We start from the raw sequence: 109,857 nt of genomic DNA, 5'->3' as shown, positions 1-109,857 counted from the left end.
AAGGGGCGCGAGGCGTCAAGCATCGCCTCGCCTTCGAGCCAGCCGCCGATCGTCAGCGCCGTGAAATAGAGCGCGAAGCCCACGACCACGCACCAGAAGTGCGCCGCGATCAGCCCCGGCCACGGCCATGGTCGCCCGGTGATCCGCGGCATCATGTAGTAGACACCGCCGAACATGATGAAGCTGGCAAAGCCATAGGCGCCGAGATGGGCATGGCCGATCGTGAACTGGGTGAAGTGCGTGACGGTGTTGATCGAGCGCAGCGCCTCCAGCGATCCCTCGAACGAGGCAAGCGTGTACATGATCGCGCCGAGCGACACGAAGCGCAGCGGCAACGAGGCGCGGAACGCCCACAGGTTCCGCGCGACGACGACGTGCTGGTTGATGGCGACCGCGAGCACGGGCACGAACATCATCACGCTCTGCACCACCGAGAGCGTCACGACCCAGGTCGGCACCGGGCCGCCGATCAGGTGGTGAATGCCGACCTGGCTGTAGAACAGTGCCAGCGCCCAGAAGCCGAGCAGCGAGAGCGCATAGGAATAGACCGGCTTGCCGATGATCTTGGGGATGAAATAATAGGCCGCGCCGAGCCCGAGCGGGGTCAGCCACAGCCCCAGCACGTTATGCGCAAACCACCAGTTTACCGTGGCCTGCTCGGCGCCGACAAAGACATAGGGGATGTTGGCGATGATGAAGAGTGCGGGGAACCACATCATGCCCGCGAGATAATACCATCCCGAGACGTAGATGTGCTCGACCTCACGCGAGAAGGCTGTGCGCAGCAGTGGGTAGACGGTGAGCGCGCCGCCGACCGCGAGCAGCCCGTCGATCTGCCACGGGATCTCCAGCCATTCCTCGCCGTCGTTCCATCCGCTCGCGATCGCAATCAGCCCGGCGACGAGGCCGATGTTCCACAGCATCGCGCCCCAGGTGATGAACCCCGCCGATCGCAGTGGCGTCCGGAACAGGCGCGGCGTGATCCAGGTCGCAGTGGCGATGCCCGCCAGCGACAGCCAGCCATAGATGACGAGGGTGAGGTGCAGCGTGCGCACCCGCCCGAAGGTCAGCGCCGCGCTGCCGTCGAGCCAGTCGGGCATGTGCAGCTTCAGCGATGCAATCAGGCCGAACACCGAGCCCAACACCAGCCACAGCACCGCGGCGACGAGCAGCAGGGTGACCGGTCGCGCCGTCGACGCATCGATCGCCGTCCGCTCTCGGTCGATCGCCTCGCCCGATACGGTTGGATCGTCGAGTTCGCCTTCCTCGCCCTCGTGGAAGATCACGCGCGCCTGGCGCTGGCCGAAGGCGAACTGGCCGCTCGAGATCGCCCAGATCAACGCCGCCAGCCCCGCCACCGAGACGAGAAAGCTGATCGTGAGAAAGAGGCCGATGGTCAGCACGTGGGTCGGGCGATCCTTTCGAGGGTGACTGAACGCTAGCCGCGCAACCAGCGCGGCGTCCAATCATGATTGCCGATCGGAACGGTCGCCAGAAGCTGTTGGTATTCGACCGAAGCGAAGCATAGCTTCGCGAACAAGAGAGCACAGGAGGCTTAGATGCGGACGATGATGAAGGCGATGATGGCGGGGGCGCTGCTGGCGTCCGCGGGTTCGGCGATGGCAGCGGATATGCCACAGGGGTTCTGGACGACGCCGACGATCCAGGGCTACGGCAAGATCCATTATCTGGCGAACGCGGCCTACAAGCCCGACCCCAAGCAGACCTACCGCATCGTCTTCGCGGTGACGCAGGGCGCGAAGGCACCCGGCGATGTCAACGCCTCGCTCGATCACGTTGCCCGGACGGTGAACCTATATGTGGCGGCCGGTGTGCCGCTCGATCACCTGAAGTTCGTCGCGATCACCTATGGTCCGGCGACGCCGTTGGCGCTCGACGACGCGCAGTATCGCGCCAAGTTCGGCGTTGCCAATCCCAACCTGCCGCTGATCGCGGAGCTGCGCAAGGCGGGGGTCGATGTCGCCGTCTGCGCGCAGGCGGTAGCCGAACACGACTTCCAGTACGATTGGGTCGATAAGCGGGTGACGCTCGCGCTGTCGGGTCTCACCACCGTCACCACGCTGGAGCATCAGGGCTACGACCTGATGCAACTGTGACCTTCGGCAGGGAGACAATCAATGGCAAGCACATGGCGCGCGGCGATCGCCGCGCTGGCACTGACGGTCGCGACCGGCGTTCCGGCGATGGCGCAGGACAAGAGGGTGGAGAGCGTGACCGATCTCGGCGTCTACCCGCCGTGGCAGGAAGGGCGCAACGACGACGCAGTCGATCGTGGCTTTGGCTTCACGATCGCGGATGCCGACAATCTCGCCGACTTTCACGGCAATCCGCAGAACCCGCTGCTGTCGCTCTATGTCGGCGGCAACTACTTCTTCGCGATGGCGCCGCTGGTTGCGGCGTTCGAGGCGAAATATCCCGAGTATCGCGGGCGGCTGTATTGGGAGACGATCCCGCCGGGGCTGCTGGTCCGCCAGATGCAGGCGGGCGGCACCGTCACCGTCGGCAACATGACGTGGACGGTGAAGCCCGACGTCTATCTGGCCGGCGAGAAGGCGGTCGAAAAGCAGATCGAGGCGGGGCTGCTCCAGGGGCCGGTCGTTCCTTACGCCACCAACACGCTGGCCATCATGGTCCCCAAGGGTAACCCGGCTGGCATCAAGGGCCTTGCCGATCTTGGTCGGACGGACGTCAAGCTCGCCATGCCCAACCCCGAATTCGAGGGGATCGCCCGGCAGATCGAAGCTTCGCTGACCAACGCGGGAGGCGCGTCGCTCGCCGACGCCGTCTATAAGACCAAGGTCAAGGACGGCTCGACCCAGCTCACCCACATCCACCACCGGCAGACGCCGCTCTGGCTGATGCAGGGCAAGGCGCAGGCCGGGGTGACCTGGCAGTCGGAGGTCGAGTTTCAGAAGCAGGCGGGACACCCCATTGAGGGCGTCGACATTCCTGCGGCCGACAACACCACCGCGATCTACGCCGGCGCCGTGGCGAAGAATGCACCGCATCCCGAGGCGGCGCGGCGCTGGCTCGCCTTCGTGCGCTCGCCCGAAGGGCTGGCGATCTTCGAACGCTACGGGTTCAAGCCTTATACCGGAGCAATGAAATGAAGGCGGCGCTGCTCGCTTCGCTGGTGATGCTCGGCATAGGCACGCCGGCGTTGGCCGAGACGATCCACGTCTACGGCCCCGGTGGTCCCGCCCCGGCGATGAAGGAGGCGGCGGCCGCATTCGGCAAGGCCAACGGCGTCGAGGTGATCGTCACCGCCGGCCCGACCCCGCAATGGTCCGACGCGATGAAGGCGGATGGGGACGTCGTCTACAGCGGCTCCGAAGTCATGATGAGCGACTTCGTGTCGACCTTCGACGGTCTCGTGCTGCCCAATACTGTCACGCCGCTCTATTTGCGTCCGGCCGGTATCCTGGTCCGTCCGGGCAACCCCAAGCGCATTCGTAGCTTCGCCGATCTGTTGAAGCCTGGCATCAGGATCGCGGTCGTCGACGGGGCCGGGCAGCAGGGCATGTGGGAGGATATCGCGGGCCGCAACGGCGACATCGCGACGGTCAAGGCGTTCCGACGCAACATCGTGCTTTATGGCAAGAACACCGCGTTGGCGCTGAAAGGCTGGAAGGCCGACCCGACCATCGACGCGTGGGTGACCTTCCCGATCTGGGCAAGGGCAAATCCCGGTGTCGCCGACGTGGTGCCGCTGGACGCGAACCGGCTCGTCTACCGGGATGCAGGCGTCGCGCTGACGACGCGCGGGCAGGGCAAGGCCGGTGCGCAGGCATTCGTCCGTTTCGTCGCCGGGCCGCAGGGAGCCGCGATCTTCCGCAAATGGGGCTGGCAGTAAGGCCGTGTCGTCTCGATGGACGCGCGCGATCAGCCGATCCGCGCGAACATCGCGGCTCCGCTGAGGCCCGCAACTTTGCTACTCCCACGGTCGATCCGATCACGGACATGACGGATCGGGTGCACCGCGCTGAACGCGGCGAACAAGGTACGGACCCGCTCCTCGGCGGCATCGTCGGCAATGCGGTAGTGGATTTGGCGCGCCTCGCGACGCGTCACGACCAGCGCGGCCCGGCGCAGCTCGGCAAGCTGCTGGCTGAGCGCGGGCTGGCCGATGCCGGTTGCCTCTTCAATCTCGCCCACCGCCCGCTCACCGTCGAGTAGGACAGAGAGGATCATCAGGCGCTGGGGCTGGGCGAGCGTGCGTAGCCGCTCCACCATCGCATCGGCCTGCGAACGATCGAGGCTCATGTGTCGGGCCTCAGCCGGTGAAACCAGTCCGCCTTGCCGTCGACCGGAAGGGCGGGTGGCGACAATACCTCGTCGCCGGGATGCCAGCCCGCAGGGGTCAGCGCGTCGCCTTTCGACACCCGCTGGAGCGCCTGCACCGTGCGCAGCATCTCGTCGACCGACCGGCCGACGTTCATCGGATACCAGTTGGTCGCGCGGACCACGCCCTCCGGATCGATAAAGTAGGTCGCGCGCACCGCAGCGGAGTCGGTCGCCGCGGCGTCGAGCATCCCGTAGGCACGCCCGACCGCCATCGACAGGTCTTCCACGACGGGGAACGGCACCTCGACACCCGACAGCTCGCGGATCGCGCGCATCCAGGCGACGTGGCTGTAGAGGCTGTCGACCGACAGACCGAGCAACGCACAGTCGATCGCCTCGAACGCCGGCGCTGCCTTGGCGTGTGGATCGGCGTGGAAAAGGGACCCCGGTAGCGGGGTGATCGGCGTCGAAAAGGGACCCCTCATCCCGGTGGTCTAGGCTGCTCGCTTGGCGGTGTGTCAGGCGGCGAGATCGGGATGCTGGTATTGGAGACGGTGTTGAGGATCCGGCGCGAGCACGCGTCGGGGAAGGCCATCAAGGCGATAGCGCGGGACCTGCACCTGTCGCGCAAGGTGGTGCGCAAGGCGATCCGGGCGCCGGAAGCGGACATGGGTTACCGGCGGGAGGTGCAGCCGCTGCCGAAGCTGGGGCCGTTTCAGGCGCGACTGGATGCGTTGCTGGAGGAAGATGAGGCACGGCCGCGGCGCGAGAAGCTGCGCCTCACGCGCATCCACGACCTGCTGCTACGCGAGGGGTTCGACGGCTCGTACGACGCGGTTCGCCGTTATGCGGCGCGCTGGCGGCAGGCGCGGCGTCGCGACGTGATGAATGCGCCGGCGTTCATCCCGCTGCTGTTCCGGCCGGGCGAGGCTTACCAGTTCGACTGGAGCCACGAGGACGTCGAGATCTCGGGCAAGCCGATTGCCAAGTGAAGGTCGCGCATGTCCGGCTGTGCGCGTCGCGGGCAATGTATGTGCGAGCCTATCCCCGCGAGACACAGGAGATGCTGTTCGACGCGCATGCGCGGGCGTTTGCCTTCTTCGGAGGCGTGCCGACGCGCGGCATCTACGACAACATGAAGACGGCGGTGACGAGCGTGTTCACCGGCAAGGAGCGGGTCTTCAACCGTCGCTTCCTGGTCATGGCCAACCATTACATGGTCGAGCCAACCGCCTGCTCGCCGGCGTCGGGCTGGGAGAAAGGTCAGGTCGAGAACCAGGTGCAGACCGCACGCGGTCGCTTCTTCCAGCCGCGCCTGCGATTTACCGGCCTCGATGAGTTGAACGGCTGGCTGGAGGCCGAGTGTCGGCGCTGGGCCGAGTTGCACCAGCATCCCGAGCAGAAGGAACTGACGGTCGCTCAGGCATGGGCAGTCGAACGGGCGGTGCTCCAGCCTGTTGTCGCACCCTTCGACGGCTTCCACGAGAGCGAGCATGCGGTAAGCGGCACATGCCTCATCAGCTTCGACCGCAACCGCTACTCCGTTTCTGCCAGGGTGGTGCGACGTGCCGTTCAGGTCCGCGCCTATGCCGACCGCATCGTCGTGCGCTGCGACGGGGAAGTCGTCGCCGACCATCCCCGGTTCTTCGGCCGGGACCGGACCATCTACGACCCGTGGCACTATCTGCCGGTGTTGGCGACCAAGCCGGGCGCCCTGCGGAACGGCGCGCCGTTCCAGGGCTGGGAGCTGCCGCCTGCGCTGGCACGACTGCGGCGCAAGCTTGGCGTCGGTGACGATGCCGACCGGCGGTTCGTGCGGGTGCTGGCCGCGGTGCTCGACGACGGACTGGAGGCGGTGGAAGCGGCCGTGCGCGAAGCATTGCTGGCCGGCGTCGCCAGCGACGACGTCATCGTCAACATCCTGGCCCGCCGGCGCGAACCGTCGCGACCGCTGACTATTGTCACGCCAGAAGATCTGGCGCTGCGCCATCCGCCCCGCGCCGACTGCAACCGCTATGACAGCCTGCGAGGCCTCCATGCAGCGGCATGAGATGATGACGGCCATGACCGAGTTGGGGCTGAAGGGCATGGCTGGCGCTTTCGACGAGGCGGTCACTACCGGTCTCCAGCGCAAGCGCACGACCATGGAGGTCCTGACCGACCTGCTGCGTGCCGAGGCGACGCACCGCCATGCAGCCTCGGTCCGTTACCGGATGTCGGCCGCCAGGTTACCCGCGGTGAAGGACCTCGACGCCTTCGTCTTCGGCGACACTCCCATCAACGAGGGACTGGTGCGCTCGCTGTACAGCGGCTCGTTCCTTCCGGGCCGACGCAACGTCGTGCTGGTCGGTGGAACGGGTACCGGCAAGACGCATCTTGCCACCGCCATCACTGCCAATGTGGTACGCGCCGGCGCCCGCGGACGCTACTTCAACACAGTGGACCTGGTGAACCGGCTCGAGGAGGAAACGCGCCTTGGCAAGGCCGGCACGCTGGCGGCCCAGCTCTCGCGCCTCGACCTCGTGGTGCTCGACGAGCTTGGCTACCTGCCGTTTGCACGCTCGGGCGGTCAACTGCTCTTCCACCTCGTCAGCAAGCTCTACGAGCAGACCTCCGTCATCGTCACCACGAACCTCGCCTTTGGCGAGTGGCCGACCGTCTTTGGCGACCCCAAGATGACCACCGCACTGCTCGACCGTATTACCCACCACTGCGACATCGTCGAAACCGGCAACGACAGCTGGCGCTTCAAACATCGAAGCTGACGCCTGGGGCACCGGCAAAGAACGCTTCGCGCTGGTTGCGCCTCCGGTCGGGCTACGCCCGCCCTACGCCGCAACCAGCGCGAACAGTGCGCCCATCATACCCGTCACGCTGCTCGACAAAGGGGGTCCCTTTTGCACGCCGATAGGGGGTCCTTTTTGGACGCCGATTGACACCCCGGCCCATTCGGGTCGCCACTCCAGTCCAGCGGTACGGGCCTGCAATTGCCGCTCGCCGGGACCGAAGCGGACACCGCCAATCCCCTTGTCGCCAAGCAGTCGATTGATGATGGCGGGACCGCCGATGCGCCACAAGAGTACGTCGCTGGCGGTGTTGTCGCTGCGCGCCATGGCACCATGCAGCAAGTCGGCGATGGTGGTCTTGTAGCCGGTCTTGCCGACCAGCGTCCGGATCGGTTGGTGGAAGACGGTCAGATCGGCGCGGGTGACTGTCACCGGATCGGTCAGCGACAATCGCTGTCGATCAACTGCATCCATGACCCCGATCGCGACCCATAATTTGCTGACGCTCTGTTGGGGGCGCGGGATGTCGCCTTCCCATGCGGCAACCCAACCTTCGTCGATGTCGCGGACGCTGATGCCCACTTGGCCGTTGAAGCCTGCTCCCAGCGCCTGGATGGTATTGAGCAGGCCGGCAGATGGCTGTGGCCGGGGTTGCACCAATTTCGGCGGTATCCGGACGGGTGTGGTCGTCTGGACGGTGATCGGTACGGATGCGGGTGGCAGGGGTTGTCGTCCGGCCGGAACGCATCCGGTAACCACGGTCAGACCAGCAACGATAGAGAGACGACGGTACAGCGAATCAAACGACAATGAGGCTTCCCTTTCCGAGCCTTCTAATGGCCTCCTCAGGGAGCGGAACGGAAGCAAGGAGCCTTGGCCGCGCATCGCGCTCGGCTTGCCGCACAAACTGTTCCGGATGCGCTGCCGAAGGACAATTCGACCAAGAAGGATAGTCCGGACAAGAGCTTGGGGCTAACGGGGACCATGCGTCTTCCCGGCTCTCCTCTCCTCGCGCCGCTACTCATTATCACCCTGCTGATCAGCTTGACCGCTGCCGCCTGGACAGAGACATGGGCGGGTTCGGTTGTGCTTTGGACGCTCAGCGGTGCCATCGCCCTGATTGTGTTCGCGGTGCTCCTTCGTGATGACGACTAAAGGCGCACGGCGCGACATGCGTGATGACGATGGCATGAGGCTGGACGTCACAGCACTGCGAATGGCGGCGTCATGGTTGCGCCGAAGAGTGCGTGCCAGCGAGGCGTTCCTTATCCTTCTGGCCGTTGTAATCGGCGGTGCTGCCGGTCTGCTGAGTGTGGTGCAAGGCGCGATCGCCCGGACCATACAGCACCTGCTATTCGCGCTGCCAAGCGGACAGCGCCTGAGCTCGACGCCGGCGATCCCCGCCTTGGCGCTCCTCGCGCTGCCCCTCGGCGGTGCCATCCTGGCGCTGTTCTCGTGGGTCGTGAAGGCGCGAGCCCGGAAGATGGTCGACGCGGTGGAGGCCAATGCTCTGCACGGCGGTCGCATGTCGTGGAGCGACAGTCTTGTTATCTCCGGCCAGACGATCATCTCGAACGGCTTCGGCGCCTCGGTCGGCCTCGAAGCCGCCTATGCGCAGCTTGGGGGGCTTGTCTCATCGATCGCGGGCGGATGGTTCAGGCTGAGACGCGCCGACCTTCGCGTCCTCGTAGGGGCCGGTGCCGGTGCAGCCATTGCAGGGGCATTCGGTGCACCGCTGGCAGGTGCCTTCTACGCGTTCGAGATCGTCATCGGTGCCTACACACCCGCTGCGATCGCACCCGTTGCGGCAGCGTCGCTATCCGGCGTGCTCGTGGCACAGGGCTTCGGTGCGCAGCCTTACATCGTCGACGCGACGGTCGGCGAGCAGGTTCAGACCCACCATTACCTGATCTACGCCGGCCTCGGCGCCATCGCCGCGGCGATCGGCATCCTGCTGATGCGCGCCGTGGCCGATGTCGAGGCGCTGAGCCGACGCCTGCCGATCCGCGCCTCGTTGCGACCCATCATCGGAGGGGTGCTGCTTGTTCCGCTGGCCTGGCTAACACCCCAAGTCCTGTCGGCGGGTCACGGCGCCCTTCACATCGATCTGGAGTATGGCGTGCCGCTGATGATCCTGGCAGCCATTCTCGTTCTGAAAAGCGCGGCATCGATCGTATCGCTGGCCTTCTGTTTCCGAGGCGGACTCTTTTTCGCATCGCTCTTCCTCGGCAGTCTTCTGGGCCAGCTCTACGCGGGTGGACTGGGTTGGCTTGCAGGGCATCCGCTGGTCGATCCTACTAATGCAGCGCTGGTGGGGATGGCGGCGCTGGCCGTTGCGGTCGTCGGGGGCCCGATGACGATGGCGATGCTGGTGTTGGAGGCGACGCACGACTTCTCCCTCGCCGGCGCGACCATCGCCGCTGGGCTGGTATCGTCGACGATCGTACGCGAGACGTTCGGCTATTCCTTCTCGACGTGGCGTCTCCATCTTCGTGGAGAAACCATCAAGAGTGCCCGCGACGTCGGTTGGGTTCGCACGCTGACCGCCGGACGGATGATGCGGAAGGTAGAGCGGGCGACGCCCGCCCGGATCACTGTCGCCGAGTTTCGACGGCTTTTCCCGTTAGGATCGACGAGCCGGGTCGTGGTGATCGACGATCAGGATCGTTACGCTGGGATCGTACAGACGGCCAGCGCCTTTGCTGAGGGTGTGTCGACAACAGACGCGGTCGGAACGCTCGCGATCCACAGGGAGCAGGTTCTGGAGCCTGACGAAGGCATCAAGGAGGTCATGACAGCGTTCGATACCGCAGGAGCCGACGAAATGGCCATTGTCGCCGGTGACGGCAAAGTCCTCGGCATTCTATCGGAATCCTATGCCCGACGACGCTATGCCGAGGAACTGGACAAGTCTCAGCGCGAGATGTTTCGCGAGGATTGATATTTGACCACGACGAGCTGATTTGCTCGTCGCAGTTAGAAGGAGAGAATGTCAGGAGCGTCCGGTCCGCTATCAGACGCATCGCGGCAGACCGGACTATTCCGCAGCTGGGCCGAAGCGGTTCAAAGGCACCTTGAGGAAAGCCGTCCCGCACGCCTCCGCATCGGGGAGCCGGCCGCCACGAATGTTGACCTGAAGCGCAGCGAGCATCAGGTCGGGTAATGGCAGCGAAGCGTCGCGCTTCTCGCGGGTCGCCACGAACTCCGCCTCGTCTATGCCGTCGCGCACATGGATGTTGTCTCGGCGCTGGTCCGCCACGGTCGAGCGGCCGACTACCTCGCGACCGTCCTTGCCGTAGTCATGCCCGACATAGGTGGCGGTTTCAGGCGAGAGGTCGAGGATAGCGCGGATCGAGCGCCAAAGCGCGTGCGCGTCCCCGCCAGGGAAATCCGCCCGGCTCGTGCCGCTGTCAGGCACCATAAGGGTGTCGTGAACGAACGACGCGTCACCCACGACATAGGTGATCGAGGCGAGCGTGTGGCCGGGCGACAGCATGACGTGCGCGTCGAGCGAGCCGATCCTGAACTGCTCGCCATCGGCGAACAGGCGATCCCACTGGCTGCCATCGACGGGCAGGTCGGGCAGGCAGTAGATGTCCTGCCAAAGCTTCTGCACCTCTATGACCTTGGCGCCGATCGCGGTTTTGCCACCTGTCTTTTCAGCAAGGTACGGAGCAGCGGAGAAGTGATCGGCGTGGGAATGGGTATCGAGTACCCATTCTACTGTAAGACGCTTCGCGCGCACATATTCGAGGATCATATCGGCATTGTCGGTTGCGGTCGCACCGGCGCGCGGATCGAAATCGAGGACCGGGTCGATAATCGCGGCGACCTTCGTGGCCTCGTCAACTACGACATACTGGAAGCTGCCGGTGCGCTCGTCATGGAGTGACGCGATCGTCATGCCCTTGTGATTATACTCGATCATGTTTCGTATCCTCTCGCATCGTCAGCTTTCTTCCCGCGCACGCGCGAACAGCCGTTTGAAATCGCCGGTGTCGATCGCGCCCATCACCAACAGGCGACCGGCAAGATAACCCGGGGTGCCGGCTAGCCCGATCGAATAGGCTTCCTGACCGTTCGCCCGCAGGCGGGCTGCGACAGCGTCAGCATGGGCCGCAAGCCAAGTCGTCGCGCGCAGCCAGTCGCCGCCAGCGCGCATCACGACGTCCCGCAGCATTGCGTCGTCGATCGTGCGGCTGTCCGTCATCAACGCACGGTGGACGACTGGGTAAATCCCTTGCTCGGCGCACGCGAGCGCCACGCTTGCGGCACGTTCGGATGGTGGACCGAAGATCGGCCAGTCCTTGTAGATGACCCGCACCTTGCCGTCGCGCTGCACAGCCTCTTCCAGCGCGGGAAACCCGTGACGGCAAGCCGGACAACGATAGTCGCTGAACACGGCAAGCCGGAGCGTAGCGTCGGCAGGCCCGTCCTCAGGCGAGCCATTGCCGGCCAGGATCAGGTCAGCGGTCGGCCCGACGTCGCGCCCGATCGGGGCGGTACGCCACAGAACCTGCCCGACTGCCCAACCACCCACGACCACCGCGCCTAAGCCGGCAAGCTGTCTCCGATTGAGCGGCCCGGGCATGGTCAGCGCGCCGCAGGTTTTTTGCGCGCTTCCGCGACGAGACGATGCAACGTCGGGAGATCGACAGCACCGGCGACGACCTGCGAGCCGACGATCAACGCCGGCGTTCCGTTGAAACCGATCGCTTGGGCGATGCTATCGGTGCGCGTGAGCAGTGCGTCGATTTCGGCGCCACGCGTCTTCAAATCGCGTTGCAGACGGGGCCAGTCGACCCTGGCTTTGGCAGCCGCTGCCTTGACGCCCGCGCTGTCGAGCCGCGCCGGCGAGGTCATGAGGGCCTCGTGAAAGGCGGCATGCCTGCCCTGCCATTGGCTCGCGACGGCCGCGCGTGACGCCTCACGCGAGGCAGGTCCGAAGATCGGCCAGTCCCGGTACACGACCCGTACTTTCGGGTCGGAGTGAAGCAGGGCGTTCAGCACCGGCTCCATGCGACGACAATAGGGGCAGTTGTAGTCAAAGAACTCGACCACCGTGACATCATAGGTCTTGCCCGCGCGCGTGGGAGCCGCGGGATCATCGACGACGGACTTGCGCGACAGATCGGGCTGCTGGGCCATGAGAGGCGTGATCGGTGCGGCGAAGGCAAGCGCAGCCAGGAGGCCCCGCGACAACAGGTTGCGACGGTTCATCGGTGTTTCCTTGCTAATTCGATTCCATCGGCGAGGGCAGCGCGTGACAATTCGCCGAGCTGGAGCTGCACGATCGTGCCGTCGCCTGCGACGAAAGCCGTTGCGGGATATCCCACCACCTTCAGGGCTTGGGAAAGCCCGCGATCGGGGTCGAGCGCGACATGCCGCGCACCGACACCTTCACGGTCGAGAAAGCCGCTGACGATCGCTTGTGCCTCGCCCTGATCGGCAAGAAGGATCGGGACCTCGCCAGGGCGCGATGCAACCGCATCGAGCATCGGCAGCTCACGCCGGCACGGGCCGCACCATGTCGCCCACAGGTTGACCACGAACGGCCTGCCACGGAGGCGATCAAGCGGAAGCGGAGCGCCGGACGGGGTCGTCAGGTTGAAATGATAGGGGAACGGGCCGTAGGTCACGGGAGGCATCAGGGCCTGAAGCGAGAACCAGAGGCCACCCGCAACAGCCAACGCTCCCCAGCCTGCCGCCAGCGCGCTTGAGCGGCCAAGCCGGGTGGCCAGCGTCGCCGCAGCGCCGAGAAGCCCTGCGACGGGGGAAAAGCCGCCCTTCCACACGGCAAGGATGGACAGCGGAGCGTCGGCGTAGCTCGACCAATGCGCTGCGACGTAACCGGTCCGCGCCGCGACCATTCCAGCGACGATGGCGCTGGTTGCGGCTGCCGATACGCGAGGGAAGCGGAACCGACCGGCCAGCGTCGTGAGGCCAAGGAACACGACGATGCATAGCACAGCAAGCCCGCGATCGACGACCAGCATCAGCGGCCCGATGGCAATCGCACCCCCCATCAGAGAAACGCGGCCGTGCTCTTCCAAATCATATAGGCCGCCACCACGAAGATCAGGACGGCGAAGACCGTGGTGAGCGTGCCGCCGGTGCCGAGGCGCTTCGCGATCCGCGTGCCGATCAGGCCACCGACAACCCCACCGGCGATGAACACGAAAGCGAGCGGCCAGTCCACCAGACCGGAAAACGCGTAATTGGCGGCCGTCGTCAGCCCGAACGCGGTGACGGCGACCAATGACGTGCCGACAGCGTTCAAAATCGGCATGCCCGTCGACCCGATCAGGCCGGGGACGATCAGAAAGCCCCCGCCGACGCCGAAGAAGCCCGAGAACAGACCGGTGCCGAGGCCATAGCCCAGCACCTTCGGTGCCTTTTCCCGGTTGCACTCCGCTCCCGGGCTACCCGTGTCACCCCGCCCGCGCAGCATCAGGACGCCGACGACGACCATGACCAGCGCGAACAGGAATAGGAGCTTGCCGCCGTCGACGGCCTTGCCCGCAGTGGAGCCGAACAGGGCACCGATGACGCCGGCGGTCGCATACATGCCGCCACAGCGCCATTTAACGGTGTGCGCCCTTGCATGACCGATCAGCCCGGTTGCAGCGTTAGCGGCGACCGCGAACGCGCTCGTGCCGATGGCGAGGTGGGCGTTGGGCACGCGCACCAGATAGACCATGAGCGGGACAGCGAGGATCGAGCCTCCCCCGCCGACCAGACCGAGGGTGAAGCCCACCAGGCTGCCCGACAGCGCGCCCAGCAGATACTGGATCGGTTCGAGGGTCATGCCGCCTTGCCGATCTCATGCGGAGCCGCCATCCACTCATGGCCTTTCAGCATGCCCTGCCAATAGATCGGGGGCAGCATCCGCTCCTTCAGGAACCAGGCCGCGCGCGTCGGGCGCGTGCCGTTCAGCAGCCACGACGGAAAGCTGGGGAGGAGTTTTCCACCATAGCCGAACTCGGCAAGGACGATCTTGCCGCGCTCGACGGTAAGCGGGCACGATCCATAACCGTCATAGTCGGCGACTGGGGCTTTACCATCGAGTGCGGCGAGCGCGTTGACCGCCACCACGGGTGCCTGCTTGCGGGCTGCCGCGGCCGTCTTCGCATTGCTCGTCCCGGCAGCATCGCCCAAGGCAAAGACGTCGTCGTACCGCTTGTGGCGCAGCGTGGCCTCATCGACCTCGACGAAGCCGTTTGCCGCCGCGAGCGGACTTTTGGCGACGACGTCATGCGAAACCTGAGGCGGCACGACGTGGAGCATGTCGAACTCGCGCTCGACCCGCTCGCTGACGCCGTCCCGCTTGTGCTCGAACGTGGCAATACGCCGATCGGCGTCGACCGCGACTAGGTTGGATTCGAGCCTGAGGTCGATCCCGTACTTCCCGACATATTCCATCAGCGCAGGGACGTAGGTCGCAACGCCGAACAGCGCCGGGCCGGCGTTGTGAAACTCGACGTCGATCGCTGGAAGAACACCGTGATCGCGCCAGATGTCGCAGGACAGGTACATCGCCTTTTGAGGAGCGCCGGCGCATTTGATCGGCATCGGCGGTTGCGAGAACAGCGCGCGTCCCCGCTGCAATTCCTGGACAAGCTGGCAGGTGTAAGGTGCCAGATCGTAGCGGTAATTGGACGTGACACCGTTGCGGCCGAGTGCTTCGGGAAGCCCGGCGATCTTTTCCCATGCGAGGCGCAGGCCGGGGGCGACGATCAGGACACGGTAAGCGATCGTATCCCCGTCGCCCAGGGTGATCGCCCGACGCTCGGGGTCGATGGCAATCGCAGGCAGCCGGATCCATTCGACGCCCTTGGGCATCACGTCGGCTTCCGCCTTGCGGGTCTGTTCGGGGGTGAAAACGCCCGCCCCGACCAACGTCCAACCGGGCTGATAATAGTGATCTTGGGCCGGATCGACGACCGCGATCGACACTTGGGCGTTGCGCTTCAGAATGCTGGCGGCCGTTGCGATACCCGCGGCTCCGCCTCCAATGATGACGATGTCGTAGGTCATTTGCCGGCCTTTCCGGAACGGCGGGCGAGCGCCGACTTCAGATCGGCCAGATCGTATCCGGCTGCCTTGGCCTGACCGATGATCGTCGCCGGATCGGCGTGATCCGCCTCCGCCAGCGCCCATAGGGTGGCCGCCCGCGTGCCGCTTCGGCAGAAGCCGAGCGTCGGCCCCGGCAGCGAGGCCAGCGCTTCCTTCATCCGGTCCGCATCGGCATCGGTCGCCTTGCCCGGCACGATCGGGACATGGGCGAACCCAAGGCCATGTTCTTCGGCGATCCGGGCCATTTCGTGCGCGCTCGGCTGCCCTGGCTCCTCGCCATCGGGCCGGCTCGAAATGATCGAGTGGTATCCTGCCTGTGCGGCAGCAGCGACGTCATTTCGGGTAAGTTGGGGAGCAGCCGAGAAGGACGATGTGATCTTCTTGAAGGCCATGTGACGTCTCCTATCCGGTCACGCCGAACGGCGTGGGGTGAGTGCGAAGCAGTGGATGGCTGCGCCGAGCGCCATTGCAGCGATGAAGAGCAGCGCGGGGGCAGGCTGGATCGCGAGTGCGGCGATGGCAGGGCCCGGGCACAGGCCGACAAGGCCCCAGCCTATGCCGAACAGGGCGGCACCGCCGATGAGGCGCGCGTCGATCGGCGACGTGGCGGGCGTATGGAATTGCTCGGCGACGATCGGCGTGGAGCGCCGACGCACGATGAGCCAGGCCAGCGCCATCGGCAGGATCGCTCCGGCCATGACGAAGGCGAGGGTCGGGTCCCAGGCACCGGCGACGTCGAGGAACGCCCGCACCCGCGCAGGATCGATCATGCCGGACACGGCGAGGCCGGCGCCGAACAGCGTGCCGCTCATGAGCGAAAGGAGGCTCTGGCGCATCACGATACCACTCCCGCCAGACGCATGAGGGTCACGGTGGCGATACCGGTCGCCATGAACGTACCCGTCGCAACGATGGACCGCGGCGACAGGCGCGACAGGCCGCAGACGCCGTGACCGCTGGTGCACCCCGCGCCGAGCCGCGTACCGATCCCGACGATCAGCCCGGCGACGGCGATCAGCCCAAGGGATGTCGGGAAGCGGGCTTCCACATCCACATCGGCCGCGGCCAGCGCCGCACCCAGCGGCAGCCCTGCCGTGAAAAGCAGTGCTGTCATCCAGGGAGCGCCCCCTTCGGAGAGGCCGAGGACACGCGCGAACATCCCGCTGACCCCGGCGATCCGACCGTTGCCCAGCAACATGATCGCCGCAGCGACACCGATCATCAGGCCACCGATGAAGCCGGCAAGCGGCATGGCATGGGGAAAAAATTCGGGCATCACAGCGCATCCAGTGGAATCTTGAGGTAGCGGGTGCCGTTGGCTTCCGGCGCCGGCAGATGGCCGCCGCGCATGTTCACCTGCACCGACGGCAGGATGAGCTTGGGCATCGCCAAGGTGGCGTCCCGACTGGTGCGCATCGCGACGAAGTCGTCTTCGTTCACCCCTTCGTGGACATGGACGTTGCCGACGCGCTGCGCGCCCACGGTCGTTTCCCAGACATACCGGTCGCGACCCGCAGCCTTGTAGTCGTGGCACAGGAACAGTCGCGTCTCGTCAGGCAACTGCATCAGCCGGCGGATCGAGCGGAATAGCTGGCGCGCATCACCACCGGGGAAATCCGCGCGTGCGGTGCCGTAATCCGGCATGAAGAAGGTATCGCCGGTGAAGACCGCGTCGCCGATGACATAGGCCATGTCGGCGGGGGTGTGCCCCGGCACATGCAGCGCGATGGCCTCGATGTCGCCGATCGCAAAACGGTCGCCATCGTCGAACAGGCGGTCGAACTCGGAGCCGTCGCGTTCGAAGTCGGTTCCGGCGTTGAAAATCTTGCCGAAGACGTTCTGCACGCGAATGATCTCGCGGCCGATCGCGAGCTGACCACCCAGCACCTTTTGCAGATAGGGCGCCGCAGACAGGTGATCGGCATGGGCATGGGTTTCGAGCAGCCATTCGACCGAGAGGCCGTGCTCCCGCACATATGCGATGACCGCGTCCGCTGATGTCGTCCCGGTGCGGCCTGCCGCGGCGTCGAAGTCCAGGACGCTGTCGACGATCGCCGCCTTCCGCGTGGCAGGGTCCCAGACGACGTAGGTCGCGGTGTTGGTCGGCTCATCGAAGAAGGAATGGACAATCGGCGCTCCTGCCGCCTTCGCACGTTCAATCTGCGCAACTGCCTTGTTTAACGCCGACTCCACGATCGTCTCCATTTATTGATTTCATGGTTTATGTAGTTGTATAATCTGCTTGCGTCAACGGGCTGCCCGTGCCATCTGAAAAGCATGGAAACGATGGATGCAGACGTACCGCGCTCGTTGCGCATCGGGGACGCGGCCCCGAATTTCATTGCCCGCACGACGCAGGGCGAGATGTCGCTCGATCAGTATCGTGGTCGTTGGGTCGTGTTCTTTTCGCACCCGGCTGATTTCACGCCGGTCTGCACCAGCGAGTTCGTGGCCTTGGCGAAGGCCGCACCGCAATTCGAGGAGCTGGATTGCGTCCTGCTCGGGTTGTCGGTCGACAGCCTGTATTCGCACGTCGCCTGGTTGCGCGCGATCAAGGATGTCTTCGGTGTAGAGGTGCCGTTCCCGGTCGTCGAAGACCCGTCGATGGCGGTGGGTTACGCCTACGGCATGCTCGACGAACAGGCCGGCGACGCCTCAGCCGTCCGCGCGACTTATTTCATCGATCCCGAAGGCATTATCCGTGCGCTCAACTGGTATCCGATGAACGTCGGGCGATCCGTCGACGAGATGCTCCGCACAGTCAGGGCATTGCAGCGTTCGGCCGATGGGCAAGCCTATACGCCGGCCGACTGGCAGCCGGGTGATGATGTCCTGCTGCCGCCTGCCTTGCCGGGTAGCGCCGGTGACGACTGGTTTCATCAGTTAAAGGCCGATCGATGACAGCGATCCATCAATCCCGCGCGATCGCCGATGCGGCGGTCGAAAAGCTGCGCGTGTTCGCCCAGCCTCAGCGCCTCATGATCCTGTCCTATCTGCTCGGCGGTGAGCGTCAGGTTGCGGACATAGAGGCTGCTACCGGCGTGACCCAACCGGCCCTCAGCCAGCAGCTTGCCGAGCTGCGCCGCGCCGATCTGGTGAAGACAAGACGTGAAGCCAAGCAGGTTCACTACCGGCTTGCCGATGACGCAGCTGCACTGTGCGTGCGCACGCTGGAAGCGATGTTCGGCGCTGACGATACAGCCGTGGAGGAAGCAGCTCCCGCTCCCCGTCCGGCGCGAGCGCGCGGGGCGTCGGTTGCCGCGCGGCCGCGAAACATGGGCGCGGCCGTGTTTGCGAGGGTCGGATGATCATTCCGGTTGTGGAAGGAAAAATGAGATGCGGCTTCCCGTTATCGCAGTTGCAGGATGCCTTGCCGTCATGAGCAGTGCCGGGTCAGCGGGAGGCACCGCTCAACAGCCCGTGATTGCCGGCTATGGCAAGATCACGCCGGTAGAAGGCGCGGTTGAGCGGCCGGACCGCTCCCTGCGCTATCGGGTACTGTTCAGCGTGACGAAGGCGGCGTCATCCCCCGACAAGGTCAATCCCTCGCTGGAGAAGGTCGCGCGCTTTCTGAATCTGCTCGGCGCGGACAACGTGCGGCCAGCACAGGGAGATGTGGTCGTGATCGTCCACGGCCCGGCGACACCGATTATTGCTGAAAATGGGGCGTATGCGACGAAAACCGGCGCTGCCACGAACCCTAATCTTGCCCTGATAGCGGCGTTGAAACGAGCAGGCGTGTCCGTTCGGGTGTGCAGCCAGGCTCTGGTCGGGAACGGGATTGCCCCTGCTGAGGTCGACAAGGTCGTCGAAGTCGATGTGTCGGCGCTTACGACGATGGCGACGTTGCAGATACGCGGTTGGGCATTGATCCCGGACTGATCGCTTTCACACTGTCCCGAAGCGCGATCGATTCCGAGAACGTCCCCTCGTCTCGTTGGCCGTTCCTTGGTGGGACGAGCGATAAGACCTCGGATACCGATCGGATGTCGACCGCCTGTTTGATGATAGCGGCCGCTGCAGCTCTCATGGGCCTGCTTGGATCGTTTCAATTGTACGATGGGCTCACGGCACGACATGACGTTGCCCTGATGATGTGACGATGCGATAGCTCTCCCCGGGTGTTCGCCGCCATATTCGGAGGTGGGCAGGTTCTTACGCTGGTCGGGCCGCCAGCGTCCGAATTCTCACGTCCGGATACCCTGTTGATGAGCCATGCCCAATCGCACCCCAGTGCGATCCGCCGTTTTCTCGAAGCACAGTCATCAGCCGGACTGGTTCTCATGGCCGCCGCGGTGGTTGCGCTCATCATCGCCAACTCGCCTCTCGGACCGGGTTATGCAGCGATGCTGCACGCCTATGTCGGGCCGCTGTCGCTCGAACACTGGATCAATGACGGTCTGATGGCGGTGTTCTTCCTGCTCGTCGGGCTGGAGATCAAGCGCGAGGTAGTAGACGGCCAGCTCTCGACATGGCCGCGGCGCGTCCTGCCGGGCATCGCAGCCGCCGGCGGCATGATCGTGCCCGCTCTTATCTATCTCGCATTCAATGCCGGACCGACCGCGGCCGGATGGGCGATCCCCGCGGCGACCGATATCGCCTTCGCGCTGGGCGTCATCGCACTGCTCGGTAATCGCGTGCCTGCATCGTTGCGCGTGTTTCTCGCGGCGCTGGCGATCATCGACGATCTCGGCGCGGTGCTCATCATCGCGCTGTTCTACACGGCCGACCTCTCGTTGCCTGCACTAGCGGGGGCGGGAGCGGCGCTCGCGGTTTTGATCGGGTTCAACCTGTTCAAGGTACGACGCCTGTCGCCCTATCTTCTCGTGGGCATCGTTCTTTGGGTACTGGTTCTGCGCTCGGGCATCCACGCGACGCTCGCCGGTGTCATGCTGGCCTTCACCATACCGATGGAGCGCACTCCCGGTCGATCCGACCATGCCTGCGTCAGCCCGCTGCATCGACTGGAACATGCCCTGCATCTGCCGGTGAGCTTTCTGATCGTTCCCGTCTTCGGGCTGGCGAATGCCGCGGTGCCGGTGCTGGGGCTCCCGCCGAGCGCGCTGGTCGCGCCCGTCACGCTCGGCGTCGCGGCAGGATTGCTGCTCGGCAAGGTCGGAGGCGTCTTCGGCTTTGCGTCGATCGCGGTCAGGCTGGGGCTGGCCGACAGGCCCGCACATGCGGGGCGGCTTCAGATGCTCGGGGTAGCGCTCCTGTGCGGCATCGGGTTCACGATGAGCATCTTCATCACGCTGCTCGCCTTTCCGAGCAGTCCCCTCCTCCAGGCGGAGGCCAAGATCGGTGTTCTTGCCGGCTCGCTGATTTCCGGTCTGCTCGGCTATTTCACACTGCGATGGGCCAAGCGTGATTCCGGGGGCAACGTCAGGTGAGCGCCAGTTTCCCGGCTGCGATCAGAAGGACAGCGCCGAGCGCCTGAAGCAGGCGCCGGGAATCGAGCTTCGACACACCGAGCCGGGTGCCGATCAGCGCGCCGAGAAAGACGGCCACGACAAAGATCGGCAACTCGCGCGGCAACCGGCCGACCGACGTGAGGTTGTCAAGCAACCCGGCGATCGAGACGCACAGGATGAAGGCGGCCGACAGTCCCGACGTGCGGCGCGGCGTCTCCCAGCCCAGGAGCAGCACGAGCGGACTGAGGAATATGCCGCCCCCTGTCCCGGTCAGCCCAGACAGCGCGCCGATGCCCGCTCCGGAGAGGATCGCGATTCCATGGCGAGGCGGCACCGGTTCCGGCGCTTCATGCTTCGACGGCCACAACAGGCGGATCGCGGCAAGCAGCAGCACGGCCGCGACGATCGGGCGGTAGATGTACCCCGGCAGATGGAGTTGCCCTGCCAGATAGGCGGCCGGGATCGCGCCGATCACGAACGGCAGCAGCAGCCTTGCATTGAATTGCCCGGCGCGCACGAAGCGCCAGGTCGTGAAACTTGCGACGAGAATGTTGAGGATCAGCGCGGTCGGGCGCATCGTCTCGGCGGGCAGCGAGAACAGCGCCATGATCGCCAGATAGGCCGATGCGCCGGCATGGCCGACCGAGGTGTAGAGTGCCGCACCCGCCATCATCAGAAGGGCGAGCAGCAGTACGGTGGAGGCATCCATCGCACGGACTTTCGGATAAGCAGTGACGGGATACGGCTATTGCGCCGATCCCCTATTGTCAGCCCATGACGATCATCTGCACCGCGATCAGTGCGAGCAGGACCATCACGAATTGGCGAAAGCGGTCGACGGGCAGTCGCTTGATAAGCGAGCGCCCGGCCCAGGTGCCGGCGATCATCGCGAGGCCCATCGCAATCGCAAGGGGCCAGAAAGCCGGTCCAAGATCGATCGTCGCGCCATAAACGATGGTCTTGGCACCGTGCATGGCAATGGCCGCAGTCGCATCGCTCGCAACATAGGCGAGCGGGGGCAGGCCGAGGCTGAGGAAGACCGCGGCGCCGAGCGGTCCGGCACTGCCCACAAGGCCGGATAGCAGGCCGGTAATGCCACCCCCGACGACCAGAACCCGGCGCGATGGCTTGAACGCGATCATACCCGTCGCCTTGAGAACGACGAGCAACAGGATCGCTCCACCGACCAGGCGAGTGACGAGGCTGGTCGGAAGTGATGCGAAGGACAATGCCCCCAGCATCGACAGCGGAATGGCCGCCGCGAGAAACAGCAAGACCGGGCGCCAGCGTATCTGCTGCCAGTTCATGACGGCACGGGCACCGTTACCGATGATCTGGATGATCGTCAGCAGCGGCACTGCTTCGGTCACGCCGACGACTTGGTTGAGGAGCGGCAGGAGCAACAATGCGCCTCCGAAGCCCGCAGACCCCGAGATTGCGGCTGCAACGAACGCACCCAGGACGAGTAGCAAATAGTCAGTCATGCGGCGCCCGGCCTGCCGGCGCGAGCGCCGGGCATGGTCAGTCGTTGTCCTCGCGCTCGCGCGAGATGATCTTGTAGTCCGCTGACAGCTTCAGATCGTACACGCCGTCCTTGCAACGGGCGTTGTCCACCTCGAATCCACCGTCGTCACGCTCGACCTTCGTCGGATTGGTGCAGCCAGCGGCGCGGATTGCCTTCATCACCGATGCGCGCTGCGCCTTGGTGGGCATGTCATTATCGGCAAAAGCAGGCGTCGCCAACGCGATCGCGACCGTTGCCGCAAGCAGCATCTTCATGAAAATTCTCCCGTTGCAGTTCCGGGCAAACGTCATTCTTTCGAGAGCGTTCCTGATCGATATCAGTATCGGTCAACACCGTGCGTTGGTGCAGCTGTTCGCATCATCCCCAGCGCCGCGCGGCGAGAAGGGCGATTGCCAGGACCGTCAACGACAGCACGATGCTGGCAGCGGCATAAGCAATGGCAGAGCCGATCTCGCCGCGTTCCCATAACGTCACGATATCCAGCGAGAAGGTCGACCATGTCGTAAAGCCGCCGATCAGTCCGGTCGTCACGAACAGCCGCAGTTCGGGATCGTTGATGCTCCTTGCCGCGAACAGGCCGATCATCAGGCCCATCAACGCCGAGCCGACGACGTTGATGACGAGCGTACCCCAGGGAAAGTTCGCACCCGTGAAACGCAGGGCAAGCAGACCAACCCCGTGGCGCAGCATTCCGCCGATGCCCGAGCCAAGGAACACGACCAGGAAACCTGTCCAAAGAGGCATTGTCATTCCGTTGCTTGCAGAGTGGCAAAGAAGCCGACGGAAGGCAGCGCGTCGGTCAGCCCGAGGCGAGCAACCCGGCGACCACGAAGCCGAAGACGATCCGATACCACCCGAACGGCTCGAAACCGTGCCGACCGACGTAGCGGACGAGCCATCTTACGACCGCCATCGCGACGACGAACGACACCACCAGCCCGACACCGATCGCCATCACGTCATCGACCCCGATGATGTCGCGGTTCTTATAGAGATCGAGCGTAGCGGCGCCGAACATGGTCGGGATCGCCAGGAAGAACGAGAATTCCGTGGCCGCTCGACGCTCGACACCCAACGCAACGCCGCCCATGATGGTCGCGCCGGAGCGAGACACGCCGGGGATGAGCGAGAGAAGCTGGCAAAGCCCGATCCCGAGCGCGAGCGATGGCGACAGGTGTTCGACGTCGCCGGCAACGACCGCACGGCGCTTGGCCCACCGTTCGATCACGATGATCGCAATCCCGCCTGCAACAAGGCTGACGACCACGACATAGGGCGAAAACAGCACCTGTTTGATGAAGTCGTGTGCCAGTCCGCCGACGATGACGGACGGAATGAAGGCGATGAGGACGTTGCGCGAAAAGCGTCGTGCGCCGGCATCGCCCTTCAATCCGGTCACCACCAACCACAGCTTTGCGCGATAGAGCCAGCAGACTGCCAGAATCGCGCCGACTTGGATGACGACATCGACGATGCCCGCTTGCCGTCCCTCATAGCCGATCAGACGCTCGGTGAGGATGAGGTGGCCCGTCGAGGAGACGGGAATGAACTCGGTCAGGCCCTCGACAATGCCGAGGACGACGGGTGCGACCAATGCGGTAGGATCGATCATGCCCGCCTCTCGACGTAACGGGCAAACGGAGCCGCCATGCGGGCACGATCGCCCAGCTCCGCCTCGATCGCGATGAGGCGGTTATATTTGGCAAGCCGCTCGCCGCGACACGGGGCGCCCGACTTAATCTGGCCTGCACCCATCGCGACCGCAAAGTCGGCGATGAAGTCGTCTGCGGTTTCACCGGAGCGATGCGACACCATCGTCCCCCATCCCGCTTGCTGGCAGATGCGGACGGCCTCGATCGTCTCCGTCACCGTTCCGATCTGGTTCGGCTTGATGAGGGCGGCATTGGCAGCGTGTCGGGCGATGCCTTCACGGATGATGCGGGGGTTGGTGACGAACAGGTCGTCCCCGACGATCTGTATCCGATCGCCCTGGTCGGCGGTCTGATCGATGAACCCGGCCCAGTCTTCCTCGCCAAAGCCGTCTTCGATCGAGACGATCGGATAGGCATCGATCCAGCGCCCGTAGAGTGCGAGCAGTGCCGCCCGATCGAGCCGTCCGGTGCGCGACCGCGACAGGTGATAGCTCTCACCCTCGGCAAAGGACGATGCGGCGGGATCGAGCGCAATCGCGATATCGACCCCGGGGCGATACCCTGCACGTTCGATGGCTGCGACGATCAGCTCGCAGGCGGCCTCGTTGCTGTCGAGCCGAGGCGCGAAGCCACCCTCGTCACCCACCGAGGTCGCAAGCCCGCGGTCGTGCAACAGGCTACGCAGGGCGGCATAGGTTTCCGCACCGTAGCGCACGGCTTCCGCGAAACCCGGCGCACCGTGCGGCACGATCATGAATTCCTGGAAGTCCAGGCTGCTGTCGGCATGTTTGCCGCCGTTCAGGACGTTCATGCAGGGCACCGGCAGGAGATAGTCATCGGCGTCGTTCAGGCTCCGGTAGAGTGGTCGCCCTTGTGCCAGCGCGGAGGCGCGCGCGACGGCAATGGAAACGCCCAGGATGGCGTTGCCACCGAGCCGGCCCTTGGTGTCGGTGCCGTCGAGTGCGATCATCACATGATCGATGTCGGATTGCGCGCGGGCATCCAACCCCATGAGTGCATCTGCAATCTCGCCTTCGACATGAGCGGCAGCGCGCCGCACGCCCTTGCCGCCGTAACGGTTACGGTCGTCGTCGCGAAGTTCGACGGCTTCGTGCAGGCCGGTCGAAGCCCCGGACGGGACCGAGGCGGTTGCCGAGTTTCCGTCCGTCAGCGTCACCGTGACGGACAGGGTCGGATTGCCCCGGGAATCCAGGATTTCCAGGGCTTGGAGACGGGCGATCTGGCTGTCGATGGACATGGGAAATTTCCTGTCAGGAGATGATCGCGCGATCGAGGATCGCGGTCGTTGCGGCGAATTCGTAGAGGATGGCACCGGCGGTCGGGATGTCGAACGTCTCGACCCCGACCGCATCGATGCCGTCGAGCGCCATGGCGAGTGCGCGCAGGCTGTTGCCGTGCGCCACGACCAGCGTGGCGCCGCCTTGCATAATGGCAGGCAGCATGACGTGGATGTGGTAGGCGAGCACGCGCGCTGCCGTATCGCGCAGGCTCTCCCCGTCGGGCGGTGCATCGGCATAGGAGCGGCGCCAGCGCAGCACCTGTTCGACGCCGTACCGATCTGCGGCTTCCGCCTTGTTCAGCCCTGTCAGCGCGCCGTAATCGCGTTCGTTGAGAGCCAGGTTTGCGATGACGGGAACGTCCTGACTGCCGGTCACGGCCGTGACGATGGCAGTGGTGTCGGCGCACCTGCGTAGCGTCGACCGGAAGATGCGGGCGGGCCGAATGCCGCGGTCCAGCAACTGACGGGCAACGGCGTCGGCCTGTCCGCGCCCGTTTGCCGTCAATGCGGGATCGGCCGATCCGGTAAAGCGATTGGCGGCGTTGGCTTCGCTTTCTCCATGTCGAAGCAGGATCAGGCGCGCATGGGCAGCTCCGTTCATCGTTCAATGGGCCATCAGCAACGGGATTTCGGCTGCGGCGAGCAGATGCCGCGTGGTGCCGCCCATGAACCATTCGACGAGCTGGTTGTGCCGGTAGGCGCCGGTCACCAGTAGATCGGCTCCGACAGCCTTGGCTTCCGCGACGAGCTGCGCACCCAGATTGTCACCCTGTCGGGGGACGACATGAAGTTCGTGCGTCACGCACAGTTCGTCGAGCAGCGCCTCGAGCTTCAGCGCCGGATCGCCATCCTCGCCGATGCGGATCGCGGTGACCCGGCTTGCCACCCGCAACCATGGTGCCGCCTCCCTGATCGCATGGCGGGCCGTATCGCTGTCGCTGAGACCGACAGCCATATGGCTGAATGCGGTGACGGCACCGGGCTGCCAGTGCGGTGGTACGATCAGGACCGGTTTGTCGGTGGAAAAGAGGGCTGCGTGAATGGCATCGCCACTGTCCATGCTCTGTTCGCGCGCGACCACGATCAGCGCATCGACGTTCGCGGCCTCGCTCGTAACGACGGCTTCTTCCGTGCCGACGACCGACCGCCAGAATACCCGTGGCGTGTCCTCGCCTGCCCCGGCGTTCCACGCGACGAAGGCGGCATGGGCCGCATCGGCACGCTCCTGCGCGGTCCCTTCATCACGTTCGCGCATGCGCTGGAACTGGATTTCCTCATCGCTGGAGGCGTGAATCCTATCGGGATCGACGACGACGTTGAGTGCTTCGATCGAAGCGTCGCCCAATGCTTTTGCGGCAAGAACCGCCGCATCCAGACAGGCAGGCGCGCTGTCCGCGCCCACGATGACAGCAAGCAGCTTCATGACATGATCTCCTGTGGCGAGGGATGAACGACTTTTGGATCAGCTATGCGCCCGGCCCGCGTCCGTGTGCCCAGCAGATAGTTGCGGAGCCACGGGTCCTGGCTGTGCTCCAGCTCACGGACGGGGGCGACGGCAAGGATCGTGCGATCCGACAGAACCGCGACACGGTCGCAGATGGTGTAGAGGGTATCGAGGTCGTGGGTCACGACCACCACGCTCAGGCCTAGTTCGCTTGCCAGACCACCGATCAGGGCATCGATCTGTGCTGCCATGATCGGATCGAGACCGGCAGTCGGTTCGTCGAGGAGGATGAGATCCGGGTCGCGCACGATCGCCCGCGCCACCCCCACACGCTTTTGCAACCCGCCGGAAAGCTCGGACGGGAACTTCCACAGCGCATCCTCGGGAAGTCCCGATGCGAGCGCCTTCATTCTTGCGACCGACAGGATCAGCTCTTCCGGCAAACCGTGATGTTCGCGCAGCGGCATCGCGATGTTGTCCAGAACGCTGAAATCGGAAAACAGTGCGTTGGCTTGAAAGAGCACGCCCCAGCGCTGTTTGATCGCGGCCAGCGTCCGGTCGTCAGCCTGGTACAGATCGTCTCCGAACAGCCTGACGGTGCCCGCTTTCGGTGGCAGCAGGCCGATAATGCATCGAAGCAGAACCGATTTTCCCGATCCCGACGCGCCGACCAAGCCAAGAACCTCGCCACGCTTCATGACGAGGTCCACACCGTCGTGGATGATCCGGCCGCTCAGTTCGGTCACAACGCCCTCAAGAATGAGCGGAGAGGCATCGTCATGCGTGTTCGTCATGACCGGCCCACCCACCAACCGAACAGGCCGGTGACCGTCAGGAGGACGACCGTCGCCACCGCCCCGCTTCGCAGGGCCTCACGGGCTGCCCGCCCCTTGGGAAGCCGGTGCTGGCTATATTCGGCGTAAGTGATGATGCCGGCGCTGATCCCGCCCAGCGGTGCGAAGATGCCCCCTATCGCCCATGCGAGGAGGGCAGTCCGGTTCATGCCAGATTCCATCCGCGAATGACCCGCTCGGCATCATTGTGCTCGTAACCGAGAATGCTGATGCTGGCGGTGTCGAGGATGAAGAGCGCACCGGCCGCGGCGGGAAGCCCCAGCCAGCGCGCAGCCAGCACCCGCAGGATATGGGCGCTGGAAAAGATCAGGATGTCGGACGTGGAGGCCCGCAGGCGTTCGACGACGCGATCCGCCCGCGCCGTGATGTCGTCAGGTGTTTCACCTTGCGGGCAGCCATCGCGAAACAGCATCCAATCCGGGCGATCGGCCAGAATCTCTTTCGTGGTTCGACCTTCGTAGGCACCGTAATCCCACTCCGCGAGGTCATCGACGATTGCGATCTTCCGGGAGAAGCCTGCCAGTTCGCCGGTTCGACGCGCGCGCTGCGACGGGCTGGACCATATTTGCGAAAAGGGACGTGCCGGCAGGCGCTCGCTCAGGCGTTGGGCAGCTTCCTCCCCGCCCTTCGTCAAGGGAATGTCGCTTCGACCCGTATGCTGACGTGTCAGGCTCCAGGCCGTCTCACCATGACGGACAAGCCAGAATTGCGGCAGCCCCGTCATCGACGCGCTCCCCGGCCAGCGGCTTCAGGTGCTGCCACATCAGCCAGGCCGAGAGTGCGGCCCGCAAAACCCCCGGCGTCGAGATAACGAATGCCTGCCGCCTCCTGATAGCGCAGCAGGGTGACGAGACCATTCCCGGCGGCAGCGGATCGCTGCTCGCCCCGGACATAGGGGGTCATCCGCCCCCCGGGCATCGCTTCGCTCATTACCCGGCCGGTCAGCGCACCATGCGGCGTCGGGGAGAGGCGTAGCAAGGCCATCATCGTGTGTCCGATATCCGCGTTGCTGACCGGTGCCGGATCGACGAAACGCCGTTTGAAATCGGGGCCGATCGCCGCTGTGAAGTTGAGGGTGTCGCCGCGGCCGAAGCTGCCGTGCATGCCCTGGCCTTGCTGCAGCGTCGTATCCGCCACCTCCACCTGACAGTTCGTCGGTATTGCGCAGCCGGTCGTTGCCGAGCGGAAGATGACGACGATCGACGGTACGGGGGGCAGCGCTGCCCCTTTGAGGTTGATCGACGATAATGGCAGCGTGCCGGCGATCGAGCCGAGCCGATCATCGACGAAGATTCCGCTGATATAATCCTGGTCAAGCAGCGCGGTGACGATACGGCGCGCGAGCGTCGGATCGCGTCCAGGCAGGTACAACAGGTCCGACCCGCCATTGGCGGCAACCACGATGTCGGGATGAGAGGGATCGGCCCCCAGCAGTGCGTTGCCGCGACTGGGATGAGCACCCGTTGTCACCGGCGCGTTGCCGGCCTCGGGATCGAATGCCGGCATATTCAGCGTCGATGCCAGATCAAGCGCGAGAAAGCCGGGCGGGAGGAAGCCTTCAGGAACATCGGCATACCGCGTCCGTGCTGCACGGCTCGTGTCGCTTTGCTTCGAGATCGTGGAAAAGCCGTGGTCCGACGTGACGATGATATCGGTCGTCCGATCTAGGCCAAGCCGCTTGAGCGCCGTTCGCAGCTTTGCGAGATCTCCATCCGCGTTGCGGATCGCAGCAAAGGTCGTCGGACCATTAATTCCGGGCGTCAGGCGGTTGAGACTGTCGCCCTGATTGTGCTGGGTCCCATCGGGATCGCGTGACCAGAAGACCATCGCGAAAGGCCGGTGACGTGCCTTGAATGACGGCAGCGCCACGCGGGTGGCGACATCGATGAAATAGTCCTGCTGCGCACGATTGGCCTCGCGCGTGCCGGGTGTGCGAGCGTCCCCCGAACGGCCGTTGGCACCCCTGTCCGGTGCGACGAGCGGCAGCCCCGCCCTGGTCATTCCTGTGACAGTGTCGGGCGAAAGCGCGATGCCGCCCGGCCGTCCGGTGGAGTCGTCGACGATGATCGTCGTCATACCGTCGCGAGCGAGGTGATCCTGGATAAGCGCTGGGCCGAGCTTGCCGATCGCGGCGGTGCCGTATCCCGCTTTGCGTGCGGCTTCGAGAACAGTCGTTTCGTTGAGGTAATTGCCGCCGAAGTGCGTATCGACCTCGCCGAGCACGGCATCGTTTTCGAGGAACGGGGTGACGCTGCCCGCCGCGCTTGCGATCGGGGCGGCCGTCCAGATCGTGTTGCTGAAATCGCCGGTATCGCCAAGCTGATGGCCGGTCGCGAGACTGGAGGCATTGGCGGTCGTGAACGTCGGGAATACCGAATGGCTGTTGGGAAAGTAGGTCCCGGCATCCCGTAGCCGGACCAGTTCAGGCGCGGTTTGAGGGGTGACGATCTTGCCTCTCAACCCGTCGATGACGACCAGAATGACGTTGTGCGGAGTGCGGGCGCGCTTTGCGGTGCGAGCTTCGAGTGCCGGTGTAGCGGCAATGGCGACGGCAGCGGCGACGATCGGGAGATAGCGCATCGTTGGTTTCCGTTCGAAAGGCATCAGGCAAGCGCGACGAGCACGGCGCCGGCACCGATCAAACCGATGCCGAACCAGCCCCGCAGGGAGAGGTGTTCACCAAGAAGCGTCACGCCGATGACGGCGACAAAAACGACGCTCAGCTTGTCGATGGGAGCGACCCGCGCTGCGTCGCCGATCTTCAGGGCGCGGAAATAGCAGAGCCATGACGCGCCGGTCGCCAGGCCGGACAGCCCGAGAAACAGCCAGGTACGTGGCGCGATGGTCCCGAGGGGCTGAAATTTGCCGGTAAGCGCGAGCAGCGCGGTCAGCACCACGACAATCACGAGCGTGCGGAAAAGGGTCGCCAGGTCGGAGTTGATTCCTTCGACCCCGATCTTGGCGAAGATCGCGGTCAGCGCGGCAAATCCGGCGGAACCCAGCGCCCAGACGAGCCACGAGGAGGAGCTGACGCTTCCCACTCTCACGCCTGCCCCGTTTCATCGGCCAGCTCGGCGGGCACCGCATCTTCATGCCGGACGCCGCCCGGACCGATGCTCCAATGCTCCAGATGCTTGTAGACGATCACTTTGCCCGCGAGCAGATCGCCATGCCCCTCGCAGAAGCGTTCGAGTTCGCCGCGCTGGCCGATCAGCTCGACACACATGGTCAGGTGCGGATCGGAAATCTCGGAGCCATTTTCCCGAATCGGGCCATGATTGCTGTAGCCGTAATGGGTGTGATGGGCGACGGCGTTCATAATGCCGTCGCGCTTCGCCTGCGCGACCAGCTCGCGGTACAGCGGTTTGCGCGACCAGAAGCTACGCGCGCCCGCAGCCTTGTCGGACGGCTTCATGTAGATGCGGATCATCCCGATCTCGCTGGGCGTGACCTTGTGGGGCATCAGTTATGCTCCTTGACGGTGTTGGAAGGACGCCGGCTACGGCGGGATGCGCGGGCGTCGCGCAGCGTTAAGGTGCCGGTATGAGCGCGGGCGGGACGCTTGGGCACGGCGATCCGCTGCGACAGGTAAATGCCGTTATGGCCCGAGCAGATGTAGGCGACGAAACAGGCCACCGCGATCGGCACGGCATGGGTGGCGCCGAACAGCTCGATCCCCATGATCGTACAGGCCAGCGGCGTGTTGGCCGCCCCGGCGAACACGGCGACGAAACCGAGCGCTGCGAACAGGTCGAGCGGTGCACCGAGCAGCCACCCCAGCGCGTTGCCGAGCGCGGCACCGATGAAGAACAGCGGCGTCACCTCGCCGCCCTTGAAGCCTGCGCTCAGCGTCACGACGGTGAACAGCATCTTGAGCGCCCAACTCCACCGATCGACCGGGCCGCTGAAGAAGCCCGCGATCGTAGGATCACCGGGGATGGCGGACCATACGCCCAGACCCAGATAGGCGCGGGTGCCGACGATCCAGACGAGCGCGATGACCAGGACGCCGCCCAGAGCGGCACGGGCCGGTCCGTAAGGTATGCGGCGCTTGAGGAAGCCGCCGAATGCGTGGTTCGCTTCGGCGAAGACGAGGCCGGCGAACCCGAAGGCGACGCCCGCGATCGTCGCCTTGAGGAGCATCAGCGGCTCGACCAGCAGCGCGCCCGTGGCGGGGGCGGCATAGGCGATGTGATAAGGCGTGTGGTGGATGCCCCAGGCATGACACGTCCAGTCCCCGACCAGCGCGGCGAGCAAGCACGGAATGATCCCGCCATATTCGACGCGGCCAAGCGCCAGCACTTCAAGAGCAAACACCGCGCCTGCCAAGGGCGTGCCGAACACCGCGCCGAAGCCCGCCGCGACGCCGGCCATCAGCAGGATGCGAATACCGGATGCATCGAGACGGAACAGGCCGGCGATGGCACTGGCGAGACTGCCGCCGAGCTGCACGGCGGTTCCCTCGCGTCCCGCCGAGCCGCCGAACAGATGCGTCGCGATCGTGCCAAGGAACACCAGCGGTGCCATGCGGAGCGGTACGCCACCCCCGGGCTCATGGATCTGCTCGACAATCAGATTGTTGCCGGCTTCGACCGAGCGCCCGGTGTGATGATAGAGAAACGCGACGGCTGCCCCGCCCACGGGCAGGAGATACAGCAGCCACGGATGATCGAAGCGGGCCTGTGTAGCGGCATCGAGGCTCCATAGGAAAGCCGCGCACAACGTCCCGACCAGCGCCGCCATCGGCAGCAGGATCAGCGTCCAGCGAACCACCGACATGGCATGGTCGTGCCGGTCGCAAAAGAACGCCGCCACGTTGAACTCATGGTACAGATTGCGAAACGTCGCGCGCACGATTCCTCCTTTGCTGCCTTGCGGCGCCAAGTAGGAATCATCGGCCCTTGCTAGGGCGGTTCGGTCAGACGACCCGGCGGAAATCCATCGCCTTGAAGAGATATATGTCGCTGCAATGCAGCAACGTCAATTCCCGAAATACCATCCTTGCGGGGAAGCCTTGGCCATGTCGTTGGTCGTTTCCCAACCGGGAACGCCGATCAAGCTCTGGCTCGCTCAGTTTGGCGCGTGATCGTCCAATGCTCCAGTTAGTTGTAGACGATCACCTTGTCGCCGAGCAGATCGCCATGACGGCGACAGAAAAGGTCGAGCTGATCGCGATCACCGACCAGTTCAACACAGATCGTCAGATGCGGATCGGCAATTTCCGAGCCGTTCTCCCGGATCGGTTCGTGATTGCTGAAGCCGTAATGGGTATTTTGCGCGACGGCGTTGATGATGCCGTCCGCCTTCGCGGTGCGAATCAGCTCGCGATAGAGCGGCTTTGCCCCCCAGAAGCGACGCGGGCCGATCTTGTCGGACGGCTTCAGATAGATGCGCAGCATCCCGACTTCGCGGTGCTGAACGGTGAAAAGGTCGGGCATGGTAGAGCTTTCGACAGGAAGCGGGATCAGGCGCGCGCGCGCCGGCGAGAAGCGCGGCGCGTGCGGGCATCGCGCAGGGTGGCGTCGGGTGTGAGGTGTGCGGCAGGCACCTTAAGCACGGCGACGCGCTGCGACAGGTAGATGCCGTTGTGGCCTGAGCAGAGATAGGCGACGAAGCACGCGACTGCGATCGGCACCGCATAGGCCGCGCCGAACAGCTCGATCCCCATGAACGTGCAAGCCAGCGGCGTGTTGGCCGCGCCCGCGAACAGCGCGACGAAACCGATCGCCGCGAAAACCCCTGTCGGCACTCCGAACATGGGCGCGAGCGCATTGCCGAGCGCCGCGCCAATGAAGAACAGCGGCGTCACCTCTCCGCCCTTGAAGCCAGCGCTCAGGGTAACGACGGTAAAGAGCAGCTTCAGCGCCCAGCTCCACGGGTGCGTATCGGGGCCGAAAAAGCTGGCAATGGTCAGGTCGCCCGGCGTTGCCGCCAGCGTGCCCAGGCCGAGATAGTCTCGCGTGCCAAATAGCCAGACCAGCGCGATCACGGCGACACCACCGATAGCGGGTCGTAGTGGGCCATAGGGTATCACGCGCTTCAGCCATCCGCCGAGCGCATGGTTGGCCTCTGCAAAGGCCAGCCCGACCAATCCGAATACAACGCCCGCGACGCCGGCTTTGGCGACGAGCAACGCGTCGACCGGCACCATCGCATCGACATGGTAGGCGCCGTGATGAATGCCCCAGGCAAGACAGGTCCAGTCACCCACCAGTGCCGCGACTAGGCACGGTACTAGCGCGCGATACTCGACCCGGCCGATCGCCAGCACCTCCAGTGCAAAGACCGCGCCCGCGATCGGCGTCCCGAAGACCGCGCCGAAGCCCGCCGCGATTCCGGTCATAAGGAGGGTGCGTGTCGCTTCCGCATCCAGCTTGAGGGCGCGCCCAAACCCGCTGGAAAGACTGCCGCCCAATTGCACGGCGGTGCCTTCACGCCCCGCCGATCCCCCGAACAGGTGCGTCACGACCGTGCCGAAGAGGATGAGCGGGGCCATGCGCAGCGGCACACCGCCCCCCGGTTCGTGGATTTGCTCGACGATGAGGTTGTTGCCGCCTTCGACCGAACGCCCTGTCAGATGGTAGAGCAGTCCGACCAAGAACCCGCCGATCGGCAGCAGGTAGAGCAGCCAGGGAAAGGCATAGCGAAGCCGGGTTACGGCATCGAGGCTCCACAAGAAGGCCGCGCAGAGCGTTCCCACCGCTGCGGCCATCGGGACCAGAATCAAAGTCCACCGCAGCACCGACATGGCATGGGTGCGGCGCTCGCGAATGAACGCTGCCATGTTGAACTGGTCGTAGAGATTGCGAAACGTCGCGTGCACGATTCCTCCTTGCTGCCTTGCGGCGCCTGGTAGGAATCATCGGCCCTTGCGAGGGCGGTTCGGCCGAATGGCCCGGCGGAAATCCATCGCCGTGCCCGAGCATATGCTGTCCGACGGCGACCTGGTCAACCACGGCAGGGTCACGATGAGACCGTTGTTTTGGTGAAGATAAATAATTGGCTCGCCCATGGAATAAACCCCGACGAGCATCGTCTACGCTTTCGAGACCGATGCGCCGGAGGCTTATGCATAGACGAAACTGGATGCTGGGTCTGACTGCTTTAGCCCTGCTCACCGGCGCAGCCGCGGCCGCCCCTGCCGATGGCTACGCCAGCATGGTGTCTGCCGCGATGGACCGGATGATGGCGGGCATGATGGTCAAGCCGTCCGGCGACGTCGACCGCGACTTCGTCGCGATGATGCTTCCGCACCATCAGGGCGCCATCGATATGGCGGTGGCGGAGCTGCGCTACGGTCATAACGAGCAGCTCAAGCGCATCGCACAGGAGATCATCATCGATCAGCAGCAGGAGATCGCCGCCATGAAGCTGGCGATCGGTCAGCCGCTACCCCCTTCGACGCCAGCCCCGACGCAGGGCGGTGACCACCACAGCCATATGGAGCACTGACATGATCCGGACCATCCTGCGCTCGGCCGCCTTGCTGATAAGCGCCGCACCGGGCATCGCCATGGCCCAGCAGGCGCCGTGGAACGCCAGGGACGTGCCTGTCAGCCACCGCGACCGCGTCTATGCATCCGAACAATTCTCCAACACGGTGTCGGTGACGGACCCGGCCGACAACCGGCTGCTCGGCGTCATCAAGCTTGGCGATCCGCAGCCGATGAATTTTTCACCGCTCTACAAGGGGCAGGTGCTGGTTCACGGACTCGGCTTCTCGCCGGACGGGAAGACCCTCGCGGTCGTGTCGATCGCATCGAACGCCGTGTCGTGGATCGACACCGCCACCAACACCGTCAAGCATACGACTTATGTCGGGCGCAGTCCGCACGAGGCGTTCTTTACACCGAACGGCAAGGAAGTCTGGGTCACCGTCCGCGGCGAGGACTATATCGCCGTGCTCGACCCTACGACGTACAAGGAAACCGGGCGCATCAAGACGCCCGGTGGTCCGGGTATGACGATCTTCTCGCCCGATGGCCGATACGGCTATGTCTGTTCGTCGTTCAATCCGGTGCTGGCCGTGTTCGATGTCGCAACCCACGCGCAGGTCGGACAGGTGGCACAGCCGAGCCCATTCTGTCCCAACATCGCCGCGACGCCGGACGGCAAGCAGGTGTGGTTCACGCTGAAGGACATCGGCAAGACGGTCGCATTCGATGCCAGGCCACCCTTCGCAATCCTCAAGGTGCTGGATACCGGGCCGATCACCAATCACGTCAACTTCGCCCGCACGGTCAGGGGACAGTTCGCGTACGTCACGGTAGGCGGGGAAAACGCGGTGAAGGTGTTCCGCACGTCCGATTTCGCGCCCGTCGCCACCATCCCGGTCGGCAAGATGCCGCACGGCGTCTGGCCATCGGGCGACGGCCGGCGCATCTATGTCGGGCTGGAGAATGCCGATGAACTCGCCGCAATCGACACCACAGGCAACAAGGTGGTCGCCACCGTGCCGGTCGGACAGGCACCGCAGGCGATCGCCTATGTGCCGAACGCTGTCCCGACAGGCCCCGGCACCGACAATCTCCAACCGCTCGGTACGGCCGGCAAGGCGGTGCATCTGACCATGGGGCCGGTTGGCGGCAATGGTGCGGCAAGCAGCATCACCCTCTTCGACCAGGGCATCATCCAGGTCGTGCAAAGTGCCGTTACCGGTTTGCAGCCCAAAAAGCCTTACATGCTCGTGCTGACCGCCAACGCGGACGGCAGCGGTGCGGTAGAGCCGCTTGCGAACTTCATGAGCAACCCGGCAGGTGCGGCGATCGTCAACGCATCGGGGCCGATCCGGCAGATCGTTCAGGGCAGCACCGCGGCGCCCCGGCGCTTTCTGGCTGTCGCGGAGGTGGTGAACGGCGCGCCGGGTCGCATCGTGCAGGTGCAGCGCGACTGAGATGGACCCGCTTGCCGCCGCGATCGAACCTCTGATCCCCGGCCTGCGCCGCTATGCCCGATCGTGGTTGCGCGATCGGGCGATGGCGGATGACGTGGTGCAGGATTGCCTCGAGCGCGCAGTCGGGCGCTGGCGACAGCGACGCGGCGTGGAGGTGCGCCCGTGGGTCTATACGATCCTGCACAACCTGTTGGTCGACCATCAGCGGCAGCATAACCGGCGAGGCACGGCGGTTCCGCTCCACCTCGTGGACGACGCTGCGCTCGGCCGCCCGGCCGATCAGGATACAGGCCTGCACCACCGCGACCTGCTGCACGCGCTTGATGCGTTGCCTGAGGAACAGCGAACGGTGCTGCTCCTCGTCTCGGTTGAGGGGCTACCCTATGCGGAGGTCGCTGCCGTCGTCGGGGTGCCGCTGGGCACGGTGATGTCGCGCATATCGCGGGGGCGCGACCGTCTGGCGACGCTCCTCCGGGAGGGTGAACGGCCGCGATTGAGGAGCGTGCAATGACCAGCCCGATCGGCGAGGACGATCTGGCCGCGTGGATCGATGGCAGGCTGTCGCCCGAGCGGCAGCGCCTGGTCGACGCTTACCTTGAAGGCCAGCCGGATGTGCATGCCCGTTTGCGGGAGCAGGCGGAGCAGGCGCGAGCCCTTGCATCGCTGTTCGCTCCCATCGCGGATGAACCGATCCCGGCGACGATGCGCGTCGCAGCCATCAGGGGACGGCAACGCCAACCGCGTTGGCAACTCGCCATCGCCGCGTCGCTTCTCGTGGCGGTCGGGTTTGGCGGGGGCTGGTCGAGCGCGCGGTGGAGCGGCGAACCTCGCGCGGGCATCGCGGCGCTGGCCAACGAGGCGAGTGACAATTTCCGTGTCTATGCCGCCGACCGGATACGACCGGCGGAAATCGGCCCCGACCAGCGCGCCATGCTGATCCGGTGGACCTCCGCCCGACTGGGTGAGCGCGTGACCATCCCGGACCTCAGCACAGCCGGTTACCGCTATGGCGGAGGGCGACTGGTCGCGACACCCCACGGCCCTGCGGCGCTGCTTCTCTACGATGGACCACAAGCGTCGAAACTCGCGGTGCTGACGAGGCCCATGCAGATCGACAAGACCGCGAGCATGACCAGTACGTCCAGCGGGACCATGGGCCGGATCACATGGGCGGTCGACGGGATCGGCTACAGTGTGGTGGGCGAGCGCCCCGCGGCCGAGCTGCATCCGATCGCCGATGAAGTCCGGCGCCAGGCAGGTGCCGCGCTGGTGTCCTGATAGCGCCTTGCCGCTTCCCGGCGCCGACAGGCACCGGGCTGTCCAGCGCGATCACGGCTTTCGTTCGGCGTCCTTCCTGTCGGCCTCGGCTGGCGTCAGCCTGGCCCGCTCGCGGATGCGGCGTTCGAGCGGAGCGCCCACGAACAGTACGAGCATCGCAAGGCTCAACCCGCCGATGATGAGCGGCCACACCGCCAACCCTGCTGCCGCGCCGATGGTGGCGGTGACCCAGATGCACGCGGCGGTCGCCAGTCCATGCACTTCCTGACCCTGACCGACCCGCAGCACCGCGCCGGCACCGATGAAGCCGACGCCGGACAGAATGCCCTGCATCGCCCGTCCTGCGGCATCGGCGTTCACGTTCGGCAAGCCACTATGCACGATCGCCTGAACGGCGATGCAACTCGCCAGACCGACCAGACCCAGCGTCCGCAGGCCCATGATCTGCCGGTTCTCACGCGAGCGTTCCCAGCCGAGCACCATCCCGGCCGCGGTCGCCACCACCAGCCGGCCAATCGCATCGATCCAGAAAGCGACGTCCGGTGCCGCTGATGCTTCGATCATTCGACCAGCACGTGAACGTGATGCCAGGCGGTGCACAGATAGCCGGCGAAATTCCACATCGTATCCGGCCGCTCGGGCTGTCCCTGCCCGGTCTCGTCGAAGGCACGGGCGACAAGGTGCTGGCGTCCCTTGGCAAGTGTGGCGTCAAGGATCCAGCGCCGCCAGCCCCAGCGCGTCTCCGGATCATCGGCGAAGGTCGCCTGTTGCCAGTCGCGACCGCCGTTCACCGACACTTCGATCCGAGAAATACGGCGGTCATAGGCAATGGCATATCCCTCAATCCGCACCTCTCCGGCGGCCAAACTCTCGCCCGCACCGGGCGAGCAGATCGCGGCGTTGAGCGGCATGGCATTGATCGTCAGACCCTGGCTCCAGTCGACGGTGTCGCTCGTCACAGCGGCGGGGAAGAGCTTGTAGTCGTGCGCCTGGATCGGTGCCTCGGAGGGCGTTTCACGCACCTCGATCCGTGTCAGCCATTTGGCGCTGCGGACCCCGGCATAGCCAGGCACCACCATGCGGAGCGGGGCGCCATGTTCGGGCGTCAGCGGCTCGCCATTCATCGCCCAGGCGAGGAGTACGTCGGGCTCCCGCGCCTTGCTCATGGCGATCGATACCCCGAACAAGGCTTCTTCACCCTCCACGTCCACCTCGTCCGCGCCGGTGAACGCCACGAACAGCTCGGACGCATCCGGCGCGCCGACCGCATCGAGCACATCGGCCAAGCGTACGCCGGTCCACTCCGCATTGCCGATCGCGCCTACGTCCCACGGATCGCCGGAGGTGTTGGCGACCTGCTGGAGATCGGTACGCCGGTTGCCGGCGCACTGGAGAACCGCCGTTACCGTGCGCGTGGCAAACGTGCTCTTCAGTTCCTGCACCGAGAAGAAGCGGCTCGCCATGCCCCTCCCGCTCACCTCGATCCGATGATTGGCGGGCAGATCCGGCACCGGCCCGTGGCTGCGCACGTAGAACAGCGCCTGCGGCGTCAGAAACCGCTCGATCAACGCACCGGGCGTCGGCTCGGCATTGTAGGGATCAGAACTGCGCTCGATCATATCGGTCATGGACGATCAAACGTCGCGGGCACGCGTAACGCTTCAAGTCTTCGAGACCATCGCAGACGAAAGGCTGCCGACCATTCCGATATCCAGATTGGAATGACCATATCAAACGGTTGGTCGTATCGATCTAAGTACGCGATATATGCTGCATGACTTTGGAGCAGCTCAGAATATTCGTCGGTGTCGCGGAGCGCGAACACGTCACCAAGGCAGCGGAGGCGCTGAACGTCACGCAGTCCGCTGCCTCCGGCGCGGTTGCGGCCCTCGAAGCGCGCTACGGCGTTCCGCTGTTCCACCGCGTCGGGCGTGGCATCCAGCTGACCGAGGTGGGCCGCGGCTTTCTGGAGGAAGCGCGCGCGGTGCTGGGGCGGGCAGCGCATGCCGAGACGATGCTCGCGGACTATGCCGGGCTTGCGCGTGGTTCGTTGCGGATCGTCGCTAGCCAGACGATCGCGAGCTACTGGTTGCCGGCAAAGCTCGCCGCCTTCCACGAACGCCACCCGCAGATCGCGGTTGAGCTCGCGATCGACAACACCGAAGGCGCGGCAGCGCAGGTGCTGAGCGGCGCGGCGGAACTCGGCTTTGTCGAGGGCGAGGTGGACGAACCGGCACTCGCCCACTGGAACGTCGGGCGTGATCCGATGGTGCTGGTCGGCCGCGAGGACGCCGAACGTGTCGACGAGGCCTGGCTGCGCACTGAACGCTGGATCGTCCGTGAGCTGGGATCGGGTACGCGCTCGACCTTCGAGGACGTGCTGCGAACGCGCGGGTTTGATCCGGCCCAGCTGACGATAGCGATGACGCTGCCGTCCAACGAGGCGGTGCGCACCGCCGTCGAGGCGGGTGCCGGCGTTGCCGTCTTGTCGCGATTGGTCGTCGCGCGCGCGCTCAAGGCCGGTGACCTTGTCGAGCTGCCGCTCGGGCTGCCCGACCGCGCCTTTCACGCGCTGCGCCACAAGGAACGCTATCGCACCCGCGCGGCCGACGCGCTGACGGACCTCATCAAGGAGCAGGTCGCATGACTGCCGACACGCACTCCGTTCTCAGCGGCCTCAAGCCGCTCAGCCGGCTCGATCATCCCCGCGAGATGATCCGTCAGTTCACGCCCAACTGGTTCGCCGCGACGATGGGCACGGGCATCCTTGCCCTCGCGCTGCCGCAGGTGCCCGGCATCGGGCCTTCGCTTAAACCCGTCGGCGAGGTGTTGTGGTTCTTCAATATCGCACTCTTCGCGCTGTTCGCCGGCCTTTATGGTGCGCGCTGGGCGATGTTCGGGCACGAGGCGCGGCGCATCTTCGGGCATAACACCGTGTCGATGTTCATCGGCACCATCCCGATGGGCCTCGCGACGATCATCAACGGCTGCCTCGCTTTCGGCATCGCACGGTTCGGGAATGGCATCGTACCGGTCGCACACGTCCTGTGGTGGATCGACGTCGCCATGTCGCTCGCCTGTGGCGTCCTGATCCCGTACATGATGTTCACCCGTCACGAGCACAGCCTGGACGGCATGACCGCGGTATGGCTGCTGCCGGTCGTCGCTGCCGAAGTGGCGGGCGCCAGCGGCGGGCTGCTCGCGCCGCATCTGACCGATCCCCACGCGCAGATCGCGATGCTCGCCACTTCCTACGTGCTGTGGGCCTATTCGGTGCCGGTCGCGTTCGGCATCCTCGCCATCCTGATCCTGCGCATGGCGCTCCACAAGCTGCCGCATGAGAGCATGGCGGCGTCCTCCTGGCTGGCGCTGGGACCGATCGGCACGGGTGCTCTGGGCATGCTGGTGCTCGGGGCGGACGCGCCGGCGATCCTCGCGGCGCACGGGCTGGCCGGTGTCGGTACCGTCGCGGAAGGGATCGGCGTTGTGGCCGGACTCTGCCTGTGGGGCTTCGGCCTGTGGTGGCTGGCGCTCGCGACGCTCATCACCATCCGCTACTGGCGCGCCGGCGTCCCGTTCAACCTGGGCTGGTGGGGCTATACCTTTCCGCTCGGCGTCTACACCGTCGCCACCTTCCGCCTAGGCACGACGCTGAACCTCGGTTTCTTCGGTTTCGTCGGCACGGTGCTGACAGTCGCGCTTGCGGCGATGTGGCTGCTCGTCGGCGCCAAGACGCTGGCCGGCGCATGGCGCGGCAACCTGTTCGTCTCGCCCTGCATCGCCACCCCGAACTGATCCGCCATGATGATCGGATCAGTCGGTCCGATCACTTGCAGAATGCCCCTTTGATCCGCCAGCGTGACTGGCCACAGGAGAGCCTTGTCATGGACAATTTCGACGCCGGGCTGGCGAGTGAGACCAGCCGTCGCCGCTTCCTCAGCCATGCCGCGCTCGGCACCGCCGGCCTTGCCGCCGCGCCGGCACTGGCGCAGCAGCTCGTCGACCTGAAGCTGCCCGGCGGCAATGCCGAGCGGCCGATGACCAGCGCCTTTCCCGGCAAGGGCAGCATGATCCTCCAGCGCGTCCATCCACCCTTGCTGGAGACGCCGATGGAGGTCTTCGACAAGTCGGTGTTCACGCCCAACGACCAGTTCTTCGTCCGCTGGCACTGGGCCGACATACCGACCTCGATCGACGTCGAAAGTTTCCGCCTCAACGTCTTCGGCCACGTCAATCGGCCGCTGTCGATCAGCCTCGCTCAGCTGCTGCGCCTTCCACGGGTCGAGATGGCGGCGGTGAACCAGTGCTCGGGCAACAGCCGCGGGCTGTTCCAGCCGCGCGTCGCCGGCGCGCAATGGGGCAATGGCGCGATGGGCAACGCCAAGTGGCTCGGCGTTCGCCTGCGCGACGTGCTCGACCTCGCCGGGGTCAAGGCAGGCGCGGTGCAGGTGCGCTTCGGCGCCCTCGATCAGCCGGTCGTGGCGGGCGCTCCTGACTTCGAGAAGGCACTCGACATCGACCATGCCCGCGACGGCGAGGTCATGATCGCCTTCGGCATGAACGGCGAGCAACTGCCGCTCCTCAACGGCTTTCCCTGCCGGCTGATCGTGCCGGGCTGGTACTCGACCTATTGGGTCAAGATGCTGAACGCGATCGAGGTACTGCCCGGCCCTGACGACCAGTATTGGATGGCCAAGGCCTACAAGATCCCCGCGACACCCGGCGCGAATGTCGCGCCCGGTGCCAAGGACTTCCCGACCGTACCGATCAATCGCATGATCCCGCGTAGCTGGATGACCAGCCTGCCCGATGGTCAGGCGATCGCCTATGAAGCGTCGATCCCGGTCGGCGGCATCGCAATGGGCGGCGATTGCGGCGTCGCCAAGGTCGATGTGTCGTCGGACGGAGGCCGCACCTGGTACAGGACGACGCTCGGAGCGGACGAGGGCAGGTACAGCTTCCGTCGGTGGGATGGTCGCGTGCCGCTGCGACGCGGTGCCAACCCGATCATGGTGCGCTGCTGGAACACCAACGGTGTCGCCCAGCCGATGAAGCCGATCTGGAACCCGGGCGGGTTCATGCGCGGCAATATCGAGACCACCACCATCATCGCGGCCTGAGGAGCGAGTAGCATGAAGACCCCGTCTCCCGGCATCATGGCCGCTGGCCTGATCGGCCTGACCGGCATTATCCTCGTCTCGATCGGGGCGCCGAGCAGCCGCAAGGCGCCTGCCCCGATCTCCGAGAAATCCGAGCCGGCACCGCCCACCAGCGTCTCAGCCCGCGGCTTTTCGCTCGCCTCGACCAGCGTCGACCTGCCGGTCGATGACGCTACCTACCCCGATGGTCCGCACGCCGACGTCATCAACGCCAACTGCACTTCGTGCCACTCGGCCAGCATGGCGCTAACTCAGCCTGCGCTATCGGCGGACCAGTGGAAGGCGACCGTCACCAAGATGCGTGAGGTGTACAAGGCGCCGGTGGCCGAGAAGGACGTTGACGCGATCGTTGCTTATCTCACCGCTATGCCGAGCCAGAAAGCGGCACCCGCAACCGGCAAGGCACAGGATCCCGACCCCAAGGTGGCTCCTGATGTCTCAGGTGGAACCGGATAAGCAAACCTCTCGCATAATCTAAAAAGGCGATTTCGACAGACGATCGGCAGCCTTCAGTAGGACTTTTTCAACAGCCACGATCGATTTTGATGCGCCACCATGTGAGAACGCTTAGCAGGGGTGGCGGGCGTATCAAAACACATTCTCGATTGCTGAGGCCCGTGCTAGGGGCGCGGGATGAGTTTTGAGAATGCGTCATGCTGATCGGCTACGCCAGGGTCTCGACCCCCGAACAGGATCTGACACCTCAACTCGACGCACTGCGCGAGGCAGGATGTGAGCGGACGTTCAGCGACAAGGCAAGCGGCGCCAAGGCGAACCGCATAGGGTTGGCCGACGCGCTTTCGCACGCCCGAGCGGGCGATGTGCTGGTGGTCTGGAAACTCGATCGTCTCGGTCGGACGATGAAGGGCCTGGTCGATCTCGCCGCTGACTTGGCGGAGCGCGGCATTGGCCTCCGATCGTTGACGGACGGGATCGACACGGCCGGCACTGCTGGCAAGCTCGTCTTCCACATCATGGCTGCGATGGCGGAAATGGAGCGCGATCTTAATAGGGAGCGCACGACGGCTGCGCTGATGGTCGCCCGGCGTGAGGGCAGGGTCGGCGGCCGGAAAACGGTGATGACCCCCAAACGACTCGAGGCGGCTCGCAAGCTAGTGGCCTCCGGGATGCCGATGCGGGAGATTGCGCCGGCGATCGGCGTCTCGGTTCCGACCCTGTACCGGCATCTTCCGGCACCGGAACAGGATGTCATCGGTGCGGAAGGAAGTCTCGATGCAGATCGGTGAATTGGCAAGCGCTACCGCGACCAAAGTCACAACCATACGGTTCTATGAAGAAATCGAACTGCTCGGCCGGCCCGCTCGTACCGCGTCGGGGCGGCGCACCTATGGTCTCCCGGACGTCGATCGTCTCAATTTCATTCGCAATGCCCGACGGCTCGGGTTCTCGATCGATGAGATCCGCTCGTTGCTGGCGCTCGCCGACCAACCTGAGCGCGACTGTTCGGAAGCGACTGACATCGCGTCGCGCCACCTTGCTGACGTCGAGGAGCGGCTTCGCCAGCTCGGTGCGCTGCGGGATGAACTTGCCTCAATGAGCGCGGCAGGCTGTTGCGCCAAGACGATGGCGGAATGCCGGGTCATCCAGGCTATCGCGCGACCTGTTGCGTAAGGCCCGATTATACGGCTTGATCCTCTAGCGACTGTAGCATGTAGCAGCACCTCCATTCCGGCAACGGGGCCGGGGTGGGAAGGATTAAGTGGACCGCGTGGACGGAGCCGCGGCGGGGTATTTAAGCCGTCGAAGGGTGTTGAAGCAGCTCGGCAGCGGGCTTCTCGGGGCCAGCATCTCTACCGCTGCTGTGAGCAGGGGGCCTCGATCCGGATCGTACTGGCCCGGCTTCGTCGAACCTCCAAGCTGGCATCCTTTGGAAGTGGGAACAGGCGACACCCTGCTTGTCCCGACGAAGGTCGCGGGCGCCGACATTGAGGCAGTGCTCGACACTGGAAGCGGGGCCTCGATCATCAGCCGCCCGCTTGCCGCAAAACTCGGTATGGTGGGCCTCGAACCTCGAACAATATCCGGCCTTAGCAGCCGGGCCGCAGTTGAATTGGTTCGCAATGTCGAGGTGACGCTGGCCGGCGAAGCCCATGTTCTGTCTTTTGCCATCGTTGCTGATCTCGCCGCGATCTCTGCGGCATATGGAAGACCGATCGACATGATGCTCGGAGCCGACGTGCTTGTCGGCGGCTGCGTTGTCCTGAATTTTGAGAGAAAACAGTTCGCATTCGGAAAGAATGGGAGCTTCCTCGGTGGAGAAGGATGGACGATGCTCCCGCTCGAGCGGGGTGCCAGACAGGAACTCCTCCTCCGCGCGTCGGTGAATGGCTCTGGGCCGATACTGCTGATGCTCGATACCGGCAGCTCATCTGCACTGATGTTGTCCTCTGCCTATCTCGATGCGCACCGCTCGCTCGCCGACCGGCCTCACTCAACCGCAGCGCTGGGCGGGGTCGAGGGTGTGCAGATCGTCAAGACGTTCACTGCCGACAAGGTGAGCCTGGGCGGGCTGTTGACAGAGGCAGTCCCGGCCCTCGCCCTGGATCGATGGGCCTCGGCGAGCACGGTGGGCAACATCGGGATGCCGCTGCTGGGGCAGTTTAATATTGTGCTGGACGTCGCCCTCGGACGCCTGTGGTTGCGACCGGCACGGCTTCAAGCGCGTCTGCCGATGCTGAAGGATCGAAGTGGCCTCGGCCTCGTGGCCTCCCCGACAGATCTTGCGGTCATTCACGTGGCGATCAGCAGCCCGGCGGCAAGGGCGGGATGGTTGATTGGCGAGCGGATCGTGGCGGTGAACGGCATTGCGATCGACAGATCCTACATCCGCGGCCGGCTCTGGCAGTGGCGCTATGGCCGCGCCGGAGACCGGATAGCGCTTAGGCTCGCAGACGGCACAACGCGCATGCTCACGCTTGCTGACTACTACTGAAGCCACCACTCGATGCGGCGCTACTGCGAGCGGCTCTCAAATCGCTTGCTTCTATAGTGGCTGGAGGTTGTAGAGAGCCGGCATGTTTCCCGTGTATCTTCGCCATTTCAACGTCGACGGCGCGCCTTTTGACCGCGCGATCCACGCCGCCCCGGTGCGGCTGATCGTTGTCGCGCTCCTGATCCTACTCGGGCTCATTGTGCCCATTTCCACGTTGCGCGCCGCGCCCGCGGCCGACCCGAACGATGTGCAAACTGCCTGGCGACTGCTCGACTATGTTGCCGTTGATTACGAGGGGGCCGTCGATCGCGGCCGTATCAAGAGCGCGTCCGAATATGCCGAGATGAAGGAGTTTGCAGGCTCCGTTTCCTCACGTCTTGCGGCTCTGCCGATCAAGCCCGAGCGAGCGGCGTTGATCTCGGGTGCGGCACGCTTGCAAGGCCTGATCGTCCGCCAGAGGTCGCCCCAGGAGGTCTCCGCGTTGGCACACGGGCTCGCGGCTGATCTGCTGCAAGCTTACCCCGTGCCGCTCGCCCCGACCGCTCCCCCGAGCTTTGCACGTGGCGAAGCTTTGTTCGGTTCGACTTGCGCCGCTTGCCACGGTGCTACTGGAGATGGGCATGGCCCTAGTGCGGCGAAGCTGACCACGCCCCCGATCGCGTTTACCGATGCCGATCGCGCCCGTCAGCGCAGCGTGTTCGCGCTCTATCAAGTGATCAGCCAAGGTATCGACGGAACGGCGATGCAGAGCTTCGCCGATCTGCCGAGCCAGGATCGATGGGCGCTGGCATTCCGCGCCGGCAGCTTTGCCTTCAGCGACGAACAGGCGCGGCTCGGCGAGCGCCTCTGGAAAGCCGATCCGGCGCTGCGCGACCAAATCCCGGACCTCAAGGCCCTTGTAGGCCTCACGCCAGCCTCCCTCGCTGGCAAATTGGGTGAGCAGCGGGCGCGGGCGGCCATGGCTTATCTACGCCGCCACCCGGAAGCCGTGATCGAACAGGCTCCGGCGTCGCTGTCGCTCGTTCGTCAGAAGTTGGCGGCGAGCCTTGATGCGGCTCGCAAAGGTGATAGCGCTGCTGCGAAGGGAATGGCGCTGTCGGCGTACCTGGACGGTTTTGAGCCGGTCGAGCCGACGCTGGGTGCCCGCGACGCCACGCTGCTCGCCAGGATCGAAGGCGCGATGGGTGAGTATCGCGCCGCGGTCGATCAAGGCGCCGCTCCTGACGATTTGGCGAACCGGGTTCTCGTTCTCAACAGCCTGTTCGACGATGCCGAGGCCGCGCTGGCTCCCAACGCCTCTAGCAATGCTTCGACTTTCCTTGGTGCTTTCACGATCCTGCTGCGCGAGGGAATGGAAGCGCTGCTGATCGTGGTCGCCATGATCGCGTTCCTGCGTAAGGCGGACCGGTCGGAAGCGCTTCCATACGTTCACGGCGGCTGGGTGGGGGCTCTTGCTGCCGGCCTTTTGACCTGGGTCGTTGCGACCTATGCGATCGGCATAAGCGGTGCGAGCCGGGAGCTGACGGAAGGCTTCGGATCGCTGTTCGCCGCCGTGGTCCTGCTCTCGGTCGGCATATGGATGCACGGCAAGGCGCAAGCCGACCAATGGCAGCGCTACATCCGGGCGAAGATGACCCACGCCTTGTCGGGTCGCTCTGCCTGGTTTCTGTTCGGGCTCGCGTTCGTCGTAGTCTATCGGGAGGTTTTCGAGACAATCCTATTCTACGCAGCCTTGTGGACCCAAGGTAATGGCGGTGCGCTGCTCGCTGGCGCCGGAACGGCTGTCGGGGTTCTCGGCGTGATTGCTTGGGCGATGCTGCGCTATAGCCGGCAGATCCCAATCGCGAAGTTCTTTGCCTATAGCTCATGGCTGATGGCAGGTTTGACGGTGGTTCTCGCCGGCAAAGGTGTGGCAGCACTTCAGGAGGCTGGCATCATCAACATCGCGCCGATTGCCGAAGCGCCCCGGCTGTCGATGCTCGGCGTGTTCCCCACATGGCAGTCCATTACCGCCCAGCTCCTTATGGCAGTTGCGATCGCCGTTGGCTTCTCGATCAATCGTCGCGAGGGCACCGAGGCACGTGATCTTGCGCCGGCCGAGTAACGTGTTTGGCGGTGCTTCCAGATTTGTGACGTTTGTTCTTACTGCTACAGTGGCTGTAGATTGTAGGGGGCAGGTATGACCGGAAGTGAATCCTCCTCGTGCGGTTGCACGGGGGACTCGAAGCGGGCCGAGCACGACCCTGCCTACCGGCGCGCGCTGTGGATCGTCGTGTTGCTGAACCTTGGCTTCGGCTTAATGGAGATCGTCGGCGGGTTTGTAGCCGACAGCCAAGCGCTGAAGGCTGACGCCCTCGACTTCATCGGGGACGGTACGATCTCGCTTTTCGGGCTCATCGCGCTGGGCTGGACCGCCGCTGCCCGATCCCGGGTAGCTCTCGCTCAGGGCTTGTTCCTCGGTGCATTGGGCTTGGGCGTGATCGCTTTTGCGATTTGGCGCGCCATGACCGCTGTGGCTCCGGAAGCCGATCTGATGGGCGGAATCGGGGTCGTAGCACTGGTCATCAACGTTAGCGCTGCCCTTGTCCTAGCCCGTTTTCGTGAGGGCGACGCAAATGTCAGGGCGATCTGGCTCTTCAGCCGCAACGATGCGCTCGCCAACATCGCGGTGATCGCCGCGGCCGGGCTGGTGGCGTGGACGGGGAGAGCATGGCCGGACCTCGCCGTGGCCGGCGTGATCGCGCTGCTGTTCCTGCACTCTGCCTGGGACATCACGCGCGGCGCCCTTACCGAGATGAACGAACCCGCATGAAGTGCCACCATCACGCGCTGCTGCCGGCGCTACTCTGTTGCTCTGCCTGTCACCGGTTGCGGCGCAAACCGTACCATCGAGACCGGTGCTGACGCTCGACGACGCCGTCGCACATGGGCTGGCGCGAAAGTCCAGAAGCCGCTCGCGACCGTTGTGATTGGTGGGCTGATCTCGGCGACGTTGCGCACTCTGTTCGTGCTACCAACGCTTACGCTCATTTTAGGCATCTCGGCAGAGCACCGGAGTCCTGCAGCGCGGACGCTATGATGGTCCCATCCTGTTCAGTTATTGTCGAACGCAGTCAAAATGGGGCAAGGGCCTTTCGATCCTGAACCGCACTCTGCCGCCAGTCGGTGAAGCGAGGCGCGCACCCGCTCGAGATCATCGATCTTCGCATCCAGCGCCGCGACTTGGTCGATGGCGAGCTGCCGCGCACGGGCACGATCGTTGGTCGCATCCAGCGCCAGCAGCTCCCCGATCTGCTCGAGCGTGAATCCGGCTGCCTGTGCCGAACGGATAAAGCGGAGCCGCCGCACATCATCGGCACCATAGCGTCGGATACCGCCACCGGTGCCGGACCCGCTCGGCCGATCGGGCTCGTCGAGAAGCCCGCGCCGCTGGTAATAGCGCACGGTTTCGACACCCACGCCACCTTCGCGCGCCAGCCCTGCGATCGTCATGCCCGCCATGCCTTGACTCCGGACTATGGTACGTACCCCATATAGGCTAGGCAGACGAATTGGAGAAGCGACATGGCGAGCGCACCCGCCAAGCAGGCGACGATCTACCGGATGGTGATGCCGGAACACACGTGTCCTTATGGGTTGAAGGCGAAGGACCTGTTGCGCCGAGAGGGCTACGAGGTCGACGACCATTGGCTCCGCACGCGGGAGGAAACCGACGCCTTCAAAGCGAAGCACGGGGTCAAGACGACCCCGCAGACCTTCATCGCCGGCGAGCGGGTGGGCGGCTATGACGATCTGCGTCGCTTCTTCGGCAAGACGGTGCGCGATCCCAAGGCCGTCACCTATCGGCCGGTGATCGCCGTGTTTGCGATGACGGCCTTGATGGCGCTTGCCGCCAGCTATGCGGTGCTCGGCACGCCCTTCACGGTTCGCGCCGGCGAATGGTTCATCGCCTTTTCGATGTGCGTGCTCGCCATGCTCAAGCTCCAGAACGTGGAGAGTTTTTCGAGCATGTTTCTGAACTATGATCTGCTCGCCAAGCGCTGGGTGCCCTATTCCTACATCTACCCGTTCGCGGAAGGCGGGGCGGGCGTGCTGATGGCCGCTGGCGCGCTCACCTGGCTCTCGGTGCCCGTCGCGCTCGTCATCGGCACGATCGGCGCGGTGTCGGTGTTCAAGGCCGTCTATATCGACAAGCGCGAACTGAAATGCGCCTGCGTGGGCGGCGACAGCAACGTGCCGCTCGGCTTCATCTCGCTCACCGAGAACCTGATGATGGTCGCGATGGCGCTATGGATGATCGCCGCCCCATCCGCGCTGTCGATGGCGCACTGACGCGAGGAGCCGCCCGCATCGTCAATGCGGGCTGATCGCCGTGACCTCGGCCGCCATGCCCTTCGCCCTGGCGGTGAACGCGACCCGCTGTCCCGACCGTAATCCCTTGAGCAGGGCCGGGGGAGCTGCCTTGAAGGTCATGGTCATGGCGGGCCAGCCGATGCTTGGGATCGGGCCATGCTTGATGGTCACGGTTCCACCTTTCGCATCGACGGCGGTGATCGCGCCCATGCCGTTTCCGGTCTTCACCACAGCCGCGGACGGCTTGCCGGCTTGCGCGAAGGCACCCGTCGCGATCGGCACGAGCAGCAGGATCGACGCGGCGCGCATGGAGTGTGTCAGCTTCATGATGTTTTCCTTTCGGGGTGGGTAAGTGTTCGGCGCCGCAACAGCATGTAGGCGGCGGGCAGGATGAACATGGACAGGAGCGGTGCGGTCAGCATTCCACCGATCATCGGGGCCGCGATCCGACTCATCACTTCCGACCCCGCACCATGGCCGATCAGTACGGGGAACAACCCGGCGACGATCACCGCGACGGTCATCGCCTTGGGCCGCACCCGCAACAGCGCGCCTTCCCGGATCGCCTCCGACACCTCATCCGCCGACGGCGATGGCCCTCGGTCGGCCAGCGCGTGTTTGAGGTAGATCAGCATAACGACGCCGAACTCCGCCGATACGCCGGCGAGCGCGATGAATCCGACGCCGGTCGCGACCGACTGCGCATAACCGAGCAGCCAAAGTGTCCAGATCCCGCCGGTCAGCGCGAAGGGCAGCGTGCCCATGATAAGCGCCGCCTCGTCGAGCCGTCCGAAGGTGAGGTAGAGCAGGAGGAAGATGATGGCGAGCGTCGCCGGCACGACGAGCATCAGCCGCGCCTCGGCGCGTTGCAGATACTCGAACTGCCCGGAATAGGCGATCGACACGCCCGGGCTGAGCCGAACATCCTTGGCGACCGCACGGCGCAGGTCCGCGACCGTGGAGGCCAGATCGCGCCCACGTACATCGACATAGACCCAGGTCGAGGGCCGGCCGTTCTCGGTCTTGAGCATCGGCGGACCTTCCGCGATCGACACCGATGCGACGGTGCCGAGCGTGATCTGCTGGCCCGATGCGGTCACGATCGGGAGGGTCCGCAATCCCTCCAGGCTGTCGCGCAGCTCGCGCGGGTAGCGTACGCTGATCGGGTAGCGGGCGAGGCCCTCGACCGTCTGGCCGATCGTCTCGCCCCCAATCGCGCCCGACACGATCTCCTGCACATCGGCGATATTGAGGCCATAGCGCCCCGCGGTCGCCCGATCGATGTCGACATCGACATAGCGGCCTCCGGTCAGCCGCTCGGCCAATGCCGAACTGACACCCGGCACGGTTCTGGCGACGCGCTCGATGCTGGCGGCGATCCGGTCCATCTCGGCGAGATTGGACCCCGACACCTTTACCCCGATCGGGCTCTTGATGCCGGTGGCCAGCATGTCGATGCGGTTGCGGATCGGAGGCACCCAGACATTTGTAAGGCCCGGCACGCGCACCGTGCGATCCAGCTCCTCGACCAGCTTCGCCGGCGTCATTCCGACGCGCCACTGATCGCGCGGTTTGAACTGGATGGTCGTCTCGAACATCTCGAGCGGGGCGGGGTCGGTCGCGGTCTCCGCGCGCCCGGCCTTGCCGAACACGGTCGCGACCTCGGGCACGGTCTTAATCAGCCGATCGGTACGCTGGAGCAGCGCCGATGCGCTCGCGGCCGAAAGCCCGGGCAGCGCGGACGGCATGTAGAGCAGGTCGCCCTCGTCCATCGTCGGGATGAACTCGCCGCCAAGCCGCGTCAGCGGCCATGCCGTCGTCGCCAGCACCAGGGCGGCGATGCCGATCGCCGCCCACGGTCGCGCCAGCACGCGGTCGAGCGCGGGACGGTAAGCGCGGGTGAGCGCGCGGTTGAGGAGATTGTCGTTCTCGGCCGGGATGCGTCCCCGGATCAGCCATCCCATCAGGACCGGCACGAGCGTCACCGACAGGATCGCCGCTGCCGCCATCGCATAGCTCTTGGTGAAGGCGAGCGGGGCGAACAGCCGTCCCTCCTGCGCTTCGAGCGTGAAGACCGGCACGAACGACAGGGTGATGATGACGAGGCTGAAAAACAGCGCCGGCCCAACCTCGGCTGCGGCCTCGGTAATGACGCGCCAGCGTTCCTCGCCTGCCAGGGCGGTATCCGGGTGCTCGTGCTCCCATCGTTCGATCCGCTTGTGCGCGTTTTCGATCATCACGATCGCGGCATCGACCATCGCGCCGATCGCGATGGCGATGCCGCCTAGCGACATAATGTTGGCGTTCACCCCCTGCACGCGCATGACGAGCAGGGCCGCCAGCACGCCCAAGGGCAGGGTGACGATCGCGACCAGCGCCGATCGGACGTGCCACAGGAACAGCCCGCAGATGATCGCGACGACGACGAACTCCTCGATCAGCTTGCCCGACAGGTTCTCCACCGCACGGTCGATCAACTGCGAGCGGTCATAAGTGGTGACGATCTCGACGCCGGGAGGAAGGCTCCCCTTCAATTCCGCCAGCTTGGTCCTGACAGCCTCGATCGTCTGGCGTGCGTTCTTGCCCTGGCGCAGGATGACGACGCCGCCCGCGACCTCGCCCTCGCCGTTCAGCTCGGCGATGCCGCGGCGCATCTCGGGGCCGATCTGGATCGAGGCGACGTCGCCCAAGGTGACGGGCACGCCGGCACCGGCGACCTTGAGCGGGATCGCGCGGAAATCGTCGACGCTGCGCAGGTAGCCGGACGCCCGGACCATATATTCGGCTTCGCCCAGCTCGAGAACGGACCCGCCGGCCTCCTGATTGGCGCGACGAATGGCATCGACGGCCTGGGTGTGGGTGACGCCGAACGCGGCGAGCCGCGTCGGGTCGAGCAGCACCTGATATTCCTTCACCATCCCGCCGATGCTCGCCACCTCGGCGACGCCGGGCAGTGTCTTCAGCTCGTAGCGCAGGAACCAGTCCTGCAAGGATCGGAGTTGCGACAGGTCGTGGCGTCCGGTGCGATCGACCAGGGCATATTCATAGACCCAGCCGACCCCCGTCGCATCGGGACCGAGCGCGGCCTGCGCGCCCTGGGGAAGACGTCCCTGCACCTGGCTCAGATACTCGAGCACGCGCGAGCGCGCCCAATAGAGGTCGGTGCCATCCTCGAAAAGGACGTAGACATAGCTGTCGCCGAAGAACGAATAGCCGCGCACGGTCTTCGCGCCGGGCACGGACAGCATCGTCGTGGTGAGCGGATACGTCACCTGGTTCTCGACGATCTGAGGGGCTTGGCCCGGCCAGCTCGTGCGGATGATGACCTGTGTGTCGGACAGGTCGGGGAGCGCATCGACGGGGGTCGCGCGCATTGCGAACACCCCGGCGATGGCAAGCGCGACGGCCGCCAGCACGACGAGGAAACGGTTCGCGACCGACCAGCGGATGATGGTTGCGATCATCGGCCGGCCTCGCGCGTCATGCGGCGCAGCGTCGGCCCGTCTGCGGGTTGATCGAAGCCGAAGCGGACCCGGTCGCCCTTGCGATACCCGCGCACCAGCGCGGGATCGGCAACGCGGAAGGTCATCGTCATAGCGGGCCAGCCGATCGCCGGAACGGGCTGGTGGGACAGGGTGACGCCGCTGCGGTCGATCGCCTCGATGCTGCCGACCGTCTCGTAGATCGGCGTGGCGGACTTCGGCGCCGGCTTTGTCGTGAGCCGCGTTTCGCCTCCGATCGGCCGCGCGTCGAGACCGGCAAGGCTTGCTTCGGAATCGATCAGGAACTGGCCCGACGCGACGACCTTCTCGCCTTCGGACAGGCCGGCGACGATCTCGGTCTTTCCGCCACCTTCCGCACCGATGCGGACCTCGGCCGGTCTGAACCGCCCGCCCGGCCCTGCCAGCATGACGAGCGTGCGCCGGCCGGTCCGGATGACGGCCTCGCTGGGAATGAGGAGCGCATCGCGGCTCCCCTGATCGAGCGCCACGCTGGCGAACATGCCGGGGCGCAAACGGCCGCCCCGATTGGACAGCTCGACGCGGATCGTCAGCGTGCGGCTCGCGGCGTCGGCCTGCGGCAAGATCGCGGCGATCCGGCCCCTGAAGCTTTCGCCCGGAAAAGCTGGCAGCGTGGCGGTGACGGTCGTGCCGATACGGAGCTTGCCGGCGATGGCCTCGGGGACGGCGGCATTCAACCACACGGTGTCGAGCCCGTTCACCTCCGCCAGTGTCTGCCCCTGCGAGACTGTCATGCCCTGCCGGACGCCGAGCGTCTTGATGACCCCGCCAACCGGCGTGCTGATCATCGTCACGCCTTTTGTCCGGCCGCTACGCTCGGCCGACGCGACAAGCCCGGCCGGCATTCCCAGCAGCAGCAGGCGCTGCCGGGCGGCGCGCGCGAGCGCGGCATCGCCGCTCCGCCGAACGGCAAGATATTCCGCCTGTGCGCCCGCCCATTCGGGCACCAGAATATCGGCGAGCGGCGCGCCGGCCGGCACGACGTCGCCCGGCGCGCGCGCATAGACACGCTGGACGAACCCGGCGCTGCGCGCCTGCACGATCGCGACGTTGCGGTCGTTGAACTCGATGCTGCCGGTCGCTGCGGCTGTATCAGACAGTGATCCGCGTTCGGCCGCGACGATCCGCGCGCCGAGCCGCTGGAGGCCGACCGCATCGATCGTGACGCCCGGAGCAGCGCTGCCGCCTCCGCCCTCGTCGGCATAGCGGGGGATCAGCTTCATCCCCATCGACGAGAGACCCGGCCCGTCGTGCCGCTCGGCGGGGATCATCGGATCGTACCAGTAGAGGATCTTCTTCTGCGCGGTCGGCGACACGGCGTCGTCGGCCGCGGGGGCCGTGCCAAGTCTGGCGATCCCGAACCCTGCGCCGCCGGCGACGACGGCGAGTAGGGCCGCGGCACCGAGCAGACGCGGTCGTGTGATGGCGATGCTGCTCATCGGTCCTCGCTCCCATAGGTGATGGTAAGGCGTACCGCGTCGCGCGCCACGTCGGCCTCGCGGTCGAGCGCGGTCAGCTCGGCGTCGGCCAGCGCCGTCTTGGTTTCGATCACGTCGAGCAGGCCCGCACGCCCCGCCGAATAGCTGGCGGTGTCCAGTTCGGAGCGCTGCCGCGCGAGCGGCAGGAGCACGTCACGCGCCCGCATCCACTGCGCGTGATGCATCACGTGATCGGCAAGTCCCGCCTCGAGGTCGGCCGCCAGCGCCCGGCGCGTATCTTCCCGCTCGGCTTCGGCCTGCGAGGCTGCCGCCTGTCGGGCAGCGATCCGCGGATCTTGCCGGGTGCGCGTGAACAGCGGCAAACTCATCGTCACGCCGGCCGAGACCATATCGCCGTAGCGCGGATCGCGACGCTGGTAGGCAACGTCGAACCCCCAATCCGGGCGCTTGTCAGCGCGGGCGGCGTCCACGTCAGCCTGCATCCGCCCCACGCTGGCATCGGCAGTCTGGATATCGGGGTGGCGCACCAAGGCGGCGCGCAGCCGGGCCGGCACGAGGTCGGGCGCGGGCACGTCGCCGGTCGCCTCGGGGGCCGGCACGCCGGTCCAGCGCGCCAGCATCGCCCGCGCCCGCCCGACGTCGGCGACGAGCGTGTCCCTGCGATCCTCCAGAGCGGCAATGGACTGATCTACCGCCAGGGTCTGGGCCGGGCGAGCCGATCCCGACGCGACCGCGCTGCGAGCTGTGGTCGGGAGGGTATGAAGCGTCGTCAGAACGCGATCCATCGCCGCAAGACGGCGTTGGGCATAGGCCAGCTCGATCCACGCGACGCCCGCGCCGAGGCGTATCCGGCGAAGCCGGGACGCTTGCGCAGCTTCGGCGGTCGTGATCGCGGCGCGCGCCTGTGCCTGAGCCGCGTGACGCTTCGCCAGATTGGGGATGTCCTGCTGCACGCCGATACGTGCCATCGTCATATTGTCGCCGCCCAAGGTGAAGGCGGGCGGCCCAGAGATGGGGTAGTTGTCGAGTCCGACCGACAGGCGCGGGTCGGGAAGACTGCCCGCCGCGCGGGCGTCGGCACCGGCAGCGTCGATCCCCGCGCGCGTGGCCGCGGCACCCGGCGAATTGGCGAGCGCTTGGCGGAGCGCCTGGTCATAGGTCAGCGGCCCCGCGTGCGCGGCGCTGGCGATGGCGGACAATGCCGCCACGACGAATAGCTTCATGTTGGTTTTCCGTTCTGGTCGAGGCCACGATCGGGTTGCGCCGGCCGCCACGAGGGCAACAGGCGTCAGAACCCTAACTCGGGTCGATCAGACGGTGGGCGGCTCCGGCTCGGGCGCGACCTCACGCCCGGCGAACATCGGGGCCGGCGGCCATGTAGCGGCGAGCTGCGCAACGCGCGCGCGCTCTGCGATCGGCCGTTCCGGGTCGAAGGTCATCGGGACGACGCATCCCATCTGCGCGATACACGCGAGCGTCAGCCCTTTGCAGGGACGCTCGGGCGAACGCTTGTGCGCGGATGCCATGTCCGGGCAATCCATGCCGCTGGGCATCGCATGAGTGGCGGCCACCTTCGGCGTGAATGCGGGCCCGGACGCATACGCCATCCCCTGACCGAACAGGCCGAGGAGTGCTCCCATCAGGAGCAACAGGGAAAGGCGGGTCTTCAACACGCGAATATTGTCAGCCGGTCAGCGTTACGTGTCAATGAAAGTGCCATCGAGGAAGCCTGACTTCCTGGAATCCCCGCCCTGCCGGGGAATAGGAGGATCGGCAGGGCGGGGGCAGCGCTCCCTTACTGCGGGCGCTTGCCGTGCTTGCGGAGCCACGCTTGCAGCTCGGCAATATCCTTTTCCTGCTTGGTGATCGTCATCTGCGCCATCTCGCGGGTCTGCGCGTCCTTGGCATCGCGCACCGCAACGCGCGACATGGCGATGGCGCCGCGGTGATGCTCGATCATCTTGCGGGTCCACATTTCGGCCGCGTCGCCCTCTTTTGCTGCCATCATCTTCTGATGCATGTCCATTTCGGCCTGAGCGTAGGGATTGCCGGCCATCATCTTGCCCATATCGGCGTGGTTCATCCCGCCCATTTGGCTATGATCCATTCCCTGCATGCCGCCTTGTTGCGCAAGAGCGGGCGTCGCGGCGAGCATTACGGCGGACGATATAATTAGAGTGCGCATTTCAGTCTTCCTTCCTATCGCTTCATCCTTGCGACGAAGCTCCGTGGTGATGGTGATGCTGGTCGGATTGTTGGTTTTGGCCGCCTTTCATCATGCGCAGCATGTCCGGGCCGCCGGTTGCGAGGAAGCGCCAGAGCAGCATCGCGGATAGGACAAGGCCGATGATGTTGAGCCAGGTCGTATAGTTCCAGCTCACGCCCTCGCTCATGAGTTGGGCCGAGCGCGTAGCCGGGACCAATCCAGCAAATCCGAACACGAACTCGACGACATAGGCGGCGCCGACCATTGCCGCATAGAATATCAGGGCGAGTACTGCCGCGGCTTTCAACCCGTAATAGCGACGATAGATATTCAAAATGGGGATGACGATCAGATCGCCGAAGATGAACGCGATCACACCGCCGAAGCTCGCTCCGCCATTCCAGAGCACCGCTGCCAGCGGCACGTTGCCGACCGAGCAGACGAACGTCACCACCGCGATCAGCGGGCCGATCAGCGGGCCGACGATCTTGGCGAGTGTCGGATTGTCGGCTGCGAATATGCTGGCCCAGAAGGTTTGCGGCACCCACGCCGCCACGGCGCCGGCGATCAGCAGGCCGAGCGCGATGTCGAACCACAGCGATGCCCAATCCATCCAGTAATAATGCGCGGTCGCGGTCAGCCCTTTGGCCGAAAACAGACGATCGCGCAGCGATCCGCCCTCGACGCTCATGTCCATCGCGGCGTGGCCTTCCATCTTGCCCGCAACGCCCTTGTCCGCCTGCTTTTTGGCTTGCTCGACCATCCGACGCCGGAAGAAGACCCGCATCAGCGCGACCATCATCACGATCATGACAAGGCCGCCCGCCCAGGTGCCCGCGGTAAACCGCCATCCCAGCAAGATCGCGAGGATCAAGCCCAGCTCCAGCACGAGGTTGGTCGAGGCGAACTGGAAAGCCATTGCCGCAGTGAAGTTCGCGTCCTTGCGGACCATCGAACGCGCGATCGCGACCGCGGCGTAGGAGCAGGAGGAGGATGCTGCGCCGAGCGCGGACGCCTTGATGATCGTGCCCGCCCGATCGTCAGGCAGCAGCTTGGCCATTTCCTTATGGCTGACGACCGCCTGAATCACCGCGGAAATGAGAAAGCCGAAGATCAGCGCCCACAGGATTCCCCAACCCATGATGCCTGCCATGCGAAGTGCTTTGATGATCGCTTCGCCCATATGCATCTTCAAGTCGCCGCTGACGGTCCGTTCCAATGGCCTCGGATGGCAGCCATCTTCTACCGTGTCGCCGAGCCCGTCTCCTTCATCTCAACGGATCGGTGCCAGCGTATTGATGCCGGTGCTCTCATCGGTTTCCGGTGCGGGCGGTGTTGCACCCTTGTCGCGGTAGGATGGAAGATCCGGCGTGCCGTTCGGCGTTGGGTGGGACTCCAGCCGCGCGATCATCCGCTTCATCTGGGCGATCTCACGCACCTGCGCGTCGATAATGCCGTCCGCCAGCTTTCGGACCTCGGGGTCTTTGATGTGCGCCCTCTCGCTGGTCATGATCGCGATCGAGTGATGGGGGATCATCGCTCGCATATAACTTACGTCGTCGACCGTCTCCTGGCTGCGCACCAGCCAGAGCGTCAACGCGAATACGACGATGCTACCGACGACAATGCCGACGTTGGTGCGCCTGTTTCTATACATGCCCCACATGAAGCCGAGCATGATGATCGCCATCGTCGCGCCCATCACGAACGCCATCCACATGCGCGTCTGGCTGTATTCGACATGGCTCAACGCATAGGTGTTGAGATACATCAGGCCATACATCACGACCGTCGACGTCGCGATCATCGCCGCGAAGCGGCCGTAGCCCATGCCCATCTTGCCCTGCTTGTCGTCCATCATGCGTTCCCCTGCTGGAATTGAATTAGCCCCCAGCAAAATCGCGGCGAGCGGTCGGCCGCCTCATTTCATCCCCGGCATATCCTTCATCATCGCGTCATGGTCGGCGGGCGCGCTGGCGACGAGCGCCTTGTATTGCTCGGGCGTCATGCCGGGGAGCTTGCGAACGAACGCGACCATATCCCAGATCAGCGGATCGGGATGTGTCCGGCCCCAAGCCGGCATCGCGCTGAGCTTCACCCCGTGTTTGATGATCCAGAATTGTTGCTCTGGCGACAAGTCCTGCGACTTCGCCAGCTCGGGCGCTTGCGGGTAGAGACCTTGGCTCATCTCCGATTTTTCGACACCCGGCCCGAGATGGCACCCCGAACACATTTCGGTGTAAAGCCCGGCGCCGGTCGAGACGCGCTGAGCCGATGCAAGGTCGGTCGGCGCCGTGATACCGCGAGCGTGCACGACGATCGATCGATCGCGCAACTTCTCCAGCAGCGAATAGACGACGGGCGTATGAGGCGCATCGGCCGCGATGTTATAGACACCGAGATAGATGAAGGCAGCGGCGCCCAGGCCAAGAACAAGCGCCAGGGCGGCGACGAAAGGCAGGCTGGGCAGATGCCGCTTGATCGCGGATCGGTTCGACGCGGAGTTCCTTTCCAGCATTCGTCAGAACCACACTCTCACGCCGGCAACGAAGCTCGTCGTGGTGGGGTCTTTGCCCTGCGCGCGCGTGAAGTCCGCGGTGCGCCCGGTCTGCGCCAAGTAGGAGACGCCGACATAGGGCGCGAACTGTCGCCGGATCTCGTAGCGGAGCCGAAGCCCCAGCTCGGCATCGGTCAGCCCTCGGCCGATACCGTTCTCGCGCACATCCTGCGCCGCCAGGTTGAACTCGACACGTGGCTGAAGGACGAGCCGCTGTGTGATACGCTGGTCGTAATAGCCTTCGAGGCGGCCGAGCAGGTCGCCCTTGGTCGACAGGAATAGCGCCCCCTCGACCTCGAACATGTAGGGAGCCAGCCCCTCGAAGCCGACCGTCGCGTAGGTGCGCTTGGGGGATGGCCCCAAGTCCTGACGGACGCCGCCCTGAAGGTTGAAATAGGGGCCGATAGCCCGGCTGTAGAGCGCCTGCACCTCGGCGCTCTCGATGCCCTCGCGGAACGCGCCTTCGCCTTCGGTCTTCAGCCACAGGCGGTTGATGTCGCCGCCGAACCACGCCTCGCCATCCCAGCGATAGCCGTCGCGGCCCTGTCGGGCCTGATATTCGGCAAGGTTGAACATCACCTGATAGAAGGGCTGACCGCCCTGCTCGAACATCATATCGCTGCGCGCCTTCGCCATTTCGGCAGGAGCGAACACGCGATCGGCATAATGGTCCATTGGCGGGGCAGGGGCGGGCGCATCACCGGCGGGCAGCGCCGTTCCGGTCTGCGCCATGCCCGGCATCGCCATCCCGTTCATGCCCGACATGCCTTGCATGTCATGGCCGCTCTGCTGCCCGGCAGGCATCGACATCCCCGACATCGACGAATGATCCATGCCCTGCATCGGCTGCGCAGCACCCTGAGCGGGTTGCTGACCGCTTGGGGGCATCTGCATGCCCGGCATGGCTTCCATGCCCTGCTGCGCCCCTTGCGCGGACTTGGTGGCGTTACCCGACATATCCATTCCCGGAATGGCGGAATGGTCCATCCCTTTCATGTCAGCCATCGGCGCGGTCGATCGTTTGGCTGGCGCCGCTCGATGCGCAGGGGCACGCTTGCTCTTGGCAGGCTGCTTCGCCTTTACGGCCGACTTCTTCGCGGGCATCGTCATTCCCGGCATGTTCATGCCCTGCATCGACTGCGCCGCGGCGGGACCGGCGACGGCGATCGTGGCGGTCGTCGCAAGGACGAGGGCGAAGCGGCTCATGCGGCTTCTCCACGCGGACGCACGCTTACGGTCCGCATCATGCCGGCGTGCATGTGATAGAGAAGATGGCAGTGGAACGCCCAATCGCCGACGGCATCGGCGGTCAGATCCCACGTCACCTTGCCGCCAGGCTGGACGATTACCGTGTGCTTGCGCGGGGCGTGGTCCCCGTGCCCCGTCACCAGTTCGAAGAAGTGACCGTGGATGTGGATCGGGTGGCCCATCATCGTGTCGTTGATGAGGTTGATCCGCACCCGCTCGCCTTCGAGGAAGGGGATCGGTTCATGCACGTCCGACATCTTTTCGCCGTCGAAGGACCACATGAACCGCTCCATATTGCCGGTCAGGTGGATATCGAGGCTGCGCGACGGCGCGCGCACGTCGGGATTGGGGGTCAGCGCCATCAGGTCGCGATAGACGAGCACCTTGTGCCCGACGTCCTCCAGGCCCTGACCGGGATAGTCGGTACGGTCCATCGGCATGGGCGAGATCGTTTGGACACCCGGTCCCTTCTTGACCTGGGGGGCTTTGGAGAAGTCGCGCATCTTCATCGACCCCATGTCCATCGCACCCATACCGCCTTGCTGGCTGCCCATCGCGCCATGATCCATGCCTGCCATCCCGCCGGCAGCCATTGCGCCGTGGTTCATGCTCGCATGATCCATCCCCGGCATCGCACTGCCGCCCTGCGCCATCCCGCTCATCGCCATCGCGCCGGTCGCCATGCCGGCGCCGGGCGTCGTGAGCTCGGCGGATGGGTTCTTTTCCGCGGTAGGATCGATGCCGCGGGACATGCCGCCCCCCGACATGTCCATGCCGCCCATCGACGACATGTCCATGCCCATGTCCTTCATCGAGGCGAGGGGGCGAGGCCGGAGCGCTGGAACCTCGGCCGCCATGCCCGCACGAGGCGCCAAAGTCGCGCGTGCGAGGCCAGATCGGTCGATCGCCTCGCCGACGAGCGTATAGGCACGGTTGTCGGTCGGGGTGACGATGGCATCGTAAGTCTCGGCAACCCCGATCTGGAACTCGTCCACCTCGACTGGCATTACGTTCTGACCGTCCGCCTGAACGATAATGAGCCGCAGGCCTGGGATGCGGACGTTGAAAGTCGTCATCGACGAAGCGTTAATGATGCGCAGCCGCACCCGCTGGCCCGGCGTGAACAGCGCGGTCCAGTTGTCCTTCGGGCCGTGCCCATTGACGAGATAGGTGTAGGCCGGGCCGGTCGCATCGGAAATATCGGTGGGGCTCATCCGCATCTTGCCCCAGTCGATCCGCTCCTTGAGCGTCTGATCCTTCCCCGCCAACAGCCCGGCAAGCGTTTGTTGCTGATAATTAAAATGGCCCGGATTGACCTTCATGTCGCGGAAGATAGCAGCGGGGCTGAGCTGGCTATGGTCGGAAAGCACGATGACGTGCTCGCGATCGAACTGCACCGGATCGGCTTCGGCCGGGTCGATCACGATCGGCCCATAATGTCCGAGCTGCTCCTGAAGCCCCGAATGGCTATGATACCAATAGGTGCCGTTCTGCTTGATCGGGAATTCATAGAGAAAGCTCGATCGCGCCTTGATGCCGGGAAACGAGATGCCGGGCACGCCGTCATATTGGGGCGGGACGAGCAAGCCATGCCAGTGGATTGAGCTATCCTCGTCGAGATCGTTGATGACGTTGAGGCGCACATTCTGGCCTTCACGCAGTCGGATCAGCGGCGCGGGGACGGTGCCGTTGATCCCGATCGCCTTGGATGGGCGACCATCGATCATCATCGTCTGGCGCGCGATCCGCAGCGTGATGTCGTTGCCGGTGATGGTCGGCAGGGGTGTCACAAGCCCCGCCGTATTGGTCTGCGCCCACGCCGGCATATAGGCGGACAGCGCGAGCCCACTTCCCGCCAAGGCGGCCCCGCGCAGCATCTGGCGACGGTCGATTATGCGGCTCATACGATCCTCAAGGCTCCAAAAAAGGCTGTCCCTCTAGCCTTGATACGCGGCGCGCTGCGCTTTCCCTCAGCGGTCTCGCAAATAATCCGCCAGCTTCGCACGCGCGCGATAGAGCCGTGTTTCGACGGCCTTTTCGCTGATAGACAGCACTGCTGCGGTCTCTGCCTGGCTGAGCCCCTCGATCGTGCAAAGCACTAATGGCTCCTTTAAATTTGTCGGTAAGGCCGAGATGGCTCGGGTCACGCGGTCCAGTTCCTGCCGATCACTCGCGGCATCGTCGACTGCCACTTGGTCGTCGGCGACCGCCTCTGCTTCGGTCCCGAGCGAAATGGTGCGTGAGAGGAAGCGGCGCACCGTCCGCTTGCGACCCCAGTCACGGCATTTGTTGATCGCGATCGTCGAGAGCCACGCGCGCATCGATCGCGCGCCGTCATAGCGACGGAGCGCCTGATGGGCTGCGACGAACGTCTCCTGCAGCAGATCCAGTGCCTCGTCAGGCTCGCCGACGCACGCCCGCACCATCCGGAATATCGGCTGGCGATAACGTCGCATGATCTCGGCAAAGGCGGCGTCACGACCGGCGATGCTGAGCGTCGCCAGCTCGCCGTCCGTAAGCGTGGTCCAGTCGAGGCTCATGCGCCCGACCTCAACGTGCGTCGTCGGTGAGCGCCTTCACCACGGCCTGATCGAACTGGCCGGTCTGATTGGGCCGCAAGAGCTGCCGCATCGCAAAAATGTGCGCCAGAGTCGCTTTCTGTAGCTCGCCCATGACGGCGTGGCTCCGATCGACCGCCGCTGCGACCCGCGGTCCGTTGCCATGCTCGGCTTCGATCGCTTCGGCGAGCCGGGCATTGTTGGCCTTCAACTCCAGCTCGAACGCGCGACGTTGGACGGCGAACCGCTGCTCCAAGGCCGCAAGGCGCGTCTCCTGATTGGCATCCAGTGCGAGCTTGTGATGGAGGACGTCGTGCAACTCTTCGCCGGGCTGTGCACGCGTCGGGAGCAGCGCACGCCCGACGAACACCCCGATGATCGCCGCAGCAAAGCATGCCAGAATGCCAAGAATCAGGCGGGTGCGGCCACTCATGGCGCGCCCAGCAATAGTGTCGAAGGCGCGAGTGGCGACACCGGCCCCAAGGGTGACAGCGACGCGGCGCTTGCCTCCTTTGCGGGCACCCCAGCGCCGACAACTCCCATGACGAGAGCCACGGCGATCGTCATGGCGCCGACACCCATGCCGACGCGCACGGCAGGCCGCACGGCGATGCGCGCCAGCACCCTTGCTTCAATTCCGTCGAGGCTCGCGGGCACAGGTGCATGCGCTAGCCTCGTTAATACTGCGTCGAGGTCGTCCATATCGTTCACTCCGCCCCTCTAGCATGGATTACGCAGGCGCGCCGCTGATCCCTCACGGTGGTGTTTGAGGGGTAGCCAATCGAGACGCGTAATGAAGGACAGGAACCCTCCTGTCGAAAGGCCTCCCCATGCGCCGCGTATCTGTTGTGACTGCCGCCGCCGCCCTCATCATGTTCGCCGGAACGGCGAACGCGCATCCCAAGCTCGTGTCGGCGACACCGGCCGCTAACGCAACGGTCGCAAAACCCGCGCGCATTCAGCTTCGCTTTAGCGAAAAGCTGGTATCCGCTTTCTCCAAGGCCGATCTCATTATGGCGGCGATGCCCGGAATGCCGGAGATGAAGATCGCGAGCACCGCAGCGCTCGCGGCCGACGGGCAAACCCTTGTCATCACTCCGAAGGCGCCGCTGTCTTCCGGTCGCTACAACGTCGCATGGCACGTCGTTTCGACGGACACGCACAAGGTTGCTGGAAACGACGCGTTCGCGGTGAAGTGAGGCGATGGACGACTGGTCGTTGATCGGTGTTCGCTTTGCGCTCTACCTGACGCTTGCGGCGTTGTTCGGCCTCTCTGCGTTCAGCCTCTATGGGTTGCGGACTTGCGAGCGTGGCGACGCGCTCGCGCTACGCCCTTGGTTGGTCGGCAGCGCAGGCTTGAGCCTGCTGCTCTCGACCACCTGGGTCGTACTGATGGCATCTTCGATGGCAGGCACGCCGACGTGGCCGATCGACCGTGAAGCGGTCGGGGCGCTGCTCACCGGCTCTGCGATCGGTGCGGCGTGGAAGCTGCGCATGATTATGCTGATCGTTGCAGCGCTCGCGGCTCTGATCGCCGGCGCGCGCGGCATCTGGCTGAGCGCCGTCGCGCTATGCTCTGCCGTGGCGCTCGCGACACTGGCATGGACCGGACATGGCGCGATGGACGAGGCGGCGATGGGCTGGATACACCTCATCGCCGACATCCTTCATCTGATCGCCTCGAGCGCGTGGGTGGGCGCGCTATTAGGACTAATCCTGCTCGTCTCACGGTCCGCCACGCGCGTCGATACGGCCCATCTGAGGCTCACGTACCGGGCGCTGCACGGCTTCGGCGCCATAGGGACGCTCGTGGTCGGGACGATCGTTATCACCGGACTCGTCAATGGCTGGATGCTGGTCGGGATCGGCAACGTCGCGATCCTCCCGACGACGCTCTATGGTCAGCTCCTGCTCTTCAAGCTGGCGTTGTTCGTCGCCATGCTGGGGCTCGCCTCCCTCAACCGCTTCCGGCTCACACCGGCATTCGAGCGGTCGATCGCCGACGACGATCATGGTCGCGCCCTAGATGCGCTGCGAACAAGCTTGGCTGTAGAGACGGCTTGTGTCGTCGCAATCTTGGGGATGGTCGCCTGGCTCGGGACGCTCGCGCCCCCTGCATCGGCAATGTGATGCGCAGCCGAGGAGCCGTTGCGGCCCTTGGCGTGCATGGCGGTCAAGCCTGATGGATCAGTCGATTCTGCTCGACGAAACGGGGAGAATGCTGGCCGTCGCCGGCCTGATCTGTGTGGTGCTGCTAGTACCGATGATGATCGTCGGGCTGATTGTCAGCATCATCCAGGCGGCGACGTCGATCAGCGAACAGACGCTGAGCTTCGTGCCGAAGCTGATCGCGCTCGGCGTATGTTTGGTGGTGTTCGGGGCGGCAGCGATAGAACTGCTGACGAAGTTCACGGCCGAGCTGTTCGCCGTAATCGCGAGCATGGGGCGCTAGCCCACCAAATAGGCCGCGCGGGCAGTCCGCCTGCCCGCGCGGGCACTGCTAGGCCGCCATCCGATCGCAAGCGTCGGCGCATTTACGGCACGCCGCTACGCAATCCTCCATGCCGTCGAGCGCTTCGCAGCTCGCGGCGCATGCCCGGCAAATCTCGGCGCACTCGCGGCAGATATGCACGTGATGCTCGGACTTTCGCGCCATGAAGTCGATCGCGACCGCGCAAATCTGCGCGCAGTCAGCCATGATCTTCATATGCTCCGGGGCCGCGTGCTGGCCGCCCATCTCAAGGCAATGGTTCATCGCCATGTGAAGACAGGTCACATGACATTCGTGGCAAGCGTCCATGCACGCCTTCATGTTGGGGTCGATCTGGTGCATCGGTCTATCTCCGTGTGAGCCCCCGCCTGCTCCTAGATACGCGAGCCGCGCGATCACCCCTTACCCCGATCTCCGTCGATCGGGGCGATGCTACATGGCCCATCGGCCGAACAGCGTCGCAACGATGATCCCCGCGCCAAGCATGAGGAGCGTCAGCACCGTCATCGCGACGATCTGCGGCGCGGTTACGCGCGCGCCCGTTGCCATGCCGCTCATCCCCGCCATCGCGTCATGCCCCATGTCCGGCATCGGCGTCGCCGACTGCCGGTCCGCGCCGACCTCATGCCCGCCATGCCCGAGCGCCCGTACCGTGCCCATGCCGTGCTTCAACTGGACGCCGACCAACCAAAGGTTGATCGGATAGGCGACGGCGAAGCCGACGAGCGTCGCCAGCGACATGACGCCCCAAAAGCGAAGCGAGTTGGCGTGCATCGCGGCCATGTCCTGGCTCATCAACACCACCATCGTCGGGATCATCCCGGCCATGACGGCATTCATCGAAAGCCATTCGGGGATGAACGACATGCGGAGCGCGCCCCAATAGGAGCCACCCGCCATGTCTCGCATGAACAGCGCCTGGAATATCAACAGCCCGAAAGCGAAGCCGAATGCATATTCCGCGATTACGTCCTGCCACATCGGGAGACCGAGCGCCGTGGTAATCGCGGCTGCGGCGATAACGCCAGTCGCGTCGCCAGCCATGCAATGGATGGCCGAGCCGAACGCCTGCTTCCATAGCGGTCGAACGAAATCCTCATGGCGCTCGTTCGCCGGCTCCTGACAGGACAGTACATAGGCCGCGGCCATGATCGGGCCGCCATAGAGCGTGACCAGCAGCCACCCCCACTTCATCACCCGCAACTCGGGGTTGCGGGTGAAGGCATCACACGCGACGTAGGCGACCGAGATCGCGGTCAGCACGAACCACCCAATCAGCACGGCGTCGAGCCAGGGGGCGGGGGAAGGCATCGTCACGGCAGCTCTCCTCTACTGCTAAAGGATACGCGGCTCCCGGTGCCAACCCTCGCGCGTGTCGTGTCAGGCGAGCTTGCTGGATACCGCCTTGATCGCTTTCAGCCCCGATCCGAACCGGGCGATAGCCTCGCGGTTCTTCTCCAGCTCGCCATAAGGGAGATAGGATATGTCGAGGTCGGCGACGCGGCTGAACGCGGGCCGCTGTAACTGCGCGCGAACGTCCGCCTCGCGCGCGTCGGGCGCGACAAGGAACAGCCCCGCGGTGGCGTGAAGGTCACTGCCGCTCAAGGCCAGGTCAAGCATCCTGACGATGCCAGAATAGATCGATGTCGAATGCTCCACCTCGAACGCCGCTGCGACGTGATCGCCAGCCTTCTGAAGCCACAGCACGTCGATCAGGCGGATCGAGTCCGCGCCTTTCGAGGTCGCGATCGTATCGGGCAGGCGTTCAAGGCATCCTGCGCCCAAAGGCAATCCATTGAACGCGCGGCTTCGATCGTTCGCGGCGATCCACACGTCATAACCGAGTGCCGACCCTAAATCGCGAAGCCATGCCTGGATTTCAGTGTGGGTGCGCTCGTTCTCGCCCTCGCGCTGCGCGGCCTTGCTGAGCGTGCGCGCCTCCTCGCGTGCTGCCTCAAGCCGCTGCTCCCAGCTCGCCAGCGTCGCGCCGCTCACGTCCAAGGGCGGGGCCGGGTAACGATCGGAGCCGATGTCGAACAACAGCCCGCCGATCGCGCCCAGATCGTTCGATAGCAGGTCGCGGAAGCGGTCGTTGAGGTCGAGGATGCCGCTTCGCATGGCCAGGAAGTGCTCCCAGCTTCCCAGCTTCACGTTCGCGCCGGTGAGCGCGTTGTAGCCCTTGACGATCGCGGTGTTGAAGGGCGGCACCAGCGTCGGGTGAAGGAAGTAGAGGAGGTTGGCGACGGCCGGACCCAACCCCTTGATCTTCAAACGGTCGATCGCGTGGATATGCGCGATGATCTCTTCGGCGGTGTCGCAACACGAACAGGCGTCGAGCAAGCGACCGAACGCCCGCTGATTGTCAGGACTCTCGTAAATGTCGGGAATGCGGAGTTTTGGTTTCCAGAGAAACGCATGGTCAGCGCCCTTGAAGATTTGCCGCTGCTCTGCGACGGAATGAACGACGGTCTCGAGCGATGATCCTCGATAGGCGACGCCGAACGTGCCGCGCTCGATCTCCGCCACCACCTGGCCAATCCCGCGTCGGATCGAGCGAAAATTCTTCAATCGCTCGTCCCACAGAAACCAGCTCCGGTAGGTAGCGCCAGGATCATCGCGCCAGCGGGCGATTAAGCGGCGAACCAGGCCGTCATGGTCGGTGCCGGTTGAAAGACTGTCGATCTGCGTTGCCATATGTCCCCGATTGCCCCCGGCCCGCGTTGGCGGGCTAGGCGATAGACCTAAGCTGCGGCGCTTATGGCGTCGAGGGTGTAGAGCTGGCCCCCGCAAAATGAGGGCAACGCCGCTCCCGCGCGTAGATTCAACATACACGCCCGCGGTGCCAATAGGGTCTTGACCCTGACACGGTGTCAGACCCTACATGCTCTCGGGTCGAAGGAGTTTCGCCATGACCGACCCTCAATTTCAATCTCAAGCCGGGGGTTGCGGCTGCTCGAAGCCTGCGACTGAGCCGGTCGCCGCGCCGTCGTCCTGTTGCGGGGGAGGCACGGTCGATCCGGCAACAGTCGAACACGAACACCATCATCCCGCCAAGTCGGGCGGCTGCTGTTCGGCCAGTAAAAAGAGCGACGCCGCAGCGACGGTAGTTGACCCGGTGTGCGGGATGACGGTCGATCCGGCGACGACGGCGCACCATGCCGAACACGCCGGCACCGAATATCATTTTTGCAGCGCCGGGTGCCGGACCAAGTTCGTCGCCAACCCGGGCGCCTATGTCGGGGACAAGCCGAAACCTGAGCCGATGGCGACGCCCGGGGCGATATGGACGTGTCCGATGCACCCCCAAGTCCGCCAGGAAGGGCCGGGAACGTGCCCGATCTGCGGCATGGCGCTAGAGCCTGAAGAACCCTCACTCGACGATACCCCCAACCCCGAGCTGGTCGATTTCACGCGCCGGCTGTGGGTGGCGGGAGCGCTCACGGTTCCGCTGCTGATCGTCTCCATGTTCGCCGAAATGACGGGCTTGCATGTGGTCGGTCCTGCGGCCTCGCCGTGGGTCCAGCTCGCGCTTACCGCGCCGATCGTGCTGTGGGCGGGCTGGCCGTTTTTCGAGCGGGGATGGACATCGATCCGCACTCGCCACCTCAATATGTTCACGCTGATCGCGATCGGGGTCGGCGCGGCGTTCCTCTACAGTCTGGTCGCGACACTCGCGCCGGGCATCTTTTCCGCGACGTTCCGAATGCACGGCGGCATGGTCCCGGTCTATTACGAAGCTGCCGGCGTCGTGGTGACATTGGTCCTGCTCGGGCAAGTGCTCGAACTGCGCGCCAGGGCGGCGACAGGGCGCGCGATCCGCGCTCTGATGGATCTTGCCCCCAAGACTGCGCGACGCTTGCGGTCTGACGGCTCTGAGGAAGAGGTCGGCTTGGCCGAAGTCGCTGCCGGCGATCGACTGCGAGTTCGCCCCGGCGAGGCGATCCCGGTCGACGGCGTGGTGGTCGAAGGCCGCTCGTCGGTCGACGAATCCATGCTCACCGGCGAGCCCGCGCCTGTCCTAAAAGAGGTCGAGGCGGCCGTCACCGGAGGCACCGTCAACGGCACGGGCAGCCTGGTCATGGAAGCCCAAGCGGTTGGCTCGGATACGATGCTGGCGCGCATCGTCCGTATGGTCGCCGAAGCGCAGCGCAGCCGCGCGCCGATTCAGGCGGTCGCCGACCGGGTGTCGGGCTGGTTCGTGCCGCTCGTCGTGCTCATCTCAATCGCGACGTTCATTACCTGGTCGCTGATCGGTCCAGAGCCGCGCATGGGCCACGCCATCCTGAATGCCATTGCCGTCCTGGTCATCGCCTGCCCGTGTGCGCTTGGGCTCGCCACCCCTATGTCGATCATGGTCGGCACGGGGCGGGGCGCGTACGCCGGCGTGCTGGTCAAGAACGCAGAAGCGCTACAGGCCTTGGAAAAGGTCGATACCCTCGTCATCGACAAAACTGGTACGCTTACCGACGGCAAGCCTACGTTGGTTGGGATCGAGACAGTGAGCGGCTTTGACGAGAACGACATGCTGGCACTCGCCGCGTCCGTTGAAGCTCAATCCGAACATCCCCTGGCGCACGGCATTATCAACGGCGCTAAAGGGCGCGGGCTGCCAATCGACGACGTCACGGAGTTCGAATCGCAGACGGGCCTCGGTGTCAGCGCCGTCGTTGATCGCCGTAAGGTTGTGATCGGCAACGCCGCGCAGATGAAACGCGTCGGGGCTGATCCAGCGCCACTCGACGCCGCAGCAGATCGTCACCGTACCGAAGGTGCGGGCGTCATCCTGATCGCGATCGACGGCACGCTCGCGGGTCTGCTTGCGGTCGCCGATCCCGTGCGCGCTTCTGCGCGGGACGCCATTGCGGCGCTTCGCGCGGAAGGGCTACGGGTCGTTATGCTTACCGGTGACAACCGCGGTACGGCCGATGCCGTCGCTCGCGCCGTCGGTGGACTGGACGACGTGCATGCCGATCTTCGGCCAGAAGACAAAGCGCGCATTATCGGCGAGCTAAAAGCGAGCGGCGCAAAGGTCGCGATGGCGGGCGACGGGATCAACGACGCCCCGGCGCTCGCCGCTGCCGATGTCGGGCTGGCGATGGGAACTGGTACGGACGTCGCGATCGAAAGCGCCGGCATGACGCTCACGCGCGGTGATCTCTTGGCGATCGTGCGGGCGCGCAAGCTAGCCCGCGCGACGATGCGCAATATTCGCCAGAACCTGTTCTTCTCGTTCCTATTCAATGGGATTGGCGTGCCAGTCGCAGCCGGGATACTTTATCCGGTTGCGGGCATTCTGCTGTCGCCGATGCTGGCAGGTGCGGCCATGGCGCTTTCGTCCTTTACTGTCGTGCTGAACGCGCTGCGCTTGAACGCGGTAAAATTGTGAACATCGGGGCGGCGTCGGATGCCAGCGGCGTCTCCCAGCGCATGATCCGCCATTATGAAAAGATCAATCTGGTGCCCCCGCCGCCCCGGCGCGGGACCTACCGCGACTATTCCGACGCCGACGTTCACCGGCTGCGGTTCATCGCGAACGCGCGCGACCTGGGTTTCCCGATTGAGGAGATCCGGTCGCTTCTCGGCCTTTGGTCAGATCGAGACCGGTCCAGCGCAGACGTGAAGGCCCTTGTGGAAGCGCGCGTGGCCGAATTGGGACGCAAAGTGAATGGGCTCGAGGAAATTCGCCAATCACTAATCGTTCTAGCTCAGGGTTGTCACAGTGACGATCGGCCTGATTGTCCGATTATTGAGCGCTTAGCGCAGTAGGCCAACGGACCACGGCGCTCTTACTTATCGGGGCAACACTGCATTTTATTGTCCGATCGTTCAGTCGGACAGTATGCGGAGTATCAAGTACCGAGACGAGGTGGGTTACTCCGTTCCTCTAGGCGGCAGCAAAACGTGGTGAATACGAAGACGACGCGCACATTCTGGCCGCCTGCCAAAACTCCTCACCAATCCTATAAATTTCTCGGACGAAGAAGGGCGTGCTCGCAAAGGCGATGTCGCCTGCAGTCGCCCGTGAACGAGCGATGCTCGACCCGTTGCTTGTTATAGACACTGCATCCACGGCCAACGCGAACATGCTGACAGTCAACACGTTATGCGCGAGCCAGAATGGGGCGGCGATCAGGAACCAGAGTTTCATTCGATATGTCGATCCCTGAACCCGCGCTAGCGTGCCCAGAATACATCCGATGCTTGCCAATACAGTTGGAATTCCACTCCAGGTCCAGGCGGCGACCAACCCCAGGCACGAAAGCGATACGGCACAGACACAAATTACGACGCGGCGATCCCGCACGAGCGATGCCGTCAGAAGCTGGGCGATAGCGATGATGCAAGATGCCGCCGCGGTCGACGTGCCGCTGAGCGCAAAATACACTGCAAACGCTGCTGCCCCAGCGCATTGCACAGCGACTGCGCTTTGGTAGGTGCGCAATCGGGGCCAGACGATAACGGCCGCGACCCCAAGACTGCCGAAGAGGGCAGGGCCGATGCCGGATGCGGATGCTGAAGCAGCGATACCGGCAATCATCGCGACCTCTTGCAAGCGACGGATGGGCAAAGATTTACCCCATCAAGGTTAACACCCCGTTATTTACGGTCGCTGTGAGGGGTAGGCGCCTGTGACACGTAAAAATGTAGGACGTACGAAAGCTCCGCCTGCGAGGAAAATGTCTTGATGAATGCCGTTGCGGTCGCCTCGTTATTGTCCGATGAAATTGCAGATTGTATCATCGTGGGTGGCGGTCCTGCTGGCCTGAGCGCAGCGATCTATCTCGCGCGATTTCTGCGGCGATGTGTCGTCATCGATGCGGGGGGCAGACGCGCTCAGTCAATCCCACGGTCACACAATCTGCCCGGATTTCCGGGAGGGATTGGCGGCGTAGAATTGCTGGCCGGCATGGCGCGGCAAGCTGAATCCTTGGTGCGATCATCAGCCACGGCAAGGTCGATCGCCTCGCGAAAACAGAGAATGGATTCTCCGTCACGATAGGCAGATCGACGCTCGAGACGCGAACCGTGATCTTGGCGACCGGCGTGTCCAACCACCGGCCGACAATGCCCCCCAAAAATGCACGACGAGGCCTTGGCACGCGCCCTGCTCCGCTATTGCCCGATATGCGACGGCTATGAGGCGAAGGGTATGAATATCGCTGTCCTGGGATGTGATAGCCACGGCGCTGCTGAAGCTGAGTTTTTCCGGCCCTACGGTGCCCGGGTAATGCTTTTAGCGCAGCGCTTGCCCGAACTGGATTGGCCAGCTGAGGCAAGGCTGAACCGATTGGGGATCGAGATCATCAAGGACGCGGTTAACGACTTTCGCGTCGCTGGAGATCAGGTCATCGTTACATTGCGTGAGGGCCGGGAATTACCATTCGATACTCTGTACCCGGCGCTTGGCTCGTCACCGCACGCCCAGCTTGCAACTGACCTCGGTGCGAAAATCAGCGATCAAGGTTGTATTCTGACCGACGCGCATCAGCAGACTTCCGTGGCAGGACTATACGCAGTCGGCGATGTGGTCGAGGGTCTTGATCAGATCAGCGTCGCGACAGGGCAGGCGGCGCAAGCGGCAACAGCGATCCATAATCGTCTTCGTGAGCGAGAGTAGATATTTGGCTCCGGCGCTGTTCACTTTTGCATCTAGCGCCTTGGCCTGAGGCTGGCAGGCCGGCGTAACGCTTTCCATCGGTCGCTAAACAGGCGCCTAGGCTCATTGTAACTACTGTAATGCCAAGACTCTAAAGTTTATCGCCAATTATTTCTGATGATAAAGCGTCGATCAACCGACAGTCAGCGATCGTCGTGGCGTCACACCGCCCCCATTCTACAATATTTTGACGCAGCGCCTGCAAGTCGGCGAGTTTGCGATCGATCTCGGCTACATGCAGCACAGCCATTTCGTCTACGCCATCGCACGATCCGCATGGATCGTTTGCCAAACGCAGCAGGTCGCGGACCTGATCGAGCGTGAAGCCTAGATCTCGCGAACGCTTGATGAAGTGGAGACGTTCGAGATGAGTCCTATCATACAAGCGATAGTTTCCGCCGCTACGGATTGGGGCCGCAACCAGCCCCTCGGCCTCGTAGAAGCGGACCGTTTCAACCTTCAATCCGGTTCGCCTAGCGACTTCACCAATTTTCATGACGCCCCTTGACCCTCTAGTAGGATGAGGGTTGATATAGGAAGTCCGACACGCGAATCGAGTGACATGATGGCGGACGACTGCTGTTCTAGAAAAGGCGACACGATCGCGCAGCTCGGCCGCAAGGCCGATCAGCGGCGCGTGCTGATCGCCGTCATGGTCATCAACTTCGTCATGTTCGTCGCCGAGTTCGGCGGGGGTGTATTCGCGCGGTCGTCGGCGCTGATGGCGGACTCAGTCGACATGCTCGGCGATGCCGTTGTCTATGCGCTCAGCCTCTATGCTCTAAGCCGCGGCCCCCGCTGGGAAGCGGGGGCCGCGCTCGCCAAGGGCGGCATCATCCTCGTGTTCGGCATCGCAGTCGTTTTCGAGATCGTCGACAAGCTGGTCAACGGCGTACCGCCTTCATCCTCGCTGATGCTGGCGTTCGGCAGCGCCGCGCTCGTCGCCAACCTGACGTGCCTCGCGATGCTGTGGCGGGTTCGGTCGGAGAACGTGAATATGTCCAGCACGTTCGAATGTTCGCGCAACGACGTGGCGTCCAATGTCGGTGTGATGATTGCGGCTGGGCTGGTCGCGATAACCGGCGCGGCGTGGCCGGACATAGCGGTGGGCGGCGTCATTGCCCTTATCTTTCTGCGATCGGCATGGCGTGTTCTCGCCGAAGCGATCCCGGCATGGCGCGAGGCCCGGCCGGTCGCGCCGGAAGTCTTGCGATGATCGTTGCATTGGATCGCGCGATCGCCGTGCCTATCCCCACATCGGCATTACTGCTACGGATCATATCGTGCGACGCCTGCTGAACATCCTTGCCTGCCTGGTGCTCGTCTGCTCCCTTGGAGCGACGGCGACGGCGCACGCGCTGGAACGGCCGGATGCCAGCATCAGTACGACCGAGACGCGTGGCGAACAAATTGCCGAGGGTCATACGCCCGGAGACGCCGACGAAGTGCCCGCTGACGGCGACAAGGGCTATCCGCACCATCATGGCGGGTGCCACGGCGATCATATCGCGGCACCGGTCAAGATCGCCAGCACGGCCCTGACGCGCGATCTTCGCCTTGCCCCCATCTCCGCGGGCCGATCGATGCGTCCGCTGTCGACTGCCGATCCCGCGCTGAGGCCTCCGCAAGCCTGACGACCCGCTGACCCCGCCGGCTGCTGCCGCCCGGGGCGAACGAGGTTCGTCAGGAGACATCATCGATGCATCGTACCATCGCGGCCTTCATGGTCGCGGCGTTCTTGGCCGGTACGGCCGAGGCGCAAACATCACCGCCGCCCGGTATCCCGGCGGCGACCACGTCGTCACAGGCGATGCCTGCCTTTTCGCTCGACGCCGCCCTTGGCACTGCCGGTGTGCCTTCGGCTGCCGGTACGCCGGCGACACGCACCACCACCGGCGGGGCGTCCGGTTCTGGCGGCAGCACGCAAACAGCGCTGCCTTCGATCGGCGCGGCGACCGCGAACGTCGCGGCCGCGACCGCGGCGCGGCGGGTCGCGGGGCTCCGCCCCAATCCCGAGTTGCAGACGCAGGTAGAGAATATCGGCGGCAGCGGTGCTTACAGGGGCGTGCGCAGTTCGGAGACGACCGTCGGCGTGGCGCTCCCGCTGGAACTGGGCGGCAAGCGCCCCGCACGTGTCGCCTTGGCCAATGCCCGACTGACCCGCGCTCAGATTCAGGCCGAGATCGCGCGGGCCGATCTGCGCCTGCGAGTGACCCAGCTATACATCGAAGCGGCTGCGGCCGAGCGTCGTTCGGAAGTGCTCGCCGAGCAGGCGGGGATCGCCAATAACGCCTTCCGTGTGTCGAGTGAGCGCGTGAAGGCTGGCGACGTCGGCCCGATCGAGCAGCAGCGCGCCGATGTGCTGCGCATCAATGCACAGGTGGCGGCCGATAGCGCAACCCGGCAGGCACAGGCGGCGCGCGCCAATCTTGAGACGTTGCTCAATGCACCCGTAACGGGACCGCTCGACCGCGCGTGGTTCGAGCGGATCGATGGCTATGGACCGCCGCGCCCCCTCGATGTCGAAGGGACGCTGGCGCTCGTTGCCGCACAGGCCGACGTCCGCACCGCAGATGCACAGGTTCGCGTAGCGCGGTCGTTGCGGGTTCCGGACCTGACAGTCAGCGCGTTCGCCCGGCGACTGGCTGCGACCAACGACACCGCAGCCGTGGTCGGCCTGTCGATCCCGATCCCGCTGTTCAACAACGGTAACGCTTTCGTCGCCCAGTCGCAGGCCGAACAGACCCAGGCGCTGGCGCTGCGCAGCCTGGCGATCGTCGATACGCGTCAACAGATCGCCAGCGCGCAGACCGAAGTGGCGAATGCTGCCGCGACGGCACGGGCGGCGGGTGGTCCTGGCCTGGCCGCGGCACAGGAAGCCGCCCGCATCGCGCGGATCGGCTGGAGCCAGGGCAAATTCGATCAGATCGCGCTACTCGATGCCGAGCGCACGCTTTCACAGACCCGCCAGACCTACGTCGATGCGCTCGCCGCGTATCACGACGCGCAGGCGCGGCTCGACCGGCTCACTACGCCGGCACCCACCATTTCCGGAGATGATCGATGATCCAGGACAAGCGCCTGTTAGGTGGTGCCGCGGCCGTTGCACTGGTCGCCGCACTCGGCGGCTTCGGCGTTGCGCGCTGCACCGCAGACAAACCCGCCACGACGGAAGCGGCAAACGGTAATGCCGCTGCCCCCACACCGGAGGAGAAGGCTCCCGACACGGTGGCGATGACGGCGCAGGCGGTCGAGCAAGCCGGGATTGCGACAGAGACGATCAATCCCGGCGGGCTCGGCGCGGAGATCGTCGCGCAGGCGACCGTCAGCGCATCGCCGCAGGGCGAGGCGATCGTCAACGCCCGCGCCGCAGGAGCGGTGACGCGGCTGATGAAGCGGCTCGGTGATCCGGTGCGCGCCGGCGAGACGCTGGCGATCGTGGAGAGCCGCGACGCAGCCCAGATCGCGGCCGATCGCAGCGCCGCGGCTGCAAAGTCGACGCTGGCGCAGAAGGCGCTCGCGCGCGAAAGCTATCTCTATCGCCAGAAAGTGTCGGCGCGTGTCGAGCTGGAGCAGGCACAGGCGGAAGCCGCGTCGGCTGCGGCCGAAGCGCGGCGCGCGAGCGTCGCGGCTGGGGCCGCTAGGATCACGTCCGATGGGCGCGGCGTGCTCGTGTCGAGCCCGATTTCGGGCCGCGTCACCTCGGAGAATGTCAGCCTGGGCGCCTTCGTCCAGCCCGAGACCGAACTGATGCGTGTTGCCGATGCGTCGAAGATCCAGGTTGAGGCGGCGGTCGGTCCGACCGATGCACAGCGGCTCGCGCCGGGCGACCGGGCGATCATCGAGTTGCCCGACGGACGGACGGTCGAGGCGCGGGTGCGCGCCGTCACCCCGGGCCTTGCCAACGACACGCGCTCGGCGACCGCGGTCCTCGATGTGACGGGTACGCTGCAACCGGGTCTTGCGGTGCGGGTACGGCTGCTGCCGAGCCGTGGCGGCACCTCCAATGCGATCGTGGTTCCGGAGGATGCGGTTCAGACGCTCGAAGGGCGCGACATCGTGTTCGTGCGGACCGCGAAGGGCTTTCGCGCACAGACCATCACGATCGGACAGCGCAGCAATGGCCGCGTCGAAATCCTGAAGGGTCTCGCGGCCGGAAGCCAGGTCGCCACGAAGAACGCATTCCTGCTCAAGGCCGAACTCGGCAAGGGCGCGGGCGAGGAAGAATAGACCATGATAGCCAACCTCATGGCGCTCTCCGTCCGCGCCCGCTGGACGGTCCTCGCATTGTTCCTCGTCATCGCCGGACTCGGCGTATGGCAGCTTACCAAGCTGCCGATCGACGCGGTGCCCGACATCACCACCAAGCAGGTCCAGATCAACACGGTCGATCCGCGGCTGTCGCCGGTCGAAATCGAGAAGCTCGTCACTTATCCGGTCGAAATCTCGCTCGCCGGCATTCCGGGGCTGGAGACGACACGCTCCATCTCACGCAATGGTTTCAGCCAGGTCAGCGCGATCTTCACCGACAGTACCGACCTTTATTTTGCGCGCCAGCAGGTCGGCGAACGCCTGCGCCAGGCGATGGAGAACCTGCCCGACGGCGTACAGCCGCAAATCGGACCGGTCACAACCGGCCTCGGCGAGATCGTCATGTATACGGTCGGCTACGCCAATCCGGACGGGAAGGGCGCGAAGAAGGTCGCGGGGCAACCCGGCTGGCAAGCCGATGGCAGTTATCTGACGCCGGAAGGCGAGCGGCTCACCGATCCCGTGGAGAAGGCGGGCTACCTGCGCACCGTGCAGGACTGGATCATTAGTCCGCAGCTCAAATCGGTGAGCGGCGTCGCCGGCGTGGACTCGATCGGTGGGTTTGCCAAAACGTTCGTGGTGGAGCCTGATCCGACCAAGCTCGCGAGCTTCGGCATCTCCTACAGCGAGCTGGGGCAGGCGCTCGAAAACGCCAACCTCGCGGTCGGTGCCAATTATTACAACAAGGGCGGCGAAGCCTATCTCGTGCGCGTCGACTCTCGCGTGCGGACGGTCGACGAAATCCGCAACGCCGTCGCCGCGACGCGGGGCGGCACGCCGATCACGATCGGCCAGATCGCCAACGTCCGCATTGGTGGCGATCTGCGCACCGGCGGTGGAAGCATGAACGGCCAGGAAGCGGTCATCGGCACGGTGCTGATGCTGATCGGCCAGAACAGCCGCATCGTCGCCGAACAGGCGTCGACCAAGCTGGATCAGGTGGCGAAGACGCTGCCGCCCGGCATTCAGGTCAAGGTCGTCCTCAATCGCGCAAAGCTCGTCGGCGCCACGGTGGCGACGGTCCAGCGCAACCTTACCGAAGGCGCCATCCTGGTGGCCGCGGCGCTGTTCCTGCTGCTCGGCAACTGGCGCGCCGCGGTGATCGCGGTGCTGGTGATCCCGTTCTCGTTCCTGATGATGGCGATGGGGATGAACGCCTTCAACGTCCCCGGCAACCTCATGAGTCTGGGGGCGCTCGACTTCGGTCTGATCGTCGATGGTGCGGTGATCATCATCGAGAACTGCCTCGCCAGGCTGGCGCATCGACAGGAACATGAAGGTCGGCTGCTGGCGCTGAGGGAGAGGCTCGAGGAGACGATGCGGGCCGCGCAGGAGATGATCAAGCCGACCGTTTTCGGTCAGGCAATCATCCTGCTCGCGTTCGCGCCGCTGCTGACGTTTACAGGCACCGAAGGCAAGACGTTCTCGCCGATGGCGATCACGATCATGCTGGCGCTGGTAGCAGCGTTCGTCCTGGCGATCACGCTAGTGCCGGCGCTGGTCGCCATCCTGATCCGGGGCAAGGTCGCGGAGAAGGATGTGTGGCTGATCCGCAAGTCCAAGGAACGCTACCTGCCGCTGCTCGACAAGGCGATTGCGAAGCCGTGGCCATTCATCCTCGGTGGTCTGGCGTTCTTCCTCGCGGCGATCCCGGCGTTCGGGCTGCTCGGTTCGGAGTTTATCCCCCAGCTCGACGAAAAAAACCTCGCCTTTGCATCGACACGCGTTCCATCGGTGAGCCTCGAACAATCGCTTGTCATGGAACGCAAGGTTGAAGAGGCGATTACGAAGATCCCTGAAGTCGAGTTGATGTTTTCAAAGACCGGCACCGCCGAAGTTGCGACCGACCCGATGCCGCCCAATGTTTCGGACGGTTTCGTTATTTTGAAGCCGAGCGAGGAGTGGGCTGACGGCACCACCAAGGCTGACGTGATCGCCAAAATCCAGAAGGCGACCGGCGGTCTGCTCGGCAACCTCTACGAGGTCAGCCAGCCGATCCAGCTCCGCTTCAACGAGCTGATCGCAGGCGTGCGCGGCGACGTTGCGATCAAGCTTTATGGCGATGATCTCGACAAGATGTCGCAGACCGCGAACGAGATGGTCCGGGTCCTGCAGGGCATCCCGGGCGCCGCCAGCGTCAAGGCCGATCAGGTAGGCGGCGCGCCGACGCTCGACGTGAAGCTCGACCGGGCGGCCATCGCCCGGCTTGGCCTCACGGTCCGCGATGTGTCGGACACGATCGCAGCGGGGCTCGGCGGGCGTGAATCGGGATTGGTATACGAGGGCGATCGCCGGTTCGATGTCACCGTTCGCGTCCCCGATGCAACCCGCACCAACCTCGACGACATCCGTTCGCTGCCGGTGCTGCTGCCGGAAGTCGAGGGACGACCACGGGCACAGGTGCCGCTCGCACAGGTCGCGCAAATCCAACTGACGGAAGGACTGAACCAGATCAGTCGTGAGAACGGCAAGCGTCGCGTCGTCGTCCAGGTCAACCTGGGCGGGCGCGATGCCGGATCATTCGTAGCGGAAGCGCAGGCGAAGATCGCGCAGGTCAAGTTGCCGGCGGGATACTACCTCGAATGGGGTGGTCAGTTCGAGAATCTGGCAGCCGCCTCTAGGCGGCTGTCGATCGTCGTGCCGCTCTGCTTCCTAGCGATTTTCGGGCTGCTCTACATGGCGCTTGGCGGATTCGGCAGGGCAGCGTCGGTGTTCCTGGCGGTGCCGCTGGGACTCGCCGGGGGCGTCTTCACGCTGGTGCTGACCGGAACCAGCTTCTCGGTGTCGGCAGCGGTAGGGTTCATCTGTCTCGCCGGCGTGGCGGTGCTGAACGGGCTCGTGGTGATGACCGCGATCCGCGAACGCAGCGAGGCCGGAATGCCGGTGGCGCAGGCGATCCGCGAGGGCATGGCCGACAAGATGCGTGCGGTCATCATGACCGGGTTCGTGCCCGCCATCGGCTTCGTGCCGATGGCGCTTGCGCACGGCACCGGCGCCGAAGTGCAGAAGCCGCTCGCGACCACCGTGATAGGCGGTCTCGTTGCCGCGACCATCCTGACCCTGCTGGTACTTCCCGCCATAGCCAAGGTCGTTCTGGGAGCGACGTCGGGCAAGCGGGCCGAGCCTGACGACCGACCGACAAGCGCACCCGAGGAGGCAACAACATGACCATGATGAAGCTCCTGCGGGTCTATACCGACGAAAACGCTTATTTCGGTGATCGCAAGGTCTTTGAACTCATCGCCGAGCGGGCGCGCGACGCCCGCCTCGGTGGTGCGACAGTAATCGAGGCGATGATCGGGATCGGTCGATCGGCACATACGCACCGTCGTCATATTCTTGAAAATGATCGATCGGTGGTGATCGAGATCGTCGACGACGACGCCAAGCTGCGAACCTTCATAGCGAGCCTGCGCGATCTGAAAGGTATCGGCCTGATGACGCTGGAGGCGGTGGAGATCATCGACCTCCAGTCCGACCCGGAGTCGGCCGATGTCAGGGAATGAAGCCGGTAAAGCCGCCATCGATCCCGGTGGCGGGCGTCCGGCTGATGCCGTTGGCCGCACGCCCATCGAGAATATTGTGATCCTCGCGGCGTCCCCGCTACGGGTATGGTCGGTCATCACAGACTTCGCCGGACATCCGCAATGGAAGCCGTTCACCCAACTCGCGGGTGAGGCTATCGAGGGTGGCGAGGCAACGTACAGTTTTCGCATCGGAGGGCTTGGGAAACCCGTCACCACAGCGGCCGACATCACCCGTGTTGAAAAACCGGTCGTCTTTGCCTGGACCGCGGGGGTGTCGAAGCTCTTGCTGTTCGAGGAAATCTACGAGCTGGAGCGCGATCCTGTCGGCACACGCCTGCGGCATAGCCTGCGCTTCCACGGTTTCCTGAGTGGCATGTGGACGGCGCTGCTGCGCCGGAAGCTTCAAGCCGGTCTCGTGCAATCCGATCGGTGTCTGGACCGCCAACTTCGGCGGCTGGCGACGCAACCGGGCGTGAAGCCGCGCCCTGCGGCGCCGCGTCACGGGGGCCAAAAAAACCGGAGGCACAGATGACGCCATGTCGGATTCGGATTGCCAGCGCCAGCTTCGCGCTGGTGCTGTCTGCTTGTTCCGAGCAGCCGCAAAAGGGGCTGCCAACCGAGCAGGAAATTCACGCCGGTGACAGTGGGGTGTCGAGCGGGGCACCGGGCCGCCACCTGTACCGATGCGACGATGATCGGACGCTAGTCGTCGACTTCAAGGATCAGGGGCTCACGGTCGAGTTCCGGCGCGATGCTAAGGCGGCACCGACAGTCCTGACCGCTCCAATGCAGGGCCTCCAATATGTCGGTGATGCAGAAAGCGCGACGTTTGCCGGGAATCAGATCAAGATCGAGGCACCGGGCAAACGTCCGGTCCTCTGCATGAAAGAAAACGCATCGTGATCGCAATCATCGACACTGGGGAGCGCTGACGATGGCAGCGCTTAAATTCTCCCTGATCCCCATGATCGCGATCATGATCGGCGCGCTTCTCGCCGGGTGGCGCACACCCGGCGAGAGGCTGGTCGCCGCCATGCAGCACCTTGCGGCCGGCGTGGTGTTCGCCGCGGCGGCAACCGAAATCCTGCCGCTGGTGATGCACGGGGGATCGCCGACGGCGACGCTGATCGGCGGTGCGATCGGCGTCGCGGTGATGCTGGGCCTCAAGGCGGCGGAAAGCCGATTTGACGGCCCTGTGGCGCTGCTCGCCGCGATCGGGCTCGATCTTGCCATTGACGGTCTGGTTCTGGGTCTGGCCTTCATCGCCGGCGAGAAGGCGGGCACGTTGCTGGCGGTCGCGCTGACGCTCGAAGTGCTGTTCCTGGCCCTGACGCTCACCAACGATCTGACGAGCCGGTATCGCAAGATGAAGGCGATCGGCCTGACCTGCGCGCTCGCGCTGCTGGTGCCGATCGGCGCACTCGTCGCGCAGCCCGTGGCGCTGCTGTCGCCGGTGTGGATCACCGGCTTCCTGAGCTTCGGCCTGATGGCGCTGCTCTACCTCGTCACCGAGGAGCTGCTGGTCGAGGCGCACGAGAAACCGGACTCGCCGCTCATCAGCGCGATGTTCTTCGTCGGCTTTCTCGCACTGCTGCTGATCGAGGAGATCGCGATGTGACCGGCCTGACCTTGAGCGGCGTCGATGTACGCCGCGATCCGTTCCGTAAGGAGAAGAAAATGTCGATGACCACGGCGCGATGGTCCTTTCTGGCCGCTGCGATTGCCCTGTCTGCGTGCTCCGGCGGCAAGCCGGCTGGCCAGTTCGGATCGAACGAGTCCGGTGCGACCGATGCCATCCACGGATCGAACGCGCCCGGCATGGCGATGCCGTCGACCGGCGATCCTGATACCGACTTCCTTCGGGGCATGATCCAGCACCATAAAGGTGCGGTCGACATGGCGCGCGCCGAGCTTGCCAACGGCACCGATCCGAAGGTGCGCGCGATGGCGGAAGAGGTGATCCGGACCCAACAGGCCGAGATCGTGAAGATGAAAACCTGGCTCGCCGAACGGCAAGCCGCGAAGAAGGGTACGCGATAAATGGCGCACGATCACGGCGAAGCCGGGCACAGCCACGACCATACCGCCGGCGCCAACGCCAAAATGCTCTCATGGGCTCTGGCGTTGACGGCGACCTATCTCGTGGCGGAAGTGGTCGGTGCCTTCGTGTTCAACAGCCTCGCGCTGTTGTCCGACGCCGCTCATATGATGACCGATGTCGCCGGCCTCGTCATTGCGCTTATGGCGATCCACCTCGGCAAGAAGGCGGCCGACGACAAGCGGACGTTCGGCTACAAGCGGCTCGAAATCCTCGCCGCTACCTTCAACGCCGTGCTGCTGTTCGTCGTCGCCATGTATATCCTATACGAGGCGATCCAGCGCTTCCGCGAGCCGCAGTCGATCCAGTCGACCGGCATGTTGATCGTCGCGGTCATTGGCCTCGTCGTGAACTTCGCATCGATGCGTCTGCTGACCGCTGGCAAGGACGAAAGCTTCAACGTCAAAGGCGCCTATCTGGAAGTATGGGCCGACATGATCGGCTCGGTCGGCGTCATCCTTGGTGCGCTCGCGATCCGGTTCACGGGCTGGACGTGGGTCGATCCAGTCATCGCCATCGGCATCGGCCTGTGGGTGCTGCCGCGTACCTGGGTTCTGCTCAAGGGCACGATCAACGTGCTGCTCGAAGGCGTGCCAGGCGGGCTGAAGCTGCCGGAGATCCGTTCGACAATCGCCGCCATCCCAGGAGTTGCCGGCGTCCACGACCTGCACGTCTGGTCGATGGCTTCGGACGAGATCAACTGCACCGCCCACGTGACGCTCGGCGAGGGCGTCGATCCCGATAGCGTCAGGGTCGCCGTGACGAAGACGCTTGATGAGAGGTTCGGCATCGAACATTCGACAATTCAGACCGAGGCGCCGTCGCAAGCCTGTGAAGATGCTCAACACCTTCACCGCTAGTCATCCCGACGATCGAAGGTCACAACCATGCTATGCTCTATGTTGTCATCAAGGCGCTGATCTCCGGCGCGATCATCGCGGCCGTTTCGGAGATCGCCAAGCGCAGTCCCGGGGTCGGCGCGCTTGTCGCATCTTTGCCGCTCGTCTCCGTGCTGGGAATGATATGGTTGTGGCGCGACACCCAGGATCGATCGTTGATGGCCGCGCACGCCGGGGCGACTTTCTGGTTCGTGCTGCCATCGTTGCCGATGTTCCTGCTGATCCCCGCGTTGCTCGGGCGCAACGTACCATTCTGGCTGGCGCTGGGCGCGGGGTGCCTTCTCACCATCCTGCTCTATCTCGGCCTGGTATGGCTTGGTCTACGCCTCGGCCTGCGATTGTAAGGCTATCAGCGCAGATCTCCCGCTATGTTGAGGAGCAACGTGCCCTAGACCAAAGCCATACATCCGCTATGCTGGATATATGGAAAACGAATCGGCTATCGCGGCGCTGGGTGCGCTCGCCCAAGGGACGCGGCTCGACGTATTCCGCCTGTTGGTGCGTCACGAGCCGGACGGCATGGCCGCGGGCGATATCGCCCGCCAGCTCGACGTGCCGCAGAACACCATGTCGGCGCATCTCGGCATCCTCGCGCGCGCCGGCCTGGTCCGCTCCGAACGGCATAGCCGCTCGATCATCTACCGTGCCGATCTGGACGGCCTGCGCGCGCTGACGCTGTTCCTCGTCAAGGATTGCTGCGCCGGCAATGCGGAGCTGTGCGCGCCGCTCGTCGCCGAACTCACCCCCTGCTGCTGAAAGGACGTCCCGTGGTCGTCGATATTATCATCTACCACAACCCCGAGTGCGGCACGTCGCGCAACACGCTGGCGATGATCCGCAATGCCGGCATCGAGCCGCATGTGGTCGAATATCTGAAAACCCCGCCCGCACGCGCGCTGCTGGTCGAGCTGATCGAACGCGCCGGCATGACGCCCCGCGATCTGCTGCGCGAGAAGGGGACGCCCTATGCGGAGCTGGGCCTGGGCGACACGTCGCTGTCCGATGACGCGCTGGTGGACGCGATGATGGCGCATCCGATCCTTATCAACCGGCCGCTGGTCGTGTCGCCGCTCGGCGTGAAGCTGTGCCGACCATCCGAAGCCGTCCTCGACCTGCTACCGAACGAGCAGCTCGGCGCGTTCGCTAAGGAAGACGGCGAGCAGGTGGTCGATGCTTCGGGCCAGCGCGTCGCCTGATGCTCCTTGCCGTCCTGATCTTCGTCGCCACGATCGCGCTCGTCATCTGGCAACCCAAGGGACTCGGCATCGGGTGGAGTGCGATGGGCGGGGCCGTCGTGGCGCTGCTCGCGGGCGTCGTCACGCTGTCCGACGTGCCGGTGGTGTGGGGCATCGTCTGGAACGCGACCGCCGCGTTCGTCGCGATCATCGTCATCAGCCTGCTGCTCGATGAAGCCGGATTCTTTGAATGGGCGGCCCTCCACGTCGCCCGCTGGGGCAGGGGGCATGGTCGCCGGCTGTTCGTCCTGATCGTGCTGCTCGGCGCGGCGGTGTCGGCGCTGTTCGCCAACGACGGCGCGGCGCTTATCCTGACGCCGATCGTCATCGCCATGCTGCGGGCGCTGGGGTTCAAGGACAAGGCGACGCTGGCGTTCGTCATGGCGGCCGGGTTCATCGCCGACACCGCCAGCCTGCCGCTGGTCGTCTCGAACCTCGTCAACATCGTGTCGGCCGATTTCTTCAAGATCGGGTTCGGCGAATACGCGGCCGTGATGGTGCCGGTCGACCTCGTGTCGATCGCCGCCACACTGGGTGCGCTGCTGCTGTTCTTCCGGCGTGACATACCGGCAGACTATGACGTGGGGGCGCTGCGCGCGCCGCGTGACGCGATCCGCGATACCGCTACCTTCCGCGCCGGATGGATCGTGCTGGCGCTGCTGCTCGCCGGTTTCTTCCTGCTCGAACCGCTCGGCGTGCCGGTCAGCGCCGTAGCCGCAGCCGGCGCGATCCTGCTGTTGGTGATCGCGGGGCGGGGCCATGTGATCCAGACCGGCAAGGTGCTGCGCGGCGCGCCCTGGCAGGTCGTGATCTTCTCGCTCGGCATGTATCTCGTCGTCTACGGCTTGAGGAACGCCGGCCTGACCGATCATTTGGCGGCGCTGCTCGATCGCACCGCGCAGGGCGGCGTGTGGGGTGCGGCGCTGGGCACAGGCGTCATCGCGGCCGTCCTGTCGTCGGTGATGAACAACATGCCCACCGTGCTGGTGGGCGCGCTGTCGATCGATGCCACCCACGCCACGGGCGCGATCAGGGAAGCGATGATCTACGCCAACGTGATCGGCTGCGATCTCGGCCCCAAGCTGACGCCGATCGGCTCGCTCGCGACGCTGCTGTGGCTCCACGTCCTCGGGCAGAAGGGCGTTCGGATCGGATGGGGCTATTACTTCCGGGTGGGCGTCACGCTCACCGTGCCGGTCCTGCTCATCACGCTCGCGGCGCTGGCATTGAGGATAACGATCGGATGACGGCACTGATCTACACCGGCGCGGCGCTCGCGGAGATCGCCGGATGCTTCGCCTTCTGGGCCTGGCTACGCATGGGAAAGTCGCCCGTGTGGCTGGCACCCGGTATTGTCTCGCTGATCCTGTTCGCATGGCTCCTGACCCGGGTGGAAAGCGACGCGGCAGGCCGGGCCTATGCGGCCTATGGAGGTATCTACATCTGCGCGTCATTGCTGTGGCTATGGAGCGTCGAAGGCGTTCGGCCCGATCGATGGGACGTGGGCGGTGCCGCCCTGTGCCTTGTCGGAACCTGCGTCATCCTGCTCGGCCCGCGCGGAGCATGACGATAGTGAAAGCCTCTTGATGCCGCTCCGCACCCTCACTGAACCCGATATTCTGCCGGCGCTCGATCCCGCCTATGCCATCCAGCGGCCGGCATTGGGGCTTGGCCCGCTCGATCCCGCCCCGCGTATCCTTCTGCTCTATGGTTCGCTGCGCGAACGCTCCTTCTCCCGGCTGTCCGTCGAGGAAGCGGCGCGCCTGCTCCGGTTCTTCGGGTGCGAGACACGCATCTTCGATCCGTCGACCCTGCCGCTGCCCGACCAACATGCCGGCGATGACCATCCGGCCGTCCACGAGCTGCGCGAGCTGTCTTTATGGTCGGAGGGTCAGGTGTGGTGCAGCCCGGAACGCCACGGTCAGATCACCGGCATCATGAAGTTGCAGATCGACCATTTGCCGCTGTCGATGGGCGGGATGCGCCCGACGCAGGGGCGAACGCTCGCGGTCATGCAGGTGTCGGCCGGATCGCAGTCGTTCAACAGCGTCAACACGCTGCGCGTGCTGGGCCGCTGGATGCGGATGGTGACGATCCCGAACCAGTCGAGCGTCGCCAAGGCGTTCAACGAGTTCGATGAAGCCGGACGGATGAAGCCGTCGAGCTATTACGACCGGATCGTGGACGTGATGGAGGAGTTGGTCCGCTTCACAGTGCTGTTGCGGCCGCATACCGCCCAGCTCGTCGATCGCTATTCCGAGCGCAAGGAATCCGGGGTGCCAATCGATCCGATGATCGATCTATCGAGCGTCGCGACGTCCCCACAGAGCTAGCATCCAGGCGCGGGGAGGCTGGAGTGCACATAAGCAGATAGGATCAGCTCCCGATGCCGAGAGCCTTGCGGGCAGTTCGTCGCTATCGTCGGCGATTTAGAAGCCGGCCCTAACCGAAAGACGCCACAAGCGTTATGTTTAGGGGGACAATCTAAGGCAGCTGCGAGGGCAGGATATGACGATGACCGATAGGATCATTCAGCCCGGCGCTAAGAAGGTGAAAACCAGTAAAACGCGGTTCGGCAGCGTAACGGTGAGAGCGCCTGCGCCTTCCGAAGCGTTAGTCCAGCACAGTGTAAAAGCCAGCACCCAAGCGCTCGAGCGAGTGACAGAGCGATTGGCGAAGGCCGGCGTCCGGCTTCAGTGAAGAAGAACGTGCCGCTCTATTGGCTCGAGAGCGACAATCCCGATGTGATGATCCGCAAGCTGAACGGAAAAGTTGAGCGGGGTAGCTTCGTTGACGGTGTGTTCAAGGCGATCGGCTGATTTCGGCGGTAGGGGCCGCCAGGTCGCAAGACCTACGAACAGCGCTAGGAAAGCCGCCCCTTGATGCCAAAGGCAACAGCGGGGACGACCATGTTGCTCGCATCCTACTGCATCTTCTGCTGCATTTGAAGGAACAGGCTAGTCAGGAAAACCGAGGGCCGCCTTGTAGGGCGGCCCCGGTGCTAGTTCCCTACGCGGGAAACGGACAATCCAGTGGATGCCGCATGTCTTGACCTGATAGGGGCTGTCTCCTCCTCGGACAAGACTCCTCGAAAGATGGATGTGCCACGTGGCACACCAATGGTCGTCGAAAGCACGAAGATTGGTGTTTCTAGGCTGAGTTGCTGGCCATCGATAGGGTCGACCTGCCGATCTTCGTGCTTTCGACGACCATCCTAGCTTCGGTTATGTCGCAGACAGGATCAGGCCGGTGAGCAGGAACCGCACGTCGATTACGACCTTGACGACGCCGAAGATCTCCCTTGAACCAGCTACCGCTCGCCATCAGGACTATGCCCGATCAGCATCCTAAACCGGCCCGAATCGTGTCGGCGTCAGCTGGTCGCATCGGTGGGCGTGATGGCCAGCGCTGAATCGGCATCGGGATGGCCGAACAGCCTGAGGAGAATTTGCGAACAGAGGGCAGGGGGCACACGTTCGTCGCGCATCAGGTCGAATAGCGCCTCATCCCCAGGCGTCAGCGCCATGCCCTCGATCGCGAGATTAGCGCGGGCATCCTTGTCGTCCTCGCGCCACATCGCATCCTCGGCGAGACTGCCTCGCACAAAGTCGAGCGCGCGGATTTCACGCCGCAGCGTGTCGAGATCGATCATCGTCATGTGTCCCGCTCTTCCGCGTCGAGGGTCCGCTTGCCACGCCGCTCCACCGGCCAAGCATGTTGCCGGCAGTATCGTCAGGTGCCCGTCCCCTCATTTGCAAAATCACATTGTAAATGGCCGCGCAATCCCGGCGGCCTGATCAGCGCTCTGCGGCGAGTCTCGCGGTCGAACCGTAGTGCGCTTTCGCTGTTCTCTAGTTCATCGCATGGCTTCGAGCGCTCGAGCCAATCGCGCCGAGTACATAGCTTGCTGCGGTCCAGCAGACCCCCCTTTACGAAGAAACAGCCTCGCAATTTTACATAATCTATGTTATCGAACTTCGTTGCCGCCGTAGCTTTTGCGTTAATTGCCCTCTCAACTCGGAGCAGCTCGCCTCTACGGGTCCCACGAGCGCTGATCTCTCGGCAGCATAGCGTCAGGGTCGTGCACCGCAAGCCGATCAGCAGCGGTCAGGTTGGCGCTGAAGATCACGAGGCTTGTGCCACCGGGCTGATGGGTTGACGGAAACAGCAGACCCGCAGTACCCGACCGGATCGCCTCATCGCCAAGTTTCCACGACGGTGGCACCTTGTGCTCAACCCTCGCGATCCAGCGCCAATCGCAGTCCCAATCTGCCCAATGAGGCGTCCAATAATCCGAATCGTAGCCGGCCGACAGGTCGACGACGTCGTGTAGATCTAGCTCATAGGCGGCAAGGGTTGCCGGGCGTGGCAGGCTGGAGCCTTGCTTGTACTCGGCTAGCGCGGTCTCCGGCTCGGCCGAAAGGTACAGGGCTTCGACCCCAGGGCGATTGAACCTGCCGCCTGCGCCTGCGGCTCCAGCGCCACTGAGCGGCAGATAGGCCCATTTCGGCGTAAGACAGCGATAGAAATGCCTGGAGCCGGTCGCGATGTGGAGCACGACTACCCGTTCGCGCCGTCAACCAGTTCGGACAAATGAGTCATGACCGCGTCGCTGTGCCCTGCGGCAACAAGCTCGGCAGCCGTTTGGCGCTTGAGCGTTACAATCGGTTCGTTCCTGAACCAGTAGACCGCCTGCTCGATGTCACCTGTCAGCTCGCTTGCAGCCACGATCACGCGCACCATGTCCCGTAACCGATCCTGAAGCCGCTCCGACGCGGGATTGGAGAGCGTGTTGCGGTGGACGCCGGCGATCTCCGCTAGCCGGGACAGTTGGACGCCCAACACATGCGCGACGCGCTTGGGTGAGATATAAGGGGTCTTCGGCTCCTGCAGGCTTGCAACGAAGCCGGAAGCAAGCCGCGTCGCGCGTTGCTCGTCAACTAGGAAGGCGGTAGCCATAACGCGTCTCCGCTGGATTAATGCACAATATATGCACATGCCCTCGTATGTCAACGATCGACGGCTGCGTGTGCTCGCGGAGACTGCCCGGTCTTAGATGATAAGCAGGAGCCGCCGAGCGCGTACGCTCAAGCGGCTCCTGGCCTGGCAAGCAATCCCTGCCAGCGGGTCCCGCACTGGTACTGCTAGCCACGGGCAAACTCAAGTGCGTCACCTCGCCATACGACCGTGATTCAGGATAAGTTAATTGGAAGACTGCGGTTTGTCATTGCCAGCACGGATACAGCTCTACGCCTTGCCTAATGCACGCATCGTATCAGGCAACAGCGTGTACACCGCCTCACGCCGGGCGCCCCGATTGTGGTGATCCACGCGCCAGCCCTCATAGTGGCGCCGGACCAGCCCTGCCCGGACCAGCTCCGACACTGCCCGGCTGACATTACACCGGCCGGAGCGGCGCACCCGCTCCAGCACTATCTGGTCCACTAATCGTGACGCTGCGTCAGGGTCTCCGGGCAGTTGCCCCTGCTCTGCTAGTTCCACCCTCACCTGCTCGGCCAGCGCCACCCGCTTCGGATCGCGGGCTGCCATCGGAGCGAGCGCGTCGCACAACCAGTCGCGCAGCCGAACGGCCCGCCCCTGCTGGACGACGTAGGGTCCTGCCTTGCCCCCCTGCCCTGCCGCACGCGCGATCAGATTCAGGACCATGAAGGCGTAGCGCGGCCGGGTCGACACCTGCGCAATGACATCGATGATCGACGGCAGACCCTCAGCCAGGGGTAGCTGGGAGGGAAGCTGCAGCGGGATTGCCGGGGATGCGGAGAACAAGTCACCCTGGATCATGGGAACAGGAGAAGCACGAAACGCGAATCGTGTGAATCCCATCCGGGCCGGCCGGCGACGTTTCTGTCAGCTGCGACACTTTGCCGCTGGGCAGAGTGTCACCATGGGCACTTCGTAGCTAGCTGTTTCGAGGCGCTCACACCCCCAATCGGCGTTCTCGCAATCAGGTCCCGGCTGCCGTCGCTCCGACCAGCTACGCTTCTATGGGAAGCCGCACCCGCTGCACCTGGTGCTCGATTTTGAAAACGTCGACCGGAACAATGGCTGCATCCGCGTGGCAAGCCAAGATCAGGTAGCCACTGCCCTCACCTTCGCGTGAACACGAGGCCGGCTCCCCGGTCATCCACTGCTATCGCGGTGTCGGTCGCTCTGCCGGACTGGCACTAGCAGTCGTCGCGGACCGGATCGGGCCGGGCAGCGAAGACGAAGCGATGAACCGGCTGCTAACGATCCGTCCAGAGGCGACGCCCAATATCGTAATCGTCAACCATGCGGACGCGGTGCTCGGCCGCGACGATGATCTGCTGCATGCCGTGGCTGCCTGGGAAGCGAGAACACCGGAAGCCGTTCGGCTGCGTGAGGTCCGCCGTTCGTTCGTCGAGCAGCATCCCGAACTCTATGGCAGGCGCTGACTGTCGTCGGGCACCTCACGGGTGTCTGCGGCGTCCGGCTCCAAGCGCCTCCACGACCATCCAGCTCCCGCGAGCACCTCCTCAATCCACTGCGCGACCTGCCCCGGCTCGCCGCTGCAATACCAGGTGAGGTCGTCCCCCTCCTCGCGCACCCAAGCCACGGCATGACCGGCCCGCCGAAAGCCGTAGGAGACCTCCACTCCATCCGGCCCGAACCAACGAGTGTTGGTGAGCGCGCACCAGAGGTCGACGCCGCACGCGCCGTCCGCTCTCACCTGCTCGCCGAGAAGACGGTCGAGAACGGCCTCGAACGCCTTGTAGGGCCGGTAGGCGCGGCTGCTGGGCTGACCTTGAAAGTCGGTGCGGCTAAAGAACGGAAAGGCTGCCTCCATACGTTGGTCCGCACTGGCGCGGTCCCAGGACCATATCACCTTACGCCTTGCGCCACACCGCCGATCGCTCGGGCGGCTAACGCCGGCTTCCCGCGTCCGGAAACAACCCCGGCATCCAGTTCCCCGCCAGCTTGGCTGGAAAGGCGATCTGGAGAGGTGCCCGGGAGCTGTCGGCCGTCAGCACGCCGAGGCTCGTCAGCGCCGAGGTGACCCGGCGCGCCTGGCGTTCGCCGGTGCCGACGATGCTCTCCACCTCGCCACGCGGGAGCTCGCCTCGGTACAACGCTGCGTCGATCACCTGGATGGCCTTGGCCGGCAGCCTTCCCCGATCCGTCTCTTCGGCCGCCCAGCGCCGGATGCGACTGCGCAGCTGCTCGGGCTCGACCAAGCCGGCCATGAAGTCGACCTGGTCGATACAGGTTTTGAGGAAGAAGGTTGTGAAGCTCGCCAGCTCCTCCTCGCTCAGCGTGCCCCTGCCATCGAGGTCGTTGCGGCGGGCCAGGTCGCAGGCGGCAAGGTGTCGCTTGTAGGCCTGCACGTTGCGGCCGAGGCCGCGCGCGATCGACCACACGCCGCCCGTGTCGAACGCATCGAGCAGCATGGCATGCGACATGAGGCGGGCGACCCGACCGTTGCCGTCGAGAAACGGATGGATCCAAGCGAACCGGTGGTGCGCGGCCGCCAGCAATACGATGGCGTCGGTTGCGCCGCGCTTCTGATACGCCCAGGCGAAGTGCTCGAGGAAGCGCGGCACGGCCCCGGGACTAATCGCAATGTGCTGCCCGACCCGGACATCGCGGGTCCGCAAGGCACCGGGCTCGACCGGAACGCGCTCGCCGCCGTCGACCGGTTCGATCCAGAGCATCGACTCGGGCAGATGCTCGCAGAAGCGCCGATGGACCTCACGCAGGCCCTCCACGCTCGTCGCGCGGCCCTCCAGCCCTCCCCCATCAATCCAGCCCTGGACTGCGATGTGCGCGGTCGCTTCCAACTGGAGGTCACGCTTGGCCGGGTCGGCGCTGAAATCGTTCTTCAGCGCCCGTTCGATGTCGACGGGATGAGTGTCATGCCCCTCGATCAGGTTGCTGTAGTAGCAGTTCATCGCCCGGACGAGGTCGGCGAGCCCCATCCGCATGGCGGGTGGCAGGCTGCTGCGGAACGCGGCAGATTTGGCGGTCAGTTCGAGCGCGAGATCGACGGCTTCACGGTATCGTGAACCGCCCTCCCCTATCTTCATGGGCTGCATGGCCCCGATGCCCTCGCCCCGGTCGGCGACCGCCTGGATGTCCGGTTCTTTGGCCATGTCCCGCAGCCTCTAGATCACTCTCTTGCCTCGCTAACGTTGTCCTATGCACGTGATACCGGGCCGCTACAATGTCCGGTTTGGAGGCCGGCAAATCAGTGAACATTGAAAAGAACAAAGCTGGTCCGCCCGCCCATATCGCCTTGCGATCCCTCACATGTCGAAGTCGTAATCGTGGTCGATTTCGATCTCGGGCTCCTTTATCAGCTCTTTCACGGGAACCGGCGCTTGCCGGATAGCCTCCGGGGCTGGTTTGGTAGGCTCGCTGCCAATGGATCGGAGGGCGGCGCTCATTGCGTCCAGCTGGCGACGATCGCTTGCGCCTGGATCGTCCAGTCGGGGCAGCTCGCCCGTGGCTGGATCGAACCGCTCCCTGCCGGAAAGTGAGAGCTCGGGTGCCACGTCGCTTGCGTGCGGAACGTCACCACGATGCGCCTCGATCGCGCTAGCGAGTGCTTTCTTGTCGTCGGTGTGCAGCGACACGTCCTCGCGCGCGCGGGTCTGGAGCACGTAGTAGAGGCTCTCGCTGTTGAGCAGCCTGTCGCGGCTGTCCATCACCGTGATCGCGCGATCGACCGTCATCCCTTGCGCACGGTGCATGTTGATCACGGCGCCATGGCCAAGCCGCTCGCGCATCGGGTCGTCGGGCCCGATCACATGATTCCGGTCACGGCCGGACAGGTGGAGCGTGTCGCCATCGATCGCAGTAAGGGTCACTGCGGCACCGTTCGACATCCCACGCTTCAGGTCGCTGGCCGTAAAGACCAGGCGATCACCCTCGCGCACCTCGATCTCGCCGGGAACGGAGAGCGCGGCCCCCTCCCCTCCCGATCGGAGGCTCTTGGGATCGAAGAGCCCGGTGTGACCGTCACGGGCGAGCTCGAGCATACCGCTCGCCCGATCGATCAAGCCAACCTCGTAGGATCCCGGCACAAGCCCTGACTGGTGGCGGTAGATGTCGAGCCGCATACCCTCAGCCCAGTGCCGGATCTGGCGCAGCTCCTCACGGGTAAGGTTCAGCGTATCCCAGCTCCGCAGGCTCACGGCATCCTCGCCAAGCTTGCCCTGAGCAAGCAGCTCGGCCCTGACCGTTTCCAGCACGGCTTCGCGCAGGACGTGGCCTGAGGTGAGCAAGGCGGTGCGGTCGCGCTCCTCGGGCAAAAGCTTCAGATACTCGACGACGGCCGCTCCCGCCGGATGAGCGCTCTCCTGCACCTTGTCCGCGAGCCGTTCGAAGGCGGCAACGACCCTGCCCTCGCGCGCAAGGGAAGCGGCATCACGGAGCACATCGGTCTTTTGGCGCCGGTTCTCGGTGAGCCGCACCGTCGGAGCTCCCGCCTCCTGCAGCAGCGCGAAGGGTCGCCCCGCCTCAACCGCCGGGATTTGCTTCACATCGCCTACCAAGACCAACTTGGCGACGTCGCCGTTCCGGGCGACCTCGAACAGCCCGGCAAGCTGACGCGAGGACACCATGGAGGCCTCCTCCAGCACCACAACCTTGCCCTTCATCAGCGCCGAAAGTTGCTCGTTCGGCTTGGCCGGGCCGGCGCGGCTACCATGCTCCTTCAGCACGGATGCGAGCGAGCGCACCTCCAGCCCCCGTCCGGTCAGGTCATCCAACAACTTGTTCTGCGGGACCAGTACCAGCATCCGCGCCCCTACTTCCGCGCCAATCTCCCGTACGAGTTCGAAGAGGAACGACTTGCCGGTGCCGGCATCGCCTTGGACGACCTGGATGCGGTTGGTGCCGGACAGCATGGCGTGCGCCGCAACGCGCTGTTCAGCGGAAAGTGTGACCTCGCGCCGATCGGCCGCGCGGTCGAGTGCGGTGTCGACCGAGGCCGCATCGAGGATGGGTGTCCCCTGCCCCACCCCGCCATGCGCGGCCGCAACCAGCGCCTTTTCCGTCACCAGCATGTCGCGGGTCGTGAGCCGGTCTGCGTGCAGGCTGCCACGCGGCCCCGAGATGAGGACACCCGCCTCGCGCAGCCGCTCGATGCGCGCCTCGATACCGCGCACCGTCGCGCCCTTCTCGGCCAGATCGAGGCTGCTCTTCAGCAGGTCCGCGTAGGTGAAGCTCGCTTCTCGCTCGCCGAGGTGCCGAACGCCGGCCGCGACCGCGTAGCCGCTCGCCAGTTCGCCGCTCCGGCGCACCGCATCCGTGCCGTGGAGCAGCGGCTCGGGTCGTGGTCCGAAGGCATGGGTGATGCGCTCGAGCAAAGCGGCACCCCAGGCACGCACAGTGCTCAATACCGACCGCGGCCGCTCGACTCCTCGCGCGGCGTCCACGACGGCGGAGATGGCGGCACCATGTACCTCGGCCTTCTCGGCCCACATGGCGCGGGCAACCGTGGCATCGCCCGCCTGTTTGGCATCGCGGGTACTGACCGCGATCGTCTCCATCGCCTTGGGGCCGGAGGCGCCGAGCTCAGCCGCCCGGCTGAGGATCTGTTCGCGCCGGGCGCTAAACGCATCGATTGCGGCACGCGGTATACCGCTGATCTCGAATTGGCCGTGCTTGCCGGTGATCTCGGTCCGGTAGCCGAGCTGCTCCAACCGGGCACGGAAGTCGGCGTGGAAGACGGCACCGATGGTGCTAGAGTGCTTCCACAGGGCCGGATTGTGCAGGGCGACCCAGCGGCCGTCGCCGCGTTGCGCGGCGTTCGCCACGACGACATGGGCATGTGCCTGCGGATCGAGCTTTCGGCTCAGGTCATGGTGAAAGATCGCGTACACCAGGCGACCGGGCTCGATCACCGCGCCGGCCTTGCCTGACCGCACCTCCCCGAACCGCTCCTCGGCCCACGCCATGGTGCTCCGAATAGCTTCGGCAAATGCCGGCATGACCCGCTCATCGCGTCCGATCAAGGCGACCAGCGACACTGACTTCGGCGCGCTGAACGTCAGCTCGAAACCCGGCGCTCGCTCGCCGTTGCCGCCTCTTGCAATGACGGCCCCGTTGGGCAGTTTGCCGTCCAGCACCTCGGAGAATGTTCCGGCATCCACGGTGCCGGACAGACCGAGTTCCTCGGCCCCTCCCCCGCCCCATTCTGACGGTCCCGCCTGCTCGCCGGTGTAGTAGTTGTCGGCCGCGTAATAGCTCGCCGCATCCCCGCCGCCGGCGATCGAGTTTGGGCGAACGGTCACGGCGTCTTGCTTTCCAGAGGCGGAAAGGTGAGCCGGCAGGGAAACGGCTTCTTCATGCGCTTAGCATGGGCCGCGCACTCGGCGTACCGGACCCGAAATGTGTCACTGGCGAGAAGGCCTTTTGTCTCCGCCATGAGCTCGCCAGTCGTGCGCCCATCGCCTGCCAAGCTCCATGCCGCAGGTACCGCGTCACTTTCACCCAGGAGACGAATTGAGAGCCAGCGGGTAGGTGCGGTATTGGCGAACAGCAGACAGATCAGAACAAGTCCAGCGATGCCAAGGGCGGCACCTACGCCAAGCTTTGTACGCGTATCCGACTGACGCTTCTCAATCCGGTCGAGCTGCTTTCCGAAGCCCTTTGCCTGCTCCTCGACGGCTTTAGTGACATTGCCAACGGAGACGGCGAGAGCACCCTGCGCTTCCTTGAACAGGACCGTGAAGTCGGTCTGGAACTTCGCGATCAAATCGCGGAGATGTCCGGTCCCGCCGGTCTCCTTGATGGTGGTCTTGATCGCGTCGAAACCTGCGTTCAAGGCGCCGGGTAGGTCCTTCGATTGTTGGGCGATCAGGGCCGAGACGCGACGGGTAACCTCGCCGATTTGAGCGGTCTGTTCCTCCATCCGATCGGCATGGCGGCGCTCGCGCTGTTGACGCACGGACAAGGCCGCTTGGGCCTCCCTGTCGAACATGGTGGTGACCGCCTGTTCCACGAGATCACGGATGGGGATGTTGCGCCGCTTGGACTCGGCGTCCAGCCGGCTGTGGACGTCACTCGAGACGTCGATGCGCCTGCGACCAGCGTCGGTCATCGCCGCAGTCTCGAACGCGCTTCGGCCAGCATGCGGGTCGCCAGCTCGGCCCGTCGTTGCCGCAACTCGGCAAGACCCTTCTTGCTGTCGGGGCCACGCCCGACCTGCGCTTCCGCGACGACCTCCAGGCCGGCACGGACCTTGGTCAGCTGGTCGAGAAGGATCTCGTCCAGCGGCAGCAGCTCGTCTTCGAGTGAGCGCACCAGCGTGTCCGCTACCCAGGCGCTGCGCGTCTTGCCGACCTGGCCCGCGCGGCGCTCAATGCCGGCGAGCTGGTCGGGTTGCAGGTACACCGTGATCGGTACGCGCGCCATGCGGACACCCCTTCTGCCCGGTAGCGAGTGTGCATTGCGCCTACGGAGCGCGCAAGGAGGAAGTGCAGAGCAGCGCAAGCAAAAACTGCGGGTTTCCTTGCCCTATCCGCTCTGTGGACCAGGACGGACCAGATGGTCCGGGCGCAGTATCCGCATAGGACCATGCGGCCGGAACGACGCAAATCTGCCCTTTTCTGCACCCCTTCGGGGTGCATCGGGTGTGCCCCCTAACCCCTACTTCTCAGGTCGCTGGATGTTGCTGCTGTTCGGCTGTTCGGGGCTGATCCGGCGTCCGGCGGGGCAACCAGGCCGGCGTACAAGCCGGCCAGTCGGATCAGTACCGGCTCACCTTGTCGAGACTGCCCGTAAGGCCGCGAGGGTCTCCCCGTCCATCGCTTCAACCCTTTGCACCAATCGATCCCGCATGGCGCGGCGCGCTAACCGGATGAGCAAGGCCAACTCCGGCGCTTCGAACGGGTCGTTGATCGCCAGCTCGCGCGACCGCTCGCCGGCGGTGATGGTGAGGTGGAAGATGCGGGCGTCGGCTGCCGGCAACGCCGGGTCGGGCCGCGTAAAGAAGTCGATCGCATCGGCATGAGCGACGAGATTGAACCAGTCCTCCGGCGTGATTTCGTCGAGCCTGCGACCCTCCTCATGGTAGAGGGTTCCGTGCGCAGTGAACCAGCCCGAGATACCAAGGGTGACGGCGTTCGTCATGAGCTTGTACCCTCCCCTATTCCAGCACCACGCTGATGGTCATGATGGTCGGATTCAGCACCCGGCGACTCAGTTGAATGAAGCGGCATCGCCGCGTTCCCCGGGACGGCTTCGACCGTGTCGATCGCGTGCTGAAGCCGGGCGGCGGCAAGGGTGCATCCTGCCCGATCGAGCAGCGCCATGGCCATGCGCATCAGGGCCAAAGCCGTCCTGGTATACCGGTGCTCGACTTCGCTCATCGGGTCGCGTGATCCAGTCTGTCGGGAGGTCACGGACGCCAGTCAGCGGTCCTGCTCGGCGACGGGTCTCAACGTCAGATGCGGCATCAGGTTGCGCCGGATCTCGTCGTCACTGCCTAGGCCGTACCAGGTCGCGCAATGCTCTTCTTCGGAAAACCGATGCCAGGCTTTGAGCGCCACTTCCTCGCTGATCGCGATGCCGTCGGAGGCCATCGCAGTCACGATCCGGCGCAGGTCGTGCCGACCGTCGACAAGCATCCGCTGCTCCCACTCGAGAGGCTTCAGAACCGCTTCATAGCGCAGCCGTTCGTGTCCGGACTGATGGGTCATCCGGCGTCTTCCGAACTCGTCATCGTCGCAGGCATTCCGAGCCGTTCACGCTGCTCATCGCGGGTTACGTAGCGGTCGGACTTGGCGCCCACGATGTCGGATTCGGAGCCATACCCAGCGATCACGAGAGCGGCCCGGATGAGCTCGCCAATGTCATGCGACCCGGCCTTCGCTTCGAGGCTCGCGAGCATGGGGTAAGGCAGGTCCAGCTTGACCCGGATCATCCAATCTCCCGCCGCGGTTCGGGTCGGATAACCGCCATGTCCGGGCTCGCTCCAGTCGGTGCCGGCAAAGATCAGCCGCAGGTCCGTAGAAGGGTCCGCCGACGCATAGGGCGGGGTCTCATGGGAGGGCAGAGGCGTCGGTTTAAAGTCGCTCAGGTCGAGGGTCATGATGGAGCTCCATTCAGTGTCTCAGTCGTATGCGAATTGGGCGGATCGACCCCTCAGAGTCCGTAAGTGCAGGGCGTCGAGAAGGTCGGTGCCAGCGCGTCGCGCCGCGACCAGAAGGTGGACTTGCCGTTGGGCGTCAGCCTGGTCGCAGGCACCGCGATCTCGACCATGGGTCCGCGGATCTGGATGACCGTGCCGCAGTTGGTTACGGTGCCGATCGCGAGCTCACGCCGAAACGTCTCGCGGTGCTTCTGCTCGGCCTCGCGATCGGCGACGTAGCTGTCCTGCGCGCGCTGGAACCATGCCGCCGAACGGATCTGGTCGGGGCGGTAGGCGTAGACCGCGGTGCGGGTCGGGACCATCGACACGCGGCTCATCAGCCGGCTGCCGAGGTCGCCTTTGGTAGCGACTTCGGTCGTATCGTAGGTGATCGCGACGAAGCCGCCGAGCACCTGGTCGGCGCCGCGCGAGCACACCGCCGAGCTGCCGGACCAGAAGTGCTTGGACTCGCCCCGGGGCGGCAACCTGCGACCGAGCGCGCGATCACGGAAGGTGCGCGCCGCGTCGCCGTCTTCCGGTTCGATCCGACCGCCCTTGGCGGCGCATTCCTGCGCGAATGCATCGCGGGCGCGCTCGGCCGTCGCCGAGCCGTTGGCGGTGATCTTTTCGGAGAAGAAGCGGTAGCCGATGATCTCGTCGGCGTCGTCGAGCAGCGGAAAGACCTGCGGCGACGGGCGGGTCCGAAGCGACCCGCTCGTCTTCATGTCGGTATCGCCGCCGATGGTGATGAGGAAGCCGGCAATACCGGGTGACTGCTGCGCCATGGCCGGAATGCCCGCCAGAGCCGCTGTGAGCGCCGCTAAGGCCTGAAATGCACCCTGCCCTGCCATAACTGCCTCCTCGTCGTCTGGAGGCGTTCTCCGGCCCGTAAGCCGGGTGTTAGGAACCCGGGCTCTCGCGCGAGCGCTGCCGCTTGTGGGTTAGCTGCTGCCCAGGCGACGGCGAGAGGCGTATCCTTTTTCGACCAACGGTGACGGGAAGGGAGCAAGTCATGTCGAAGAAGATCGTGGCGCCGGCCTATGTCGCGGCGATGGCGCGGGCGGAGGCGGATCCGGCGTCAGCGCGGTTCTGGGTGGGGCTGGATATCGGGTTCAAGAGCACGGCGGTTTGCGTGGTCGATGTCGACGGCGCAGTGGTCCACCAGGTGTCGATGAAGAGCCACGCGACCGAGATCGGCCGCTACCTGCGCCGCAACTTCAAGTCGCATGTGACGCTGATCGGCATGGAGACGGGCGGTTTGTCGCCGCACCTGGCGGGCAAGCTGCGCGAGCAGGGCTTCCAGGTGGCGGTGCTCGATGCGCTACAGGTCCACCGGGTGCTGTCGGTGAAGCGCAACAAGACCGACACCAACGACGCGCGCGGCATCGCCGAGATCACGCGCAGCGGCCGCGACTATCTGACCGAGGTCTACGTCAAGTCGAACCTGTGTTTCGAGGTCCGGGCGTCGCTGATCATGCGCGACCGCCTGGTCAAGCAGCGGCGCGAAACCGAGGCGATGATCCGCGGTCTGGTCCGGGTCTATGGCGGACGGATCGAACCCGGCAGCGACAGCCCGGCGACGTTCCGCGAACGGGCCATCGACCAGCTGTGCCTCATCGCCGACACCGAAGGCGTCGACCTGCGCCCGCGCATCATCCCGCTTCTCGACCTGTGCGAGCGCTTCTACATCGAGGCCGGGCGGATCGAGCGCGAGCTGGACCTGCTCGCCGCGTCCCATCCGGTGTGCAAGCGGTTCATGGAGATCCCCGGCATCGGCACAATCACGGCGCTGTCCTTCTACAGCGCGATCGAGGACCCGACCCGGTTCCGGCATGTCGACGATGTCGCGGCCTATCTCGGCCTGACGCCGCGCGTCTACCAGTCGGGCGAGAGCCTGACGCACGGCGGGATCAGCAAGATGGGCAACCAGCTCACCCGCACGCATCTGGTCGGCGCCGCGACGGTCATGCTGGCGAACACCAGGTCGTTCAGCACGCTCAAGGACTGGGGCATGAAGCTCAGCAAGCGCGTCGGCTTCAACAAGGCCAAGGTCGCGCTCGCCCGCAAGCTGGCGATCGTGATGTTCAGCCTGTGGCGCGACTGCACCCATTTCATGGCCAAGGCCGCCGACGTGGGGCCGCACCGCGACCTGATGCGGGCACGCGCCAGCGCATAGACAATTTCAGGGTCACACCAGGTTCGTCCGCACAAGAGCGGCGAAACCATCCTCCCGGGAGGCGGAGGGACAGGAGACTTCGGGCCTAAAGGTGAGGTGGCGACAACCTCGTGATGCTTGTTGAAGCTCCACCCTTTGCACGTAAATGCCCATAATGCGGCAGGCGACAGGCCTAAAGGCCACGCCACGCGCCCGACCGCGAAGAGACTGTTGCACTCCGGGAGCGATGACGGATGATCTTGCAAAGATCCGACAAGGAGCAGATCATGAGGTAGCGGAAAAAGTCGGGATATTCCTCACACCGAGGGGCAGCAGCTAGAGACTTTAGGCGGAGCCCTGGACATGCGCGACAGCCACCCGGCCGACAAACATGTCGACCGGCCGAGAGACTCTGAGGTTCCTACGCCTCACCGCCAGGACTGACCGGGCGGCGCGCGGATGCTATCACGTCATTGGCACGGGGAAAACGGGAAGGTTGCTCGCTCCCCTGCCCTACAGCGGCGCACGGTCCGGACCAGTTGCGCCAGCTCCGGTGCCTCGAACGGCTCAGGCACCGTCAGCAGCCGCGAGTGACCGCCATGGACGAGGCGGATGCTGTACGTGCGAGCGTCAGGGCGGAATGATGCAGCCCCATTCAGATCCGGGCAGGTGAACAAATCACTCGCCTCGGCCGCGGTGAGCAGCTCGGCGACCAGTGTCGGATCGAGATCGGCGAGATGGCGAACCCGCTCGCCAGCCCGGCTGGGAAAGTGCGCGATCCCGCCGAAGATCGTCACGCCGACCAGATCCCCGCCTGTTTCCGGCTTAGAGCCGGTCACGCAGGCGCCCTGCCCTGCCTGGCGGCACGCCGCTCGCGAGCTCGACGGCGTCGTTCCTCGTCGCGCGCGACCTGGGCGGCATCGATCACCGGTGCTTCGACAAGACGAAACCCTTCCGCTCGCCGAGCAGCTTCCCTCCGTCGGACTCGCTCTGCCTGAACCTCGATTCTCAGATCGGAGCGGGTGACCACGTAATCCAACTCGTGCTCATGCTGCCTGATCAGCGCGGCCAGCGCATGGACGGTCACCTCGTGGCCCACGGCCGCATCCACAGCTTGTAGCCAGCGAGGTGACGCATATCGGTGCCGTTGGACCCAAACATCGCGGCCGAGTTCCAGGCCTACTACCAGCGCCCACGCGACCGCATAGAGGCGGCTCGCCACCACAGGCGTCGTTCCGGTCACCTTGTCGACGACGGTGAGCGCGATCAGCCCGGCCCAGAAGGTTAGGATGCTGACGACCGGACATGGGTAGGTCCGGCTGACCTCCAGGCGAGCGACGAAGCGATCCAGCACCGGCACGGACTCTTTCCTGTCCGCCGATGCACATCTTTTAGCATTTCGGTCGTTTTCCATCGGATCACGCTCGCAAAAAGCTAGTCACGCGATATACGCTTTACGTATACTAGGCAAATGGTAGATGCCTGAAATGCGTTCTCCTGCCTCGTCTGACCTGCATGGTCGCATCGTGCACCTGCTCACAAAGGCACGCCGGGATGCGAAGCTGCGGCAGGTCGATCTCGCTGGGCGGCTTAGTTGGCAACAGGCTTACGTTTCGCGGTATGAAACCGGCGAGCGACTGCTTGGCGTTGACGAGTATGTTGCCGTGGCATTGGCTATCGGAGTCGATCCGGTCATGTTGCTGAAGCAAGCTCTCGAGATTGCAGTTGGTAAGAGGGTTGATGAAAGACCAACTGAATAGCCGGCATCCGCTTAGTTGGTCGCGCCGGTGCGATCGACGAGCTGCGAGTCATGGACACGGTTCGTTGAAGACGCCGATATCACCCCACCCGTCCTTCGTCACCGCGCCACTGCACTGACTGGGGCCTGGATCGAGCAAGTCGCTGCCCGGTCCTGACGATTTACGCTAGCGCACGGCACTGGGGGTGAAATGCGACGCCAGAGCCTGCCTTTCTGAATCTCCAAAATTCAAAGAAAAGCATCTCGCGGGGTTAGAGGGTTCAATGAGAGGTTAAGAGGTTAAGGGTGCCGCTGTAGCTGCTCAAGTCAGCGACTTTCCACGATTCGTTATGGAAGGTGCGTTCCCGGAGTATCGTTGCAGCGTTCCTGAAGGATCAATGCTCGCGTTCCCGATGTATCGCCTCGCCGTTCCGGGAGTGTCGATGAGCGTTCCCGGAGTATCGATGATCGACGGACGGGTGGGAAATGAGCGCTCTGATTGAATCAGTTTGTGATGGCGTTGCGCCGGCGACGTTCAAATTGTCCGGGTCTGCGGTGCGCGACGAGGCCGTAGGGAGGATCAGTCACTCGCCACGCGATACATCCGGAACGCCATCGTCCTTGCGGATAATCTCGATGCCCGTGGAACGCGGCTTTTGCGGGACCAGTCTGCTGCAATGGACGTCGACCTCTTGCCGCTCTTTGGATACCTCCACGACGCGGCAACAGCTCTCGCCCACCAGGATCAGTTCGGCGCCCTGCAAATCCAGGCTGTAGCGGAAACCACCGTACATTCCGGGCACCGGGAACTATCAATCCCCGGAGGTCTCTAGCATGGGTGCCAGTCGTGGCAGGCGGAGTCCGCTTTTTGCCTCCAGATCACCGACGCGGCCACGGATGACGGCGTGAAAGTTCGCGCAGGCTCCGCCAAGCGCCCCGTGTGATCAGAGCCATCGTTACGGATGACGGTCCATAGCCATGCGCCACCTGATGCAGCGGCGCGAAGCCGGATGTGCCGCCCGGCCAAGAAGTGTTGGCGAGCGCCGGCATTGTCCGGGCCATTTCAACAACCGTCGTTCAGTTGTAGCTCCGTGCCGCGTTTGCCAAATATCGCGTTGCTGCTCGATGTTCGGACGCAGAACTCCGCGCTTGCCGACGCCGTCCCACTCGGTAGCCATGACTCGGAGGTGACCTCGTTACCGCAGCGTATGTCGGTTCTTTGCATCAAAGCGCCGGACATAGCCGATGAAGGCGTTCTGGTAGCTCACCGGGGTTCGGCCTGCGTCCGCTTCGATCCAGGTGCGGAAGTCTGCGTGGAGTGTTTGATAGTCCCAGCCCGGGCATTCGGCGCGCAGCGTTGCCAGCGTGGCGTCGGTGATCTCGCCGAAGGTCGAGCGGGTGGAAAGGCTTTTCACGCTGCGGCGGATCAGCGCTGCGGCATCGACGCCGGGTTCGGCCGCAGGCTCCGCAACGGCATCGGGCTGCGGTGCGGGGGAGGATGCCTTGCCTGCTTTCGTCGTTTTGGCTGACAGCAGTGCCTTCGTTTCGCCCTCGCTTCTCCGACGCATGCGCAGCGCGGGCTCGCGCTTGCCCTCTGGCTGCTCAATCAACAGCGCATAGCCGGGCAGCTCGTCGCGCTCGGCGATCTTGGCGATCTCGAACTTGAAGCGGCGGTACTGCCCCTCGGCGCCCGACTTCTCGAACAGCGTCGGCATGGAGATGGCAAAGCCAGTCTCGCCGGCGCCGCCCGCGTGTTTGCGCGCGACCTTGTACAGCCAGCGCTCGCGCCCGCCGGTGATGTCGAAATAGGCGCGGTCGATCGACAGCACGCCGCCGGTCATCATCACGCCCTCCCAGAACCAGTTCGATAGCTCGATGGTCATACCGCGCGAGCGCTCGGTCTTCTCGTCGACCAGCTGCGTCCAGCCATCGAGCCAGCTGAACGTCGCCTCACGGCGGTTCTCTGCGCGAATGTTGGTCTTGACCGTGGTCGACACGAGCCGGTCGAGTGCCTGGCCGAGCAGCTCGTAGGCGCGCCCGGTCGGCTGCCGCCCGATCGCGCGCAGCAGGTCGTAGGGCATCAGGTGGAGCTTGCGCGGCACGTCGTTGACGCCGCGGCGCGCCATGTCGGCGAGCATCGAGGCGCAGTAGATCAGGATGTCCGCGTCCCAGATCGTCGCCATGCCGTAATCAGGATTGGCCGAGACGTGGACCCACAGCTTGCCGTCCGGCGATCGGTAGTCAATCGGCTTCACCCGCTTCGACTTGGCTAGGCTGAAGAATGGCCGCTCCATCATCTCGCGCTGGTCACGCAAGGGCAGGTCGGCGAGATAGGGTAGGAACAGCTCGAACTGTTCGGAAACCGCCTCGCGGCGCGCGCGCGTCACGCGATGTTTCCCCGGGGAAACATCGACCAGCGGTTTACAAAACCGATGCTCTGCCCCTGCGTGTTTCCCCGGGGAAACATCAGCGCTGGAGTCCCTTCCCGGTTGCCTCGAGGTGGGCGAGCGCGTCGCGCAAGGCGGTCACAAGCTCGTCCGTGTCGGCGCCCGATCCCGCGTGCAAGCGGATCGTCACGCCCTGCCGGTTGGCCGATTGCACCGTCAAGGCCGTGCGACCGTACTTGGTGGCGTAGCGGTACGGCTCTGGCTTCTCCTCGCCCGCCATGGGCTTCGGCGCGTCGAGCAGCCGCCGCAGCACGTCCGCGGCAGGGTAGGGAAGGTCACCCGCTTCGCGCCGCGCCGCCTGTTCCTTGGCGACCTGCCGCGCCATGGCGGTGATCGCCTTGCCCGTATTCTTGTCGTCGAGCGCCTGGGCGAGCGAATAGGCCGGCTTCAGCTGCACGTCGCCCGGGGACGCGAAAGCTGAGATCACCACCTCGGGGATCGTTGCGACCTTGAGCATCTTGGACAGCCAGCCCTTTGAGAGCTTCAGCCGCTCGGCCATCCGCGTCTGGTGGTTGCCGTAGTGTGCCTTCAGCGCGTCGAGGTAATTGCGCGCCCGCTCTAGGTCGGACACGTCGGCGCGCGCGCGGTTCTCGAGATCCGCGAGCCGGAACGCGGCCTCGTCGTCGAGGCTGGCGACCTGTGCCACGAACTGCATGTCAGGATAACTGTGCGAGCGCAGCCAGCTGATCGACCAGTGCCGCCGCGTGCCGGCGATCACTTCGAACTCATAATCGGCATCGCCGTCGACGCGCCGTACCACCGCGGGCACCTTCTGCCCGCCCTCGGCGACGATCGAGTCGATCAGCTCGCGGCAATTCTCCTCTGAGAGGTGCGCGTACGTGCGAGCGTTGCCGGGCCAGATGCGCACGCGGGCAGGATCGAGAAGGAGTTGCGTGACCTGCCGCACCTCGCCGCTCGCGACGCGCGCAAGCGCAGACTCGCGACCGAGCAGCGTAGTGGCCCGTGGGCGCTCCGGTTGAGCCTCGCGCGCTGGTGCAGGGGAGGGGGCCTCGCCTCGCTCGGCCGTGTCGTCCGCGAGCAGCGCCGCCAGATAGTCCGATTGCTTACGCGCCATGCCGCACCTCCCTCGCAGAACGTAAGCAGAACATTGTGCAATAGGAAAGGTTAGGCCGCGGCATGAATAACCGCCTCCTCGCTAGCCGGTTCGACCCGCCCCCAGCCCTGGCGGACCAGCTGCTCCACCTGCCTAAGCGCCTCGTCCAGATTGGCGCGGCTGCGCTTGTGCGTCTTGGGCGTGCCGATCGGCTTTTCCAGCTCATACACGGTCATCATTCGCATCGCCGCGTGGCTGATCTCGGCCGACTCCAGGATCGGAACGGGAAGGAGGGCAGGGCCGAAGCTCTGCTCCATGATCGCGCGCACCATGGCGTGGCTGGGATCGTTGCCGTCGAACTTGGAGCAGATCAGCCGGACAAATTGGTAATCGACCTCGATGCCGGCCCCGGTCAGCTGGTGCAGCACCTGATCCATCATCGACAGGAACTGCACGGTCGAGCAGAAATCCGGCGTCGTCGCCGCCAGCGGCACCAGCAGAGCGTTTGCCGCCTGCATCACTGCCAGGCTGATCGTGCCGAGGGCAGGGGGCGGGTCGAGCAGAACGATGTCATAGTCGCGCGCGAGATCCGACAAACCGCGCTTCAGCTTACGGAAGCGTGCCGCCAGTACCGATCCGCCGTCGCTGCCCGCCGCGGCGAGCTCATACTCCACGTCGAACAGCTCGAGGTTGGACGGGATCAGGTCCACGTTCGGCCATGGCGTCCGCTTCACCGCGTAGAGCAGGTCCGCCTGGGTCGGGTCGATCGAGAGATAGGGGTAGAGCGTCTCGTCGCGCTTGATGTTGAAGTGCGGGTTGAAGCCGAACAGCGTCGTCGTCGTCGCCTGGCTGTCGCAATCGACCACCAGCACGCGATAGCCCTGCACCGCGAAATAGTGCGCGAGGTGCGTGGTAACGGTCGACTTGCCGACGCCGCCCTTGAAGTTCTGCACCGCGATGATCGCCGGCACGTCGAGCGGCGCGCGGGCAGGGGAGGCGCCCAGCACCTCGCGCATCCGCAGCATTTCCTCGACCGTGTAGCCCAGCCGGCGTCCGCTTTCGGAAGCCGGGGCAGGGGGGAGCCGCCCGTCATCCTCCGCCATGCGGATGCGGTTGGTGGAGCAGCCGAGCAACTGCGCCGCCTCGGCGATGCCGAAGCGCACATTGAGGCCCTTGCGGCTCTCGGGCAGAAACGCCTTGCGTCGGAGGCGCTCGATCATCCGCTCGCCGGCATCGGCTAGGTCGCCGATCTGCGTCAGCACTGCACCATCCTGCGTCAAGACAAAGCCCCTTGAACCTTTTCACGCGCGACCTTGCCAGATTTCATTCAGGACGGCAAGAAAGCGGCTGAAGGGGAAACAATGCTGATCCTGCACTGGCTGACACGCGACCGCGACGTGAAGGCGGCCGATGCCGTACCGTACCGCCTGCTGGAGCGCGACGCGGCGCTTTCCGCGGGTGCGCCCGGCAGCGGCAACATGCTGATCCACGGAGACAATCTGGAGGCGCTCAAGAGCCTGCTGCCCTATTATCGCGGGCAAGTGAAGTGCATCTATATCGATCCGCCATACAATACCCGCAGCGCGTTCGAGCATTACGACGACAATCTGGAGCACAGCCAATGGCTGGCGATGATCTGGCCGCGGCTGGAGCTGCTGCGCGAGCTGCTGAGCGAGGACGGCAGCATTTGGGTGTCGATCGACGACAATGAGAGGCACTACCTGAAAGTCATCATGGACGAGGTGTTCGGGCGCGCCTCTTTTCTGTCTACTATGATCTGGCGCAAGAACTACTCACCTAAGTCAACAGCTCGCCACTTCTCGGAGGATCACGACTATATCTTAGTCTACGCGCGGAGTAGCGGCGTATGGCTGCCGAACCTTATGCCCCGGTCAGAAAAGCAGGATAGGGCGTATAGGAACTTGGACGATGATCCGCGAGGCCCCTGGAAAACAAGCGACCTATCTGCACGCAATTTCTACAGCAAGGGCAAGTACCGGATCGTGGGTCCGTCCGGCCGGGTCATCGAAGGTCCCCCGGGTGGTAACTACTGGCGTGTGTCCGAAGAGCGATTTTGGGAGCTTGATGCGGATAGACCTTGCGCCCTTCCGTATTCTCCACGCGCAAAGTCTGGATGGTGGCGACGAACACGCACAGGTGGCGCGACAGGTCGGCGGTGGTCAGCCGGGTGAAATCGGCGATGTCGAACACCCGCACCGGCTCGCCGAAGACTGCGGCCAGTGCCTGGCGATAGGGATGGCGCGGGTTGTTCAGCGCATCCACGGTCTGCCGGCGGATCGTCGTGGTCGGCACCAGCCACAGCACCGGCGGATAGTCGCGCCCGATCCACGCATCGCGCGCGACGGCGATGCTGTGCGCGGCGAGCAGCGTCTTCGAGATGAACTCCGGCCCATAGCACATCGGGAAGCGTCGGAACGGGAGCCGCCAAGGCCCTGATGAAGCCTGCGGCCGCTACGCGGCCTTGTCTTCATCAGGGCCATAGCGGCTCCCAAACCAGCGCTTCCCAATGTGCTACGGCACCGAACTGACCAGTCATGCCGTGCTCGCCTGGTGTCAGGATACCGGCGTCGAGTGGCATTATATCGCGCCC

Annotated in this window: 125 protein-coding genes, 4 pseudogenes and 2 riboswitches (1 of these 131 only partly in view); of the genes and pseudogenes, 55 read left to right on the top strand and 74 right to left on the bottom strand. The window is 64.7% G+C overall.

Annotated features, from left to right (window positions below):
• Positions 1-1,403, bottom strand: partial view of a cbb3-type cytochrome c oxidase subunit I gene (locus D9601_RS18890; RefSeq protein ID WP_198355590.1) — the 5' portion only. It extends 148 nt beyond the left edge of the window; the window shows 1,403 of its 1,551 coding nt (coding positions 1-1,403); the start codon lies at positions 1,401-1,403; its stop codon lies off the left edge, out of view.
• A 156-nt stretch (positions 1,404-1,559) separates the two neighbouring features.
• On the opposite strand from D9601_RS18890, the gene D9601_RS18885 reads away from it, so the two are divergent.
• Genes D9601_RS18885 through D9601_RS18875 form a run of 3 tightly spaced genes read left to right on the top strand, consistent with a single transcriptional unit; the run spans position 1,560 to position 3,874 of the window.
• A complete protein-coding gene (locus tag D9601_RS18885; RefSeq protein ID WP_198355589.1) occupies positions 1,560-2,117 on the top strand; it encodes a DsrE family protein in 558 nt (185 codons plus the stop codon).
• Between the two features lie 21 nt (positions 2,118-2,138).
• On the top strand, positions 2,139-3,131 hold the full coding sequence (locus tag D9601_RS18880; protein ID WP_198355588.1) for a substrate-binding domain-containing protein: 993 nt from the start codon (positions 2,139-2,141) through the stop codon (positions 3,129-3,131).
• Complete coding sequence (locus D9601_RS18875; protein ID WP_198355587.1) at positions 3,128-3,874, top strand: substrate-binding domain-containing protein; 747 nt, start codon at positions 3,128-3,130, stop codon at positions 3,872-3,874. Before D9601_RS18880 ends, D9601_RS18875 begins: the two co-directional genes overlap by 4 nt.
• Positions 3,875-3,903: 29 nt before the next feature.
• On the opposite strand, the gene D9601_RS18870 is transcribed toward D9601_RS18875, so the two are convergent.
• Together D9601_RS18870 and D9601_RS18865 are read right to left on the bottom strand one after the other, a co-directional pair.
• Positions 3,904-4,284, bottom strand: coding sequence for an ArsR/SmtB family transcription factor (locus D9601_RS18870; protein ID WP_198355586.1), 381 nt, complete (start codon positions 4,282-4,284; stop codon positions 3,904-3,906).
• Positions 4,281-4,790 (bottom strand): redoxin domain-containing protein, encoded by a 510-nt coding sequence (locus D9601_RS18865; protein ID WP_198355585.1) that lies wholly within the window; start codon positions 4,788-4,790, stop codon positions 4,281-4,283. Before D9601_RS18865 ends, D9601_RS18870 begins: the two co-directional genes overlap by 4 nt.
• A 51-nt stretch (positions 4,791-4,841) precedes the next feature.
• Between D9601_RS18865 and istA the strand changes: the two are divergent.
• Positions 4,842-6,355, top strand: a pseudogene (gene istA, locus D9601_RS18860) (IS21 family transposase).
• Positions 6,342-7,070 carry an IS21-like element helper ATPase IstB gene (gene istB / locus D9601_RS18855; RefSeq protein WP_093068513.1) on the top strand — a complete coding sequence of 243 codons (729 nt, stop codon included), beginning with the start codon at positions 6,342-6,344 and terminating at the stop codon, positions 7,068-7,070. Before istA ends, istB begins: the two are co-directional and overlap by 14 nt.
• A 63-nt stretch (positions 7,071-7,133) precedes the next feature.
• On the opposite strand, the gene D9601_RS18850 is transcribed toward istB, so the two are convergent.
• Complete coding sequence (locus tag D9601_RS18850) at positions 7,134-7,901, bottom strand: serine hydrolase (RefSeq protein WP_232474406.1); 768 nt, start codon at positions 7,899-7,901, stop codon at positions 7,134-7,136.
• A 63-nt stretch (positions 7,902-7,964) separates the two neighbouring features.
• Between D9601_RS18850 and D9601_RS18845 the strand changes: the two genes are divergently transcribed.
• Positions 7,965-8,246, top strand: a complete 282-nt coding sequence (locus tag D9601_RS18845) for a hypothetical protein (protein ID WP_150426775.1) — start codon at positions 7,965-7,967, stop codon at positions 8,244-8,246.
• A gap of 16 nt (positions 8,247-8,262) precedes the next feature.
• Complete coding sequence (locus tag D9601_RS18840; protein WP_229664497.1) at positions 8,263-10,032, top strand: chloride channel protein; 1,770 nt, start codon at positions 8,263-8,265, stop codon at positions 10,030-10,032.
• Between the two features lie 96 nt (positions 10,033-10,128).
• Here the strand turns inward: D9601_RS18840 and D9601_RS18835 are convergent, their stop codons facing one another.
• From D9601_RS18835 to D9601_RS18790, 10 genes are read right to left on the bottom strand one after another with little or no spacing between them, the layout of a single operon-like run.
• Entirely contained in the window at positions 10,129-11,019 is an 891-nt protein-coding gene (locus D9601_RS18835; RefSeq protein ID WP_150426776.1) for an MBL fold metallo-hydrolase, read from the bottom strand.
• A gap of 21 nt (positions 11,020-11,040) precedes the next feature.
• The gene (locus D9601_RS18830; RefSeq protein WP_188658603.1) at positions 11,041-11,682 is read right to left on the bottom strand and encodes a DsbA family protein; all 642 of its coding nucleotides are present in this window, start codon (positions 11,680-11,682) and stop codon (positions 11,041-11,043) included.
• Between the two features lie 2 nt (positions 11,683-11,684).
• Positions 11,685-12,311: a DsbA family protein gene (locus tag D9601_RS18825; RefSeq protein ID WP_198355583.1), complete on the bottom strand. Its 627-nt coding sequence runs from the start codon at positions 12,309-12,311 to the stop codon at positions 11,685-11,687.
• Positions 12,308-13,087 (bottom strand): TlpA disulfide reductase family protein, encoded by a 780-nt coding sequence (locus D9601_RS18820; protein ID WP_229664496.1) that lies wholly within the window; start codon positions 13,085-13,087, stop codon positions 12,308-12,310. Before D9601_RS18820 ends, D9601_RS18825 begins: the two co-directional genes overlap by 4 nt.
• A gap of 29 nt (positions 13,088-13,116) precedes the next feature.
• The gene (locus tag D9601_RS18815) at positions 13,117-13,899 is read right to left on the bottom strand and encodes a sulfite exporter TauE/SafE family protein (protein WP_198355582.1); all 783 of its coding nucleotides are present in this window, start codon (positions 13,897-13,899) and stop codon (positions 13,117-13,119) included.
• Positions 13,896-15,128 (bottom strand): NAD(P)/FAD-dependent oxidoreductase, encoded by a 1,233-nt coding sequence (locus D9601_RS18810; protein WP_188658600.1) that lies wholly within the window; start codon positions 15,126-15,128, stop codon positions 13,896-13,898. The genes D9601_RS18815 and D9601_RS18810 overlap by 4 nt, the downstream gene beginning before the upstream one ends.
• Positions 15,125-15,559, bottom strand: a complete 435-nt coding sequence (locus D9601_RS18805) for a TIGR01244 family sulfur transferase (protein WP_043060757.1) — start codon at positions 15,557-15,559, stop codon at positions 15,125-15,127. Before D9601_RS18805 ends, D9601_RS18810 begins: the two co-directional genes overlap by 4 nt.
• 18 nt (positions 15,560-15,577) lie before the next feature.
• Positions 15,578-16,003 (bottom strand): DUF6691 family protein, encoded by a 426-nt coding sequence (locus D9601_RS18800; RefSeq protein ID WP_043060756.1) that lies wholly within the window; start codon positions 16,001-16,003, stop codon positions 15,578-15,580.
• Entirely contained in the window at positions 16,003-16,443 is a 441-nt protein-coding gene (locus D9601_RS18795; protein ID WP_043060755.1) for a YeeE/YedE family protein, read from the bottom strand. The genes D9601_RS18800 and D9601_RS18795 overlap by 1 nt, the downstream gene beginning before the upstream one ends.
• Positions 16,443-17,372 (bottom strand): MBL fold metallo-hydrolase, encoded by a 930-nt coding sequence (locus tag D9601_RS18790; RefSeq protein ID WP_198355581.1) that lies wholly within the window; start codon positions 17,370-17,372, stop codon positions 16,443-16,445. The genes D9601_RS18795 and D9601_RS18790 overlap by 1 nt, the downstream gene beginning before the upstream one ends.
• A gap of 72 nt (positions 17,373-17,444) precedes the next feature.
• Between D9601_RS18790 and D9601_RS18785 the strand changes: the two genes are divergently transcribed.
• The 4 genes from D9601_RS18785 (at position 17,445) to nhaA (ending at position 20,557) form a co-directional block, all read left to right on the top strand.
• Complete coding sequence (locus tag D9601_RS18785) at positions 17,445-18,068, top strand: peroxiredoxin (protein ID WP_043060754.1); 624 nt, start codon at positions 17,445-17,447, stop codon at positions 18,066-18,068.
• Positions 18,065-18,475 carry an ArsR/SmtB family transcription factor gene (locus D9601_RS18780; protein ID WP_043060753.1) on the top strand — a complete coding sequence of 137 codons (411 nt, stop codon included), beginning with the start codon at positions 18,065-18,067 and terminating at the stop codon, positions 18,473-18,475. Before D9601_RS18785 ends, D9601_RS18780 begins: the two co-directional genes overlap by 4 nt.
• 28 nt (positions 18,476-18,503) lie before the next feature.
• Positions 18,504-19,049 (top strand): DsrE family protein, encoded by a 546-nt coding sequence (locus D9601_RS18775; protein ID WP_373284538.1) that lies wholly within the window; start codon positions 18,504-18,506, stop codon positions 19,047-19,049.
• 326 nt (positions 19,050-19,375) lie between these two features.
• Positions 19,376-20,557 carry a Na+/H+ antiporter NhaA gene (gene nhaA / locus D9601_RS18770; RefSeq protein ID WP_043060751.1) on the top strand — a complete coding sequence of 394 codons (1,182 nt, stop codon included), beginning with the start codon at positions 19,376-19,378 and terminating at the stop codon, positions 20,555-20,557.
• On the opposite strand, the gene D9601_RS18765 is transcribed toward nhaA, so the two are convergent.
• The 17 genes from D9601_RS18765 to D9601_RS18685 form a co-directional block, all read right to left on the bottom strand.
• Positions 20,550-21,287, bottom strand: a complete 738-nt coding sequence (locus D9601_RS18765; protein ID WP_196227749.1) for a sulfite exporter TauE/SafE family protein — start codon at positions 21,285-21,287, stop codon at positions 20,550-20,552. The two genes, nhaA and D9601_RS18765, sit on opposite strands and share 8 nt — an antisense overlap.
• Before the next feature lie 58 nt (positions 21,288-21,345).
• Positions 21,346-22,062 (bottom strand): sulfite exporter TauE/SafE family protein, encoded by a 717-nt coding sequence (locus D9601_RS18760; RefSeq protein ID WP_196227750.1) that lies wholly within the window; start codon positions 22,060-22,062, stop codon positions 21,346-21,348.
• A 37-nt stretch (positions 22,063-22,099) separates the two neighbouring features.
• Entirely contained in the window at positions 22,100-22,357 is a 258-nt protein-coding gene (locus D9601_RS18755) for a PepSY domain-containing protein (RefSeq protein ID WP_052814241.1), read from the bottom strand.
• A 103-nt stretch (positions 22,358-22,460) separates the two neighbouring features.
• Positions 22,461-22,847 carry a fluoride efflux transporter CrcB gene (gene crcB / locus D9601_RS18750; RefSeq protein WP_061780585.1) on the bottom strand — a complete coding sequence of 129 codons (387 nt, stop codon included), beginning with the start codon at positions 22,845-22,847 and terminating at the stop codon, positions 22,461-22,463.
• Between the two features lie 55 nt (positions 22,848-22,902).
• The gene (locus D9601_RS18745) at positions 22,903-23,715 is read right to left on the bottom strand and encodes an undecaprenyl-diphosphate phosphatase (protein ID WP_043060748.1); all 813 of its coding nucleotides are present in this window, start codon (positions 23,713-23,715) and stop codon (positions 22,903-22,905) included.
• Positions 23,712-25,013, bottom strand: a complete 1,302-nt coding sequence (gene eno / locus D9601_RS18740; protein WP_198355580.1) for a phosphopyruvate hydratase — start codon at positions 25,011-25,013, stop codon at positions 23,712-23,714. The genes D9601_RS18745 and eno overlap by 4 nt, the downstream gene beginning before the upstream one ends.
• A 13-nt stretch (positions 25,014-25,026) precedes the next feature.
• Positions 25,027-25,656: a 2,3-bisphosphoglycerate-dependent phosphoglycerate mutase gene (locus tag D9601_RS18735; RefSeq protein WP_076718498.1), complete on the bottom strand. Its 630-nt coding sequence runs from the start codon at positions 25,654-25,656 to the stop codon at positions 25,027-25,029.
• Between the two features lie 3 nt (positions 25,657-25,659).
• Positions 25,660-26,478, bottom strand: a complete 819-nt coding sequence (locus D9601_RS18730; RefSeq protein WP_229664494.1) for a universal stress protein — start codon at positions 26,476-26,478, stop codon at positions 25,660-25,662.
• A complete protein-coding gene (locus D9601_RS18725) occupies positions 26,475-27,293 on the bottom strand; it encodes an ABC transporter ATP-binding protein (protein WP_043060746.1) in 819 nt (272 codons plus the stop codon). Before D9601_RS18725 ends, D9601_RS18730 begins: the two co-directional genes overlap by 4 nt.
• On the bottom strand, positions 27,290-27,502 hold the full coding sequence (locus D9601_RS18720; RefSeq protein WP_043060745.1) for a hypothetical protein: 213 nt from the start codon (positions 27,500-27,502) through the stop codon (positions 27,290-27,292). The genes D9601_RS18725 and D9601_RS18720 overlap by 4 nt, the downstream gene beginning before the upstream one ends.
• Positions 27,499-28,077 carry a histidine phosphatase family protein gene (locus tag D9601_RS18715; RefSeq protein WP_150426783.1) on the bottom strand — a complete coding sequence of 193 codons (579 nt, stop codon included), beginning with the start codon at positions 28,075-28,077 and terminating at the stop codon, positions 27,499-27,501. Before D9601_RS18715 ends, D9601_RS18720 begins: the two co-directional genes overlap by 4 nt.
• Entirely contained in the window at positions 28,074-29,933 is a 1,860-nt protein-coding gene (locus D9601_RS18710; protein ID WP_198355579.1) for an alkaline phosphatase family protein, read from the bottom strand. Before D9601_RS18710 ends, D9601_RS18715 begins: the two co-directional genes overlap by 4 nt.
• A 23-nt stretch (positions 29,934-29,956) precedes the next feature.
• Complete coding sequence (locus tag D9601_RS18705; protein ID WP_043060744.1) at positions 29,957-30,394, bottom strand: EamA family transporter; 438 nt, start codon at positions 30,392-30,394, stop codon at positions 29,957-29,959.
• Between the two features lie 2 nt (positions 30,395-30,396).
• Positions 30,397-30,816 (bottom strand): DUF190 domain-containing protein, encoded by a 420-nt coding sequence (locus D9601_RS18700; protein WP_043060743.1) that lies wholly within the window; start codon positions 30,814-30,816, stop codon positions 30,397-30,399.
• Positions 30,816-32,207 carry a voltage-gated chloride channel family protein gene (locus D9601_RS18695; protein ID WP_043060742.1) on the bottom strand — a complete coding sequence of 464 codons (1,392 nt, stop codon included), beginning with the start codon at positions 32,205-32,207 and terminating at the stop codon, positions 30,816-30,818. The genes D9601_RS18700 and D9601_RS18695 overlap by 1 nt, the downstream gene beginning before the upstream one ends.
• Before the next feature lie 24 nt (positions 32,208-32,231).
• A riboswitch (Fluoride riboswitch) is annotated at positions 32,232-32,308 on the bottom strand.
• A 147-nt stretch (positions 32,309-32,455) separates the two neighbouring features.
• Positions 32,456-32,791: a DUF190 domain-containing protein gene (locus D9601_RS18690; RefSeq protein WP_063690145.1), complete on the bottom strand. Its 336-nt coding sequence runs from the start codon at positions 32,789-32,791 to the stop codon at positions 32,456-32,458.
• A gap of 26 nt (positions 32,792-32,817) precedes the next feature.
• On the bottom strand, positions 32,818-34,176 hold the full coding sequence (locus D9601_RS18685; protein ID WP_063690142.1) for a voltage-gated chloride channel family protein: 1,359 nt from the start codon (positions 34,174-34,176) through the stop codon (positions 32,818-32,820).
• A gap of 23 nt (positions 34,177-34,199) precedes the next feature.
• A riboswitch (Fluoride riboswitch) is annotated at positions 34,200-34,276 on the bottom strand.
• 163 nt (positions 34,277-34,439) lie between these two features.
• Here D9601_RS18685 and D9601_RS18680 point away from each other — a divergent pair.
• Genes D9601_RS18680 through D9601_RS18665 form a run of 4 tightly spaced genes read left to right on the top strand, consistent with a single transcriptional unit; the run spans position 34,440 to position 37,524 of the window.
• On the top strand, positions 34,440-34,805 hold the full coding sequence (locus tag D9601_RS18680) for a DUF305 domain-containing protein (protein WP_078462353.1): 366 nt from the start codon (positions 34,440-34,442) through the stop codon (positions 34,803-34,805).
• 1 nt (position 34,806) lies between these two features.
• Complete coding sequence (locus tag D9601_RS18675) at positions 34,807-36,246, top strand: beta-propeller fold lactonase family protein (protein WP_063690139.1); 1,440 nt, start codon at positions 34,807-34,809, stop codon at positions 36,244-36,246.
• Position 36,247: 1 nt separating this feature from the next.
• Entirely contained in the window at positions 36,248-36,757 is a 510-nt protein-coding gene (locus tag D9601_RS18670; protein WP_188658595.1) for an RNA polymerase sigma factor, read from the top strand.
• Complete coding sequence (locus tag D9601_RS18665) at positions 36,754-37,524, top strand: anti-sigma factor family protein (protein ID WP_063690136.1); 771 nt, start codon at positions 36,754-36,756, stop codon at positions 37,522-37,524. Before D9601_RS18670 ends, D9601_RS18665 begins: the two co-directional genes overlap by 4 nt.
• A 51-nt stretch (positions 37,525-37,575) precedes the next feature.
• Here the strand turns inward: D9601_RS18665 and D9601_RS18660 are convergent, their stop codons facing one another.
• Both D9601_RS18660 and D9601_RS18655 read right to left on the bottom strand, forming a co-directional pair.
• Positions 37,576-38,088, bottom strand: a complete 513-nt coding sequence (locus tag D9601_RS18660) for an MgtC/SapB family protein (RefSeq protein ID WP_198355578.1) — start codon at positions 38,086-38,088, stop codon at positions 37,576-37,578.
• Positions 38,085-39,152, bottom strand: a complete 1,068-nt coding sequence (locus D9601_RS18655) for a molybdopterin-dependent oxidoreductase (RefSeq protein WP_007406227.1) — start codon at positions 39,150-39,152, stop codon at positions 38,085-38,087. Before D9601_RS18655 ends, D9601_RS18660 begins: the two co-directional genes overlap by 4 nt.
• A 146-nt stretch (positions 39,153-39,298) precedes the next feature.
• Here D9601_RS18655 and D9601_RS18650 point away from each other — a divergent pair, with 146 nt between their 5' ends.
• From D9601_RS18650 to D9601_RS20245, 10 genes and pseudogenes are all read left to right on the top strand, one after another.
• Entirely contained in the window at positions 39,299-40,171 is an 873-nt protein-coding gene (locus D9601_RS18650; RefSeq protein WP_114688961.1) for a LysR family transcriptional regulator, read from the top strand.
• Positions 40,168-41,319 carry a TDT family transporter gene (locus D9601_RS18645; protein WP_198355577.1) on the top strand — a complete coding sequence of 384 codons (1,152 nt, stop codon included), beginning with the start codon at positions 40,168-40,170 and terminating at the stop codon, positions 41,317-41,319. Before D9601_RS18650 ends, D9601_RS18645 begins: the two co-directional genes overlap by 4 nt.
• A gap of 89 nt (positions 41,320-41,408) precedes the next feature.
• The gene (locus tag D9601_RS18640) at positions 41,409-42,644 is read left to right on the top strand and encodes a molybdopterin-dependent oxidoreductase (protein WP_198355576.1); all 1,236 of its coding nucleotides are present in this window, start codon (positions 41,409-41,411) and stop codon (positions 42,642-42,644) included.
• 12 nt (positions 42,645-42,656) lie between these two features.
• Positions 42,657-43,139, top strand: coding sequence for a c-type cytochrome (locus tag D9601_RS18635; RefSeq protein WP_198355575.1), 483 nt, complete (start codon positions 42,657-42,659; stop codon positions 43,137-43,139).
• A gap of 197 nt (positions 43,140-43,336) precedes the next feature.
• Positions 43,337-43,930 (top strand): recombinase family protein, encoded by a 594-nt coding sequence (locus D9601_RS18630; RefSeq protein WP_198355574.1) that lies wholly within the window; start codon positions 43,337-43,339, stop codon positions 43,928-43,930.
• Entirely contained in the window at positions 43,917-44,315 is a 399-nt protein-coding gene (locus D9601_RS18625; RefSeq protein ID WP_198355573.1) for a MerR family transcriptional regulator, read from the top strand. Before D9601_RS18630 ends, D9601_RS18625 begins: the two co-directional genes overlap by 14 nt.
• A gap of 136 nt (positions 44,316-44,451) precedes the next feature.
• The gene (locus D9601_RS18620) at positions 44,452-45,636 is read left to right on the top strand and encodes an aspartyl protease family protein (protein WP_332838054.1); all 1,185 of its coding nucleotides are present in this window, start codon (positions 44,452-44,454) and stop codon (positions 45,634-45,636) included.
• A gap of 82 nt (positions 45,637-45,718) precedes the next feature.
• The gene (locus D9601_RS18615) at positions 45,719-47,740 is read left to right on the top strand and encodes a cytochrome c/FTR1 family iron permease (protein WP_232474404.1); all 2,022 of its coding nucleotides are present in this window, start codon (positions 45,719-45,721) and stop codon (positions 47,738-47,740) included.
• Positions 47,741-47,815: 75 nt separating this feature from the next.
• Complete coding sequence (locus tag D9601_RS18610) at positions 47,816-48,448, top strand: cation transporter (protein WP_198355572.1); 633 nt, start codon at positions 47,816-47,818, stop codon at positions 48,446-48,448.
• Positions 48,449-48,565: 117 nt separating this feature from the next.
• Positions 48,566-48,715 (top strand): annotated as a pseudogene (locus tag D9601_RS20245) (efflux RND transporter permease subunit); the annotation flags it as partial.
• Between the two features lie 14 nt (positions 48,716-48,729).
• On the opposite strand, the gene D9601_RS18600 reads toward D9601_RS20245, so the two are convergent.
• Positions 48,730-49,128 carry a MerR family transcriptional regulator gene (locus D9601_RS18600; protein ID WP_443024776.1) on the bottom strand — a complete coding sequence of 133 codons (399 nt, stop codon included), beginning with the start codon at positions 49,126-49,128 and terminating at the stop codon, positions 48,730-48,732.
• Positions 49,129-49,200: 72 nt separating this feature from the next.
• On the opposite strand from D9601_RS18600, the gene D9601_RS18595 reads away from it, so the two are divergent.
• Positions 49,201-49,968, top strand: coding sequence for a glutaredoxin family protein (locus D9601_RS18595; protein WP_198355569.1), 768 nt, complete (start codon positions 49,201-49,203; stop codon positions 49,966-49,968).
• Positions 49,969-49,989: 21 nt separating this feature from the next.
• Here D9601_RS18595 and D9601_RS18590 read toward each other — a convergent pair whose 3' ends face one another.
• The 14 genes from D9601_RS18590 to D9601_RS18525 all read right to left on the bottom strand — a co-directional run bounded on the left by D9601_RS18590 (position 49,990) and on the right by D9601_RS18525 (position 64,220).
• Positions 49,990-50,316, bottom strand: a complete 327-nt coding sequence (locus tag D9601_RS18590; protein WP_198355568.1) for a copper-binding protein — start codon at positions 50,314-50,316, stop codon at positions 49,990-49,992.
• Positions 50,313-53,453 carry an efflux RND transporter permease subunit gene (locus D9601_RS18585; RefSeq protein WP_198355567.1) on the bottom strand — a complete coding sequence of 1,047 codons (3,141 nt, stop codon included), beginning with the start codon at positions 53,451-53,453 and terminating at the stop codon, positions 50,313-50,315. The genes D9601_RS18590 and D9601_RS18585 overlap by 4 nt, the downstream gene beginning before the upstream one ends.
• A complete protein-coding gene (locus D9601_RS18580) occupies positions 53,450-54,949 on the bottom strand; it encodes an efflux RND transporter periplasmic adaptor subunit (RefSeq protein WP_198355566.1) in 1,500 nt (499 codons plus the stop codon). Before D9601_RS18580 ends, D9601_RS18585 begins: the two co-directional genes overlap by 4 nt.
• A complete protein-coding gene (locus tag D9601_RS18575) occupies positions 54,946-56,172 on the bottom strand; it encodes a TolC family protein (RefSeq protein WP_198355600.1) in 1,227 nt (408 codons plus the stop codon). The genes D9601_RS18580 and D9601_RS18575 overlap by 4 nt, the downstream gene beginning before the upstream one ends.
• 87 nt (positions 56,173-56,259) lie before the next feature.
• Positions 56,260-56,619, bottom strand: a complete 360-nt coding sequence (locus tag D9601_RS18570; protein WP_198355565.1) for a hypothetical protein — start codon at positions 56,617-56,619, stop codon at positions 56,260-56,262.
• A gap of 125 nt (positions 56,620-56,744) precedes the next feature.
• Positions 56,745-57,104: a DUF305 domain-containing protein gene (locus D9601_RS18565; protein ID WP_232474403.1), complete on the bottom strand. Its 360-nt coding sequence runs from the start codon at positions 57,102-57,104 to the stop codon at positions 56,745-56,747.
• A gap of 52 nt (positions 57,105-57,156) precedes the next feature.
• Positions 57,157-58,374, bottom strand: coding sequence for a permease (locus D9601_RS18560; RefSeq protein ID WP_198355563.1), 1,218 nt, complete (start codon positions 58,372-58,374; stop codon positions 57,157-57,159).
• 54 nt (positions 58,375-58,428) lie between these two features.
• The gene (locus tag D9601_RS18555; RefSeq protein WP_198355599.1) at positions 58,429-59,013 is read right to left on the bottom strand and encodes a DUF305 domain-containing protein; all 585 of its coding nucleotides are present in this window, start codon (positions 59,011-59,013) and stop codon (positions 58,429-58,431) included.
• A gap of 63 nt (positions 59,014-59,076) precedes the next feature.
• The gene (locus D9601_RS18550) at positions 59,077-59,673 is read right to left on the bottom strand and encodes a c-type cytochrome (RefSeq protein WP_198355562.1); all 597 of its coding nucleotides are present in this window, start codon (positions 59,671-59,673) and stop codon (positions 59,077-59,079) included.
• A 3-nt stretch (positions 59,674-59,676) separates the two neighbouring features.
• A complete protein-coding gene (locus D9601_RS18545) occupies positions 59,677-60,918 on the bottom strand; it encodes a copper resistance protein B (protein ID WP_198355561.1) in 1,242 nt (413 codons plus the stop codon).
• On the bottom strand, positions 60,915-62,864 hold the full coding sequence (locus D9601_RS18540; protein WP_198355560.1) for a copper resistance system multicopper oxidase: 1,950 nt from the start codon (positions 62,862-62,864) through the stop codon (positions 60,915-60,917). The genes D9601_RS18545 and D9601_RS18540 overlap by 4 nt, the downstream gene beginning before the upstream one ends.
• Before the next feature lie 66 nt (positions 62,865-62,930).
• Positions 62,931-63,500: an RNA polymerase sigma factor gene (locus D9601_RS18535; RefSeq protein WP_198355559.1), complete on the bottom strand. Its 570-nt coding sequence runs from the start codon at positions 63,498-63,500 to the stop codon at positions 62,931-62,933.
• Between the two features lie 10 nt (positions 63,501-63,510).
• The gene (locus D9601_RS18530; RefSeq protein WP_198355558.1) at positions 63,511-63,951 is read right to left on the bottom strand and encodes a periplasmic heavy metal sensor; all 441 of its coding nucleotides are present in this window, start codon (positions 63,949-63,951) and stop codon (positions 63,511-63,513) included.
• Positions 63,948-64,220: a hypothetical protein gene (locus D9601_RS18525; protein WP_198355557.1), complete on the bottom strand. Its 273-nt coding sequence runs from the start codon at positions 64,218-64,220 to the stop codon at positions 63,948-63,950. The genes D9601_RS18530 and D9601_RS18525 overlap by 4 nt, the downstream gene beginning before the upstream one ends.
• 128 nt (positions 64,221-64,348) lie before the next feature.
• Here D9601_RS18525 and copC point away from each other — a divergent pair, with 128 nt between their 5' ends.
• The 3 genes from copC to D9601_RS18510 are packed head-to-tail and all read left to right on the top strand — an operon-like array spanning position 64,349 to position 65,970.
• The gene (gene copC, locus D9601_RS18520) at positions 64,349-64,717 is read left to right on the top strand and encodes a copper homeostasis periplasmic binding protein CopC (RefSeq protein WP_198355556.1); all 369 of its coding nucleotides are present in this window, start codon (positions 64,349-64,351) and stop codon (positions 64,715-64,717) included.
• 4 nt (positions 64,718-64,721) lie between these two features.
• Positions 64,722-65,648: a copper homeostasis membrane protein CopD gene (gene copD, locus D9601_RS18515; protein WP_198355555.1), complete on the top strand. Its 927-nt coding sequence runs from the start codon at positions 64,722-64,724 to the stop codon at positions 65,646-65,648.
• Between the two features lie 52 nt (positions 65,649-65,700).
• A complete protein-coding gene (locus D9601_RS18510; protein ID WP_198355554.1) occupies positions 65,701-65,970 on the top strand; it encodes a flagellar biosynthetic protein FliQ in 270 nt (89 codons plus the stop codon).
• 48 nt (positions 65,971-66,018) lie between these two features.
• Here the strand turns inward: D9601_RS18510 and D9601_RS18505 are convergent, their stop codons facing one another.
• From D9601_RS18505 to D9601_RS18495, 3 genes are all read right to left on the bottom strand, one after another.
• Positions 66,019-66,351: a four-helix bundle copper-binding protein gene (locus D9601_RS18505; protein ID WP_198355553.1), complete on the bottom strand. Its 333-nt coding sequence runs from the start codon at positions 66,349-66,351 to the stop codon at positions 66,019-66,021.
• Positions 66,352-66,441: 90 nt separating this feature from the next.
• Entirely contained in the window at positions 66,442-67,320 is an 879-nt protein-coding gene (locus D9601_RS18500; protein WP_232474415.1) for a DUF4396 domain-containing protein, read from the bottom strand.
• A gap of 69 nt (positions 67,321-67,389) precedes the next feature.
• The gene (locus D9601_RS18495; protein ID WP_198355551.1) at positions 67,390-68,703 is read right to left on the bottom strand and encodes a type II restriction endonuclease; all 1,314 of its coding nucleotides are present in this window, start codon (positions 68,701-68,703) and stop codon (positions 67,390-67,392) included.
• 214 nt (positions 68,704-68,917) lie between these two features.
• On the opposite strand from D9601_RS18495, the gene D9601_RS18490 reads away from it, so the two are divergent.
• Positions 68,918-71,395 (top strand): heavy metal translocating P-type ATPase, encoded by a 2,478-nt coding sequence (locus D9601_RS18490; protein ID WP_269769696.1) that lies wholly within the window; start codon positions 68,918-68,920, stop codon positions 71,393-71,395.
• Positions 71,392-71,775, top strand: a complete 384-nt coding sequence (locus D9601_RS18485) for a MerR family DNA-binding protein (RefSeq protein WP_198355550.1) — start codon at positions 71,392-71,394, stop codon at positions 71,773-71,775. Before D9601_RS18490 ends, D9601_RS18485 begins: the two co-directional genes overlap by 4 nt.
• A gap of 118 nt (positions 71,776-71,893) precedes the next feature.
• Here D9601_RS18485 and D9601_RS18480 read toward each other — a convergent pair whose 3' ends face one another.
• Positions 71,894-72,547, bottom strand: a complete 654-nt coding sequence (locus tag D9601_RS18480; protein WP_198355549.1) for a YgjV family protein — start codon at positions 72,545-72,547, stop codon at positions 71,894-71,896.
• Positions 72,548-72,694: 147 nt separating this feature from the next.
• Between D9601_RS18480 and D9601_RS20240 the strand changes: the two are divergent.
• Positions 72,695-73,627: pseudogene (locus tag D9601_RS20240) on the top strand (NAD(P)/FAD-dependent oxidoreductase).
• A gap of 130 nt (positions 73,628-73,757) precedes the next feature.
• Here D9601_RS20240 and D9601_RS18470 read toward each other — a convergent pair.
• Positions 73,758-74,162, bottom strand: coding sequence for a MerR family transcriptional regulator (locus D9601_RS18470; protein ID WP_198355548.1), 405 nt, complete (start codon positions 74,160-74,162; stop codon positions 73,758-73,760).
• 69 nt (positions 74,163-74,231) lie between these two features.
• Between D9601_RS18470 and D9601_RS18465 the strand changes: the two genes are divergently transcribed.
• The 18 genes from D9601_RS18465 to D9601_RS20085 all read left to right on the top strand — a co-directional run bounded on the left by D9601_RS18465 (position 74,232) and on the right by D9601_RS20085 (position 88,555).
• Complete coding sequence (locus D9601_RS18465; protein ID WP_198355597.1) at positions 74,232-74,882, top strand: cation transporter; 651 nt, start codon at positions 74,232-74,234, stop codon at positions 74,880-74,882.
• A gap of 67 nt (positions 74,883-74,949) precedes the next feature.
• On the top strand, positions 74,950-75,300 hold the full coding sequence (locus D9601_RS18460; protein WP_198355547.1) for a hypothetical protein: 351 nt from the start codon (positions 74,950-74,952) through the stop codon (positions 75,298-75,300).
• A gap of 65 nt (positions 75,301-75,365) precedes the next feature.
• On the top strand, positions 75,366-76,733 hold the full coding sequence (locus tag D9601_RS18455; protein ID WP_198355546.1) for a TolC family protein: 1,368 nt from the start codon (positions 75,366-75,368) through the stop codon (positions 76,731-76,733).
• Positions 76,730-77,896, top strand: a complete 1,167-nt coding sequence (locus tag D9601_RS18450; RefSeq protein ID WP_198355545.1) for an efflux RND transporter periplasmic adaptor subunit — start codon at positions 76,730-76,732, stop codon at positions 77,894-77,896. Before D9601_RS18455 ends, D9601_RS18450 begins: the two co-directional genes overlap by 4 nt.
• A gap of 3 nt (positions 77,897-77,899) precedes the next feature.
• A complete protein-coding gene (locus D9601_RS18445) occupies positions 77,900-81,145 on the top strand; it encodes an efflux RND transporter permease subunit (protein ID WP_198355544.1) in 3,246 nt (1,081 codons plus the stop codon).
• Positions 81,142-81,483: a DUF190 domain-containing protein gene (locus D9601_RS18440; protein ID WP_198355543.1), complete on the top strand. Its 342-nt coding sequence runs from the start codon at positions 81,142-81,144 to the stop codon at positions 81,481-81,483. The genes D9601_RS18445 and D9601_RS18440 overlap by 4 nt, the downstream gene beginning before the upstream one ends.
• A complete protein-coding gene (locus D9601_RS18435) occupies positions 81,470-82,036 on the top strand; it encodes an SRPBCC family protein (protein WP_198355542.1) in 567 nt (188 codons plus the stop codon). The genes D9601_RS18440 and D9601_RS18435 overlap by 14 nt, the downstream gene beginning before the upstream one ends.
• Positions 82,033-82,407 (top strand): hypothetical protein, encoded by a 375-nt coding sequence (locus tag D9601_RS18430; protein ID WP_198355541.1) that lies wholly within the window; start codon positions 82,033-82,035, stop codon positions 82,405-82,407. Before D9601_RS18435 ends, D9601_RS18430 begins: the two co-directional genes overlap by 4 nt.
• Positions 82,408-82,438: 31 nt before the next feature.
• Positions 82,439-83,122 carry a ZIP family metal transporter gene (locus D9601_RS18425; protein ID WP_198355540.1) on the top strand — a complete coding sequence of 228 codons (684 nt, stop codon included), beginning with the start codon at positions 82,439-82,441 and terminating at the stop codon, positions 83,120-83,122.
• Complete coding sequence (gene copM / locus D9601_RS18420; RefSeq protein ID WP_332838052.1) at positions 83,119-83,544, top strand: CopM family metallochaperone; 426 nt, start codon at positions 83,119-83,121, stop codon at positions 83,542-83,544. The genes D9601_RS18425 and copM overlap by 4 nt, the downstream gene beginning before the upstream one ends.
• Positions 83,545-84,462, top strand: coding sequence for a cation diffusion facilitator family transporter (locus D9601_RS18415; RefSeq protein WP_198355539.1), 918 nt, complete (start codon positions 83,545-83,547; stop codon positions 84,460-84,462). It begins immediately after the preceding gene.
• 32 nt (positions 84,463-84,494) lie between these two features.
• Positions 84,495-84,845 (top strand): DUF3147 family protein, encoded by a 351-nt coding sequence (locus tag D9601_RS18410; RefSeq protein ID WP_198355538.1) that lies wholly within the window; start codon positions 84,495-84,497, stop codon positions 84,843-84,845.
• 79 nt (positions 84,846-84,924) lie between these two features.
• A complete protein-coding gene (locus D9601_RS18405; protein ID WP_198355537.1) occupies positions 84,925-85,257 on the top strand; it encodes an ArsR/SmtB family transcription factor in 333 nt (110 codons plus the stop codon).
• An 11-nt stretch (positions 85,258-85,268) separates the two neighbouring features.
• Complete coding sequence (gene arsC / locus D9601_RS18400; protein WP_198355536.1) at positions 85,269-85,697, top strand: arsenate reductase (glutaredoxin); 429 nt, start codon at positions 85,269-85,271, stop codon at positions 85,695-85,697.
• On the top strand, positions 85,697-86,983 hold the full coding sequence (locus D9601_RS18395; RefSeq protein ID WP_198355535.1) for an arsenic transporter: 1,287 nt from the start codon (positions 85,697-85,699) through the stop codon (positions 86,981-86,983). The genes arsC and D9601_RS18395 overlap by 1 nt, the downstream gene beginning before the upstream one ends.
• Positions 86,980-87,303 carry a YnfA family protein gene (locus D9601_RS18390; protein ID WP_125994346.1) on the top strand — a complete coding sequence of 108 codons (324 nt, stop codon included), beginning with the start codon at positions 86,980-86,982 and terminating at the stop codon, positions 87,301-87,303. The genes D9601_RS18395 and D9601_RS18390 overlap by 4 nt, the downstream gene beginning before the upstream one ends.
• Before the next feature lie 19 nt (positions 87,304-87,322).
• Positions 87,323-88,069 (top strand): arsenical resistance protein ArsH, encoded by a 747-nt coding sequence (gene arsH / locus D9601_RS18385; protein ID WP_198355534.1) that lies wholly within the window; start codon positions 87,323-87,325, stop codon positions 88,067-88,069.
• Positions 88,070-88,432: 363 nt separating this feature from the next.
• A complete protein-coding gene (locus D9601_RS20085) occupies positions 88,433-88,555 on the top strand; it encodes a hypothetical protein (RefSeq protein ID WP_269769695.1) in 123 nt (40 codons plus the stop codon).
• Between the two features lie 554 nt (positions 88,556-89,109).
• Here the strand turns inward: D9601_RS20085 and D9601_RS18380 are convergent.
• The 4 genes from D9601_RS18380 to D9601_RS18365 all read right to left on the bottom strand — a co-directional run bounded on the left by D9601_RS18380 (position 89,110) and on the right by D9601_RS18365 (position 91,538).
• A complete protein-coding gene (locus D9601_RS18380) occupies positions 89,110-89,394 on the bottom strand; it encodes a hypothetical protein (RefSeq protein ID WP_198355533.1) in 285 nt (94 codons plus the stop codon).
• A gap of 375 nt (positions 89,395-89,769) precedes the next feature.
• On the bottom strand, positions 89,770-90,294 hold the full coding sequence (locus D9601_RS18375) for an RES family NAD+ phosphorylase (protein WP_116463046.1): 525 nt from the start codon (positions 90,292-90,294) through the stop codon (positions 89,770-89,772).
• A 2-nt stretch (positions 90,295-90,296) separates the two neighbouring features.
• Positions 90,297-90,695 (bottom strand): hypothetical protein, encoded by a 399-nt coding sequence (locus D9601_RS18370; protein WP_116463045.1) that lies wholly within the window; start codon positions 90,693-90,695, stop codon positions 90,297-90,299.
• Positions 90,696-90,983: 288 nt separating this feature from the next.
• On the bottom strand, positions 90,984-91,538 hold the full coding sequence (locus tag D9601_RS18365) for a hypothetical protein (RefSeq protein ID WP_116463044.1): 555 nt from the start codon (positions 91,536-91,538) through the stop codon (positions 90,984-90,986).
• A 431-nt stretch (positions 91,539-91,969) separates the two neighbouring features.
• Here D9601_RS18365 and D9601_RS18360 point away from each other — a divergent pair, with 431 nt between their 5' ends.
• The gene (locus tag D9601_RS18360; protein WP_115381507.1) at positions 91,970-92,170 is read left to right on the top strand and encodes a hypothetical protein; all 201 of its coding nucleotides are present in this window, start codon (positions 91,970-91,972) and stop codon (positions 92,168-92,170) included.
• Here the strand turns inward: D9601_RS18360 and D9601_RS18355 are convergent.
• The 6 genes from D9601_RS18355 to D9601_RS18330 all read right to left on the bottom strand — a co-directional run bounded on the left by D9601_RS18355 (position 92,155) and on the right by D9601_RS18330 (position 98,852).
• Complete coding sequence (locus D9601_RS18355) at positions 92,155-92,562, bottom strand: hypothetical protein (RefSeq protein WP_115381509.1); 408 nt, start codon at positions 92,560-92,562, stop codon at positions 92,155-92,157. The two genes, D9601_RS18360 and D9601_RS18355, sit on opposite strands and share 16 nt — an antisense overlap.
• A gap of 76 nt (positions 92,563-92,638) precedes the next feature.
• The gene (locus D9601_RS18350) at positions 92,639-93,865 is read right to left on the bottom strand and encodes a Fic family protein (RefSeq protein ID WP_116463043.1); all 1,227 of its coding nucleotides are present in this window, start codon (positions 93,863-93,865) and stop codon (positions 92,639-92,641) included.
• A gap of 153 nt (positions 93,866-94,018) precedes the next feature.
• Positions 94,019-97,012 (bottom strand): MobF family relaxase, encoded by a 2,994-nt coding sequence (mobF, locus tag D9601_RS18345; RefSeq protein WP_116463042.1) that lies wholly within the window; start codon positions 97,010-97,012, stop codon positions 94,019-94,021.
• Positions 97,009-97,821, bottom strand: a complete 813-nt coding sequence (locus D9601_RS18340; RefSeq protein ID WP_115381515.1) for a hypothetical protein — start codon at positions 97,819-97,821, stop codon at positions 97,009-97,011. The genes mobF and D9601_RS18340 overlap by 4 nt, the downstream gene beginning before the upstream one ends.
• On the bottom strand, positions 97,818-98,135 hold the full coding sequence (locus tag D9601_RS18335) for a hypothetical protein (protein ID WP_116463041.1): 318 nt from the start codon (positions 98,133-98,135) through the stop codon (positions 97,818-97,820). The genes D9601_RS18340 and D9601_RS18335 overlap by 4 nt, the downstream gene beginning before the upstream one ends.
• Positions 98,136-98,480: 345 nt before the next feature.
• Positions 98,481-98,852 carry a hypothetical protein gene (locus D9601_RS18330; RefSeq protein WP_116463040.1) on the bottom strand — a complete coding sequence of 124 codons (372 nt, stop codon included), beginning with the start codon at positions 98,850-98,852 and terminating at the stop codon, positions 98,481-98,483.
• Between the two features lie 77 nt (positions 98,853-98,929).
• On the opposite strand from D9601_RS18330, the gene D9601_RS18325 reads away from it, so the two are divergent.
• Positions 98,930-99,103 (top strand): hypothetical protein, encoded by a 174-nt coding sequence (locus tag D9601_RS18325; protein ID WP_162527087.1) that lies wholly within the window; start codon positions 98,930-98,932, stop codon positions 99,101-99,103.
• 30 nt (positions 99,104-99,133) lie between these two features.
• Here D9601_RS18325 and D9601_RS18320 read toward each other — a convergent pair whose 3' ends face one another.
• From D9601_RS18320 to D9601_RS18310, 3 genes are read right to left on the bottom strand one after another with little or no spacing between them, the layout of a single operon-like run.
• Entirely contained in the window at positions 99,134-99,421 is a 288-nt protein-coding gene (locus D9601_RS18320) for a hypothetical protein (protein WP_116463039.1), read from the bottom strand.
• A complete protein-coding gene (locus D9601_RS18315) occupies positions 99,418-99,813 on the bottom strand; it encodes a hypothetical protein (protein WP_115381523.1) in 396 nt (131 codons plus the stop codon). Before D9601_RS18315 ends, D9601_RS18320 begins: the two co-directional genes overlap by 4 nt.
• A gap of 53 nt (positions 99,814-99,866) precedes the next feature.
• Positions 99,867-100,703 carry a hypothetical protein gene (locus tag D9601_RS18310; RefSeq protein ID WP_133177347.1) on the bottom strand — a complete coding sequence of 279 codons (837 nt, stop codon included), beginning with the start codon at positions 100,701-100,703 and terminating at the stop codon, positions 99,867-99,869.
• 161 nt (positions 100,704-100,864) lie between these two features.
• Between D9601_RS18310 and D9601_RS18305 the strand changes: the two genes are divergently transcribed.
• Complete coding sequence (locus D9601_RS18305; protein WP_145147057.1) at positions 100,865-102,028, top strand: IS110 family transposase; 1,164 nt, start codon at positions 100,865-100,867, stop codon at positions 102,026-102,028.
• Between the two features lie 449 nt (positions 102,029-102,477).
• Here the strand turns inward: D9601_RS18305 and D9601_RS18300 are convergent, their stop codons facing one another.
• Together D9601_RS18300 and D9601_RS18295 are read right to left on the bottom strand one after the other, a co-directional pair.
• Positions 102,478-102,846: a protealysin inhibitor emfourin gene (locus D9601_RS18300; RefSeq protein WP_133177346.1), complete on the bottom strand. Its 369-nt coding sequence runs from the start codon at positions 102,844-102,846 to the stop codon at positions 102,478-102,480.
• Positions 102,843-103,367, bottom strand: a complete 525-nt coding sequence (locus D9601_RS18295) for a hypothetical protein (protein ID WP_133177345.1) — start codon at positions 103,365-103,367, stop codon at positions 102,843-102,845. The genes D9601_RS18300 and D9601_RS18295 overlap by 4 nt, the downstream gene beginning before the upstream one ends.
• 118 nt (positions 103,368-103,485) lie before the next feature.
• Between D9601_RS18295 and D9601_RS18290 the strand changes: the two genes are divergently transcribed.
• Entirely contained in the window at positions 103,486-103,767 is a 282-nt protein-coding gene (locus D9601_RS18290) for a helix-turn-helix domain-containing protein (RefSeq protein ID WP_115381532.1), read from the top strand.
• 562 nt (positions 103,768-104,329) lie between these two features.
• On the opposite strand, the gene D9601_RS18285 is transcribed toward D9601_RS18290, so the two are convergent.
• The 5 genes from D9601_RS18285 to D9601_RS20165 form a co-directional block, all read right to left on the bottom strand.
• Entirely contained in the window at positions 104,330-104,539 is a 210-nt protein-coding gene (locus D9601_RS18285; RefSeq protein ID WP_115381534.1) for a hypothetical protein, read from the bottom strand.
• 402 nt (positions 104,540-104,941) lie between these two features.
• Positions 104,942-106,132: a replication initiator protein A gene (locus D9601_RS18280; protein ID WP_116463034.1), complete on the bottom strand. Its 1,191-nt coding sequence runs from the start codon at positions 106,130-106,132 to the stop codon at positions 104,942-104,944.
• 79 nt (positions 106,133-106,211) lie between these two features.
• Positions 106,212-107,267, bottom strand: a complete 1,056-nt coding sequence (locus D9601_RS18275) for a ParB/RepB/Spo0J family partition protein (RefSeq protein ID WP_116463033.1) — start codon at positions 107,265-107,267, stop codon at positions 106,212-106,214.
• A gap of 50 nt (positions 107,268-107,317) precedes the next feature.
• Positions 107,318-108,466, bottom strand: coding sequence for an AAA family ATPase (locus D9601_RS18270; protein WP_116463050.1), 1,149 nt, complete (start codon positions 108,464-108,466; stop codon positions 107,318-107,320).
• 81 nt (positions 108,467-108,547) lie between these two features.
• A complete protein-coding gene (locus D9601_RS20165) occupies positions 108,548-108,862 on the bottom strand; it encodes a hypothetical protein (RefSeq protein WP_243403063.1) in 315 nt (104 codons plus the stop codon).
• On the opposite strand from D9601_RS20165, the pseudogene D9601_RS19920 reads away from it, so the two are divergent.
• A pseudogene (locus tag D9601_RS19920) lies at positions 108,788-109,174 on the top strand (DNA methyltransferase); the annotation flags it as partial. The gene D9601_RS20165 and the pseudogene D9601_RS19920 overlap by 75 nt on opposite strands.
• A gap of 94 nt (positions 109,175-109,268) precedes the next feature.
• Here D9601_RS19920 and D9601_RS19915 read toward each other — a convergent pair.
• Positions 109,269-109,667, bottom strand: coding sequence for a hypothetical protein (locus D9601_RS19915; protein ID WP_165800956.1), 399 nt, complete (start codon positions 109,665-109,667; stop codon positions 109,269-109,271).
• Positions 109,668-109,857 lie beyond the last annotated feature (190 nt).

The sequence above is a fragment of the Sphingomonas sp. MA1305 genome, from assembly GCF_016107325.1.
GTDB lineage: Bacteria > Pseudomonadota > Alphaproteobacteria > Sphingomonadales > Sphingomonadaceae > Sphingomonas.
This window is presented reverse-complemented; position numbering and strand designations above follow the sequence as displayed.

Bases quoted from the DNA above. Each gene is read 5' to 3' on its own strand.
- D9601_RS18885 (WP_198355589.1), top strand. From the start codon at position 1,560: ATGCGGACGATGATGAAGGCGATGATGGCGGGGGCGCTGCTGGCGTCC.
- D9601_RS18880 (WP_198355588.1), top strand. From the start codon at position 2,139: ATGGCAAGCACATGGCGCGCGGCGATCGCCGCGCTGGCACTGACGGTC.
- D9601_RS18875 (WP_198355587.1), top strand. From the start codon at position 3,128: ATGAAGGCGGCGCTGCTCGCTTCGCTGGTGATGCTCGGCATAGGCACG.
- D9601_RS18870 (WP_198355586.1), bottom strand. From the start codon at position 4,284: ATGAGCCTCGATCGTTCGCAGGCCGATGCGATGGTGGAGCGGCTACGC.
- D9601_RS18865 (WP_198355585.1), bottom strand. From the start codon at position 4,790: ATGAGGGGTCCCTTTTCGACGCCGATCACCCCGCTACCGGGGTCCCTT.
- istB (WP_093068513.1), top strand. From the start codon at position 6,342: ATGCAGCGGCATGAGATGATGACGGCCATGACCGAGTTGGGGCTGAAG.
- D9601_RS18840 (WP_229664497.1), top strand. From the start codon at position 8,263: ATGCGTGATGACGATGGCATGAGGCTGGACGTCACAGCACTGCGAATG.
- D9601_RS18835 (WP_150426776.1), bottom strand. From the start codon at position 11,019: ATGATCGAGTATAATCACAAGGGCATGACGATCGCGTCACTCCATGAC.
- D9601_RS18830 (WP_188658603.1), bottom strand. From the start codon at position 11,682: ATGCCCGGGCCGCTCAATCGGAGACAGCTTGCCGGCTTAGGCGCGGTG.
- D9601_RS18825 (WP_198355583.1), bottom strand. From the start codon at position 12,311: ATGAACCGTCGCAACCTGTTGTCGCGGGGCCTCCTGGCTGCGCTTGCC.
- D9601_RS18820 (WP_229664496.1), bottom strand. From the start codon at position 13,087: ATGCTGGTCGTCGATCGCGGGCTTGCTGTGCTATGCATCGTCGTGTTC.
- D9601_RS18815 (WP_198355582.1), bottom strand. From the start codon at position 13,899: ATGACCCTCGAACCGATCCAGTATCTGCTGGGCGCGCTGTCGGGCAGC.
- D9601_RS18810 (WP_188658600.1), bottom strand. From the start codon at position 15,128: ATGACCTACGACATCGTCATCATTGGAGGCGGAGCCGCGGGTATCGCA.
- D9601_RS18805 (WP_043060757.1), bottom strand. From the start codon at position 15,559: ATGGCCTTCAAGAAGATCACATCGTCCTTCTCGGCTGCTCCCCAACTT.
- D9601_RS18800 (WP_043060756.1), bottom strand. From the start codon at position 16,003: ATGCGCCAGAGCCTCCTTTCGCTCATGAGCGGCACGCTGTTCGGCGCC.
- D9601_RS18795 (WP_043060755.1), bottom strand. From the start codon at position 16,443: ATGCCCGAATTTTTTCCCCATGCCATGCCGCTTGCCGGCTTCATCGGT.
- D9601_RS18790 (WP_198355581.1), bottom strand. From the start codon at position 17,372: ATGGAGACGATCGTGGAGTCGGCGTTAAACAAGGCAGTTGCGCAGATT.
- D9601_RS18785 (WP_043060754.1), top strand. From the start codon at position 17,445: ATGGAAACGATGGATGCAGACGTACCGCGCTCGTTGCGCATCGGGGAC.
- D9601_RS18780 (WP_043060753.1), top strand. From the start codon at position 18,065: ATGACAGCGATCCATCAATCCCGCGCGATCGCCGATGCGGCGGTCGAA.
- D9601_RS18775 (WP_373284538.1), top strand. From the start codon at position 18,504: ATGCGGCTTCCCGTTATCGCAGTTGCAGGATGCCTTGCCGTCATGAGC.
- nhaA (WP_043060751.1), top strand. From the start codon at position 19,376: ATGAGCCATGCCCAATCGCACCCCAGTGCGATCCGCCGTTTTCTCGAA.
- D9601_RS18765 (WP_196227749.1), bottom strand. From the start codon at position 21,287: ATGGATGCCTCCACCGTACTGCTGCTCGCCCTTCTGATGATGGCGGGT.
- D9601_RS18760 (WP_196227750.1), bottom strand. From the start codon at position 22,062: ATGACTGACTATTTGCTACTCGTCCTGGGTGCGTTCGTTGCAGCCGCA.
- D9601_RS18755 (WP_052814241.1), bottom strand. From the start codon at position 22,357: ATGAAGATGCTGCTTGCGGCAACGGTCGCGATCGCGTTGGCGACGCCT.
- crcB (WP_061780585.1), bottom strand. From the start codon at position 22,847: ATGCCTCTTTGGACAGGTTTCCTGGTCGTGTTCCTTGGCTCGGGCATC.
- D9601_RS18745 (WP_043060748.1), bottom strand. From the start codon at position 23,715: ATGATCGATCCTACCGCATTGGTCGCACCCGTCGTCCTCGGCATTGTC.
- eno (WP_198355580.1), bottom strand. From the start codon at position 25,013: ATGTCCATCGACAGCCAGATCGCCCGTCTCCAAGCCCTGGAAATCCTG.
- D9601_RS18735 (WP_076718498.1), bottom strand. From the start codon at position 25,656: ATGAACGGAGCTGCCCATGCGCGCCTGATCCTGCTTCGACATGGAGAA.
- D9601_RS18730 (WP_229664494.1), bottom strand. From the start codon at position 26,478: ATGAAGCTGCTTGCTGTCATCGTGGGCGCGGACAGCGCGCCTGCCTGT.
- D9601_RS18725 (WP_043060746.1), bottom strand. From the start codon at position 27,293: ATGACGAACACGCATGACGATGCCTCTCCGCTCATTCTTGAGGGCGTT.
- D9601_RS18720 (WP_043060745.1), bottom strand. From the start codon at position 27,502: ATGAACCGGACTGCCCTCCTCGCATGGGCGATAGGGGGCATCTTCGCA.
- D9601_RS18715 (WP_150426783.1), bottom strand. From the start codon at position 28,077: ATGACGGGGCTGCCGCAATTCTGGCTTGTCCGTCATGGTGAGACGGCC.
- D9601_RS18710 (WP_198355579.1), bottom strand. From the start codon at position 29,933: ATGCGCTATCTCCCGATCGTCGCCGCTGCCGTCGCCATTGCCGCTACA.
- D9601_RS18700 (WP_043060743.1), bottom strand. From the start codon at position 30,816: ATGCCCCACAAGGTCACGCCCAGCGAGATCGGGATGATCCGCATCTAC.
- D9601_RS18690 (WP_063690145.1), bottom strand. From the start codon at position 32,791: ATGCCCGACCTTTTCACCGTTCAGCACCGCGAAGTCGGGATGCTGCGC.
- D9601_RS18680 (WP_078462353.1), top strand. From the start codon at position 34,440: ATGCTGGGTCTGACTGCTTTAGCCCTGCTCACCGGCGCAGCCGCGGCC.
- D9601_RS18675 (WP_063690139.1), top strand. From the start codon at position 34,807: ATGATCCGGACCATCCTGCGCTCGGCCGCCTTGCTGATAAGCGCCGCA.
- D9601_RS18670 (WP_188658595.1), top strand. From the start codon at position 36,248: ATGGACCCGCTTGCCGCCGCGATCGAACCTCTGATCCCCGGCCTGCGC.
- D9601_RS18665 (WP_063690136.1), top strand. From the start codon at position 36,754: ATGACCAGCCCGATCGGCGAGGACGATCTGGCCGCGTGGATCGATGGC.
- D9601_RS18660 (WP_198355578.1), bottom strand. From the start codon at position 38,088: ATGATCGAAGCATCAGCGGCACCGGACGTCGCTTTCTGGATCGATGCG.
- D9601_RS18655 (WP_007406227.1), bottom strand. From the start codon at position 39,152: ATGACCGATATGATCGAGCGCAGTTCTGATCCCTACAATGCCGAGCCG.
- D9601_RS18650 (WP_114688961.1), top strand. From the start codon at position 39,299: ATGACTTTGGAGCAGCTCAGAATATTCGTCGGTGTCGCGGAGCGCGAA.
- D9601_RS18645 (WP_198355577.1), top strand. From the start codon at position 40,168: ATGACTGCCGACACGCACTCCGTTCTCAGCGGCCTCAAGCCGCTCAGC.
- D9601_RS18640 (WP_198355576.1), top strand. From the start codon at position 41,409: ATGGACAATTTCGACGCCGGGCTGGCGAGTGAGACCAGCCGTCGCCGC.
- D9601_RS18635 (WP_198355575.1), top strand. From the start codon at position 42,657: ATGAAGACCCCGTCTCCCGGCATCATGGCCGCTGGCCTGATCGGCCTG.
- D9601_RS18630 (WP_198355574.1), top strand. From the start codon at position 43,337: ATGCTGATCGGCTACGCCAGGGTCTCGACCCCCGAACAGGATCTGACA.
- D9601_RS18625 (WP_198355573.1), top strand. From the start codon at position 43,917: ATGCAGATCGGTGAATTGGCAAGCGCTACCGCGACCAAAGTCACAACC.
- D9601_RS18615 (WP_232474404.1), top strand. From the start codon at position 45,719: ATGTTTCCCGTGTATCTTCGCCATTTCAACGTCGACGGCGCGCCTTTT.
- D9601_RS18610 (WP_198355572.1), top strand. From the start codon at position 47,816: ATGACCGGAAGTGAATCCTCCTCGTGCGGTTGCACGGGGGACTCGAAG.
- D9601_RS18600 (WP_443024776.1), bottom strand. From the start codon at position 49,128: ATGACGATCGCAGGGCTGGCGCGCGAAGGTGGCGTGGGTGTCGAAACC.
- D9601_RS18595 (WP_198355569.1), top strand. From the start codon at position 49,201: ATGGCGAGCGCACCCGCCAAGCAGGCGACGATCTACCGGATGGTGATG.
- D9601_RS18590 (WP_198355568.1), bottom strand. From the start codon at position 50,316: ATGAAGCTGACACACTCCATGCGCGCCGCGTCGATCCTGCTGCTCGTG.
- D9601_RS18585 (WP_198355567.1), bottom strand. From the start codon at position 53,453: ATGATCGCAACCATCATCCGCTGGTCGGTCGCGAACCGTTTCCTCGTC.
- D9601_RS18580 (WP_198355566.1), bottom strand. From the start codon at position 54,949: ATGAGCAGCATCGCCATCACACGACCGCGTCTGCTCGGTGCCGCGGCC.
- D9601_RS18575 (WP_198355600.1), bottom strand. From the start codon at position 56,172: ATGAAGCTATTCGTCGTGGCGGCATTGTCCGCCATCGCCAGCGCCGCG.
- D9601_RS18565 (WP_232474403.1), bottom strand. From the start codon at position 57,104: ATGCTCGCCGCGACGCCCGCTCTTGCGCAACAAGGCGGCATGCAGGGA.
- D9601_RS18555 (WP_198355599.1), bottom strand. From the start codon at position 59,013: ATGGACGACAAGCAGGGCAAGATGGGCATGGGCTACGGCCGCTTCGCG.
- D9601_RS18550 (WP_198355562.1), bottom strand. From the start codon at position 59,673: ATGCTGGAAAGGAACTCCGCGTCGAACCGATCCGCGATCAAGCGGCAT.
- D9601_RS18545 (WP_198355561.1), bottom strand. From the start codon at position 60,918: ATGAGCCGCTTCGCCCTCGTCCTTGCGACGACCGCCACGATCGCCGTC.
- D9601_RS18540 (WP_198355560.1), bottom strand. From the start codon at position 62,864: ATGAGCCGCATAATCGACCGTCGCCAGATGCTGCGCGGGGCCGCCTTG.
- D9601_RS18535 (WP_198355559.1), bottom strand. From the start codon at position 63,500: ATGAGCCTCGACTGGACCACGCTTACGGACGGCGAGCTGGCGACGCTC.
- D9601_RS18530 (WP_198355558.1), bottom strand. From the start codon at position 63,951: ATGAGTGGCCGCACCCGCCTGATTCTTGGCATTCTGGCATGCTTTGCT.
- D9601_RS18525 (WP_198355557.1), bottom strand. From the start codon at position 64,220: ATGGACGACCTCGACGCAGTATTAACGAGGCTAGCGCATGCACCTGTG.
- copC (WP_198355556.1), top strand. From the start codon at position 64,349: ATGCGCCGCGTATCTGTTGTGACTGCCGCCGCCGCCCTCATCATGTTC.
- copD (WP_198355555.1), top strand. From the start codon at position 64,722: ATGGACGACTGGTCGTTGATCGGTGTTCGCTTTGCGCTCTACCTGACG.
- D9601_RS18510 (WP_198355554.1), top strand. From the start codon at position 65,701: ATGGATCAGTCGATTCTGCTCGACGAAACGGGGAGAATGCTGGCCGTC.
- D9601_RS18505 (WP_198355553.1), bottom strand. From the start codon at position 66,351: ATGCACCAGATCGACCCCAACATGAAGGCGTGCATGGACGCTTGCCAC.
- D9601_RS18500 (WP_232474415.1), bottom strand. From the start codon at position 67,320: ATGCCTTCCCCCGCCCCCTGGCTCGACGCCGTGCTGATTGGGTGGTTC.
- D9601_RS18495 (WP_198355551.1), bottom strand. From the start codon at position 68,703: ATGGCAACGCAGATCGACAGTCTTTCAACCGGCACCGACCATGACGGC.
- D9601_RS18490 (WP_269769696.1), top strand. From the start codon at position 68,918: ATGACCGACCCTCAATTTCAATCTCAAGCCGGGGGTTGCGGCTGCTCG.
- D9601_RS18480 (WP_198355549.1), bottom strand. From the start codon at position 72,547: ATGATTGCCGGTATCGCTGCTTCAGCATCCGCATCCGGCATCGGCCCT.
- D9601_RS18470 (WP_198355548.1), bottom strand. From the start codon at position 74,162: ATGAAAATTGGTGAAGTCGCTAGGCGAACCGGATTGAAGGTTGAAACG.
- D9601_RS18465 (WP_198355597.1), top strand. From the start codon at position 74,232: ATGGCGGACGACTGCTGTTCTAGAAAAGGCGACACGATCGCGCAGCTC.
- D9601_RS18455 (WP_198355546.1), top strand. From the start codon at position 75,366: ATGCATCGTACCATCGCGGCCTTCATGGTCGCGGCGTTCTTGGCCGGT.
- D9601_RS18450 (WP_198355545.1), top strand. From the start codon at position 76,730: ATGATCCAGGACAAGCGCCTGTTAGGTGGTGCCGCGGCCGTTGCACTG.
- D9601_RS18445 (WP_198355544.1), top strand. From the start codon at position 77,900: ATGATAGCCAACCTCATGGCGCTCTCCGTCCGCGCCCGCTGGACGGTC.
- D9601_RS18440 (WP_198355543.1), top strand. From the start codon at position 81,142: ATGACCATGATGAAGCTCCTGCGGGTCTATACCGACGAAAACGCTTAT.
- D9601_RS18435 (WP_198355542.1), top strand. From the start codon at position 81,470: ATGTCAGGGAATGAAGCCGGTAAAGCCGCCATCGATCCCGGTGGCGGG.
- D9601_RS18430 (WP_198355541.1), top strand. From the start codon at position 82,033: ATGACGCCATGTCGGATTCGGATTGCCAGCGCCAGCTTCGCGCTGGTG.
- D9601_RS18425 (WP_198355540.1), top strand. From the start codon at position 82,439: ATGGCAGCGCTTAAATTCTCCCTGATCCCCATGATCGCGATCATGATC.
- D9601_RS18415 (WP_198355539.1), top strand. From the start codon at position 83,545: ATGGCGCACGATCACGGCGAAGCCGGGCACAGCCACGACCATACCGCC.
- D9601_RS18410 (WP_198355538.1), top strand. From the start codon at position 84,495: ATGCTCTATGTTGTCATCAAGGCGCTGATCTCCGGCGCGATCATCGCG.
- D9601_RS18405 (WP_198355537.1), top strand. From the start codon at position 84,925: ATGGAAAACGAATCGGCTATCGCGGCGCTGGGTGCGCTCGCCCAAGGG.
- D9601_RS18395 (WP_198355535.1), top strand. From the start codon at position 85,697: ATGCTCCTTGCCGTCCTGATCTTCGTCGCCACGATCGCGCTCGTCATC.
- D9601_RS18390 (WP_125994346.1), top strand. From the start codon at position 86,980: ATGACGGCACTGATCTACACCGGCGCGGCGCTCGCGGAGATCGCCGGA.
- arsH (WP_198355534.1), top strand. From the start codon at position 87,323: ATGCCGCTCCGCACCCTCACTGAACCCGATATTCTGCCGGCGCTCGAT.
- D9601_RS18380 (WP_198355533.1), bottom strand. From the start codon at position 89,394: ATGACGATGATCGATCTCGACACGCTGCGGCGTGAAATCCGCGCGCTC.
- D9601_RS18370 (WP_116463045.1), bottom strand. From the start codon at position 90,695: ATGGCTACCGCCTTCCTAGTTGACGAGCAACGCGCGACGCGGCTTGCT.
- D9601_RS18365 (WP_116463044.1), bottom strand. From the start codon at position 91,538: ATGATCCAGGGTGACTTGTTCTCCGCATCCCCGGCAATCCCGCTGCAG.
- D9601_RS18360 (WP_115381507.1), top strand. From the start codon at position 91,970: ATGAACCGGCTGCTAACGATCCGTCCAGAGGCGACGCCCAATATCGTA.
- D9601_RS18355 (WP_115381509.1), bottom strand. From the start codon at position 92,562: ATGGAGGCAGCCTTTCCGTTCTTTAGCCGCACCGACTTTCAAGGTCAG.
- D9601_RS18350 (WP_116463043.1), bottom strand. From the start codon at position 93,865: ATGGCCAAAGAACCGGACATCCAGGCGGTCGCCGACCGGGGCGAGGGC.
- D9601_RS18340 (WP_115381515.1), bottom strand. From the start codon at position 97,821: ATGACCGACGCTGGTCGCAGGCGCATCGACGTCTCGAGTGACGTCCAC.
- D9601_RS18335 (WP_116463041.1), bottom strand. From the start codon at position 98,135: ATGGCGCGCGTACCGATCACGGTGTACCTGCAACCCGACCAGCTCGCC.
- D9601_RS18330 (WP_116463040.1), bottom strand. From the start codon at position 98,852: ATGACGAACGCCGTCACCCTTGGTATCTCGGGCTGGTTCACTGCGCAC.
- D9601_RS18325 (WP_162527087.1), top strand. From the start codon at position 98,930: ATGAAGCGGCATCGCCGCGTTCCCCGGGACGGCTTCGACCGTGTCGAT.
- D9601_RS18320 (WP_116463039.1), bottom strand. From the start codon at position 99,421: ATGACCCATCAGTCCGGACACGAACGGCTGCGCTATGAAGCGGTTCTG.
- D9601_RS18315 (WP_115381523.1), bottom strand. From the start codon at position 99,813: ATGACCCTCGACCTGAGCGACTTTAAACCGACGCCTCTGCCCTCCCAT.
- D9601_RS18310 (WP_133177347.1), bottom strand. From the start codon at position 100,703: ATGGCAGGGCAGGGTGCATTTCAGGCCTTAGCGGCGCTCACAGCGGCT.
- D9601_RS18305 (WP_145147057.1), top strand. From the start codon at position 100,865: ATGTCGAAGAAGATCGTGGCGCCGGCCTATGTCGCGGCGATGGCGCGG.
- D9601_RS18290 (WP_115381532.1), top strand. From the start codon at position 103,486: ATGCCTGAAATGCGTTCTCCTGCCTCGTCTGACCTGCATGGTCGCATC.
- D9601_RS18285 (WP_115381534.1), bottom strand. From the start codon at position 104,539: ATGTACGGTGGTTTCCGCTACAGCCTGGATTTGCAGGGCGCCGAACTG.
- D9601_RS18275 (WP_116463033.1), bottom strand. From the start codon at position 107,267: ATGGCGCGTAAGCAATCGGACTATCTGGCGGCGCTGCTCGCGGACGAC.
- D9601_RS18270 (WP_116463050.1), bottom strand. From the start codon at position 108,466: ATGATCGAGCGCCTCCGACGCAAGGCGTTTCTGCCCGAGAGCCGCAAG.
- D9601_RS19915 (WP_165800956.1), bottom strand. From the start codon at position 109,667: ATGTGCTATGGGCCGGAGTTCATCTCGAAGACGCTGCTCGCCGCGCAC.